The organism is Bacillus sp. OTU530 (assembly GCF_038440375.1).
Genome location: NZ_JASATP010000003.1, coordinates 115,343 through 230,685, shown reverse-complemented (window position 1 = coordinate 230,685; position 115,343 = coordinate 115,343). Strand labels below are relative to the sequence as shown.

The 115,343-nt window shown below is 42.8% G+C and carries 103 protein-coding genes and 3 pseudogenes (2 of these 106 running past the window's edge); 11 read left to right on the top strand and 95 right to left on the bottom strand.

Annotated features, from left to right (window positions below):
* From AAHB12_RS03650 to AAHB12_RS03390, 53 genes and pseudogenes are all read right to left on the bottom strand, one after another.
* Positions 1–386 carry the 5' portion of a M16 family metallopeptidase gene (locus tag AAHB12_RS03650; protein ID WP_129726757.1) on the bottom strand. Its footprint begins 862 nt before the window's first position, so 386 of the gene's 1,248 nt are visible here — the first part of the coding sequence; it begins with the start codon at positions 384–386; its stop codon lies beyond the left edge, outside the window.
* 96 nt (positions 387–482) lie between these two features.
* Complete coding sequence (locus AAHB12_RS03645; protein ID WP_246040187.1) at positions 483–1,340, bottom strand: polysaccharide deacetylase family protein; 858 nt, start codon at positions 1,338–1,340, stop codon at positions 483–485.
* 616 nt (positions 1,341–1,956) lie between these two features.
* Positions 1,957–4,086: a polyribonucleotide nucleotidyltransferase gene (gene pnp, locus AAHB12_RS03640; RefSeq protein ID WP_342044319.1), complete on the bottom strand. Its 2,130-nt coding sequence runs from the start codon at positions 4,084–4,086 to the stop codon at positions 1,957–1,959.
* A 162-nt stretch (positions 4,087–4,248) separates the two neighbouring features.
* Positions 4,249–4,518 (bottom strand): 30S ribosomal protein S15, encoded by a 270-nt coding sequence (rpsO, locus tag AAHB12_RS03635; protein ID WP_129726760.1) that lies wholly within the window; start codon positions 4,516–4,518, stop codon positions 4,249–4,251.
* A 97-nt stretch (positions 4,519–4,615) separates the two neighbouring features.
* Positions 4,616–5,582 (bottom strand): annotated as a pseudogene (gene ribF, locus AAHB12_RS03630) (bifunctional riboflavin kinase/FAD synthetase).
* Positions 5,583–5,625: 43 nt separating this feature from the next.
* Positions 5,626–6,549, bottom strand: coding sequence for a tRNA pseudouridine(55) synthase TruB (gene truB, locus AAHB12_RS03625; protein ID WP_342044317.1), 924 nt, complete (start codon positions 6,547–6,549; stop codon positions 5,626–5,628).
* Between the two features lie 66 nt (positions 6,550–6,615).
* The gene (gene rbfA / locus AAHB12_RS03620; protein ID WP_129726763.1) at positions 6,616–6,963 is read right to left on the bottom strand and encodes a 30S ribosome-binding factor RbfA; all 348 of its coding nucleotides are present in this window, start codon (positions 6,961–6,963) and stop codon (positions 6,616–6,618) included.
* A gap of 13 nt (positions 6,964–6,976) precedes the next feature.
* The gene (locus AAHB12_RS03615) at positions 6,977–7,255 is read right to left on the bottom strand and encodes a DUF503 domain-containing protein (protein ID WP_129726764.1); all 279 of its coding nucleotides are present in this window, start codon (positions 7,253–7,255) and stop codon (positions 6,977–6,979) included.
* Positions 7,252–9,366, bottom strand: a complete 2,115-nt coding sequence (gene infB, locus AAHB12_RS03610; protein WP_342044316.1) for a translation initiation factor IF-2 — start codon at positions 9,364–9,366, stop codon at positions 7,252–7,254. The genes AAHB12_RS03615 and infB overlap by 4 nt, the downstream gene beginning before the upstream one ends.
* A gap of 4 nt (positions 9,367–9,370) precedes the next feature.
* On the bottom strand, positions 9,371–9,682 hold the full coding sequence (locus tag AAHB12_RS03605) for a YlxQ family RNA-binding protein (protein WP_129726766.1): 312 nt from the start codon (positions 9,680–9,682) through the stop codon (positions 9,371–9,373).
* Positions 9,683–9,955: an RNase P modulator RnpM gene (gene rnpM / locus AAHB12_RS03600; RefSeq protein WP_129726767.1), complete on the bottom strand. Its 273-nt coding sequence runs from the start codon at positions 9,953–9,955 to the stop codon at positions 9,683–9,685. It lies immediately after the preceding gene.
* Between the two features lie 11 nt (positions 9,956–9,966).
* Positions 9,967–11,067, bottom strand: coding sequence for a transcription termination factor NusA (gene nusA, locus AAHB12_RS03595; RefSeq protein ID WP_129726768.1), 1,101 nt, complete (start codon positions 11,065–11,067; stop codon positions 9,967–9,969).
* Positions 11,068–11,084: 17 nt separating this feature from the next.
* Positions 11,085–11,555: a ribosome maturation factor RimP gene (gene rimP, locus AAHB12_RS03590; protein ID WP_129726769.1), complete on the bottom strand. Its 471-nt coding sequence runs from the start codon at positions 11,553–11,555 to the stop codon at positions 11,085–11,087.
* Positions 11,556–12,072: 517 nt separating this feature from the next.
* Positions 12,073–16,386, bottom strand: a complete 4,314-nt coding sequence (locus tag AAHB12_RS03585) for a PolC-type DNA polymerase III (RefSeq protein WP_446715510.1) — start codon at positions 16,384–16,386, stop codon at positions 12,073–12,075.
* Positions 16,387–16,442: 56 nt separating this feature from the next.
* Positions 16,443–18,143, bottom strand: a complete 1,701-nt coding sequence (locus AAHB12_RS03580) for a proline--tRNA ligase (RefSeq protein ID WP_342044315.1) — start codon at positions 18,141–18,143, stop codon at positions 16,443–16,445.
* 69 nt (positions 18,144–18,212) lie between these two features.
* Positions 18,213–19,469 (bottom strand): RIP metalloprotease RseP, encoded by a 1,257-nt coding sequence (gene rseP / locus AAHB12_RS03575; RefSeq protein WP_129726772.1) that lies wholly within the window; start codon positions 19,467–19,469, stop codon positions 18,213–18,215.
* A 17-nt stretch (positions 19,470–19,486) separates the two neighbouring features.
* Complete coding sequence (gene dxr, locus AAHB12_RS03570; protein WP_129726773.1) at positions 19,487–20,629, bottom strand: 1-deoxy-D-xylulose-5-phosphate reductoisomerase; 1,143 nt, start codon at positions 20,627–20,629, stop codon at positions 19,487–19,489.
* 80 nt (positions 20,630–20,709) lie between these two features.
* A complete protein-coding gene (locus tag AAHB12_RS03565; RefSeq protein WP_342044314.1) occupies positions 20,710–21,507 on the bottom strand; it encodes a phosphatidate cytidylyltransferase in 798 nt (265 codons plus the stop codon).
* 18 nt (positions 21,508–21,525) lie between these two features.
* Positions 21,526–22,299 (bottom strand): isoprenyl transferase, encoded by a 774-nt coding sequence (locus AAHB12_RS03560; RefSeq protein ID WP_129726775.1) that lies wholly within the window; start codon positions 22,297–22,299, stop codon positions 21,526–21,528.
* An 87-nt stretch (positions 22,300–22,386) separates the two neighbouring features.
* Entirely contained in the window at positions 22,387–22,944 is a 558-nt protein-coding gene (gene frr, locus AAHB12_RS03555; protein ID WP_342044313.1) for a ribosome recycling factor, read from the bottom strand.
* A 3-nt stretch (positions 22,945–22,947) separates the two neighbouring features.
* The gene (pyrH, locus tag AAHB12_RS03550; protein WP_129726777.1) at positions 22,948–23,670 is read right to left on the bottom strand and encodes a UMP kinase; all 723 of its coding nucleotides are present in this window, start codon (positions 23,668–23,670) and stop codon (positions 22,948–22,950) included.
* 112 nt (positions 23,671–23,782) lie between these two features.
* Positions 23,783–24,670, bottom strand: coding sequence for a translation elongation factor Ts (tsf, locus tag AAHB12_RS03545; RefSeq protein ID WP_342044312.1), 888 nt, complete (start codon positions 24,668–24,670; stop codon positions 23,783–23,785).
* 123 nt (positions 24,671–24,793) lie between these two features.
* Positions 24,794–25,495: a 30S ribosomal protein S2 gene (gene rpsB, locus AAHB12_RS03540; RefSeq protein WP_342044311.1), complete on the bottom strand. Its 702-nt coding sequence runs from the start codon at positions 25,493–25,495 to the stop codon at positions 24,794–24,796.
* A gap of 307 nt (positions 25,496–25,802) precedes the next feature.
* Complete coding sequence (codY, locus tag AAHB12_RS03535) at positions 25,803–26,582, bottom strand: GTP-sensing pleiotropic transcriptional regulator CodY (protein WP_342044331.1); 780 nt, start codon at positions 26,580–26,582, stop codon at positions 25,803–25,805.
* A 76-nt stretch (positions 26,583–26,658) separates the two neighbouring features.
* A complete protein-coding gene (hslU, locus tag AAHB12_RS03530; protein ID WP_129726780.1) occupies positions 26,659–28,053 on the bottom strand; it encodes an HslU--HslV peptidase ATPase subunit in 1,395 nt (464 codons plus the stop codon).
* Between the two features lie 14 nt (positions 28,054–28,067).
* Positions 28,068–28,610, bottom strand: coding sequence for an ATP-dependent protease subunit HslV (hslV, locus tag AAHB12_RS03525; RefSeq protein WP_129726781.1), 543 nt, complete (start codon positions 28,608–28,610; stop codon positions 28,068–28,070).
* Positions 28,611–28,684: 74 nt separating this feature from the next.
* Entirely contained in the window at positions 28,685–29,584 is a 900-nt protein-coding gene (xerC, locus tag AAHB12_RS03520) for a tyrosine recombinase XerC (protein ID WP_342044310.1), read from the bottom strand.
* Between the two features lie 73 nt (positions 29,585–29,657).
* Complete coding sequence (trmFO, locus tag AAHB12_RS03515; RefSeq protein ID WP_342044309.1) at positions 29,658–30,959, bottom strand: FADH(2)-oxidizing methylenetetrahydrofolate--tRNA-(uracil(54)-C(5))-methyltransferase TrmFO; 1,302 nt, start codon at positions 30,957–30,959, stop codon at positions 29,658–29,660.
* 51 nt (positions 30,960–31,010) lie between these two features.
* The gene (topA, locus tag AAHB12_RS03510) at positions 31,011–33,089 is read right to left on the bottom strand and encodes a type I DNA topoisomerase (RefSeq protein WP_342044308.1); all 2,079 of its coding nucleotides are present in this window, start codon (positions 33,087–33,089) and stop codon (positions 31,011–31,013) included.
* A gap of 163 nt (positions 33,090–33,252) precedes the next feature.
* Positions 33,253–34,122, bottom strand: a complete 870-nt coding sequence (gene dprA / locus AAHB12_RS03505) for a DNA-processing protein DprA (protein WP_129726785.1) — start codon at positions 34,120–34,122, stop codon at positions 33,253–33,255.
* Positions 34,123–34,265: 143 nt separating this feature from the next.
* A complete protein-coding gene (gene sucD / locus AAHB12_RS03500) occupies positions 34,266–35,168 on the bottom strand; it encodes a succinate--CoA ligase subunit alpha (protein ID WP_129726786.1) in 903 nt (300 codons plus the stop codon).
* Between the two features lie 19 nt (positions 35,169–35,187).
* Complete coding sequence (sucC, locus tag AAHB12_RS03495; RefSeq protein WP_342044307.1) at positions 35,188–36,348, bottom strand: ADP-forming succinate--CoA ligase subunit beta; 1,161 nt, start codon at positions 36,346–36,348, stop codon at positions 35,188–35,190.
* 252 nt (positions 36,349–36,600) lie between these two features.
* On the bottom strand, positions 36,601–37,368 hold the full coding sequence (locus AAHB12_RS03490) for a ribonuclease HII (protein ID WP_129726788.1): 768 nt from the start codon (positions 37,366–37,368) through the stop codon (positions 36,601–36,603).
* Between the two features lie 176 nt (positions 37,369–37,544).
* Positions 37,545–38,411, bottom strand: coding sequence for a ribosome biogenesis GTPase YlqF (ylqF, locus tag AAHB12_RS03485; RefSeq protein WP_129726789.1), 867 nt, complete (start codon positions 38,409–38,411; stop codon positions 37,545–37,547).
* Between the two features lie 61 nt (positions 38,412–38,472).
* Positions 38,473–39,027 (bottom strand): signal peptidase I, encoded by a 555-nt coding sequence (gene lepB / locus AAHB12_RS03480; protein ID WP_342044306.1) that lies wholly within the window; start codon positions 39,025–39,027, stop codon positions 38,473–38,475.
* Positions 39,028–39,106: 79 nt separating this feature from the next.
* Positions 39,107–39,451: a 50S ribosomal protein L19 gene (rplS, locus tag AAHB12_RS03475; protein WP_129726791.1), complete on the bottom strand. Its 345-nt coding sequence runs from the start codon at positions 39,449–39,451 to the stop codon at positions 39,107–39,109.
* Between the two features lie 146 nt (positions 39,452–39,597).
* A complete protein-coding gene (gene trmD / locus AAHB12_RS03470) occupies positions 39,598–40,332 on the bottom strand; it encodes a tRNA (guanosine(37)-N1)-methyltransferase TrmD (protein WP_129726792.1) in 735 nt (244 codons plus the stop codon).
* Complete coding sequence (gene rimM, locus AAHB12_RS03465) at positions 40,329–40,847, bottom strand: ribosome maturation factor RimM (protein WP_129726793.1); 519 nt, start codon at positions 40,845–40,847, stop codon at positions 40,329–40,331. The genes trmD and rimM overlap by 4 nt, the downstream gene beginning before the upstream one ends.
* Positions 40,848–41,202: 355 nt before the next feature.
* Positions 41,203–41,430, bottom strand: coding sequence for a KH domain-containing protein (locus tag AAHB12_RS03460; protein WP_342044305.1), 228 nt, complete (start codon positions 41,428–41,430; stop codon positions 41,203–41,205).
* Between the two features lie 7 nt (positions 41,431–41,437).
* A complete protein-coding gene (gene rpsP / locus AAHB12_RS03455) occupies positions 41,438–41,710 on the bottom strand; it encodes a 30S ribosomal protein S16 (protein ID WP_129726795.1) in 273 nt (90 codons plus the stop codon).
* 113 nt (positions 41,711–41,823) lie between these two features.
* Positions 41,824–43,167: a signal recognition particle protein gene (ffh, locus tag AAHB12_RS03450; protein WP_342044304.1), complete on the bottom strand. Its 1,344-nt coding sequence runs from the start codon at positions 43,165–43,167 to the stop codon at positions 41,824–41,826.
* A 12-nt stretch (positions 43,168–43,179) separates the two neighbouring features.
* Positions 43,180–43,512: a putative DNA-binding protein gene (locus AAHB12_RS03445; protein ID WP_129726797.1), complete on the bottom strand. Its 333-nt coding sequence runs from the start codon at positions 43,510–43,512 to the stop codon at positions 43,180–43,182.
* An 88-nt stretch (positions 43,513–43,600) separates the two neighbouring features.
* Complete coding sequence (gene ftsY / locus AAHB12_RS03440; protein WP_342044303.1) at positions 43,601–44,590, bottom strand: signal recognition particle-docking protein FtsY; 990 nt, start codon at positions 44,588–44,590, stop codon at positions 43,601–43,603.
* Positions 44,591–44,605: 15 nt separating this feature from the next.
* Positions 44,606–48,175 (bottom strand): chromosome segregation protein SMC, encoded by a 3,570-nt coding sequence (gene smc / locus AAHB12_RS03435; RefSeq protein WP_342044302.1) that lies wholly within the window; start codon positions 48,173–48,175, stop codon positions 44,606–44,608.
* 53 nt (positions 48,176–48,228) lie between these two features.
* Positions 48,229–48,969 carry a ribonuclease III gene (gene rnc / locus AAHB12_RS03430; RefSeq protein WP_129726800.1) on the bottom strand — a complete coding sequence of 247 codons (741 nt, stop codon included), beginning with the start codon at positions 48,967–48,969 and terminating at the stop codon, positions 48,229–48,231.
* Between the two features lie 74 nt (positions 48,970–49,043).
* On the bottom strand, positions 49,044–49,277 hold the full coding sequence (locus AAHB12_RS03425; RefSeq protein ID WP_129726801.1) for an acyl carrier protein: 234 nt from the start codon (positions 49,275–49,277) through the stop codon (positions 49,044–49,046).
* An 85-nt stretch (positions 49,278–49,362) separates the two neighbouring features.
* The gene (gene fabG / locus AAHB12_RS03420) at positions 49,363–50,103 is read right to left on the bottom strand and encodes a 3-oxoacyl-[acyl-carrier-protein] reductase (protein ID WP_129726802.1); all 741 of its coding nucleotides are present in this window, start codon (positions 50,101–50,103) and stop codon (positions 49,363–49,365) included.
* Entirely contained in the window at positions 50,103–51,047 is a 945-nt protein-coding gene (fabD, locus tag AAHB12_RS03415) for an ACP S-malonyltransferase (protein WP_342044301.1), read from the bottom strand. Before fabD ends, fabG begins: the two co-directional genes overlap by 1 nt.
* A complete protein-coding gene (gene plsX, locus AAHB12_RS03410; protein ID WP_342044300.1) occupies positions 51,048–52,046 on the bottom strand; it encodes a phosphate acyltransferase PlsX in 999 nt (332 codons plus the stop codon).
* The gene (fapR, locus tag AAHB12_RS03405; RefSeq protein ID WP_129726805.1) at positions 52,043–52,630 is read right to left on the bottom strand and encodes a transcription factor FapR; all 588 of its coding nucleotides are present in this window, start codon (positions 52,628–52,630) and stop codon (positions 52,043–52,045) included. The genes plsX and fapR overlap by 4 nt, the downstream gene beginning before the upstream one ends.
* Positions 52,631–52,726: 96 nt before the next feature.
* Positions 52,727–54,775, bottom strand: coding sequence for an ATP-dependent DNA helicase RecG (recG, locus tag AAHB12_RS03400; RefSeq protein ID WP_129726806.1), 2,049 nt, complete (start codon positions 54,773–54,775; stop codon positions 52,727–52,729).
* A gap of 105 nt (positions 54,776–54,880) precedes the next feature.
* Complete coding sequence (locus tag AAHB12_RS03395; RefSeq protein WP_342044299.1) at positions 54,881–56,560, bottom strand: DAK2 domain-containing protein; 1,680 nt, start codon at positions 56,558–56,560, stop codon at positions 54,881–54,883.
* Positions 56,561–56,582: 22 nt separating this feature from the next.
* Entirely contained in the window at positions 56,583–56,945 is a 363-nt protein-coding gene (locus AAHB12_RS03390) for an Asp23/Gls24 family envelope stress response protein (protein ID WP_129726808.1), read from the bottom strand.
* A 366-nt stretch (positions 56,946–57,311) separates the two neighbouring features.
* Between AAHB12_RS03390 and rpmB the strand changes: the two genes are divergently transcribed.
* Positions 57,312–57,500: a 50S ribosomal protein L28 gene (gene rpmB / locus AAHB12_RS03385; protein ID WP_129726809.1), complete on the top strand. Its 189-nt coding sequence runs from the start codon at positions 57,312–57,314 to the stop codon at positions 57,498–57,500.
* A 224-nt stretch (positions 57,501–57,724) separates the two neighbouring features.
* On the opposite strand, the gene spoVM is transcribed toward rpmB, so the two are convergent.
* The 17 genes from spoVM to AAHB12_RS03295 all read right to left on the bottom strand — a co-directional run bounded on the left by spoVM (position 57,725) and on the right by AAHB12_RS03295 (position 76,041).
* Positions 57,725–57,805, bottom strand: coding sequence for a stage V sporulation protein SpoVM (gene spoVM / locus AAHB12_RS03380; RefSeq protein WP_034670092.1), 81 nt, complete (start codon positions 57,803–57,805; stop codon positions 57,725–57,727).
* A gap of 69 nt (positions 57,806–57,874) precedes the next feature.
* Positions 57,875–58,516, bottom strand: a complete 642-nt coding sequence (locus AAHB12_RS03375; RefSeq protein ID WP_129726810.1) for a thiamine diphosphokinase — start codon at positions 58,514–58,516, stop codon at positions 57,875–57,877.
* A 236-nt stretch (positions 58,517–58,752) separates the two neighbouring features.
* Positions 58,753–59,400 (bottom strand): ribulose-phosphate 3-epimerase, encoded by a 648-nt coding sequence (gene rpe, locus AAHB12_RS03370; RefSeq protein WP_342044330.1) that lies wholly within the window; start codon positions 59,398–59,400, stop codon positions 58,753–58,755.
* A 2-nt stretch (positions 59,401–59,402) separates the two neighbouring features.
* Positions 59,403–60,284, bottom strand: a complete 882-nt coding sequence (gene rsgA, locus AAHB12_RS03365) for a ribosome small subunit-dependent GTPase A (protein WP_342044298.1) — start codon at positions 60,282–60,284, stop codon at positions 59,403–59,405.
* A gap of 19 nt (positions 60,285–60,303) precedes the next feature.
* Positions 60,304–62,409 carry a Stk1 family PASTA domain-containing Ser/Thr kinase gene (gene pknB, locus AAHB12_RS03355; RefSeq protein ID WP_446715509.1) on the bottom strand — a complete coding sequence of 702 codons (2,106 nt, stop codon included), beginning with the start codon at positions 62,407–62,409 and terminating at the stop codon, positions 60,304–60,306.
* A gap of 8 nt (positions 62,410–62,417) precedes the next feature.
* Complete coding sequence (locus AAHB12_RS03350) at positions 62,418–63,170, bottom strand: Stp1/IreP family PP2C-type Ser/Thr phosphatase (protein WP_342044297.1); 753 nt, start codon at positions 63,168–63,170, stop codon at positions 62,418–62,420.
* A 4-nt stretch (positions 63,171–63,174) separates the two neighbouring features.
* Positions 63,175–64,260: a 23S rRNA (adenine(2503)-C(2))-methyltransferase RlmN gene (rlmN, locus tag AAHB12_RS03345; RefSeq protein ID WP_342044296.1), complete on the bottom strand. Its 1,086-nt coding sequence runs from the start codon at positions 64,258–64,260 to the stop codon at positions 63,175–63,177.
* A 4-nt stretch (positions 64,261–64,264) separates the two neighbouring features.
* The gene (rsmB, locus tag AAHB12_RS03340; RefSeq protein ID WP_342044295.1) at positions 64,265–65,599 is read right to left on the bottom strand and encodes a 16S rRNA (cytosine(967)-C(5))-methyltransferase RsmB; all 1,335 of its coding nucleotides are present in this window, start codon (positions 65,597–65,599) and stop codon (positions 64,265–64,267) included.
* On the bottom strand, positions 65,596–66,537 hold the full coding sequence (fmt, locus tag AAHB12_RS03335; RefSeq protein WP_342044294.1) for a methionyl-tRNA formyltransferase: 942 nt from the start codon (positions 66,535–66,537) through the stop codon (positions 65,596–65,598). The genes rsmB and fmt overlap by 4 nt, the downstream gene beginning before the upstream one ends.
* 15 nt (positions 66,538–66,552) lie before the next feature.
* Positions 66,553–67,029: a peptide deformylase gene (gene def, locus AAHB12_RS03330; protein ID WP_129726817.1), complete on the bottom strand. Its 477-nt coding sequence runs from the start codon at positions 67,027–67,029 to the stop codon at positions 66,553–66,555.
* Positions 67,030–67,041: 12 nt separating this feature from the next.
* Entirely contained in the window at positions 67,042–69,441 is a 2,400-nt protein-coding gene (gene priA / locus AAHB12_RS03325; protein ID WP_129726818.1) for a primosomal protein N', read from the bottom strand.
* Positions 69,438–70,637 (bottom strand): bifunctional phosphopantothenoylcysteine decarboxylase/phosphopantothenate--cysteine ligase CoaBC, encoded by a 1,200-nt coding sequence (coaBC, locus tag AAHB12_RS03320; RefSeq protein WP_129726819.1) that lies wholly within the window; start codon positions 70,635–70,637, stop codon positions 69,438–69,440. The genes priA and coaBC overlap by 4 nt, the downstream gene beginning before the upstream one ends.
* 104 nt (positions 70,638–70,741) lie before the next feature.
* A complete protein-coding gene (rpoZ, locus tag AAHB12_RS03315; protein ID WP_129726820.1) occupies positions 70,742–70,957 on the bottom strand; it encodes a DNA-directed RNA polymerase subunit omega in 216 nt (71 codons plus the stop codon).
* Between the two features lies 1 nt (position 70,958).
* The gene (gene gmk, locus AAHB12_RS03310; protein WP_129726821.1) at positions 70,959–71,576 is read right to left on the bottom strand and encodes a guanylate kinase; all 618 of its coding nucleotides are present in this window, start codon (positions 71,574–71,576) and stop codon (positions 70,959–70,961) included.
* Positions 71,577–71,780 carry an extracellular matrix/biofilm biosynthesis regulator RemA family protein gene (locus AAHB12_RS03305; protein ID WP_446715508.1) on the bottom strand — a complete coding sequence of 68 codons (204 nt, stop codon included), beginning with the start codon at positions 71,778–71,780 and terminating at the stop codon, positions 71,577–71,579.
* Between the two features lie 108 nt (positions 71,781–71,888).
* A complete protein-coding gene (locus AAHB12_RS03300) occupies positions 71,889–72,761 on the bottom strand; it encodes a YicC/YloC family endoribonuclease (RefSeq protein ID WP_129726823.1) in 873 nt (290 codons plus the stop codon).
* Positions 72,762–73,317: 556 nt separating this feature from the next.
* A complete protein-coding gene (locus tag AAHB12_RS03295) occupies positions 73,318–76,041 on the bottom strand; it encodes a calcium-translocating P-type ATPase, SERCA-type (protein ID WP_342044293.1) in 2,724 nt (907 codons plus the stop codon).
* A 113-nt stretch (positions 76,042–76,154) separates the two neighbouring features.
* Here AAHB12_RS03295 and AAHB12_RS03290 point away from each other — a divergent pair, with 113 nt between their 5' ends.
* Positions 76,155–77,861 (top strand): Rqc2 family fibronectin-binding protein, encoded by a 1,707-nt coding sequence (locus AAHB12_RS03290; protein ID WP_342044292.1) that lies wholly within the window; start codon positions 76,155–76,157, stop codon positions 77,859–77,861.
* A 40-nt stretch (positions 77,862–77,901) separates the two neighbouring features.
* Here AAHB12_RS03290 and AAHB12_RS03285 read toward each other — a convergent pair whose 3' ends face one another.
* Positions 77,902–78,150: a hypothetical protein gene (locus AAHB12_RS03285; protein ID WP_342044291.1), complete on the bottom strand. Its 249-nt coding sequence runs from the start codon at positions 78,148–78,150 to the stop codon at positions 77,902–77,904.
* Between the two features lie 187 nt (positions 78,151–78,337).
* Between AAHB12_RS03285 and AAHB12_RS03280 the strand changes: the two genes are divergently transcribed.
* On the top strand, positions 78,338–79,588 hold the full coding sequence (locus tag AAHB12_RS03280) for a trehalase family glycosidase (protein ID WP_342044290.1): 1,251 nt from the start codon (positions 78,338–78,340) through the stop codon (positions 79,586–79,588).
* 248 nt (positions 79,589–79,836) lie between these two features.
* On the opposite strand, the gene AAHB12_RS03275 is transcribed toward AAHB12_RS03280, so the two are convergent.
* Positions 79,837–80,820, bottom strand: coding sequence for an LCP family protein (locus AAHB12_RS03275; protein ID WP_342044289.1), 984 nt, complete (start codon positions 80,818–80,820; stop codon positions 79,837–79,839).
* A gap of 631 nt (positions 80,821–81,451) precedes the next feature.
* Here AAHB12_RS03275 and AAHB12_RS03270 point away from each other — a divergent pair.
* Both AAHB12_RS03270 and AAHB12_RS03265 read left to right on the top strand, forming a co-directional pair.
* On the top strand, positions 81,452–82,576 hold the full coding sequence (locus AAHB12_RS03270) for an ABC transporter ATP-binding protein (RefSeq protein WP_129726829.1): 1,125 nt from the start codon (positions 81,452–81,454) through the stop codon (positions 82,574–82,576).
* Complete coding sequence (locus AAHB12_RS03265; protein ID WP_342044288.1) at positions 82,576–84,141, top strand: ABC transporter permease/substrate-binding protein; 1,566 nt, start codon at positions 82,576–82,578, stop codon at positions 84,139–84,141. The genes AAHB12_RS03270 and AAHB12_RS03265 overlap by 1 nt, the downstream gene beginning before the upstream one ends.
* A gap of 59 nt (positions 84,142–84,200) precedes the next feature.
* On the opposite strand, the gene AAHB12_RS03260 is transcribed toward AAHB12_RS03265, so the two are convergent.
* From AAHB12_RS03260 to AAHB12_RS03215, 10 genes are all read right to left on the bottom strand, one after another.
* The gene (locus AAHB12_RS03260) at positions 84,201–84,821 is read right to left on the bottom strand and encodes a TrkA C-terminal domain-containing protein (protein WP_342044287.1); all 621 of its coding nucleotides are present in this window, start codon (positions 84,819–84,821) and stop codon (positions 84,201–84,203) included.
* A gap of 328 nt (positions 84,822–85,149) precedes the next feature.
* Positions 85,150–86,397 (bottom strand): MFS transporter, encoded by a 1,248-nt coding sequence (locus AAHB12_RS03255; protein WP_129726832.1) that lies wholly within the window; start codon positions 86,395–86,397, stop codon positions 85,150–85,152.
* Between the two features lie 486 nt (positions 86,398–86,883).
* Positions 86,884–88,143 carry an ABC transporter substrate-binding protein gene (locus AAHB12_RS03250; protein WP_342044286.1) on the bottom strand — a complete coding sequence of 420 codons (1,260 nt, stop codon included), beginning with the start codon at positions 88,141–88,143 and terminating at the stop codon, positions 86,884–86,886.
* Between the two features lie 88 nt (positions 88,144–88,231).
* Positions 88,232–89,410 (bottom strand): response regulator, encoded by a 1,179-nt coding sequence (locus AAHB12_RS03245; RefSeq protein ID WP_129726834.1) that lies wholly within the window; start codon positions 89,408–89,410, stop codon positions 88,232–88,234.
* Complete coding sequence (locus AAHB12_RS03240) at positions 89,400–91,160, bottom strand: cache domain-containing sensor histidine kinase (RefSeq protein ID WP_342044285.1); 1,761 nt, start codon at positions 91,158–91,160, stop codon at positions 89,400–89,402. Before AAHB12_RS03240 ends, AAHB12_RS03245 begins: the two co-directional genes overlap by 11 nt.
* A 155-nt stretch (positions 91,161–91,315) precedes the next feature.
* A complete protein-coding gene (gene tnpB, locus AAHB12_RS03235) occupies positions 91,316–92,437 on the bottom strand; it encodes an IS200/IS605 family element RNA-guided endonuclease TnpB (protein ID WP_342044284.1) in 1,122 nt (373 codons plus the stop codon).
* Positions 92,438–92,724: 287 nt separating this feature from the next.
* On the bottom strand, positions 92,725–94,188 hold the full coding sequence (locus tag AAHB12_RS03230; protein ID WP_342044283.1) for a glycoside hydrolase family 32 protein: 1,464 nt from the start codon (positions 94,186–94,188) through the stop codon (positions 92,725–92,727).
* Between the two features lie 8 nt (positions 94,189–94,196).
* Positions 94,197–95,030, bottom strand: coding sequence for a carbohydrate ABC transporter permease (locus AAHB12_RS03225; protein WP_129726838.1), 834 nt, complete (start codon positions 95,028–95,030; stop codon positions 94,197–94,199).
* A complete protein-coding gene (locus AAHB12_RS03220) occupies positions 95,027–95,968 on the bottom strand; it encodes a carbohydrate ABC transporter permease (protein WP_246040179.1) in 942 nt (313 codons plus the stop codon). The genes AAHB12_RS03225 and AAHB12_RS03220 overlap by 4 nt, the downstream gene beginning before the upstream one ends.
* A 58-nt stretch (positions 95,969–96,026) precedes the next feature.
* Positions 96,027–97,415, bottom strand: a complete 1,389-nt coding sequence (locus AAHB12_RS03215; protein WP_129726839.1) for an ABC transporter substrate-binding protein — start codon at positions 97,413–97,415, stop codon at positions 96,027–96,029.
* Positions 97,416–97,777: 362 nt separating this feature from the next.
* Between AAHB12_RS03215 and AAHB12_RS03210 the strand changes: the two genes are divergently transcribed.
* On the top strand, positions 97,778–99,175 hold the full coding sequence (locus AAHB12_RS03210; protein WP_342044282.1) for a hypothetical protein: 1,398 nt from the start codon (positions 97,778–97,780) through the stop codon (positions 99,173–99,175).
* Between the two features lie 273 nt (positions 99,176–99,448).
* Here AAHB12_RS03210 and AAHB12_RS03205 read toward each other — a convergent pair whose 3' ends face one another.
* The 5 genes from AAHB12_RS03205 to AAHB12_RS03185 form a co-directional block, all read right to left on the bottom strand.
* Positions 99,449–100,660: a CAP domain-containing protein gene (locus AAHB12_RS03205; RefSeq protein WP_446715507.1), complete on the bottom strand. Its 1,212-nt coding sequence runs from the start codon at positions 100,658–100,660 to the stop codon at positions 99,449–99,451.
* Between the two features lie 160 nt (positions 100,661–100,820).
* Entirely contained in the window at positions 100,821–101,822 is a 1,002-nt protein-coding gene (locus AAHB12_RS03200) for a patatin-like phospholipase family protein (RefSeq protein ID WP_342044281.1), read from the bottom strand.
* Positions 101,823–102,103: 281 nt separating this feature from the next.
* Positions 102,104–102,910 (bottom strand): DUF817 domain-containing protein, encoded by an 807-nt coding sequence (locus tag AAHB12_RS03195; RefSeq protein WP_342044280.1) that lies wholly within the window; start codon positions 102,908–102,910, stop codon positions 102,104–102,106.
* Positions 102,911–103,341: 431 nt separating this feature from the next.
* Positions 103,342–103,977 (bottom strand): isochorismate family cysteine hydrolase YcaC, encoded by a 636-nt coding sequence (gene ycaC / locus AAHB12_RS03190; RefSeq protein WP_129726843.1) that lies wholly within the window; start codon positions 103,975–103,977, stop codon positions 103,342–103,344.
* Between the two features lie 203 nt (positions 103,978–104,180).
* Entirely contained in the window at positions 104,181–104,741 is a 561-nt protein-coding gene (locus tag AAHB12_RS03185) for an NADPH-dependent FMN reductase (protein ID WP_342044279.1), read from the bottom strand.
* A 73-nt stretch (positions 104,742–104,814) separates the two neighbouring features.
* Here AAHB12_RS03185 and AAHB12_RS03180 point away from each other — a divergent pair, with 73 nt between their 5' ends.
* Positions 104,815–105,906 (top strand): low temperature requirement protein A, encoded by a 1,092-nt coding sequence (locus AAHB12_RS03180; RefSeq protein WP_342044278.1) that lies wholly within the window; start codon positions 104,815–104,817, stop codon positions 105,904–105,906.
* Positions 105,907–106,083: 177 nt separating this feature from the next.
* Here AAHB12_RS03180 and AAHB12_RS03175 read toward each other — a convergent pair.
* Positions 106,084–106,323: pseudogene (locus AAHB12_RS03175) on the bottom strand (alcohol dehydrogenase); the annotation flags it as partial.
* Between the two features lie 242 nt (positions 106,324–106,565).
* Here AAHB12_RS03175 and AAHB12_RS03170 point away from each other — a divergent pair.
* Both AAHB12_RS03170 and AAHB12_RS03165 read left to right on the top strand, forming a co-directional pair.
* Positions 106,566–106,691 (top strand): annotated as a pseudogene (locus AAHB12_RS03170) (helix-turn-helix domain-containing protein); the annotation flags it as partial.
* Between the two features lie 27 nt (positions 106,692–106,718).
* On the top strand, positions 106,719–108,152 hold the full coding sequence (locus tag AAHB12_RS03165; RefSeq protein ID WP_342044277.1) for a DHA2 family efflux MFS transporter permease subunit: 1,434 nt from the start codon (positions 106,719–106,721) through the stop codon (positions 108,150–108,152).
* 4 nt (positions 108,153–108,156) lie between these two features.
* On the opposite strand, the gene AAHB12_RS03160 is transcribed toward AAHB12_RS03165, so the two are convergent.
* Complete coding sequence (locus AAHB12_RS03160; RefSeq protein WP_246040180.1) at positions 108,157–108,387, bottom strand: helix-turn-helix domain-containing protein; 231 nt, start codon at positions 108,385–108,387, stop codon at positions 108,157–108,159.
* Between the two features lie 147 nt (positions 108,388–108,534).
* On the opposite strand from AAHB12_RS03160, the gene AAHB12_RS03155 reads away from it, so the two are divergent.
* Positions 108,535–109,722, top strand: a complete 1,188-nt coding sequence (locus AAHB12_RS03155) for a YbfB/YjiJ family MFS transporter (protein WP_342044276.1) — start codon at positions 108,535–108,537, stop codon at positions 109,720–109,722.
* 344 nt (positions 109,723–110,066) lie between these two features.
* Here the strand turns inward: AAHB12_RS03155 and AAHB12_RS03150 are convergent, their stop codons facing one another.
* Complete coding sequence (locus AAHB12_RS03150) at positions 110,067–110,945, bottom strand: AraC family transcriptional regulator (RefSeq protein WP_129727058.1); 879 nt, start codon at positions 110,943–110,945, stop codon at positions 110,067–110,069.
* A 113-nt stretch (positions 110,946–111,058) separates the two neighbouring features.
* Here AAHB12_RS03150 and AAHB12_RS03145 point away from each other — a divergent pair, with 113 nt between their 5' ends.
* On the top strand, positions 111,059–112,036 hold the full coding sequence (locus tag AAHB12_RS03145; RefSeq protein ID WP_342044275.1) for an EamA family transporter: 978 nt from the start codon (positions 111,059–111,061) through the stop codon (positions 112,034–112,036).
* A 274-nt stretch (positions 112,037–112,310) separates the two neighbouring features.
* Here the strand turns inward: AAHB12_RS03145 and AAHB12_RS03140 are convergent, their stop codons facing one another.
* From AAHB12_RS03140 to AAHB12_RS03120, 5 genes are all read right to left on the bottom strand, one after another.
* Positions 112,311–112,877, bottom strand: coding sequence for a cupin domain-containing protein (locus tag AAHB12_RS03140; protein WP_342044274.1), 567 nt, complete (start codon positions 112,875–112,877; stop codon positions 112,311–112,313).
* Positions 112,878–113,050: 173 nt separating this feature from the next.
* Entirely contained in the window at positions 113,051–113,683 is a 633-nt protein-coding gene (gene pyrE / locus AAHB12_RS03135) for an orotate phosphoribosyltransferase (protein ID WP_129726851.1), read from the bottom strand.
* A complete protein-coding gene (gene pyrF, locus AAHB12_RS03130) occupies positions 113,680–114,393 on the bottom strand; it encodes an orotidine-5'-phosphate decarboxylase (protein ID WP_129726852.1) in 714 nt (237 codons plus the stop codon). Before pyrF ends, pyrE begins: the two co-directional genes overlap by 4 nt.
* On the bottom strand, positions 114,368–115,303 hold the full coding sequence (locus tag AAHB12_RS03125) for a dihydroorotate dehydrogenase (protein ID WP_129726853.1): 936 nt from the start codon (positions 115,301–115,303) through the stop codon (positions 114,368–114,370). Before AAHB12_RS03125 ends, pyrF begins: the two co-directional genes overlap by 26 nt.
* Positions 115,300–115,343: the final stretch of a dihydroorotate dehydrogenase electron transfer subunit gene (locus AAHB12_RS03120; protein WP_129726854.1), read on the bottom strand. 736 nt of this gene lie beyond the right edge of the window; the window shows 44 of its 780 coding nt (coding positions 737–780); the start codon falls outside the window, past its right edge; its stop codon occupies positions 115,300–115,302. The genes AAHB12_RS03125 and AAHB12_RS03120 overlap by 4 nt, the downstream gene beginning before the upstream one ends.

Sequence of the window (115,343 nt, the reverse complement as noted above, 5' to 3'; positions counted from 1 at the left end):
ATTTTGATTTCTTCATATACAACATTTCTTTCCTTTTCGAGTTCTTCCTCCACAAATGTTGAATTGAAAAACATATCTGCTAAAATCTCAAGCGCATACTTAGCATGCTCATCCAATACCTTTGCGTAATAGCACGTATATTCCTTTGAAGTAAACGCATTGACTTGTCCGCCGATGCTATCAAAGGATTCGGCAATATCCCGCGCTGTGCGTGTTGTTGTCCCTTTAAAAAACATATGCTCTAAAAAGTGAGAGATGCCGTTGTTTTTCTCATTTTCATTGCGCGAACCCGTATGAATCCACACACCGATGGCAACGGAACGAACGGTAGGGATATGTTCAAATACAATTCTTACACCGTTTTTACAAGTATATTTATTAATCAAGTGCCATCCTCCTATAGTTCAATTTTGCTCTTGCTAGAAATATGGTGCTATCATTTAATCATATCAATTTTATAAAGCTCTGTCATGTAAATCTGTTTAATCTATTCGTTTTTCATCAAGCAGCATGGATACGCTTCCGATTTTATATCCTTTTTTCTTTAATTGTACAATGAGTGTATCAAGAGAACGCGCAGTAGGCGAGGTAGGATGCATCAAAACAATAGCACCTGGATGCACTTTTGTAAGTACACGATTCAATAATACGCTTGGCTCAGGCCGCTGCCAGTCAATTGTATCTACCGTCCACATAATCGTTCCCATTCCATGCTTGGCAGCAAGTGTTACAACCTCATCACGAAAACTGCCGCTTGGGGGTGCAAACCAACGCACCTGTTGATTTGTTGTTACTTCGATCATAGCATTTGTTTTCGTTAACTGCTCCTCAATCGCTCTCGCCGATAGTGTTTTCATATTCGGATGCGTATATGAATGATTCCCTACCTCTTGGTCTGCTTCTGCAATCATTTTTGCAAGACTTGGATTCTCCTTCACCCAGCGTCCCTCTAAAAAAAAGGTGGCTTTTACATTATGCTTTTTTAATGTTTCTAACATATTCGGGAGATATTCATTTCCCCATGCGACATTAATCGTAAGAGCTACCATTTTTTTCTCAGGATGCCCCCGGTAAACCGGTGCGGGTGATAAATCCTGTAAATGTACCTTTGGAGGCACCTCTTCAAAAACAAGTTTATTTTTATCAAATACACCTTGCTTTTCCATATTCCTATATGAGGCCTGTACATCAACAATACGGCCGTTATAGCCCGGCACTGCCTTCCATATCTTATCGATCTTTGCGTCGTCAGCAGGAATATTGTATTCCTTTGCTTTTTGCGCAATCTCTTCATACAAAGGTGCTTGCAATTTAGCAGCCTGTACAGCCTCCATTTTCATATCCTGTAAATAATGAGCTGTATATGGATTTTGAACTGATATGTAGACAAGCGCAACTAGACAGAAAAAAGCGGCAATGCGATATAGCTGTTTCCTCATCCGTTATACCTCCTCCTCACACACTATGTATACTTCTTTCACAGTAGAACAAAAACGCGGACATGTCTCGTGTTGCCCGTAAACAGGATCCTCTTACCTAGTAAGAGTTTTTTCAGCGAGGTTTGTCCCTACAGCGAGCAGGTCAAGAATCCTTCATCGCTCTCTAGCATGGCCCCTTTCTTATTGTATAAAAAAAGGCCACAGGTTATCCCGTGGCTGCTGAAAAAGTACTTGTTTTGCGTAAGAAGCAAGTTCGTTAGTTATACACAGATAGAGAAAACTCGCCGATTGACAAGCCTTGCCCTTAGGTGAAGACAGAGACGTAGTTGCCCTTATACTTTATTCCTAAAATTTCTAACTACGTCGAACTGTCTTCCTGCTAGAAATTTATACTTTCTTAAAATGTAAAGTGAAAGTGAAAAGAAGCTAACCTCCTGCATATTTGTAGGCGGTTAGCTTCTTTTTCTTTTGAAAGGAATATTTCAGATGCTCTTGTTACCTGAGGATCTGCTTATCCTTATTCCTGCGTTTGCTGTTCTCTTTCTCTTTGTTCTCTCTGCTCTTTTAGGAGCACTTTACGGGATAAATTCACACGGCCTTGCTTATCAATTTCAATAACCTTGACAAGAACCTCATCACCGATTGCGACAACGTCCTCTACTTTAGGAACGCGCTCCTCTGCCAATTCGGAAATATGAACAAGACCATCTTTTCCACTGAACAGTTCCACAAATGCACCGAACTTTTCAATGCGTTTGACTTTGCCTAAGTAGATTTGACCAACCTCTACTTCACGCACAATATCTTCGATGATTTTCTTCGCTTTTTGATTCATCTCTTCATTTGTTGAAGCAATGAACACTGTACCATCTTGTTCAATATCAATTTTCACGCCAGTTTCTTCGATGATCTTATTGATTTGCTTTCCGCTTGGTCCAATGACATCGCGAATTTTATCTGGATTAATCGTCATCGTTAAAATTTTTGGTGCATATTGTGACAGCTGTATGCGTGGCTCATTAATAACAGAAAGCATATGCTCTAGGATTTGCATGCGGCCAACCTTCGCTTGCTGCAGCGCTTCCTCTAAAATTTCACGAGATAAGCCTTCAATTTTAATGTCCATTTGCAATGCAGTTACACCTTTTGCAGTTCCTGCTACCTTAAAGTCCATATCACCAAGGTGGTCTTCCATACCTTGAATGTCTGTTAACACTGTGTAATGCTCTCCGGACTGCACAAGCCCCATTGCAATCCCTGCCACTGGCGCCTTAATCGGAACACCTGCATCCATCATCGCAAGTGTGCTTGCACAAATACTTGCTTGTGATGTAGAGCCATTTGATTCCAATACCTCAGACACAAGGCGAACTGTATATGGGAAATCCTTTTCAGACGGCAGCACTGCTTCTAACGCCCGCTCTCCTAGAGCACCATGACCAATTTCACGACGGCCCGGCCCACGTAATGGACCCGTTTCCCCAACGCTGAAGGATGGGAAGTTATAGTGGTGCATGAAGCGCTTAGACTCTTCAATCCCTAAGCCATCCAAAATCTGCACATCACCTAAAGCACCTAATGTACAAATGCTAAGTGCCTGTGTTTGCCCGCGCGTAAATAATCCAGAGCCATGTGTACGCGGAAGAATTCCTACTTGAGAAGCTAACGGACGGATTTCATCCACCTTACGGCCGTCTGGGCGAACTTTTTCTACCGTGATCAGACGACGTACCTCACCCTTGACAATTTTATATAGAGTTTCACTAACTTGTCCCAATGTTTCAGGTGTTGCTTCATTTTCTTCATAATGCGCAAGAATGCGTTTTTTCACTTCATTGATTGCTTCTTCGCGCGCATGCTTTTCATGCACTTGAATAGCTGCAACCATGTCAGCCTCTGCCATTTGTCGAACCTCTTCTTCTAAAGAAGCATCTACTTCATACAAAGTAACTGCGAGCTTCTCCTTACCAACCGCTTGAACAACTTCCTCCTGGAAGGCAATGAGACGCTTGATTTCGTTATGTCCAAACATAATGGCTTCTAGCATCACTTCTTCAGGCACCTCGTCTGCACCTGCTTCTACCATGTTAATGGCATCCTTCGTTCCCGCTACCACAAGGTGAATGTCACTTTGCTCTGCCTGCTCAACGCTTGGATTGATAATAAATTCACCATTGATGCGGCCAACGATCACACCGGCAATTGGTCCCTCAAACGGAATATCTGAAATAGAAAGCGCTAAAGAAGATCCAACCATTGCAGCGATTTCGGAAGAACAATCTTGGTCCACGCTGACAACTATGCTGATAACCTGCACTTCGTTACGGAAACCGTCTGCGAACAATGGACGAATTGGACGGTCGATCAGACGACTAGCCAAAATGGCTTTCTCACTCGGACGGCCTTCCCGTTTAATAAAGCCTCCGGGAATTTTCCCTACTGCGTATAAGCGTTCTTCATAGTTCACGGTTAATGGAAAGAAACTCACATTTTTTGGTTCTTTTGAAGCTGTTGCTGTAGATAATACAACGGTATCACCGTATCTTACAAGAACAGCGCCATTTGCTTGCTTCGCAAGCTGTCCCGTCTCAATTACGAGCGGACGCCCTGCTAAATCTATGGAAAAGACTTGCTTTTCTTGAGCCATTAAAGTACCCCTCTCAAATTAAAATATAAGTAACTGCCTCTATGTAAAGAAATTATATATTAGCATATATCCTTCCCTAGTATTGCCAGAAAGCGGGAAGGGTATGAAGAGAATAAACTTTTTTCCCTAACAAAAAAGCGGGAATATTCCCGCTTTTGTTGACTATCGACGTAATCCAAGCTTTTTAATCAATTCACGGTAGCGAGTTACGTCTTTGTTACGAAGGTAGTTAAGTAAGTTACGACGCTTACCAACCATCTTCAAAAGACCGCGACGTGAGTGATGATCTTTCTTGTGAGTGCGTAAATGTTCATTTAAAGTGTTGATTTGCTCAGTTAGGACAGCGATCTGAACCTCTGGAGAACCAGTGTCAGCTTCGTGAGTTTTAAATTGAGCGATGATTTCGTTTTTACGTTCTTGTGCTAAAGCCATCCTATTCACCTCCTCATCATAATCCCCAATTCCCTAGCATACGTTGGTGAAGCGTTATGCCAAGCAATGGTTCCAATAAAGTACATAAATTAGAATACTATCTTTTACTAGAAAAAGCAAGCCGATTTCTCAAGCTGCTGAAAATATTGTTGGGCCTTTTCTTTATCCCGCTGAATTTGCGCGACTAGTTCTGCAATACCATTAAATTTCTGTTCGGCACGAATACGAATATGCCATTCTACCTCTACACACTCATCATAAATGTCTTCCTGAAATTCAAAGACATGCACTTCGATCGAAAGAATCTTCTCATCCTGCTCAAATGTCGGTTTATAGCCAATATTGCATACCGCTGGATACCAATGCTCTTTTACCTTCAAACGAACGGCGTACACACCGACAGGAGGCAAAATATAATCATCATTTAAGGTAACATTTGCAGTAGGGAATCCGATTTGTCTGCCACGCTTGTCACCGTGCACAACTGTTCCTTCTACTCGATAGTATCTTCCCAAAATAGATGGGACTTCTTCCATCTTTCCTTCCCTGATAAGACCTCGAAGCAAAGTAGAGCTAATTTTCTCTTCTTGAAATTCCACTTTTTCAATCACAGTCTGTGTAAACTCCCCTCTTGCATGAAACGGCAGCGTCTCCATCGTTCCTTTTCCAAGACGACCGTAAGTAAAGTCAAAGCCGGCTACAACATGCTTCACCTGAAGACGTATAATATAATCATCTACAAACTGCTGCGGCAGCAACTTTGCAAAAGCTTCATCAAATTTCACGATATAAAGAATATCAATACCTAAGTTTGCAATGATATCCTCCTTCATCTTCAAAGGAGTAATCGATTCGACGTGCGCCTCCGCCCGTCCCAGCACAACTGACGGATGCGGATAAAATGTCATTACAGCACTTTTAAAGCCCCGTTCCTCCGCAATTCTCTTCGCGGTCAGAATGACTTCCTGGTGCCCAAGATGAATGCCATCAAAATATCCAAGTGCCATGACACTTGGCTCTTCTTCCTTCCACTGATGAGGGTGAGTCAAATGAATTAATTTCACGCTCGAATTCACCTTTTTCTGTTATAATGCTTCCATTTCCTCATTATAGCTTTAATTCTTGATTATTCACAAGCACTTTTGTCGGCTTTAATAAACCGACTTGCTTAGGATGCGGCTCATAAATCGCCAGGCACTGCCCGCTTTTGTCAAAAACCGTGAAAAAACTGGCAGCCGCGTTCTGCTCATTCCGTAAAAACGCTCCATTTTTCACCTTTTCCGCCTGCTCGTCCCCGACAATGAGCTTCGGAAATTCAGTAAGCGCTTCTTCAATGGACAAAAGGCTTTCTTGCATCGTTCCGCTTTCTATTTGCTGCTGAATCTCTTCAAACGTAAGGCAGCGATCTAACGTGAAGTGTCCGGAAGCTGTTCGGACCAAATGTGACATATGCGCTGGAAATCCAAGCTTCTCTCCAATCATTACCGCTAATGTGCGAACATACGTCCCTTTGCTGCACGTCACACGAAAGCGGAGAGATACTGTAGGACCGCTCCATTCTTCCTCTTCGCTAAGCAATGTGAATTCATGAATGGTAATCGTTCGAATAGGACGCTCCACCTCTATGCCTTGCCGTGCATATTCATACAGCTTCCGCCCATTCACCTTGACGGCAGAAAACATGGGCGGCATTTGCTCAATCGTCCCCGTTAGAGCCCGGAGCACTTCCTCAACCTCAGCGCGTGTAATCACGCGGCTTACATCCTTGCGCTCCACTAGTTCACCGGAAGCATCCTCTGTTGTAGTGGAGAAGCCAAGCGTCACTTCTCCCTCATAGGTTTTTGTTTCACTCGTTAAAAATTGGGCAATTTTCGTTGCCCTTCCAATACAAATCGGTAAAACACCGGTTACATCCGGATCGAGCGTACCTGTATGGCCAACCCGCTTTTCTCTTAAGAGCTTTCTCACCTTAAAAACACAATCATGAGAAGTCATGCCCGTTGGTTTATGTAATAGCAATACACCTTCCATGCGTTACACCCTCCATTATTTAGACAGAAAAAAGGGATAGACAATGACGTCTACCCGCTACTCTTCCTAGTTATCATCCTTGTTTATCTCATGCAAGAGCGTTTCAATTCGGTGACCGTAATCAATCGATTCATCAAATTCGAAGGAGATTTCCGGTGTTTTACGCAAACGAATACGCTGGCCAATTTCAGAACGAATGAATCCCTTCGCTTTCGCTAGCCCTTTGAGTGTATTTTGTCGTTGCTCATCATCTCCCAATACGGAGATATATACCTTCGCTAGCTGCAAATCACCGCTTACTTGTACATCTGTAACTGTGACAAATCCAATGCGCGGGTCTTTAATTTTACGACCAATAATGTCGCCTAGCTCTTTTTTCATCTGTTCCCCCACGCGGTTCGCACGTAGTTTCATGTTATCACCTCATTCAATACCATTCCATCCTCGTTATCGTGCGTTCAATCTCCGGAAAGGAATCCATCATTTCCAGTGCTTTTTGAAGTTCTCTTTCACACGCCACCCGACTGGATGAAACAGAGACAATTGCAATTTCTGCACGTTGCCACAAATCCTGATACCCGATTTCAGCAACGGACACATTGTACCGCTGCCGAAGCCGGGTGAGAATACGCTGCAAAACTGCACGTTTATCCTTCAGCGACTGTGCTTCATAGAAAATGCATTCGCAAAAGAGGGAAGCAATCACTTCCGCTCTATCTCTTGCATTACGTACGCCTCGATAATGTCGCCTTCCTTCACATCATTAAAGCGTTCGACTGTAATACCGCACTCATAGTTTTGTGCAACTTCCTTTACATCATCCTTGAAACGTTTTAATGTATCAAGCTTGCCTTCAAAAATGACAACACCGTCACGAATCACACGAACGCTGCTATCACGCGTAATTTTCCCATCCGTTACATAACAACCAGCAATTGTACCAACTTTTGATACTTTAAAGGTTTGACGAACCTCTGCTTGTCCGATTACCTTTTCCTCAAATTCTGGATCAAGCATTCCCTTCATCGCTGATTCAATTTCTTCGATTACATTGTAAATAATGCGGTGTAAGCGAATATCAACATTTTCTGTTTCAGCTGTACGCTTCGCATTCACGTCCGGACGAACGTTAAAGCCGATTACAATGGCATTTGATGCAGACGCAAGGATAATATCAGATTCAGTAATTGCACCTGCGCCTGTGTGAATAATTTTCACTTTCGCGCCTTCTACTTCAATCTTTTGAAGCGATGCCGCCAATGCCTCTACAGAGCCCTGTACGTCCGCTTTGACGATTAAGTTAATTTCCTTTACATCGCCTTGCTGGATTTGCTGGAACAAGTCCTCTAAGCTTAGCTTCGCTTTATCGCTGCGCTGCTCAACTACAGCGCGCTGGGATCTAGATTCCCCAACTTGACGAGCTGTCTTTTCGTCACTAAATACTAAGAAGCGGTCCCCTGCATGCGGCACATCATTTAAGCCTGTAATTTCAACCGGAGTCGATGGACCAGCTTCCTTCACGCGGCGGCCAATATCATTAACCATGGCGCGTACACGTCCGTACGCAGCACCAACAACAATCGGATCGCCCACTCGAAGTGTACCATTTTGCACAAGAAGTGTCGCAACTGGTCCTTTTCCTTTATCAAGCTGCGCTTCAATAACTGTTCCGTGCGCAAGGCGTTTTGGATTTGCTTTGTATTCCTCTACCTCACTCACAAGAAGAATCATTTCCAATAGGTTGTCGATTCCTTCGCCTTTTAATGCAGACATCGGTACAAAAATCGTTTCGCCGCCCCAAGCTTCTGCTACTAAGCCATATTCCGTTAATTCCTGCATCACGCGGTCTGGATTAGCAGCCTCTTTATCCATTTTGTTAACCGCTACAATAATTGGCACACCTGCAGCTTTTGCATGGTTGATTGCTTCAACTGTCTGTGGCATGACACCGTCATCTGCCGCAACAACAAGAACCGTAATATCTGTTACCTGTGCTCCGCGAGCACGCATTGTTGTAAACGCAGCATGGCCTGGTGTATCTAAAAATGTAATCTGCTTATCGTTGATTTCAACCTGGTACGCACCGATATGCTGGGTAATACCGCCAGCTTCTCCTGCTGTTACCTTGGAGTTGCGAATTGAATCAAGAAGTGTTGTTTTTCCGTGGTCAACGTGACCCATAATTGTAACAACAGGCGGACGCTCTTCAAGCTCTTCCTCTTCATGTACTTCATCTAGATGTGTTTCAAAATTTGTTTCATCAAAAACAACTTCTTCTTCTACTGAAATACCGTATTCCCCAGCAATTAACTCAATTGAATCTTTATCTAACTCTTGATTGATTGTCGCCATAATGCCAAGCATAAATAGCTTTTTAATGATTTCAGAAGGCTCTTTTCCTAATTTCTTTGCCAATTCACCAACTGTTAAAGAACCAACAAATGTAATTTGGTTCGGCGTTTCGCTCGACTGATTTTGTCGCCCTTGATGCGCACCTCTGCCTACTGCAGCAAACCGCGCATTATCTCCAGTTCCTTGCTTTTTCTTCTTCTTTTTGTTGCTGTTTTTCTTGCTTGTGTTTACTACCTCTGCCTCTTTATCAGCTTCCTCGTCGAATTCTTCCACAATTGAACGTTTTGGAGCTTTTGTTTCTGCAGTGCTTCCCTGATACTCTTGGTCTAATTTTCCAACTACATCGTCATCTAACATTGTCATATGATTTGAAACCTCTATATTCATTTCTTTTAGTTTTGATATTACGTCTTTGCTTGATACATTGTACTTCTTTGCGTATTCATGAACACGAATTTTACTCATACATTCACCCCCGATAAGTTGTATCGAGCATGCTAAGCAGCTTTTTCGCAAAGCCTTCATCTAGCACGGCTACGACTACCCGCTCATCTCTCCCTATTGCATGCCCTAGTAACTGACGATTTTCCACATGCCTTAGCGGCACCTGATAGTACGTCGTTTTATCCGTCATTCGTTTTGCTGTGTTTTTTGATGCATCCTGCGCAAGCAATACAAGCTTGGCCTTGCCGCTGCGAATTTCCTTTAAAACGAGCTCCTCGCCGGAAATGATCCTTCTTGCCCGATTGGCTAAACCTAAAAATGATGCCCAATCTCCCACTTACACTGACTCCTTTTCAGCAAGTTCTAACAACTGCTCATAAAGGGATGGATCGATCTTCGCCTTTAAATGATGCTCTAGCACATGCTTTTTTTGCGCGTTTAAAATACATTCCTTATCTTTAGAGAGATAGGCTCCACGACCTGATTTCTTTCCCGTTAAATCAATGGAAACTTCCCCTTCTTTCGAGCGGACAATACGAATGAGTTCGCGCTTCGGCTTCATTTCCTGCGTCGCAACACACTTGCGTAACGGAATTTTTCGATTGCTCACGCTATCACCTCTTATTCGATTTCATATTCCCCATTGTCGAATGTGTCAGCGCTGGCTGCTTGACTAAGAATACCCGCTTTTTCCGCTTCAGATTCGCTTTTAATATCAATCTTCCAACCTGTGAGTTTAGCAGCCAAACGTGCGTTTTGTCCACGCTTGCCAATCGCAAGGGATAACTGATGATCCGGCACGATAACCGTCGTTGCTTTTTCCTCCTCGTTCACACGAACTTCCACGACCTGTGAAGGACTTAATGCATTTGCTACGTACTCTACTGGGTCATTGGACCAACGAACGATATCGATTTTTTCACCTTTTAATTCGTTGACGATTTGCTGCACACGTTGTCCTTTTGGACCAACGCAGGAACCAACTGGATCTACATCCGCGTTGTCGGAGTGCACCGAAATCTTCGAACGGTCTCCCGCCTCCCTCGCAACAGAGCGAATCTCAACTGTTCCGTCATAAATTTCTGGAACTTCCAGCTCAAACAAGCGCTTCAGCAGTCCTGGATGTGTGCGGGATACAAAGATTTGTGGACCCTTCGTTGTTTTCTCTACCTTTGTAATATACACGCGGATACGATCATGCGGCTTATAATGCTCATTTGGCATTTGCTCGCCTACTGGCAGCAGCGCCTCTACCTTACCCAAGCTCACATAAATGAAACGCGCATCCTGACGCTGCACAATTCCAACCATAATATCTTCTTCGCGATCAATAAATTCAGAATAAATCACACCGCGCTCTGCTTCACGAACACGCTGCGTTACTACCTGTTTCGCTGTTTGTGCAGCAATGCGTCCAAAATCCTTTGGCGTTACTTCAAGTTCTACAATATCGCCTACTTGGAAGTTTGGATTATATTCCCGCGCCTTTTCTACTGAAATCTCAAGACGAGGGTCAAACACACTGTCCACTACATCTTTTCGAGCCAGCACTTTAATCGTTCCCGTTGTAGGATTAAAGCTGACGCGTACGTTTTGTGCTTGATTGAAGTTGCGTTTGTAAGCTGAAATTAATGCAGCTTCAATCGCTTCAATAATAACTTCTTTGCTGATGCCCTTTTCTTTTTCTAAGACGAGCAAAGCATCAATTAATTCAGTGCTCATGATGGTCCCCCTTCTTACTAAAACATCACTGCAAGGCGCGCACTTGCAACATTCTCCATTGAAATTTGAATTTCCTTTTTGCGCGTTTTAATCGTGATTAAAACAGTCAATATCGTACCGTCGTATGCCAGCAACTTTCCTTCAAACACAGATTCACCATTAATTGGTTCATTCGTTTGAATCGCTACTTGCTTCCCGACTGCTTTTACAAAATCTTGTTCCTTCTTTAATGGTCGTTCCGCACCAGGAGACGACACATCTAAGAAATATAAATGAGGGATTGGGTCCTTTTTATCCAACACTTCGCTTAAACGCTCGCTTACCGTACCGCAATCCTCAATATCCACTCCTGTTTCAGAGTCGATAAAGACGCGCAAAAACCAATCTTTGCCCTCTTTTACATACTCGACGTCAACAAGTTCTAAATCCATGTCCTCGACAATCGGTCTTGCTAGCTGCTCTACAACTTCTGTTACTTCATTGCTCACAAAACAGCCTCCTTTCAAAGTGCTTATACAACACAAAACGGTCCTAGTACACTACGTATACGACCAAACTAATCCGTTTCTTAGCATGAGTTAGCCCTGCTCCTAAAAATAAATGAGCGTAGGATAACAAAAGCCCCTGCTAAAAGCAGGGAATATCTGTCTTAGTATTGCCAAATTCAAGCAGTAAAACGTGTAGAAAAATATGTATATAAATCAGCAGCTTTAGGGCCTGAAAGAAGTAGATAGTAATACGAAAGAGTGGGTTGCCCCACTCTTCTACATACAATATACACGACATGAATAATTCATTTTTTACTGTAACATATATTGCTATATTTTGCAAAGACTTTCTCTCTAAGAAAGCTGTACGGTTCAGACGAAGCCGATTCGTAAAAGCTTTCCGCATATCCTTTGGCATAGAAGATATTTTTTCCTTTTTTGCCGAAAACTATTCCAAATGCTGAAGCAGGTTATCAAAGCTAGACATCATCCTCTAAAAGTTATACCTTCCTAGCTTTTAAAATAATGACAGCTGGTTTTGATCCGGCAACGCCTCTAAGCAGCCTAGACTGTCTAAATACTCAAGGATTGTTTTCGAAATTTTACTGCGCTGCTGTAAATCCTCCTTTGATAAGAATTCTCCCTCCTGCCTCGCCTTTACAATATTCAGCGCCGCATTCGTACCAAGACCGGCAACTGCATTGAACGGCAGGATAAGAGAATTCCCGTCAATAATGAAATCAGTTGCGCTAGAGCGGTATAAATCCACCTTTTGGAAAGAATACTCACGCTCACACATTTCAAGTGCCATCTCGAGCACAGTGAGTAAGCTCTTCTCCTTCGGGGATGCATCCAATCCCTTTTGGACAATCTCTTCAATTTTCGCACGAATCGCAGCTGAGCCTCTTACCATTGACTCCACATCAAAATCATCCGCTCGCACTGTAAAATATGCTGCATAGTACATAAGCGGGAAATGCACCTTGAAATAGGCAATGCGTACCGCCATTAATACATAAGCAGCGGCATGGGCTTTAGGAAACATGTATTTTATCTTTTTGCATGAATCAATATACCACGCTGGTACATTATTTTTGCGCATTTCCTCTTCCCATTCCGTCGGAACCCCTTTCCCCTTACGTACGGATTCCATAATTTTAAATGCAAGCGATGGCTCTAATCCTTGATAAATCAAATACACCATAATATCATCACGACAACCGATTACCTCGCTTAGCGTACACGTTCCGCTATAAATGAGCTCATTGGCGTTGCCGAGCCATACATCTGTCCCGTGCGACAGTCCCGAGATTTGGACAAGCTCGGAGAAGGTTGTCGGTTTCGTTTCCTCTAGCATTTGACGAACGAATTTTGTTCCGAATTCCGGAATTCCAAGTGTGCCTGTTTTACAGTTGATTTGTTCCTCGGTAACGCCAATTGACTCCGTCCCTGAAAAAATCTTCATGACCTCTGGGTCGTCCGTTGGAATTGTTTTTGGATCAATGCCGCTTAAATCCTGTAGCATACGGATAACAGTCGGATCATCGTGTCCGAGTATATCGAGCTTTAACAGATTATCGTGGATGGAATGGAAATCAAAATGTGTCGTTCGCCACTCAGCTGACGTATCGTCTGCCGGAAATTGAATCGGCGTAAAGTCAAATACATCCATGTAATCCGGCACAACGATAATGCCGCCTGGATGCTGACCTGTTGTCCGCTTTACACCCGTGCATCCTGTCGCAAGACGCTCTACCTCAGCGCCACGAATGGTTAGGTTACGATCAGATGCATAGCCTTTTACATAACCAAAAGCCGTTTTGTCAGCAACAGTACCAATCGTTCCAGCACGGTACACATTATCCTCACCAAAGAGTATCTTCGTATAGTTATGGGCGCGCGGCTGATACTCGCCGCTGAAGTTGAGATCGATATCCGGTACCTTATCTCCTTTAAAACCAAGAAATGTTTCAAATGGAATATCATGCCCATCCTTTTTATATCTTGTACCACACTGCGGACAATCGGCATCTGGCAAATCAAAACCGGAACCGACCGAACCATCATTAAAGAAATGCGAGTGCTTGCAATTTGGACAAACATAATGCGGCGGCAACGGATTAACCTCTGTAATCTCCATCATGGTCGCAACAAGCGAGGAACCAACCGAGCCACGCGAACCTACAAGATAACCATCATCAAGCGATTTTTTCACGAGCTTATGGGAAATTAAGTAAATCACCGCAAAACCGTGACCGATAATACTCTTTAGTTCCTTTTCAAGGCGTGCTTCTACGATTTCCGGAAGCGTTTCACCATAGATGCTTCTTGCCATCACATAGCTCATTTCACGTGTTTCTTCATCGGCTCCTTCAATGCGCGGGGTATATAGGTCATCCTTAACCGGCTTTACGTCCCCAATCATCGAAGCGACTTTTTGGGTGTTTGTTACAACAATTTCCTTCGCTTTCTCTTCGCCTAAAAAAGAAAAGGCGTCTAGCATTTCATTTGTTGTGCGGAAATATACCGGCGGCAGTTGATGGCGATTCAGCGGATTTGCGCCTCCCTGTGAGCCGATGAGAATCTTGCGGTATATGCTGTCCTCTGGATTTAAGTAGTGAACATTCCCGGTTGCCACAACCGGCTTCTCAAGCGTTTCTCCGAGCTTCACAAGATTTGAAATAATGGTGCGCAGTTGGCCTTCATCCCGCACTAATTCTAGTTCAATTAAATGCGTCAGCACCTGAGGAGGCATTACTTCGATATAATCGTAAAATTGCGCGACCTCTTCCGCTTCTTCAAAAGACTTTTGCATCATCGCTTCAAATACTTCTCCCTTGTCACAAGCTGTACCAATGAGAAGACCTTCGCGATGCTTTTTCAAGAGTGATCGCGGCAAACGCGGTACGCGGTAGTAATATCGCAGATGCGCATATGACACAAGCTTATACAGGTTTTTCAATCCTTCATCTGACACGGCTAAAATGGTTGCGTGACTCGGGCGGCCTCTTTTATAGGAATCACCTTGTCCCATACTGTCGTTGAGCTGGTCATGGTATTCTATCCCGCGTCCGACCGCTTCTTTGAGCATTTTTGTCAGCAAATAGCCTGTTGCCTCCGCATCATAAATCGCACGGTGATGCTGCGTTAGTTCAATGTCAAACTTCTTACATAGTGTGTTGAGACGATGGTTTTTCATTTCTGGATGCAAAAAGCGTGCTAGCTCAAGCGTATCAATGACAGGGTTAGTTGGCTTTGCCAATCCGTATTTTTTAAAGCCAACGTTAATAAAGCCCATATCAAATGACGCGTTATGCGCAACGAGTGTATCATTCGCAATCCAGCCTGCAAAGTTTCGGAGAACAACATCAATATCCGGCGCATCTTTTACCATATCATCCGTAATGCCTGTGAGTTCAATCGTAGTAGCAGATAAAGGGTGATGCGGATTGGCGAATGCCTCAAATCGATCTACAATTTCACCGTCTCGGATTTTAACTGCCGCCAGTTCAATAATCGTATCATATACAGCGGACAGACCCGTTGTTTCTACGTCAAAGACGACATATGTTTCATCAGCAAGAGAGCGATGCACCTCGTTATACGCAATCGGTACGCCATCATTTACAAGATTGACCTCTACACCATATATCACCTTAATGCCCGCTTTCTTTCCAGCCGCATATGCCTCTGGGAACGACTGCGCGACTGCGTGATCCGTCACGGCAACAGCCGGGTGCCCCCATTTTGCAGCCTGCGCAATTAGCTTAGACACCGGTGTGACTGCGTCCATTTGGCTCATCGGTGTATGCAGGTGAAGTTCAACCCGTTTCTCTTCTTCAGGCGCTGTATCCTTCCTGGATGGACCTTTTACTTCATTAATATCGTTTGCAATCATAACAAGATCGCGAACAAATGTGTCGTTTTGTACAGAACCGCGTACCTTTAGCCACATTCCTTTTTTAATTGCTTGTACGAGCGGAACATCTTCTTTATCGCGTGAAAACATTTTTACTATTAGCGAATCTGTATAATCGGTAATTTTCAACGTTAATAATGTCCGGCCGCTGCGAAGCTCCTTTGTCTCTACATCAAAGACATAGCCTTGAATGGTCTTTCGTTTCTCTTCATCCTGAATCTCACGAATGGAGACAATCTCTTCATCCCCGCGAATGAGATAGCCGATTACAAGAGGTTCATCAGATGGTGGCGCACCAGCACCCGCTTCATCCTCACGCTTCGCCATATCTTCGATTGCCTTTTGCACCTTTTCGCGGTCTTCTTGTTCTTTTTGCTCCATAAAGCGCTGCATTTCTTCCTGGTTCTGCTGCACAGTTGTATCCAGCTGAAAACGCGGAAATCCAAATGACTCGTAACGATCTCCAATCGGTTTTGCCCAGTTTTTCTTAACAGTCGCTTCCTCAAGCTCATTTTTCACTGTGACAGTGAGTCTTACGCCGCTTATATGCGGAAGCTGATCCTTTAAATATAGGAACATCGGTGACAGTGACAGCTTATTCATACAAAGCGGCCAATACGATTGCACGTCATGCTCCGTATATTGTCCATCATCCGTCTGCAGCGTAAACGACACATTGGCAATGTGTGAAAATGCTTGCACGAGCTGATTTTCTAACAGCTCATATATATTTGCGGGCAACAGACGCGGCAATGCAAATTGAAAGCACCAAGCTTTGTTTGGTTTATCCACGACAAGTTTTGTAATACCGCCGCCAGCAAAATACTCCGTTTGCATTGCTTCAGGAAACCCCAGCTGCCCAAGTAAAATTTGAAAGCGCTCCTGCTGCTCCGTTGTTAACACTGCCATCATCTTCCTCCTCCCTTATCATAAGCAAGGAAAGGTACCTCAATGAGGTACCTCTTCTCTTATTGTAAAATATTTGTGATATATTCGTATAGTCCTTCAATATGCACTTCTTCAGATTCACCTGTCGCGCGCACCTTCACTTCAACAATGCCCTCTTCTGCCTTTTTGCCTACTGTAACGCGTACAGGAATTCCAAACAGGTCAGAATCAGCAAATTTCACACCAGCACGCTCTGGACGGTCATCAAGCAAAGTATCTATACCTTGTTTCTTTAACGATTGATAGATATACTCCGCTTTCTCTCTTTGAATATCTGTTTTTACATTTACCGGAATCACATGCACATGGAACGGTGCGACTGCAGATGGCCATAGCAAGCCGCTTTCATCGTTAAACTGCTCCGCAATGGCCGCCACCACGCGGGAAACGCCAATGCCGTAGCAACCCATGATAAGCGGCTGTGTTTTTCCGTTTTCATCTAGATACGTAGCGTCCATCGCTTCACTATAACGTGTACCAAGCTTGAAAATATGCCCTGCTTCAATACCAAGAGCAAACTTGATCGTGCCTTGTCCATCTGGAGAAGGATCTCCTTCCTCGATGAAGCGTAAATCCGCGTACTGACTTACTGTAAAATCACGACCCGGGTTGACATTCACATAATGATAGCCCTCTTCATTGGCCCCGCAGCTTCCGTTTACAATTGCAGCTACCGCATGATCTGCAATAATCTCAAGCTCATCGGATACACCGATTGGACCAAGAGAACCAAATGTACAATTCATGAGGCGCTGTACATCTTCAGGAGATGCCAGTTCAACAACAGAAGCACCATATAAATTTTTCACCTTTACGTCGTTTACTTCATGGTTGCCGCGTACAAGAACGAGTACAAACTTGTCGTCCACCTGAAAGACCATCGACTTAATACAAGATGTCTCCTCCATTTGCAAGAATGCAGCCACCTCATCGATTGACTTTTGATTTGGTGTTGCTACCTTCTCTAGCTCTTTCATTGCTTCACTGCTTTTTTCATAAGTTGCGACAACTTCTGCCATTTCAACATTTGCCGCATAATCCGATGTATCGGAATACGCAATTGTGTCTTCACCAATATCAGACAAAATCATGAACTCATGTGTACCCTTTCCGCCTATCGCACCAGCGTCTGCGATAACAGCGCGGAAGTTTAAGCCGCAGCGGCGAAACACATTTGAATATGCTTCATACATTTTATTATACACTTCATCCAAGCTTTCCCGCGAGCTATGGAAGGAATAGGCATCCTTCATTAAAAACTCTCTGCCGCGCAATAAGCCAAAGCGCGGACGTTTTTCGTCACGGAATTTTGTTTGGATTTGGTACAGCGTCAGCGGAAGCTTTTTATACGATTTTACCTCGTCGCGCACAAGGGCTGTAATTACCTCCTCATGCGTAGCTCCGAGCGCGAACTCGCGCGAATGACGATCGTTCATACGCATAAGCTCTGGACCATACGAATACCAGCGCCCTGATTCCTGCCATAGCTCTGCTGGCTGAAGTGCTGGCATCAACAGCTCCATTGCCCCCGCATTTTCCATCTCCTCACGAATAATACCCTCAACCTTTTGCAATACTTTTAGTCCAAGCGGTAAAAAGCTGTATATACCGGATGCATTTTGGCGCATGAAGCCGGCGCGAAGAAGCAGCTGATGACTTCTTACTTCTGCATCAGATGGCACTTCTCGCAAAGTTGGACTAAACATCATACTTTGTCTCATTGATGTACACCTCTCCATTATAATGCCGACGCTGCTAAACAAGCAGCGTCAGACGTAATTTCTCCATTTTTATAAGAAAAGTTTTTTTATATCATTCCATGTTACAACAAGCATAAGCAGCATCAGTAACGCAAAGCCAATAAAATGGACAAGACCTTCCTTTTGACGATCAATTGGCTTTCCACGCAATGCCTCTACTAAGAAAAACATTAAACGTCCGCCATCGAGTGCCGGAACCGGCAGCAAATTAAATAAGCCAAGATTGATGCTCAAAGCAGCCGTTAATCCAAGTAAATTCACAAAGCCTGACTCCGCAACCTTTCCTGTTAGATTATAAATACCAACTGGACCGGACAAAGCATCAATACTAAATTGTCCAGTTACAAGCTGCACGAGTGAAACAAAGACCAGTTTTGTCCATTTATACGTTTGTTCCGCTCCAAGCTTCAAGGAGCCAAGCAGCGATTTCTCAACCGGGCCGTACACCCCTAGGCGGCCAACCTCCTGCTTTCCTTCCTTCTCAGCAGTTGGGGTCACTTTTAGGACAATTCTTTCCTTGTTCCGTTCCAGCTCCATCGTCATTTCATTCCCAGGATTTTTCCTAATAATGGTTGTCACGTTTGTCCACGTGTCTACTTCAGTGCCATTAATCGATTTGATAACGTCTCCTTGGTGCAGCCCTGCCTTTTCACCAGCACTATTTGGCACAAGTTCTCCGATAATCGGCTTATCAACAGGGATTCCTTGCATAAGGCCGATAATGACAAACAGTAAAAACGCAAGCACAAAGTTCATCGCAGGACCGGCAAAAATAGCAAGAGCTCGCTGTCCCAACGATTTGGAGCCAAACTGCCGGTTATACGGGGCAATTTGAATTTCTTCTCCACCAGATACATAATAGGCCTTCTCGTGAACACGGAACGTTTGCAGCTCTTCCTCGTACTCCTCGTACCCAGAAATCGTAAGGGCATGCTCTAAATCCGCGCGTTCTACCTCGATTACTCTAGCATTCGGGTACTTATCGCGATTGTCTAATACGAGCTTGATGACTTCTTCCTTCTCATTCAATAACAATCCGACCTTTGCACCAGGCTTTAGTTCAATCGTTTCCGGATCCTCCCCAGCCATGCGCACGTAGCCGCCAAGCGGAAGCAAGCGAATCGTATAGACTGTTTCATTTTTGGTAAATGAAAAAATTTTAGGACCGAAACCAATCGCAAACTCTCGGCAAAGAATACCAGCGCGCTTTGCAAAATACAGATGTCCTAACTCGTGGAAAAAGACGAGTGCTCCAAAAACTAAAATAAAGGCAATCGCTGTGTTCAACTCAATACCCACCTTTGCTAAATTTGTTCCATCACATATCGTCTTGTCGCCCAGTCAATCTCCCGAATCTCATCTAAGTTCGGATGAGAGATGACACTGTGATGGTGCATCGCTTTCTCTATTAGCTCTTCAATGGTCAAAAAGCCGATCTTCCCTTGCAAAAAGGCAGCAACAGCTGCTTCATTTGCTGCGTTCATAACAGCCGGCAAGCTGCCTCCCGTTCTTCCTGCTTCGTAAGCAAACTGCAAGCAGCGGAATCTGCCAAAGTCCATTTGCTGAAAATGGAGCGCTCCAATTTCCCATAGCTGCAGCTGCTTTGTCGCTTGAAGCGGCAAACGCGTTGGATACGTAAGCGCATATTGAATCGGGACACGCATATCTGGTGTTCCTAGCTGCGCAATAACGCTTCGATCCCCAAACTCTACAAGTGAATGTACGATGCTTTCCTTATGTAGTAGCACATCAATTTGATCATAAGGGATGTTAAATAGCCAATGCGCTTCGATAACCTCTAATCCCTTATTCATCATTGTAGCAGAATCGATTGTAATTTTCGAACCCATCGACCAATTTGGATGCTTCAAAGCATCCTCCACTGTAACATGTGTAAGCTCCTCCCGTGTTTTGTCTCGGAAACTTCCACCAGAGGCTGTTAAAATAAGACGAGAAATCTGCTCTCGCTTCTCACCATTTAAGCATTGAAAAATCGCAGAATGCTCACTATCTACAGGGAGCAAATCAACACCATACTTGCAGGCAGCCTCCATTACGAGATGACCTGCTGTTACAAGTGTTTCTTTATTGGCAATGGCAATTGTCTTTCTTGCTTCAATTGCACTAAGCGTTGGCATTAAACCTACACTCCCGACTACTGCATTCACGACAACGTCAGCAGCTGTGTGCAAAGCAACCTCAAGCAGCCCCTCTTCTCCCCAAACGACTTTCACGTTGCCAAGCATCACTCGCAGTCGCTTTGCGTCCTCTTCCTTTTGCACCGATATGAGCTGCGGAAGAAATTCTCGAGCCGCTTGCACCGCAAACTCAATATTGCTTCCTACCGAGAAAGCAACCAATTGAAAATGTTCCGGATGCAGCCGAATCACGTCAAGTGTCTGTACCCCAACAGATCCACTCGCTCCGAGCACACTAATTTTTTTCATTGTTCCATCTCCTTGTTTGACGAAACGAGTTTACATATCATGCAGATAATAGAGACTGCCGCCATGCTTTGGTCAAGGCTCTATGAAATAAAATGCAAAAAGTGCAACAGCGGCAATACGAACAGCACGCTATCTAGACGATCCAAAATCCCGCCGTGTCCCGGCAAGATGTTACCAGAATCCTTAACTCCGTAATGGCGTTTAAATGCCGATTCTACAAGATCGCCAATTTGCCCAAATACAGAAACAGCTGCTGTTACGGCAACTAACATTCCTATATTGTCCGCGACAGGTGAAAAATGGTTGTACACAAGAGCCACTATAACAGCGCAAATAACACCGCCGACCGCTCCCTCTACCGTTTTATTCGGACTAATTTCCGGCCACAGCTTCCGTTTGCCAATGGCCCGGCCAATAAAATATGCCCCCGTATCCGTTGCCCAAATCACGAACAGTGTATATAGAATATACTTCAAGCCGTCCATTCTCGTTTCGTTTAAATAGTAAAATCCCATACCTACATAAAGAGTTGCCATCAGCAAAAAAGATGCATCATCAAAAGTAAATGTATTCTTGGAAAGAACCGTATATGATAAAAGAAGCAGGACAACCAAAAACGTTATTTCTGCTTTTGTCAGATGCAGCACTTCTACAACCTCATGGCTGGCTACCGTGCTTGGCAGTAAAACCACCACAAGCAAAAAGGCTGCTAGGAAGGTTGGAACAGAAAAAAGCGGCAACTGCTTCATACGTACTAGCTCATACAGCCCGACAAAGGCAAGTCCATACACAAGCCATAAAAATGGCTTTCCTCCGTACCATACGAATGGAACAAATAAGGCCAATGCCACAAACCCTGTAATCAATCGTTGTTTCAAAAACAAGACCTCACTTTCTTATACGCCACCGAACCTGCGACCTCTCCTTTGAAAGTTTATGACGGCTTCAAGCAAGTGGGACTCCGTAAAGTCTGGCCAATAACGATCTGTAAACCACAACTCCGTATAAGCAATTTGCCAAAGCATAAAATTACTGATACGAATTTCGCCACTCGTACGAATTAACAAATCCGGATCCGGCAACTTACTCGTCATTAAATAGGAGGAAATCACTTCCTCGGTGATGTCATCTGCGTTAAGTTTTCCACTGTTACTATCTCTAACCAAATCCCTCACCGCATAAACCATTTCATCACGGCTTCCATAGTTTAACGCAAAATTTAAGATTAAACCTGTGTTATTTGCAGTATCTTGCATAGCTTTCTCTATTGCCGCAAGCGTATGAGCCGGAAGTCCCTCTTTTTGTCCCATTAAGCGAACCTGTACGTTTTCTTCTACAAGCTCCGGCAAGAAGGTACCTAAAAACTCCTGAGGAAGCTTCATTAAATAATCCACTTCCAACTTTGGGCGCTTCCAGTTCTCTGTTGAAAATGCATAAAGTGTTAATACCTTCACGCCAAGTCGACTAGCGCATTTTGTAATTTTCCGCACTACTTTCATCCCCTCATGGTGACCGGCAATACGCGGCAAACCTCTTTTCCTTGCCCATCTGCCATTCCCATCCATAATGATGGCAATATGCTGCGGAATTTCCCCTTGCTGTACTTCCTCCATTAGCTCCTCAAACGATGAAACCGTCTTATCTTTCCAAATGGAAAATCTCTTTAACATGTTTGAAACCTCCACGAGCACACGTATTCCATAAAAGTGTAAAAAGACCCCCTTAAGCAGAGGGTCGTGCATAGACAAAAATGAGGATTACACTTCCATAATCTCTTTTTCTTTGTCCTTTGTAATATCATCAATTTTTGCAATGTGCTTGTCTGTTTCTTTTTGAACTGTTTCTGTATGACCGCGCAGCTCATCTTCAGTAATTTCACCATTTTTCTCAAGCTTCTTCAGCTCATCGTTTCCATCACGGCGAACATTACGAACAGCTATCTTTGCCTCTTCCGCATACTTTTTCACAGTTTTCACTAAGTCGCGACGGCGCTCTTCTGTTAACGCTGGAAACACAATGCGGATAATGGAACCGTCGTTAGATGGATTTAATCCCAAATCAGATGTTTGAATCGCCTTTTCAATGTCTTTTAAGGAAGACTTATCATACGGCTGAATCACAAGCATCCGCGGTTCTGGTACAGTAATATTTGCCAGCTGGATAACAGGCGTTGGGGCACCGTAATAATCCACCGTAATTTTCTCAAGTACACCTGCGCTCGCGCGTCCTGCACGGATCGAAGCTAATTCACGTGTATATGCGGAAATTGCTTTTTCCATTTTTTCTTTTGTATTTTTTAATACTTGCTGCGCCATGGTTTATTTCCCCCTTACAATTGTTCCGATGTTTTCGCCAAGAACGGCACGTTTAATATTTCCTTCTTCCATGATCGAGAACACAATCAACGCGATGTCATTATCCATACATAGGGAAGAAGCTGTGGAATCCATTACGCCTAATCCTTCTTTTAAGACATCTAAGTATGTTAACGTATCATATTTCGTCGCTGTTTCATCAATTGTCGGATCTGCACTATATACGCCATCCACATTATTTTTAGCCATAAGGATCACATCAGCTTCAATTTCAGCTGCACGTAAGGCTGCTGTCGTATCTGTTGAGAAGTACGGATTTCCTGTCCCAGCAGCAAAAATAACAACGCGTTTCTTTTCTAAATGGCGGATTGCTTTTCTGCGAATATAAGGCTCCGCAACCTGTCTCATTTCAATTGACGTTTGCACGCGTGTTTGAATACCTAAATTCTCTAAACTGTCTTGCAGTGCAAGGGAATTCATTACAGTGGCTAGCATCCCCATGTAATCGGCTGTAGCCCGATCCATTCCCATCTCGCTTCCCGTTTTGCCGCGCCAAATGTTCCCGCCGCCAACAACAACTGCTACTTCTACGTCAAGTTCAGCAATTTCCTTCACCTGTTGCGCAATTGATTTAATAACGGTCGGATTAATTCCAAATCCATGACTACCTGCTAAAGCTTCTCCGCTTAGTTTTAGTACAACTCGTTTATATTTAGCTTGACTCATAATGAACCTCCGTTGCTCCGATCTCTTTATCTGCACCCTCGCTGCCCATTGCCTGGCGGCAGTGCACTTGTTTATTTTAAAAAAGGGAACACTACGTGTCCCCTTATCTTTATTAGTTGTTGCCTCTTACTTGGTTCATTACTTCTTCTGCGAAGTTATCTTGACGCTTTTCAATACCTTCTCCTACCGCATAGCGAACGAAGGATTTTACAGCAGCGCCTTTAGATTGTACATATTTTCCAACCTTTGTATCTGGGTCTTTTACAAACGCTTGGTCTACTAAGCAGATCTCTTCAAAGAATTTGCCTAGGCGGCCTTCTACCATTTTTGCAACGATATTTTCAGGCTTGCCTTCGTTTAACGCTTGTTGCGTTAATACTTGACGCTCGCGCTCGATTTCTTCTTCTGTTACCGCACTGCGATCTACATATTTCGGATTTACTGCAGCAATATGCATAGATACGTCTTTTGCAAGAGCCTCATCATTTGTTCCTGTAAGAACAGACAATACGCCAATACGGCCGCCCATATGAAGATATGCACCAAATGCATCAGCATCTGTTTTTGTTACGATTTCAAAGCGGCGAAGAGTTAGTTTCTCACCGATTTTTGCAACCGCTGTGTTGATATGATGCTCTACTGTTACACCGCTGTCCATTGTTTGAGCCAATGCTTCTTCAACAGATGCAGGCTTTTTCGCTAATAAATGAGCTGCCAATTCTTTTGTTAACATTTGGAATCCTTCATTTTTTGCTACGAAGTCTGTTTCAGAGTTTACTTCAAGAATTACTGCTTCGTTTCCTTTTGTTTCGATCGCTGTTAAACCTTCAGCAGCAATGCGGTCTGCTTTTTTCGCAGCTTTTGCGATTCCTTTTTCACGAAGAAAATCGATCGCTTTTTCCATATCGCCGTTTGTTTCTGTTAACGCGTTTTTGCAATCAAGCATGCCTGCGCCTGTTTTTTCACGAAGCTCTTTTACCATTTGTGCAGTAACTGCCATGTTCTTCATCCTCCTGTTATGTATATAACTCAGAAAGAGCAAATATACTCTTCCTAGACATATGATTTTCTTACTTTAAAAAAGGTGATAAAAGGCTTACCCCCTTATCACCTTTCCCATCTGTTACGCAGTAACTGTTTCTTCTCCTTGCTTTGCTTCAAGGATAGCGTCAGCCATTTTAGATGTAAGAAGTTTTACAGCGCGAATTGCGTCATCGTTCGCAGGAATTACATGGTCAATTTCATCTGGATCACAGTTTGTATCAACAATACCGATTAACGGGATGTTTAACTTACGTGCTTCCGCAACAGCGATGCGCTCTTTACGTGGATCTACGATGAAAATTGCATCTGGAAGATCCTTCATATCTTTAATTCCGCCTAAGAATTTCTCAAGACGCTCTAATTCTTTTTTAAGCTGAACAACTTCTTTTTTAGGAAGTACATCGAATGTACCATCTTCTTGCATTCTTTCGATGTCTTTCAAACGCTTTACGCGCTTTTGAATTGTTTGGAAGTTTGTTAATGTACCACCCAACCAGCGTTGGTTTACGAAGTACATGCCTGCGCGTAGTGCTTCTTCTTTAATCGCATCTTGCGCTTGCTTTTTTGTACCAACGAAAAGAACTGTACCGCCGTTTGCTGCGATTCCTTTCATTACGTTGTAAGCTTCTTCAACCTTTTTAACTGTTTTTTGAAGGTCAATGATATAAATGCCGTTACGCTCAGTGAAAATGTAACGTTTCATTTTAGGGTTCCAACGACGTGTTTGGTGTCCGAAATGTACACCTGCTTCAAGCAATTGTTTCATAGAAATTACTGACATGCTTAGTTCCTCCTGAATGGTTTTATTCTCCTCCGTTTACTTCACCTTTAAGCGTAACTGCACAAGAAGCAGCACCAACACTTAAATCTGTAAACGTGTGTATTCACACCATTGACTACTATATCATAACAAGATATGACATTCAAGTCGAAAATTAGTGTTTTTGCGAAACTTCTTGAATTTCTTTTCAAGAGAGTTAGCAATCTTTTTAAACCTTGTACATAAAATCGCAATTCTCACTTCTACAGTATTACCACTTTTCCATCATTTCAAAACAAAAGCCCTCCAAATCCGGAGAGCTTTTGCTTTAATTTGCTTTTAATTTTGATAGTTCCTGCAAAAACTTATCATTGAGCACCTTAATATACGTTCCCTTCATTCCAAGAGAGCGTGATTCAATTACACCCGCACTTTCAAGCTTGCGAAGTGCGTTGACAATAACAGAACGGGTAATTCCGACACGATCCGCGATTTTACTAGCAACTAGCAAGCCTTCCGTTCCATTTAGCTCTTCGAAAATATGTTCAATCGCTTCTAATTCACTATAAGATAAGGAACTGATGGCCATTTGAACAACCGCTTTGCTGCGAGCTTCTTCTTCAATTTCCTCTGCTTTTTCGCGTAAAATCTCCATGGCTACTACTGTTGCTCCATACTCTGCAAGAATTAAATCCTCATCCAAGAACTCTTTTGCTAAGCGAGCTAGCTCCAGTGTACCTAAACGTTCGCCGCCTCCGACAATTGGCACAATCGTTGTTAATCCGTCTTGAAACAAGTCCTTATTTTCAACCGGAAAAGCAGTGTATTCGCTGTGAACATCCAAGTTTGGAGATGTTTCTGTAATATTGAAGAGGCTTTTTGTATACTCCTCCGGAAATTGTCGCTCTGCCAGCATTTGCTTCATCCGATCACTTTCAATGTGTTGATGAATTGCATGACCAAGCAATTTCCCCCGGCGACTTACGATAAACACGTTTGCTTCAATTACACCGCATAGCGTGTCAGCCATTTCTCTGAAGTTTACAGGCTTTCCTGCAGCCTGCTGCAGAAGAGCATTAATTTTTCTTGTTTTGTCTAATAGTGCCATTGTTCTTTTTTCCTCCCACACCGCGCATCCTCCCTCCCTATTTCACGGGAGGGAGGCATCACACGGGATACTTTCCTTATAAAATAAATTGACTTACATCCTTGTTTTTTGCTATGCTAACTAACTTTTCCTCAACATATTGAGGAGTGATGGTTATTTTTTCCAAAGTGATTTCAGAGGCCTCAAACGACAAATCTTCCAACAGCTTTTCCATAATCGTATGCAGTCTTCTTGCCCCGATGTTATCCGTATCCTGGTTTACCTCGTAAGCAATCTCAGCAATTTTACGAATAGCTTCGTCAGAAAATTCAATCTCTATACCTTCTGTCGATAACAATGCACGATATTGTTTAATCAAAGCATTATCTGGCTCTATAAGTATTTTAATAAAATCCTCACTAGAAAGCTTTGTCAGCTCTACACGAATCGGAAAACGACCTTGCAGCTCCGGAATGAGGTCAGATGGCTTTGACATATGAAAAGCGCCGGCTGCGACGAATAAAATATGGTCGGTTTTCACAGGACCGTACTTCGTAACAACCGTCGAACCTTCGACAATCGGTAAAATATCACGCTGTACACCTTCTCGAGAAACATCGGCGCTATTTGCGTTTTTCCCAGCAATCTTATCGATTTCATCAATGAAGATGATGCCAAGCTGCTCCGCCCGATAAATCGCCTCCTGCGTCACTTCTTCCATATCGATGAGACGCTGTGCTTCTTCATTCGCAAGCACCTTTCTCGCTTCTTTTACAGTCAGCTTGCGGCGCTTTGTTTTCTTTGGCATAAGGTTTCCTAACGCATCTTGAAAGTTCATGCCCATCTGCTCCATGCCTGTGCCTTGAAGCATATCAAACATAGATGGCTGCTGCTCTTCCACCTCAATCGAAATGACCTCATCTTCAAGAAGACCGGCAGCTAGTTTTTGCTCTATTTCTTTTTGTTTTAACCGTGTGTCCGCTTCCTCTTGGTGAGCTTCCGTTTTCGTATCATTGTTTTGCTGTCCGCCAAACAGCATTTCGAGCGGATTCTTGAATGTATGCTGCTTCGGTTTTCCCGGTACGATCGCTTCGATAATGCGTTGATTTGCCAGTTCTTCCGCTTTATCCTTGACGCGAACCACTTTCTCTTCTTTTACAATACGAATTGATGTTTCCATTAAGTCCCGAACCATCGATTCAACATCTCGCCCTACATATCCGACCTCAGTAAATTTCGTTGCCTCTACCTTGAGGAATGGCGCGCCAACAAGTTTTGCTAAACGTCTGGCAATCTCTGTTTTACCAACCCCCGTCGGCCCAATCATTAAAATGTTTTTTGGGGCGATTTCATCGCGAATGGCTTCATCCAGCAAGCTTCGGCGATAGCGGTTACGCAACGCAACTGCCACCGCTTTTTTTGCATTTTTTTGGCCGATAATATATTGGTCAAGCTTCTCGACAATTTGACGTGGTGTAAAATGTAAATGCATTAGTACATCCCCCTTTACAGTTCCTCAACGATGATATTTCCGTTCGTATACACACAAATATCGCTTGCAACCTCAAGGCTCGCCTTTGCGATCTCTTTCGCTGTCAACCCTTCCCCTGCAAACTGCTTTAAAGCGCGACCTGCAGCAAGGGCATAGTTGCCTCCTGATCCAATCGCTAAAATGCCATCATCTGGTTCGATCACTTCGCCCGTACCAGAGATGAGGAGTAAATTTCTTTCATCCATCACGATGAGAAGCGCCTCTAATTGACGAAGCATCTTATCGCCCCGCCATTTCTTAGCCATTTCCACAGCAGCCCGCGGCAAATTGCCATTGTACTCCTCTAGCTTCCCTTCAAACATTTCAAATAAAGTAAACGCATCAGCAACTGAACCAGCAAAGCCAGCAAGCACTTTTCCCTGAAACAGTTTACGAACCTTGCGCGCTGTATGCTTCATAACAACCGCATTTCCAAATGTCACCTGACCGTCTCCTGCCATTGCACATTTTCCTTTATGATGAATGGCAAATATCGTTGTCGCATGAAAGTTTCCCATAGAAAAACTCCTTTTACCTTGTCGTTTTGTCACACCAATACCATTATATGGAGCATTCTGTCATTCTAGCATCATTATGCTCTCGGATGATGTTTTGTATAAACAAATCGCAATCTCTCCTTGGAAACATGCGTATAAATTTGAGTTGTGGATAAATGAGCATGTCCAAGCAGCTCTTGTACAGTACGTAAATCTGCGCCTTCATCCAGCATATGAGTTGCAAACGTATGCCGCAGCACATGCGGACTTAAACGCATTGTTAAGGAAGCCTTTTCAATGATTTCATTCAAAACGTACCGTACACCCCTTTCCGTTAAAGGGGCTCCTTTTGCATTTAAAAACAAAGCTGCGCTCTCCTGTCGGCTCTTCTTACACAATTCCTGCCTTCCGCCTTTGATATATGTATGTAGCGAATCATAGGCGTAGCTCCCAAATGGAACATAGCGCTGTTTTTTTCCCTTTCCAGTGACTAGAATCGTTCCAACCGTGAAATCAACATCTGCCAGACATAGCTGACAGCATTCACCTACTCGAATACCAGTTGCGTATAGAAGCTCCAGCAACGCTTGGTTGCGCTGCCCAAGCGCTGTACCCTGATCACAAACGGCAAATAGCTTCTCCAGCTCCTCAGCATATAGAAACTCGGGAATTGCCTCTTCCTTTTTTGGAAGGGATGCAAAAGAAAACGGATTATCCTCGCAATACCCCTCTCTCATGAAAAATCTATACAGGCTGCGCAGACTCGATATTTTCCTGGCCACTGTTTTTCGTGCCAGCTTTTTGCCGTGAAGCACAGTTAAATATAAACGAACATCGGAATATACAACATCCTCAAACGAAGCAATTCCTTGCTGCATCATAAATGTCATAAAATGTTCAAAGTCATCTTCATAACTTGCAAGTGTATATTTCGAATAATTTCGTTCAATTTGTAAATACTCGACAAACAGATTTAACTTTTCCTTTATATCCATAGATTTCTCACCTTTTAAGCAAGAAAGGCTACTAAATCGTATCACAACGTAGTAGCCTTTGCAAGTAAATTGACTAAATATTTACAAAATTTTGAATTATTCCTAAAGCCCGCTGTGCGTACGCTTCGTAACGCTCCAGCTTCTTCTTAATTTTTGTTTCCAGCGGCGGGAACAGTCCGAAGTTTGCATTCATCGGCTGAAATGTTTTCGCGTTTGTTGACGTAATATAATGCGCCATACTGCCCATCGCCGTTTCTGGAGGCAGCGAGATCAACTCCTGCCCCTTTACCATTCTAGCGGCATTAACTCCTGCAAGCAAGCCAGACGCCGCAGATTCTACATAGCCTTCTACACCTGTCATTTGCCCCGCAAAGAATAAATCCTCGCGCTGCTTATATTGGTAGGTAGGAAGAAGCAGGTTTGGTGAGTTAATAAACGTATTACGGTGCATAACACCATAACGGATGATTTCCGCATTTTCAAGCCCCGGAATGAGACTGAGTACTTCTTTTTGAGCGCCCCACTTTAAATGCGTTTGGAAGCCTACAAGATTGTACAACGTTCCTGCCGCATCATCCTGACGAAGCTGCACGACCGCAAACGGGCGTTTTCCTGTACGAGGATCCTCTAACCCAACCGGTTTCATTGGACCGAATAATAAGGTTTGCTTTCCGCGCTGCGCCATAACTTCCACAGGCATGCAACCTTCAAAGTAAATTTCTTTCTCAAATTCTTTAAGCGGCACAACCTCAGCAGAGATAAGCGCTTCGTAAAAACGGTTAAATTCCTCCTCTGTCATCGGACAGTTGAGATATGCCGCCTCTCCCTTATCATAACGCGATTTTAAATACGCAACCTCCATATTGACGCTCTCTTTCTCAATAATAGGTGCGGCTGCATCGTAGAAGTAAAAATAGTCTTCTCCTGTTAGCTCCTTCAGCCTGTCAGATAATGCTTTAGAAGTAAGCGGACCTGTCGCAATTATGGTCGGTCCAGCCGGTATTTCAGTTATTTCCTCCGTTACAACGGTTATATTCGGATGATTTTTCACATAGTCTGTTACCTTCGCCGCAAATTCATGACGATCGACCGCAAGCGCTCCACCTGCTGGCACAGAGCACTCATCCGCTGCCTGAATGATGACGGAATCTAACCGCCGCATCTCTTCCTTCAGCACACCAACCGCATTCGTTAAACTATTCCCTCTAAGAGAGTTACTACATACAAGCTCAGCAAATTTATCTGTATGATGAGCAGGCGTCTGCTTCACCGGTCTCATCTCATACAGCATAACCTTTACACCGCGCTTGGCGATTTGATACGCTGCCTCACTGCCAGCTAAGCCAGCTCCGATTACATGAACTGTTTGTTCCATTTCTATCACCTTTTCTCTTTCTTTTCCGAAAAAAATGTGAGCATTTTCGGCTCACATTTGTTGTTCCTCTTCATAATCACAAGATACACATTGCACCTGAAGACCTTTTTTGAGCTTCTTCTCTACAAGCATTCCTTCACATTTTGGACATTTTCTGCCCACTGGCTTATCCCAGGATAGAAAATCACAGTCCGGATACGTGCTGCAGCCATAGAAAGTACGTTTTTTCTTATTACTGCGCCGTTCGATGATTTCGCCTTCGCCGCATTTCGGACAATCGATATCAATCCCCTTCATGATCGGCTTTGTATTACGACAATCTGGGAAGTTCGAGCACGCCATAAATTTTCCATAGCGGCCCATTTTAAATACCATCGCATTTCCGCATTGCTCGCAATCTTCACCAGCTGGCTCATCCTTAATCTCAACTTCCCGCATTTCTTTCTCTGCTTTTTCAAGATGCTGTTCAAAGCCTCGATAAAATGCATCGATAACTTTGACCCAATTTGCCTCTCCATCTTCAATTTTATCTAAGCTATCCTCCATATTGACTGTAAACTCAATATTGATAATGTCTGGGAAGAATTCAAGGATGAGTTCAATAACAATCTCCCCAAGCTCAGTAGGCACAAAGCGTTTATTTTCAAGTGCCACGTAGCCGCGTTTTTGGATGGTTTCGAGCGTCGGCACATACGTAGACGGGCGGCCAATCCCAACCTCCTCCAGCGTTTTTACAAGCCGAGCCTCTGTATAGCGCGGCGGTGGCTGCGTAAAATGCTGCTTCGGCTCGATATCCTTCGAAAATACCGTTTCACCAATTTCAAATGGCGGAAGTAAACGATCTTTTTCTTCCACGCCATCATCGTTTGACTCAACATACACTTTCATAAACCCAGGAAACTTCACAACCGAGCCATGAGCGCGGAACTGCACTCCGTTATTGACCAAGGCAACCGTTACGGTATCCATGACAGCGGGTGCCATCAGGCTCGCGACAAAACGCTCCCAAATCAGCTTATACAGGCGGTATTGGTCCTTGCTTAATACAGTCTTTAGTTCCTCTGGCTTCCGAAGCGTTGAAGTTGGACGAATCGCTTCATGCGCATCTTGCGCATTCGTATTCTTCCCTTCCTTTCGCTTCTCCGTAGCTACATAGTCAGACCCGAATTTTTCCTCAATATAGTTCCTTGCTTCTGCCTGCGCTGTTTCAGATATACGAGTAGAATCCGTTCTCATATATGTAATTAACCCAATGGTCCCCTCTTTACCAATGTCAATTCCTTCGTATAGCTGCTGCGCAAGCATCATGGTCTTTTTCGCTCTCATATTAAGTTTACGGGCCGCCTCCTGCTGTAAGGAGGACGTCGTAAACGGAACAGCCGGATTACGCTTTCGTTCGCGCTTCGTAACGCTTTCAACAGCAAAGGTGTTTGTATCTAATTTTGCTAAAATTTCTTTTACCTCTTGCTCATGCTTCGGCTCCTTCTTTTCTCCGTCTACACCGTAAAAGCTAGCCTCAAATACATCCTTACCTTTTACAAACTCGCCTTTAATTGTCCAAAACTCTTCCGGGATAAATGATTTAATTTCCTTTTCGCGTTCCGAAATTAACCGAACTGCTACAGATTGAACACGTCCTGCACTTAAGCCCTTTTTCACTTTCTTCCATAATAGTGGGCTAATATTATATCCGACAAGACGATCCAGAATACGGCGTGCCTGCTGCGCATCGACTAAATGCATATTAATTGCACGCGGCTTTTTAAAAGACTCTTTCACAGCATCCTTTGTAATCTCATTAAAAACAACGCGGCATTCCGATGATATATCCACATTTAATGTATGGGCCAAATGCCACGCAATCGCTTCTCCCTCACGATCCGGGTCGGCTGCGAGATAAATTTTCTTTGCTTTTTTTGCGGCTGCCTTCAAGTCCTTTACAACAGGCCCTTTGCCTCGTATCGTGATGTATTTCGGTTCATAGTTATTTTCGACCTCAATGCCCATCTGACTTTTTGGCAAATCGCGTACATGTCCCATGGACGCTACTACTTTATATTTCTTCCCTAAATATTTTTCAATCGTCTTCGCCTTTGACGGTGATTCAACAATTACGAGATACTCTGACATCTTGGTTTCCTCCCTCAAGAGGTGAATTCAAGTCTTCATTTATAGTATTGATTCGCCTTCTTTTTGTCAATTCAGAATGAATATAAAATAACACATATGATGGAGGAGTTGTCAATATTTCTTTCGCAAAAACATGAAAATTGTCCATAAAATAGTAATTTTTTCAAAATTCTTCGGTAATATCAGCTGCATGCAGCACAAGCTTCGCCCCTTGTTGAATAAGCCAATTTGTGCCTGCCGATGTTTCCATATGGATGGGTCCCGGAATAGCAAACACTTCCCTGTTCTGTTCTAGGGCACAGTCAACTGTAATAAGGGAGCCGCTCCTCTCCTTTGCTTCCACTACAACAACGCCCTTTGACAACCCGCTTATAATACGATTTCGCCTTGGGAAGTACCACTTTTGCGGCCGAAAGTGCGGCGGATATTCTGTTACATATAAAACATACTGAGAATGCTTTTGTAATACAGTATAGTTGTCTTTTGGATATATATACCGAAAACCTCCTCCAAGCACAGCAATTGTATACCTATTTTGGTGTGCAGCGCTAATATGCGCTGCCATATCAATGCCATATGCCATACCGCTGACGATCACCCAATCCTCTTTCAAAAGCTCTGACAAAATAGATTGTACGCTCAAGATACCGTAATGAGAGGGGCGTCTTGTACCAACAACAGCCAGTTTTTTCTCATGCTGCATAAGAAAAAGATCACCCTTCCCATATAATACAAACGGCGGATCAGCAATCTCTTTTAGAAGGCTCGGGTATGTATCATCAAAGATAGTAGTATAACATATATCATGACGCTGTAACTCATCTAAAATAGAGGAAATCGTAATGGAATGAAGGGTAGAATAAAGCTGAGCAGCTCGTTTGGAGGAAATAGCGAGCAACGAGGAAAAATCATGAGGAGAGAGGTTATACAACTGCTTTAAGTCTGGGTCCCAGCGCAGCAAACGTTCCATTGCCCGCCAGTTATCAGCAAGACTGTGATGCAAATGAAGCAAACGTTCCCGTTTCGCTTTCATAATACGCCCCCTTTACCGTAACCTAATGGTATGCAAAATAGAAGGGCACTCTCCTAAAAGAGAGCATCCTTCTATTTTCATCTTTCAGCGTCTTTCCATGAGAAAGCAGCCGCCTCAAGCCCAAGATGAAGCAAACTATTACATTAGTGTGTTTTGCAAGATTCTAATAATCCCTTTTCTTCTAGCACAGAGATTAATGTCTCGCCCATCACGGATGGAGTTGGTGCTACTTTAATGCCGCACTCCTCCATTGTTTTAATCTTCTCAGCAGCTGTGCCTTTGCCGCCAGAAATGATAGCACCCGCATGGCCCATACGTTTGCCGGCAGGCGCAGTTTGACCGCCGATAAAGCCTACAACCGGCTTTTTCATATTTGCGCGTACCCACTCAGCCGCTTCCTCTTCCGCTGTACCGCCAATCTCACCAATCATGATGACAGCGTATGTATCCTGATCCTCATTAAACGCTTGCAATACATCGATGAAGTTTGTGCCATTTACAGGATCCCCGCCGATTCCAACGGCTGTAGACTGACCAATTCCAGCCACAGTTAATTGATGTACCGCTTCGTATGTTAAAGTACCGGAGCGAGACACAATGCCAACGTGACCTTTTTTGTGAATATAGCCAGGCATAATACCGATTTTGCACTCTTCAGGCGTGATTACACCAGGGCAGTTTGGTCCCACTAAACGTGTTTTCTTGCCTTCCATGTACTTTTTCACCTTAACCATATCAAGGACAGGGATACCCTCTGTAATACATACTACTAAATCAAGTTCCGCATCTACCGCTTCCATGATAGAATCAGCGGCGAACGCAGGTGGAACGTAAACAACAGAGGCAGTTGCACCCGTCGCTTGCACTGCTTGCTCAACTGTATCAAAAACAGGTACGCCAATAACCTCCGTACCGCCTTTGCCAGGAGATGTGCCGCCAACGATTTGCGTTCCGTACTCGATCATTTGTGTTGCATGAAATAAACCTTGTTTACCTGTAATACCTTGTACGATTACCTTTGTATCCTTATTAATAAATACGCTCATCTTTCTCCCCCGCTTTCTGTTAGCCCACAAGCGAAACGATTTTTTGTGCACCGTCTGCCATCGATTCAGCAGCTGTAATATTCAAGCCGGACTCACTTAAAATTTTCTTGCCAAGCTCTACATTTGTGCCTTCTAGGCGCACAACAAGAGGCAGCTCTAGACCAACCTGCTTCGTCGCTTCCACAACACCGTTTGCAATCACATCACACTTCATAATACCGCCAAAGATGTTAACGAAAATTCCTTTTACATTTTGGTCAGAAAGGATGATTTTAAACGCTTCCGTTACCTTTTCTGTTGTTGCGCCGCCGCCTACATCCAAGAAGTTTGCAGGATCCCCGCCGTAATACTTAATGATATCCATTGTCGCCATCGCAAGACCTGCACCATTTACCATACAGCCAATATTGCCATCTAAAGAAATGTAGTTTAGGTCATATTTAGAGGCTTCAATCTCTTTTGGATCTTCTTCATCTAGATCGCGAAGCGCAAGAATATCCTTATGGCGATATAATGCATTAGAGTCAAAGTTCAGCTTCGCATCAAGCGCCATAACTTTGCCGTCTCCTGTTACAACAAGCGGATTGATTTCCGCAATGGAACAGTCCTTCTCCACAAATGCTGTGTACAAGCTCATCATGAACTTCGCAGCCTGCCCGACAAGCTCCTTTGGAATATTGATATTGAACGCAATACGGCGTGCTTGAAAGGCTTGTAAGCCTACAGCCGGGTTGATATATTCTTTAAAGATTTTTTCTGGGGTTTTCTCTGCTACTTCCTCAATTTCAGTTCCGCCTTCTTCAGAGGCCATCAATACAACTTGTGAAGTAGCACGATCTAATACTAAACCAACATAATATTCTTTTTTAATGTCACAGCCCTCTTCAATAAGTAAGCGCTTTACTTCTTTGCCCTCTGGACCTGTTTGATGGGTTACAAGCGTGCTACCTAAAATTTGCTCCGCATATGTACGAACTTCCTCTAGGCTTTTTGCTACTTTCACGCCTCCAGCTTTGCCGCGTCCGCCGGCATGGATTTGTGCTTTAACTACGCATACAGCTGTTCCTAATTCTTTTGCAGCTTCTACAGCTTCTTCTACTGTGAAAGCCACTTTCCCATTAGGAACGCTTACACCATAGTTTCTAAGGACCTCTTTGCCTTGATACTCATGGATATTCATGGTTCCCATCCTCCCCATTGTTAGTGAACGAATAAAACACTTCGGTATTATTGTATAAAATCTCACAAAGACTGTCTATAAGAAAGTATCAAGAATAAAAATATTCTAAAAATATAGAATTTATATTTTTATTGAAGCAATGGAAAACCGGCCCCCTCTGCAGGAGGACCGATAAAGATAGCTACTGTTAAGTTTGTCCCATTCTAGAACAGAACTTTCACTTGCCAGCTTCTTATATACCAAACCGCATATTTATACCATATGTTTAATAGGAGCAAATGATTTTCGATGTTCCGGCAATATCCCATGATGCTCGATCGCAGCTAAATGCTCCTTTGTCCCATAGCCTGCGTGCTTTTCAAAGCCATACTGCGGATAGCGCAGACCAAGCTCCTTCATCATCCGGTCACGCGTCACCTTTGCGACGACAGAGGCAGCTGAAATGGATATACTTTTGGCATCACCTTTGATAATGGACGTTTGCGCAATCGGAAGCGGCAGCTTCATTGCATCGATGAGCAAATGCTGCGGTGTGATAGATAAACTTCCAATCGCCTCTATCATCGCCTTTTTTGTTGCTTCGTATACGTTGATTTCATCAATTTCTTCAGCGCTGATAATGCCAATCCCAATGGCAAGCGCCTGTTCTTGAATAATAGAGAAAAAAGCTTCTCGCTTCGCTTCACTGAGCTTTTTCGAATCGTTCAGTCCCGCTAAATAAAAATTTCCAGGCAAAATAACCGCCGCCGCTACAACCGGTCCAGCCAGCGGACCTCTGCCAACCTCATCAACGCCCGCTATAAGCGTAATGCCTTGAGAGCGAAGCGCTTTTTCATACGTTGACATGTAAGAAAACAATTGCTGATCCTGCTGCTGCAGCTGTTTTTGTTTTCGCCAACTAGCTATGAGCTTTTGCACTCCTTTTCGTTCATCCTGCAGCAATTCGACAAAGCGCTGATCCTGTTCCGTTTCTATTTCCTCTAGCAACAGCTTTATTAATTTAATCGTCCGCACTGCCATATAGTCCCCCCTAATAAAGAAAACTCGCCGACTGGCGAGCCCTGTCCTTGGGCGAAGCCAGAGGCGTAGCCCTACTTATATTTTATTCCTAAAATTTCTCACTACGTCGAGCTGTCTTCCAGCTAGAAATTTATCCTTGCTTAAAGTGATATAAAAGGCACGCATATGCGCACCTTTTATGCTTCTATTTCTGCATATTCATTCGGCTCTTCGAAAGTAATTCGCCCTAGCTTACCAGCTCGCAACTCTCTCAGCACAATTTCTGCCGTTTTATCGTAATCAATGATGCCGCCGCTTAATAAGCAGCCTCTTCGCTTTCCGATGTCATCAAATAACTCCACAATATCCTCAGAAAGATGGGTGAGATTATAGCGTTCCTTTAACTTTTCTGGATAATGTGCAGAAAGGAAGCGGAGCGCATAGACAGCCACATCTTGTAAATTTAAAATGGCGTCCTTAATTGCACCGGATGTGGCTAGGCGAAGCCCAACTAGCTCATCTTCGAATTTTGGCCAAAGAATCCCCGGCGTATCAAGCAATTCAAGTTCCTTACCAACCTTAATCCATTGCTGTGCAGTCGTTACCCCTGGCCGGTCACCTGTTTTGGCAATATTCTTTTTCGCAATTTTATTGATCAACGTTGATTTTCCTACGTTCGGAATCCCAACAATTAATGCACGGACCGCCCTTGGATTGACACCTTTAGCAATCATTCTATCGAATTTTTCCTTCACCAATTCCTTACAGGCAGCGGTAATTTCTTTCATCCCCTGCCCCGCTTGCGCATTAATAGAAATGGCTTTAAAGCCCTTTTGCTCAAAATACGCAATCCATTTGCGTGTTAGCCTCTCGTCCGCCATATCAGCTTTATTTAATACAACGAGACGGGGCTTATGAGCAATAATTTCATCAATCATCGGATTTCGGGACGAAGCAGGAAGACGGGCGTCAACGAGCTCAATCACTACATCGATTAGCTTTAACTGCTCCGTTACTTGGCGCCTTGCTTTTGCCATATGTCCGGGAAACCATTGAATTGTCATATTATCACCTGCTTACGATTAATACTAGCCTGCCGACCGGCAAGCTGGTTTGTGTTTCTATCTATTTTTCGATAATGCGGGCATCTTTAATCGGCCAGTACACAATATTTGCCTTGCCGATGACTTGATCCATAGAAATGGTTCCGATTGTTCGGCTATCCTTGCTAAAACGGCGGTTGTCACCCATAACAAACAGCTGCCCCTTAGGTACAGTACGAGCTCCTGTAACTTCTTCAAGTGTGAAGTCATATGTAAGAGATCCTTCTGTTACTTGCTTTTTATATGTCTCTAAATACGGCTCTTCATACGCTTTCCCATTTACATATAATACATCATTCTTATACTCGATACGATCGCCCGGCAGTCCGATAACCCGCTTAATATAGTCTTTATCCTCTGTTGCCCGAAACACAATAATATCAAACCGTTTCGGTTCTCCGAGATTATATCCGAGTTTATTCACAATCATACGATCCCTGTTATGTAATGTCGGCATCATGGAAACACCATCAACTAAAATCGGCGCAAAGAGGAAGTGACGAATGACAGCTGCAAGCACAACGGCTACAACAATCGCTTTAATCCATTCCCACGTTTGGCTTTTTTCCTTCGCCATATATATTCTCCTCCATAGGTGGTGTGTATAGGCCATATCGGAAAAAGGGAGCTTGTACATACAAGCTCCCATACAGTCATTATCGAATTTCTTTGATACGTGCTTTTTTACCGCGAAGGTTACGCAAGTAGTACAATTTCGCACGGCGAACTTTACCGCGACGCATTACTTGGATTTCCGCAATACGTGGTGTGTGTAATGGGAATGTACGCTCAACGCCTACACCGTAAGATACTTTACGAACTGTAAATGTTTCGCTGATTCCGCCGCCACGACGTTTGATTACAACGCCTTCGAACACCTGGATACGCTCGCGAGTACCCTCTACTACTTTTACATGCACACGCACTGTGTCCCCTGGACGGAATGCAGGTAAATCAGTCTTTAATTGGGATTTTGTGATTTCTTCAATCAATTGTTGCATTTCTGATTCTCTCCTTTTAAACCGATGCTCTTACACTCTATCTCCTGCAGCGGAACATCGTTGTTAATGCGACGTAAGTCACAAGGGATATCTTAACACATATGAACCTAGCTTGCAATAGCTATCTAGGAAAGTGTTAAGCCTTTTTACTTGTCTTCTTCAAATTCACGCAGCCACTGCTGCTCCTGCTTTGACCAGTCACGCCCCTCAAGCAAATCGACACGGCGCATATACGTGCGGCGTAACGATTCCTTCCGGCGCCATTCCTCTATCTTGGCATGATTGCCCGATAGCAAAACATCCGGAACCTTCATCCCCCGGAAGTCAGCGGGACGTGTATAGTGGGGATGCTCTAACAGACCTGTGCTGAACGAATCCTGAACGTGCGACTCCTCCTTGCCAAGCACCCCTGGCAGCAAACGAACAACACTGTCTGTGACAACCATGGCGGCCAGTTCGCCGCCTGTTAAGACATAGTCCCCAATAGAAATCTCATCCGTTACGAGATGCTCCCGGATCCGTTCATCGTAGCCCTCATAATGACCGCAAATTAAAACGAGATGCTCTTCCTCTGCCAACGCTTCCGCTTTTCGCTGCGTCAGACGCTCTCCTTGCGGGCACATGAGAAGAACACGCGGCTTTGTTTCAGCAGTGCCTGTAAGCTGCTCCACCGCATCAAAAATCGGCTGCGGAGCAAGAACCATGCCTGCCCCTCCTCCGTACGGATAGTCATCCACGCTGCCATGCTTGCTTGCTGAGTACTCCCGGAAATTTACAACACGGATGGATACAGCTTCTTTTTCCTGCGCTTTTTTTAAAATCGAAGAACCGAACACACCTGTGAACATTTCAGGAAACAATGTTACGATATCGATTTTCATTCTAACAACCCTTCCATCACATAAATTACGACAAGTTTATTTGCCACATCAACCTTTAATACAACATCTGCAATATATGGGATATAGGCTTCTTTTCCGTTCGGACGCTTCACGACCCAAACATCATTTGCACCTGGAGATAGAATCTCTGTAACCACGCCAAGCTCTTCTCCATCCTCGGAAACAACCTTACAATCAATAATTTCATGGTAATAATACTCATTTTCCTCAAGCTTGCCAAGCTGGTCCTCTGACACCTTTAAAAAGGAGCCCTTAAACTGTTCGACGTCGTTGATATTGTCATAGCCCACAAATGTAAGAAGATCAAAGGTTTTATGCGTACGGTGCGATGCAACCTTCACTTCAATCGGCTCTTTGCTTTTCTCCTTCCAGATGTATAGCGTACTGCCTTTTTTGTAACGCTCCTCAGGAAAGTCTGTGCTAGAAATCACACGGACTTCTCCTCGTAAGCCTTGCGTATTCACAATCTTCCCAACGTTAAACCATTTTGCCATAGGATGATCCACTCCGTTTTCTCATTTATGTATGTATATTAGTTTCTCCATAACTTTCTTCGCTTAATAAAGAAAAGCGGACAAGGCCCGCCTTTTATGGCAGCGTAGGGGTGAGCCGGAGTAAAAGGCGCTTTTTACCTTTTGCGGAGGTTCAGCCCGGAGTCTGCCATTTTGGGCCTTGGGAGCTAGACATCGCCCCTAAAAGTTATATTTTCTTATCTTGTACAGAAAACTCGCCGATTGGCAAGCCCTGCTCTTGGGCGAAGACAGAGGCGTAGTTGTACTTACACATCGCCTTACATTTTCCTAAATTGCAAAAAAGGGAGAGGAACAATCGTCCTCGCCCTTTTTCCCGCTATTGAATTTCAAGCGTCAGCTTTTCGTTTTTTTGATAACCAGCCGCATAAACGACGGTCCGAATCGCTTTTGCAATACGGCCTTGCTTGCCGATTACTTTTCCAACATCCTCAGGATGTACAGTTAATCGATATATGGTAGCTCCATTAGTCGTGTCTTGTGTAACCTTTACATCCTCAGGATAATCCACAAGGGCCTTGACAATCGCTTCGATTAACCCCGTCATACGCCGATTACTTGCCTTGGCGTGCTACGTGGAACTTCTCTAAAATACCTTGTTTAGAGAACAAGTTGCGAACTGTGTCAGATGGTTTCGCACCGTCTGCCAACCATTTTAATGCTGCTTCTTCGTTGATTTTGATTTCAGCTGGTTGCGCAACTGGATTGTAGTAGCCGATTTCCTCGATGAAACGTCCATCACGAGGAGAACGAGAATCTGCAACAACTACACGATAGAAAGGAGATTTTTTAGCTCCCATACGTTTTAAACGAATTTTAACTGCCATTTATAAAGCACCTCCGAATTTGTTTCACACAGATACTAATATTAGCAAATGTGTTTAGGGTTGTAAAGTATAAATTCTTAACAGCTTATTTTTTCCTTCAGCTATCTTGCTATTTACATGAAGGGAAACTTAAAGCCGCCTTTTTTCTTGCCTTTTTGCATACTTGTCATTGTTTTCATCATCTTCTTCATATCATCAAACTGCTTGAGAAGACGGTTTATCTCTTGAACAGTCGTCCCGCTTCCCTTTGCGATCCGCTTTTTGCGGCTGGCATTGATGATTTCCGGCTGCTCTCGTTCTAGTTTTGTCATTGAACGAATAATAGCCTCAACATGACCAATTTGCTTTTCGTCCACCTGAACGTTTTTCAAGCCCTTCATTTTGTTGGCACCAGGAATCATACCAAGCAATTCATCAAGTGGTCCTAGTTGACGCACTTGTCCCAATTGCTCCAAAAAGTCATCTAACGTAAATGACTGTGTACGCATTTTTTCTTCAAGCTCTTTTGCTTTTTCCATATCAACATTGGCTTGTGCTTTCTCAATAAGCGTCAGCACATCCCCCATACCTAAAATACGGGAAGCCATACGCTCCGGATGAAACGGCTCAAGCGCATCAAGCTTTTCGCCCATACCTGCAAACTTGATTGGCGTGTTTGTGACAGCTTTAATAGACAGAGCGGCGCCACCGCGCGTATCACCGTCTAGCTTTGTAAGCACAACACCCGTCAAGCCAAGCTGTTCATGAAAACTTTGTGCCACATTAACCGCATCTTGCCCTGTCATCGCATCAACAACAAGGAAAATTTCATCAGGTTTTGTAACCTCTTTTACTTGCTTGAGTTCATCCATAAGCGTTTCATCAATATGAAGACGACCTGCTGTATCGATAAGTACATAGTCACGATGCTCTTCTTTCGCCTTTTCGATCGCTTGTTTTGCAATTTCCACTGGGCTTACTTGATCACCAAGGGAAAAAACAGGCATATCAATCTGCTTTCCAAGTGTTTCAAGCTGTTTGATAGCGGCAGGACGGTAAATGTCGGCTGCTACAAGCATTGGCTGGCGATTATACTTTTTGCGAAGCAAATTTGCAAGCTTTCCTGTTGTTGTCGTTTTACCAGCGCCCTGCAGACCTACCATCATAATGACAGTCGGCGGACGACTTGCGACAGCAATTTTGCTTTGCTCACCGCCCATAAGCTGCGTGAGCTCATCCTGTACAACCTTGATAACCTGCTGCCCAGGCGTTAAGCTTTTCATCACATCTTGCCCAACAGCACGCTCAGACACGCGTTTCACAAAGTCTTTTACTACTTTAAAGTTAACATCTGCTTCCAGCAAAGCAAGACGCACTTCGCGCATCATTTCTTTTACATCGGCTTCGGTAACTTTCCCTTTGCCGCGGATTTTCTGCAATGTCTGTTGAAGTCGGTCGGCTAATCCTTCAAATGCCATAATGCCGTCCTCCTACTCTAAATTTTCAATAGCTTCAACAATGTGCTTCACTTCTTCGTTCACATGCTCGTGTTTATTAAGTACATCCTGCATCTCTGCAAGAAGCTGCTGCCGTTTTTGAAACTTTTCAAACAATAACAGCTTTGCTTCATACTCCTCAAGCATTGCTTCTGTACGCTTAATATTGTCGTATACTGCTTGGCGGCTTACTTCAAACTCCTGAGCAATCTCACCGAGCGAGTAGTCGTCTAAATAATAAAGAGACATATAGCTTCGCTGCTTCGCAGTTAACAACGATTGATAAAAATCGTATAAATAATTCATTCTCGTTGTCTTTTCGAGCACGTTGATCACCCTTTGTTAAGTGAATTCCCTTTACAACATTAGTGTACAGAGAAATAAAACACGTGTCAAGCCTTTCCTCTTGCAAGCTCTATTCTGCTTCCTTATCGATCAAGTCTCCAAACAAGCCGTATACATACTGTTCAGGGTTAAATTCTTGAAGATCGTCCATTTTCTCACCAAGACCAACAAACTTTACAGGCACCTTCATTTCATTTCGGATTGCAAGCACAATCCCGCCTTTTGCTGTACCGTCAAGCTTCGTTAATACAATCCCGCTTACGTCTGTCACTTCACGGAAGGTTTTTGCCTGACTTAAGCCGTTTTGTCCTGTTGTCGCATCAATCACAAGCAGCACTTCATGAGGTGCACCGGGAACCTCGCGCTCAATAACGCGCTTTACCTTCTCAAGCTCCTTCATCAGATTGACTTTATTCTGAAGGCGGCCTGCCGTATCGCAAAGCAGTACATCTACCTTGCGCGCTTTCGCTGCCTGAACCGCATCGTACATCACAGCTGCCGGGTCAGATCCTGACCCTTGCTTAATGACATCCACGCCTACACGCTCTCCCCATACTTCGAGCTGCTCAATAGCACCGGCGCGGAAAGTATCCCCAGCCGCCAGCAAAACTGTTTTTCCTTGGCTCTTCAATCTGTGTGCAAGCTTACCGATTGTTGTTGTTTTTCCTACACCGTTGACGCCAACAAACAAAATGACAGTAAGCTCATTTTCTTGCAGATGCAATTCGCCGTTAAAATCATCATCGCTTTTATAAATTTCTACGAGCTTCTCAGAAATAACCGCCTGCACGTCCTTTGTATCCTGAATATTACGGCGCTTTACCTCATCCTTTAGCTCTTCAATCAGCTCCATTACCGTTGTCACACCAACATCGGCGCCAATTAGAATTTCTTCTAGCTCTTCAAAAAAATCCTCATCTACTTTTCGATACCGGTATACAAGATCATTCACCTTTTCAGAAAAGGAAGTACGTGTTTTTTCAAGACCTTGTCGAAACTTTTCTGTTACTGATTCTGTTTGACGGGAAATTGTTTCCTTTAACTTTTTAAAAAAACTCATTACGCCACATCCTTTCTAATCATTCGCAATTGCTTTAGCATCATCATCAAGCCGAACAGAAACAAGCCTAGAAACGCCAGACTCCTGCATGGTAACACCATAGAGCACATCGCATTCCTCCATTGTTCCCTTTCGGTGCGTAATGACGATAAATTGTGTTTCTTGACTGAACTTCCGTAAATACTGCGCAAAGCGCGATACGTTCGCTTCATCGAGCGCCGCCTCTACCTCATCAAGTACACAAAACGGAACAGGCCGCACCCGTAAAATAGCAAACAAAAGTGCAATTGCGGTGAACGAACGCTCCCCGCCAGACAGCAGTCCAAGATTTTGCAGCTTTTTCCCAGGCGGCTGTGCTACGATATCAATGCCTGTGTTCAATAAATCCTTTTCGTCTGTCATAATCAAGTCTGCTCGTCCACCGCCAAACAGCTCGCGAAACACCGCTTGAAATTCAGTGCGAATTGCCCCAAATGTATAAGCAAACCGCTTCTTCATCTCTTCATCCATCTCGCTGATAACCCCATGCAGCGTATTCTTTGCCTCCTGTAAATCACCGCGTTGTTCGAGAAGGAAATGATAACGTTCGGACACTCTCTCATATTCTTCAATCGCACCTAAGTTCACTGTGCCAAGCTCCTCAATAGACAGCTTGATCAGCTTTACCCGTTTACGCGCCTCTTCTACAGGCATCATAAGCGAATATTTCAGTTTTGCCGCTTCATACGAAATTGTATACGTTTCACGCAGCTGCTGCAGTCGATTCTCCAATTCTACATCGAGACGCCCTAGCTGCACTTCCTGATCTTTGACGACATCCAGTACATATTTATGCTGCCGCTTTGTTTCCTTCGTTTCTCTTTCCGCATCCTCTAATGCAGTTTGAAGACCGAGACGCTGCTCCCGGCGCGCACTAATCAATTCAACTGTCTGATTCCGGTCATGCGCCTTTTTCTCAATTTGCTCCGACAAATGAGCCTCTCCGCTTGAGCTGGAAGCTGTCTCGCGCTTCAGCAGATCTAAATCCCCCTCTGCCCTAGACAGTATTTCATTTGCATCACCCTGTTCCCGCAGCAACCGAGTCACCGTTTCCTTCTGATTCTGCAAACGCTGCTGCTCCTGCGCAACCTGTACTTTGATATCTGTAATTTCGGTCTGCAGCTTTTCCTTGGAGGAGCGCTGCTCACTTTTTTGCTTCGTTAAACTCTTCATCTGTTCGTCTAACGTTGCAATCGTTCCACTGATTTGCTCAAGCTCTTGCTGCAGCACTTTTTCTCTCTCCGCTGTCTTTGTGTGCTCCTCATGAAAATCATTCATCTCTAAATCGTAAAGAGCAAGACGGTCATTGATACGATGCTCTTCCACTTCTAACTGGGTAATCTCTTCTTTTTGCACACGCTCATTTGCCCGGATATTCTCAATAAGCGTCCGAAGCTCAGACGCCTTCTTTTCTAGCCCGCCGATTTCACTTTTTAAAGATTGAATATATTTCTCTAGGGCACTCGTTTTATGCTCCATATCCGCCAGCTTCTCCGTCCATGCCTCAAGCTCTCGCTGCCGTCCAAGCAACGATGTTTTCGCCTGCTTTACAGCGCCCCCTGTCATGGATCCGCCTGGGTTCACCACATCCCCCTCAAGCGTAACAATGCGGTATCGATATTGCAGCAATCGCGCCAGCTCATTCGCACCTTTTAAATCACTCGTCACAATAACTGTCCCGAGCAAATTTGTAATTACACTCCGGTACGGTGGCTGATACGCAATAAGCTCAGACGCCACACCTATAAAAGCTGCATGCTGCTGCGCAGCCTGCAAAATGTCAGATGATATATATCTGCCCTTGATTGCTGTCATTGGCAAAAACGTAGCACGCCCATACTGATGCTTCTTCAAAAAAGCAATTGCTCCTCTGGCATGCTGTTCCTCTTGGACAACAATGTGCTGGGCCGCGGCGCCTAATGCTGTTTCAATAGCGGTTTCATATTTCTCGGGTACAGTAATAAGCTCAGCAACAGCTCCTTCGACTCCATCCAGCCGTCCGCCGCGCTCTTTCAGCACTTCCCTGACGCCTTGATAAAAACCGGTATATTCCTCTTGCATTTCCTCAAGCATTTCTTTACGGGAACGCGCCTTTTGTAAATATTGGTACGCTTGATACAGCTTCGCTTCATCCTCTGTTTGCTGCGTTCTCATACGTGCAACCTTTTGCTCAGTCTCCTGCAGCAGCGAGATGTGCTGGGCCATAGCTGACTGAAGTGCTTCATACTCGACATTTAAACGTGCCTTCTTCTCTTCAATAGAAGTTCGCAACTCTAAAAATTTACTATTTTCTTCGTTTAGACGTCTCGTTTTAAATTCCTTCTGCTTCGTTTGCTCGCCTATTAAAACCGACTCATTCCGAAGACCAGCCTGCTTGTTCAACAACTCGATATAGTCGCCTTGCAGCTTCTCAATTTCTTCCTCGACGTTTTGTTCATATGTCATCATGACCTGCTGATGCTGATGGAGACGCTGCTCTAGTTCCTTTACTGAATGAGCGAATGCTTGCAGCTGGCTCTTTTCTTGCTTCACATCCACTTCATATTGCTGAAGTTTTCTCGTTAAATCCTGGATGGTTTTCTCGAGCTGTGTGCGGTTGACAGCCGCATTCTTTTTCCGCTCCTTTAGTACTTCCCTTTGCCCCTCAAGCTTCTCAAGCTCCTTGCTTGATAGGAGAAGCACCTCCTGCAAAGAAGCGATTGACTCATCAATAGCATGCATATGCTCGCGATGCTCCTCCGTCTTCGCCTCACCTGCTTGCAGCTTTGCGGACAGCTTGACTTCGTGATCTTTATTGTTTGCAAGCTCTTCCTGCAGGCGTTCCCATTTCGTATGCAGCTCCTCAATTTCATATACGATCAGGGCTGTTTCTACCTTTTCCAGCTCTTCCTTCTTTTCCAGATAATCCTTCGCAACAGAGGATTGGATGCGAAGCGGCTCAATCTGGCTGCTCAGTTCGTGGATAATATCCTCAACACGATTTAAATTTTCCTGTGTTTCCTCGAGCTTCGCCTCTGCCTTTTTCTTGCGTGTTTTATATTTCAACACTCCGGCTGTTTCCTCAAAAATCCCCCGGCGATCCTCAGATTTACTGCTTAAAATCTCCTCGACCTTCCCTTGGCTAATAATCGAAAACGCTTCCCGGCCCATGCCCGAATCCATAAATAAATCAACGATATCCTTAAGGCGGCATGATTGCTTATTAATCAAAAAGTCACTATCCCCAGAGCGGTATACGCGCCGCGTTACACTTACCTCATTATATTCAATGGGCAGCTGCTGATCCTCATTATCAAGCGTTAATGTTACCTCCGCTATGTTGAGCGATTTACGCGAATCACTGCCAGCAAAAATAATATCCTCCATTTTTGCACCGCGCAGTGATTTAACAGATTGCTCGCCAAGAACCCAGCGAATCGCATCTGTAATATTGCTTTTACCACTTCCATTCGGACCGACTACCGCCGTGACACCTGGAACAAAGTCAATGGCCACGCGCTCTGCGAACGATTTAAATCCAACGATATCTAGTCTTTTGAGGAACATTTATCACTTTCCCCCTTTTTACGCAGAATGAATCCCCCTTTGATCAGGGGGATTCATTCTTGATGTTCTTTTAGCTTTTTTAACGCTTCCTCTGCGGCATGCTGCTCCGCTTCCTTTTTTGATTTTCCGCTTCCCAGGCCCAAGGCCACTCCATTTAAAGTAACACGGGAAATAAACTCACGATTATGCGCAGGACCCTTCTCCTGCAAAATTTGATACTCAATGCTCCCGCTGCCGTCACGCTGAATCAATTCCTGCAGCTGACTTTTAAAATCCATCACATGAGAAAAAGCACCCTCGTTAATTTTCGGATACACGATATGTTTTAAAAATTCCCAAACGCGCTCTAACCCTTGATCTAAGTACAGCGCCCCAATAAATGCCTCAAACACATCCGCCAATAGCGCCGGGCGTTCACGTCCACCTGTCATCTCCTCGCCTTTCCCTAGTAAAACAAGCTCACCAAATGACAATTCATTGGCAAATTGCACAAGAGATGGTTCACAAACGATAGCAGCGCGAAGCTTTGTAAGCTCCCCCTCGCTCATAGTCGGATATTTTTGAAACAAATATTGGGAGATGGTTAGTTCCAATACCGCATCTCCTAAAAATTCCAAACGCTCGTTATCTTCATGAGGTTTTTTGCGATGCTCATTCACATAAGATGAATGCGTGAAAGCTTGAATTAGCAGCTTTTCATTCTGAAATGCAATGCCCGTCCTGTCTTGAAACTGTTTGAAAGCCTCGCGATATTTCGCTTCAAATCTTTTGTCTCTATGTCTTCTGTACGGCATAGGTTCCTCCTAAACATCCGCAGGTATGCATATATGCTGAGAAAGCCCCGTAGAAACGGGACTTGCTCAAAATCTTATACGTGGCTCTCTATGTAGCTAACAGCATCGCCAACAGTTGCGATTTTCTCTGCATCCTCATCGGAAATTTCCATTTCGAACTCATCTTCTAACTGCATAACAAGTTCTACTACATCTAAAGAATCCGCACCTAGATCCTCTTTAAAATTAGCAGAAGGGACTACTTCTGTTTCGTCTACTCCAAGACGATCTACGATGATTTTTGTTACACGCTCTAAAACGTCTGACATTATGGTTCACCTCCCCTCAAGTATTATATTAGATATTGTACAGAAAAACTAGACAAAATCAATTCTTTGTTATATAAAGGGACCCCTACATGCTCATGCCGCCGTTGACATGCAGCGTATGGCCTGTAATATAGCCGCTGCGATCGGATGCAAGGAACGTTACCGCATGCGCAATATCATCCGCCTCACCGAACTTTGCAAGCGGAATCAGTTTTAGCATTTCCTGCTTTACCTCTTCTGTCAGTTTGTCCGTCATATCTGTTACGATAAAGCCAGGCGCAACCGTGTTTACCGTGATATTGCGAGGCGCAAGCTCCTTTGCCGCAGTTTTCGTTAAACCAATCACACCAGCCTTCGCTGCCACATAGTTTGCTTGTCCAGGGTTTCCTGTTACCCCAACAACAGAGGCGATGTTGATAATGCGACCAGCGCGCTGCTTCATCATATGGCGGGATACTGCTTTTGTTGTCAAAAATACGCCTTTTAGGTTCGTATTAATGACTGCATCCCATTCTTCTTCCTTCATACGCATTAACAGATTATCTTTTGTAATGCCGGCATTATTGACAAGAATGTCAATTTTTCCAAATGTATCTACAGCTTGCTTGATCATCGCGTTTACTTCCTCACCGTTTCCGATGTCAGCCTTTACTGCAATCGCTTCGCTGCCAAGCTTTTGAATTTCATCGACTACTTCCTTTGCCTTTAGTTCGTTGCCTGCATAGTTAACAACTACCTTTGCGCCGTTCTTTGCCAATTCAAGCGCTACAGCGCGGCCGATTCCGCGGGACGCTCCTGTTACAACTGCAACCTTATCTTGTAGCATCAGCCTTCTCCTCTCAATTTTGAAATTGTGCTCTGAAGCGTTTCTTCATCGTAAATTGCATATGTCTGCACAGATGGAGCGATTGATTTCATCAATCCTGCCAACACTTTACCTGGACCAATTTCTACAACTGTATCTACACCTAGTTCTGCCATACGTTCAATTGCTGGATACCAAAGCACTGGAGAATAGAGCTGCTCGACTAGCTTTTCCTTGATTTCTTCTTTGTTTGTTATCACGTCTGCTGTTACGTTTGCCACTACCGGGATGCTCGCGTCATGCATTGCGATCCCATCAAGGACCGCACGGAATTTTTCTGCAGCCGGCTTCATAAGAGAGGAGTGAAACGGACCGCTCACGCGAAGAGGAATCGCCCGCTTGGCACCGTTTTCCTTCGCTTTTTGTGATGCAAGCTCCACACCTGTTTTCGTTCCGGAAATTACGATTTGCGCGCGGCTGTTCATATTCGCAATTTGCACTGGGTGTCCTTGCTTTGTTACTTCCTCTGTTGCATCCCGAAGTAAAGCAGGATCCATGCCTAAAATAGCTGCCATTGCGCCTTCGCCGTTTGGCACTGCTTCCTCCATATATTCACCGCGCTTGCGCACTGCATAAACGCCATCTTCAAATGAAAACGCGCCCGCAGCTACCAGCGCACTATATTCACCGAGGCTATGCCCTGCTACATAATCAGGCGTAATGCCAGATTGCTTTAAAGCCGTTAGAATAGCAACGCTTGTTGTTAGAAGAGCTGGCTGTGCATTTGTTGTTAATGTCAGTTCCTCCTGAGGTCCCTCGAATATGAGCTTTGAAAGCGATACACCTAGGATCTCATCAGCTTTCTTGAACACTTGCGCAACCTCTTCATACTGATCTGCTAATTGTTTCCCCATGCCAACAGCTTGCGACCCTTGACCAGGGAACAAAAATGCGATTTTTCCCATTTATTTTACCTCCTCTGTTTGCCTCTCAACCGCCTCTGTAATCGTTGCAACCATATTATTTGCTACCATTTCTCTTGTTTGACGAATCGCGCTGAATACCGCGTGCTCATCAGAGGATCCATGCGCCTTAATCACAGGTGCCTTCAAACCGAACAAGGCTGCTCCTCCATACTCAGAATAATCCATTTGCTTCTTTAATCCAAGCAGCTTGGGCTTTAACATTGCTGCCGCCAGCTTGCTGATAAACGAGCTTGTCAGCTGCTTTTTCAGCAGGGAAAATATAGAAAGAGCCGCACCCTCAAGCGCCTTTAATGCGATATTTCCTGTAAAGCCATCGCTCACAACCACATCGGCAGCCCCTTCTAATAAATCCCGCGCCTCCACGTTTCCAACAAAGTTTAAGGAAGAGTTCTTCAGCAAATCAAATGTCTGTTTTGTTAATTCATTTCCTTTACCGTCTTCCGTTCCTACATTCAGCAGCCCGACGCGCGGCGCTGAAATCCCTCTTACCTTTTCAGCATAAATGCTGCCCATCACTGCATACTGATACAAATGCATCGGCTTCGCATCTACATTTGCGCCAACATCCAGCATAATAAATCCTTTTCCGTCAGTTGTCGGCATTGTCGGAGATAGCGCTGGACGTTCAATGCCCTCAATGCGCCCAATTACAAACAATCCAGCTGCCATAAGCGCACCTGTATTACCTGCTGAGATACACGCATCTGCGTCCCCTTCCTTTACCTGTTGAGCGGTCAATACCATGGAGGCATTCTTCTTACGACGCACCGCTCGTACTGGCTCATCTGTTGCTTCAATCACTTCATCTGTATGTAAAATGGAAATGCGTTCTTCCTTCGTTAAGTACTTGCGAATTTCCTCTTCTTTTCCAACTAGCGTAATATGTATGTCTGAAAACGTTTCGACAGCCTTGATCGCGCCAAGCACAACGGCTTTAGGCGCGTGATCGCCGCCCATCGCATCGATTGCAATTTTCATTTGCTGCTCCCATCCTCACTGTTTTTACTCGACCGATACATTTCAAACTTCCCGGTAAACACAATTTCATTTCCGACAAAACTTCTGACCTCTACCACCGTTCTGCCTTTGTCATTTTCAATATTAGACACGCGCGCTTTTGCCACAACACGCTCCGCTAGCTTTACAGGGCGCACATATTGAATTGTTGCTTTTGCAGTTAGGGCCAATTCTTCATCAATTAAAGCAACCGCCAATGAATTTGCCTGCGCAAACAAATGGTGTCCCCGCGCGATATTATTTCGCTTAAATACATGCTCTATTCCGATATCTAAAATCGAAATCCCCTGTACGTCAAGCTCCATATCGATAATTTCTCCAACAACTTCATCAAGCGGCAACGATTTGACATTTTCCTCTAATTGCTGAACCGCTACATGCTTAATGCGCTCACGAAGCTCAGGAATCGATAATTCCAAGCGGTCAAGACGAATCGTTTGAATACTCACTTGAAATTTTTCTGCCAGTTCCTCATCCGTAATGAACGGATTATCCCGTATCGTTTTCTTTAGCAGCTGTTGCCGTTCCTTCTTCTGTCTTCTCATTAATTTCGCGCCTTCCGATCTTATGACTAGGTACTAATAGTAGTATATAAGCAAAAAAAGCAGAATGCAACAAAAAAGTTTGTTGCCTCTGCTCCCTTAATCTAGCTTCTCTCCTTGAAATACACCGCTCTCCTCTAAATATAGCCGAAGCCCTGCGTATTGCGAAGTATGCCAAAACGCATGTGACTCGACAAGAATTGCGGCATCGCTTCTTGCCGTTTCAAGAGCGCGGTAATCATGGACCATATCTGCCACCTTAAAATCGGGTAAGCCGCTTTGCTTTCTTCCAAAAAAGTCACCCGGCCCGCGCAGCTCTAAGTCTTTTTCCGATAAAACGAAACCATCATTTGTTTCTGTCATAATACGCATGCGCTCTTTTCCAACTTCTGATTTCGGATCGGCGATGAGCATGCAATACGACTGCTCACTCCCCCGCCCAACGCGGCCGCGCAGCTGATGAAGCTGAGATAACCCAAATCGCTCTGCATCGTAAATGACCATCACTGTCGCATTTGGCACATTTACCCCTACCTCTACAACCGTTGTAGATACAAGAAGCTGTACTTCATTTTGGCTGAAGGCCCGCATTACCTCATCCTTTTCCTGTGAGGATAAACGTCCATGCATCAGCCCAACGTTACATTTGTTAGCGAAATAATGAGAAAGCATACTGTGTAAGTCAATTGCATTTTGCACATCCAGCTTGTCTGATTCTTCAATAAGCGGACAAATCACATATGCTTGTCGTCCTTTTTGCAGTTCTTTCTCGACAAATGCCAGCACACGATCCAGCATATCATGCTTCGCCCAATAGGTTTCAATGGTCTTGCGCCCAGCCGGCATTTCATCAATTACCGATACATCCATTTCGCCAAAGGCAGTAATGGCCAGTGTACGCGGAATGGGTGTTGCCGTCATAAATAAAACATCAGGATTTTCTCCCTTTTCCCGTAACACACGGCGCTGCGCCACACCAAAGCGATGCTGCTCATCCGTGATGACAACTCCAAGCCGGTGAAAGTTCACCTCATCCTGAATTAACGCATGGGTTCCGACAAGGATATCAACCTCTCCAGCATGCAAACGCTCCAGCATTTCACGGCGGCGCCCCCCTTTTACAGAACTTGTTAATAGCTCCACCCTCACATCAAATGCTTCAAATATATTAAAGAGAGATTGATAGTGCTGCTCCGCCAAAATTTCCGTCGGCACCATCAGCGCTCCCTGATAACCCGCAAGCTTTGCCGCATACAACGCAATCGCCGCAACAACCGTTTTTCCCGATCCAACATCACCTTGCAACAATCGATTCATTCGATATGCCGATGATAGATCACGTAAAATTTCAGAAACGACCCTCTCTTGCGCCCCTGTAAGCGGGAATGGAAGAGAGGAGATAAACACGCGCAGCTCCGCCTCATCATATTCCTTCTTTGTCCCCGCTGAATTCTCACGCTGCAATTTGCGCAGCGCCTGCATTTTCAACTGAAACAAAAAAAACTCTTCATATACAAAACGTCTGCGTGCTTGTTTCACATCCTGTTGTCCGCCCGGAAAATGAAGAGCCTGCAGCGCAGCGCGCCGCGGCAGCAGCTTATACCGCTGCAGCAAACCATCCGGCAGCGGATCGTTCACGTATTGCCCATATTGCTGCAGCGCTTGTGAAATAAAGCGTCTCATTTGCTTTACTGTCAGCTTGCCTTTAATCGAATATACCGGCTCTACGTCCTGTTGCCGGACAAGTGCACCGAAATGTACCTCCGTAACAGAAATCGTTTGCCGATGCTGATCCCACTTTCCTGTAATGGTAACTGTTTCATCCATCTTCACTTTATCTTTATAATAAGGTCGATTGAAGCATACTGCGTTAATCAAATAACGCTCAACAAGCACGCGAAATGTTAACCTCGATTTTTTCTTGCCGTAATATTGCAAAACCGGAAAGCTATGCACCTTGCCTTCTACGGTAACGCGCTCTTCATGCTTTACTTCTGCAAGATCCCTCATCGCATAATCTTCATACCGATATGGAAAATGCTCAAGTAAATCTTCTACCGTAAATAATCCCATTTCATGCAAGATCACCGCGGTTTCTTCACCAATACCTTTCAAATCTGTAACCGGTGTTTCCAATGTCACGCACATCACCTCCTGCTCCTTATATTGTAACATACATTGCTAGCGCAACGTTTTTGCGTCTATCAACAAGAAACGAGCAAAAAGCCCTGTCTTGTGAGACAGAGCTTTCCCTTATTCGGCAGAAATAATAAATGAATATAGTGGTTGATTCCCTTTATAAACCTCTACCTCTACATCCTCAAATGTAGCCTCAATAAAAGATTGCAGCTCCTCCACTTGTTCATCGGATGCATCTTCCCCCTGCAAAATTGTCACAATTTCATCGTCTTCAGTAACCATATGCGCCAGAAGCTTCTTCGCTGCTTCCACTTTATCACCAGCCGCGGCAACAATTGTTCCTTCTGCAATCCCCATATAGTCATCCTTCTTAATGTCAACGCCGTCTATCTGTGTATCGCGCACAGCATACGTCACCTGACCCGTTTTCACAGAAGAAAGGGCTGCTTTCATATTGCTTGCATTCTCTTCAAGCGTAAGCGCAGGATTAAACGCAAGCACAGCTGCCATTCCTTGAGGAACCGTTTTTGATGGCACAACAACAGCATGCTCCCCGACGACTGACGCAGCCTGCTGTGCAGCCATAACGATATTCCCATTATTCGGCAAGAGTATTACCTGCTCTGCATTTGCCTCTTCAATCGCTTTTACAATATCCTCTGTGCTCGGATTCATTGTTTGGCCGCCCTCAATTACTTGAACCGCACCCATGCTTTCAAACAGCTCTTTAATCCCTGAGCCCATCGCAACTGTGACAATGCCGTACGGCTGCTTTTGCGCTTCGTTCTTTGCCGGTACTACCGCATGCGCCGCACTCTCACCATGCAATAAATGCGTATGCTGCTCGCGCATATTTTCAATTTTAATTTTGATTAAACTGCCGTAGCGCTGCCCATAGTTCATGGCATCTCCCGGATGCTCTGCATGAATATGAACCTTAACGAGTTCATCATCTGCCACGACGAGCAATGAATCACCGTACGCACTCATATCCTCACGAAACTTTTGCTCAGAAAATGGATGTTCTTTTATCTTTTTTGGATCAAGCTTCACCATAAATTCCGTGCAATAGCCGTATTCAATATCTGCTGTGCTGAGTTGGCTTTGGACAGTACGATGATGCTCTGCCTGCACCATATCCTCTATAGATGCTATCGGCTCTTTTACTGCAATGACTTCTCCCTTTAATTCGGCTAAAAAGCCCTCATATACAATGCAAAGCCCTTTCCCACCGCTGTCGACAACCCCGACTTGTTTTAATACTGGCAAAAGATCCGGGGTACGGTTTAAAGATGCGTTTGCTTCCTGGACAATTTCCTCCATAAACGACATGAAATCCGTTTGCCTTTTCGCTGCTGTCACCGCTCTTTTCGCAGTATCTTTTGCCACTGTTAAAATTGTACCTTCAATCGGCTTCATCACCGCTTTGTAGGCTGTTTCCACACCAGCCTCAAGCCCTTGGGCAAAATCTGCTGTTGTCAACATTTCCTTTTGTTCGATTGCCTTTGCAAACCCGCGGAACAATTGGGATAAAATAACACCAGAGTTCCCGCGCGCCCCCATTAGCAGCCCCTTTGCGAGACTCGCTCCAACCTTCCCGGCGTGATCGGAAACATTCCCTTGCACTTCCTTTGCTCCCGATGTCATAGACAAGTTCATGTTTGTACCCGTATCACCGTCTGGAACAGGAAAAACGTTTAGCGAATCTACAAGTTTCACATTGTTTGTTAAGTTTGTCGCGCCTTGTAAAATCATTTGTGCTAAACGCTTTCCATCAATTTGTTTTATGGACACAGACCTTCCTCCTTATTGCACCTTACAAGTTCGTTACTTTAACTCCTTGCACGTAAATATTTACCGAATCCACAGCCAATCCGACAGTTTGATTTAGCGTGTATTTCACTTTTGTTTGCACATTATGGGCTACCTCTGAGATTTTCGTACCGTAGCTCACGATAATATACATGTCAATATGTACTTCACCGTTCTCATCACGAACAACCACACCGCGCGTAAAGTTCTCTCTTCGCAAAATATCCGTTAACCCATCTTTGAGCTGATTCTTGGAAGCCATTCCTACAATCCCGTAACAATCTACTGCAGCACCTCCGGCGATTGTTGCGATTACATCCGTACTAATATCGATTTGTCCATATTCCGTCTTCATTTCAATTGACATATGGTTTCCCCCTTTGGAAATATTCAAAGCGAGTTGAACTGCTTATTTCTATCATATACGCTTTTCAGGGAAAATGCTATTTCCCGTTTACGTTGCTACCTTTTCTTACAGCGTAGGAAAGTATGAATTTCCGGCTGAAAGCAAATTCAGCGTAGTCCGAAATTTTAAGAATACACAAAATTGCCCATCGTTATTATACAACATTTGGCAAGATGTTATGTCAAGGAATTTTTCTTGATTTCTTTTTTGAACACTGTTGCATTCTAATTATACTTGTGTTAAATTATAGTAGTGTTTTTGGGGCTAAAACCGCCCTTAAGCCCTTGAAAAATAAGGTACGTTATGGTAGTTAGGAGGGAAATATAGATGGCTCGTGTTTGTGCAATCACAGGTAGAAAAGCTCGTTCTGGTAACTCACGTTCTCACGCTATGAACGCAACTAAGCGCAAATGGGGTGCTAACCTTCAAAAAGTTCGCATCGTCGTTAACGGTAAAGTAAAGCGTGTGTACGTTTCTGCTAGAGCATTAAAATCCGGCAAAATCGAACGCGTTTAATCATAAAAGAGTCCAAATTGGGCTCTTTTTGCATTTTAGTCATAAAAGCGGACAAGGCCCGCTTTTATGGCAGCGTAGGGGTGAGCCGGAGTAAAAGGCGCTTTTTGCCTTTTGCGGAGGTTCAGCCCTACGCTGCCATTTTGGGCCTTGGGAGTTAGACATCACCCCGAAAAGTTATACTTTCTTTATATGTAAAAGGCAAAAAGCACCGATTTCGGTGCTCCTTAACCCTTCTTAAAGGTATTTAACATCGCTCTTACAAGACCACCTAGGAATTTTGGCAACTTAATTGTATAAAATCTCATGGTTTCCCTCCTAATCCCCATTACTCCAAATCTCTTTGTAATATATTCATAAGTGCAAAAAGCGTTTCTTTAATCCCTGCTTCTTACCACCATTAATATGCCCGACTGAAAAGAAAAAGTACCTTTTTCCTCGACGAGTTCATTGCTCACACAGAGTGTCGATCCCCAACGAATCGTTTCGTTTTCAAGCGGATATTTGAAGCCGCTCAGAGCAATGCCCGTGACTATTTCAGTCATCGGCAGGAAGGAGATATAAGGAAACAACTCGTTGCTCTCAATTATATATATGCCTGGTGTTTGTATAGATATTTCATTTTTATGATCAATAATTGTAATGGGAATTCCCTGATCCATCCCTCGTACCAGCATTTGTACATTTGCAAACGCATGGTCAAGACGCCCTCCTGTCGCTCCAAAAATCCGAATGCTGTTCGGCCGTTGCTCGAGCGCCCAACGAAGCGCCAGCTCCAAATCGGTTTCATCTTTTTCCTTCGGCATAATATGAAGATCATGCTTTTGCCACTGCATCCATTCCAGCTCTTCTTCTGTTACAGAGTCATAGTCGCCAAATGCTGCAGCCGGTACAATGCCGCGCTTTAATAAGTAATATACGCCGCGGTCTGTCGCGGCCCAAACAACCTGCTCATCCTCATATTGTGAAAAATCCGGATGATGATCTAGCGGTCCGCCTGCTAAAATATGAACAATCATTTTCTAAACCTCCTATATATATAGCATTTTCTAGATGTTTTTTAGCTATATCATCCTCATTGCAGTAAAGAAAATTCTCGGATTAGCGAAGATAGAGGCATGGTCGCACTTACGCTTCATTCTTAAAATTTCCTACTACGTCGAATTGGCATCCAGCTAGAAATTTATACTTTCTTAAAGTGTTACAAAAACAGCTGTCCCTATTACAGGACAGCTGTTTTTGCGTATAAGACTTATTATTCTCCGCGAATGACTCGAATTGCCTGCGCACGATCTTTTTCATTATAGATAGCAGACCCCGCAACAAGAACATTTGCACCCGCCTCAACACAAAGTCGCGCTGTTTCTGCGTTTACACCGCCATCGACCTCAATGTCCACCTGCAAGCCGCGCTCACGTACCATACGTGACACTTCTTGAATTTTTGGCAATACGGCATGAATAAATGATTGTCCGCCAAATCCAGGGTTCACTGTCATTAGCAGCACCATATCAATATCCTCTAGCACATGCTGGATTGCGGAAACAGGCGTGTGTGGATTTAACACGACACCCGCTTTAATGCCAAAGGATCGAATCAATTGAATTGTCCGATGCAAATGCGGACATGCCTCCACATGAACCGTAATAATGTCTGCTCCTGCTTTTGCAAACTCCGGAATATATCTATCCGGCTGTTCAATCATCAAATGCACATCAAGCGTCAGCGAAGTAATCGGACGAACCGCTTCCACGATTAACGGACCAATTGTAATGTTCGGCACGAAATGCCCGTCCATTACATCCACATGAATATAATCTGCTCCCCCTTTTTCAACATCCTTGATTTCCTCTCCCAGCCTTGCAAAATCTGCTGACAGAATAGATGGCGCAATTTTAATCATCATTAGTACCTCGGCTTTCTATCTCTAATTTCCTGAACAAATTCCACATAATGATCATAGCGGTAGCGGGCAATTGCGCCCTCGTCTACCGCTGTTTTCACTGCGCATTTTGGTTCAGCTATATGTGTACAACCTCTAAACTTACAATATTGACTTTGTTCTTTTAACTCAGGGAAGCAATTTGTTGCGTCCTCTACCTCAATATCAATAAAATCAAGGGAGCTAAAGCCGGGCGTATCAGCAACAAGACCATCACCGACCTCAATCAGCTCTACATGTCTTGTCGTATGCTTCCCACGACCTAAGTGAGCGGAAATACCGCTCGTTTTCAGTTCCAGTTCCGGACGAAGCAAATTCAAAAGTGTCGATTTTCCAACTCCAGATTGACCGGCAATAACCGATACTCGTCCATCTAAAAAGGGGCGCAGCCTGTCCACACTCTCCGCTGCGGTTTTCGAGGTAAACATCACCTCATACCCAATTTCCCTGTAATTGTGTGCGAATGCCTCCACTCGTTTTCTTGTGTCATCATCCGCTAAATCCATTTTGCTAATACAAATAATTGGCGTAATGGCATTATACTCAATCAGCATAAGAAAACGGTCTAACAGAAGTGAACTAAAGCTCGGCTCAACTGCGGAAAATACAAGAATAGCTTGATCAATGTTTGCAATTGGCGGTCTGACAAGCTCATTTTTTCGTTCTAACACTTCTAATATATAACCATCCGTATTGTTCTCTGCCTGAAACACAACTTCATCGCCAACAAGAGGGTTCACTTTATTCTTCCGGAACACTCCTCTTCCACGGCATTGCGTAATACCTTCTTCGTGTGCCACGTAATAAAATCCGCTTAAAGCCTTGATGATTTTTCCAGCTGGCATACACTCACTCCTTGTTCCACTAATCAGCCGGGTATGGAATTTCTTTTTCTACAATGGTTGTTCCATCACGCACAATTTTATAGCGAGCGCTTTTTTCATACTCGATCAAAAGATCGATAGAAATCGTAGTCGTCGCTGTAATTGTCCTCGTTTCAACCGGTCTTTCCATAGTATGCTCCGCATCCTCTTTATAAATTTCAACAGTTTGCGGCTTAGGCGACTCTTGAGCAGGCGTCTCAGTCCCAGACCCAGCTGGCCCAGACTCAGCAGACTCAGATTCAGCAGGCGCAGACTCGGCAGGCTTAGATTCGGCAGGCTTAGATTCGGCAGGCTTAGATTCAGCAGACTTAGATTCAGCAGGTTCATATGGGATGGTGATATTACTAATTGTTACCGTCTTGCGCGGTTTCTCTTTTGCGCCAGCGGAAATTACAATAGAAATTTTATCTCCCTCTTTTAAAAGTGTGCCTGCCTTTGGATCCTGTGAAATTACCATTCCTTTTTCTACCTTATCAGAGTAATCTTGCTTAAATTCGGTAACAAGATTTTTCTCGGAAGCATAGTTATTCACACTGCTTTCTGTCCAACCGGTAAAATCAGCTACTGCCATTCTTTTCGGACCTTCACTAATCCAAATGCGCACTTCCTGCTCCTTCTCAATGATAGAATCTCCGGCCTTCGGAAATTGATCGAGAATTTGCCCCTTAGCTTGCTCGCTTTCCGTATAGTATGTAACCACATTCGCATATTGTGCTGCCAATGATGCCTTTATACTATCATATTGAAGACCAATAAGCTGCTGCATCTCCTTCTTTTTCTTGCCACCCGACTTAAAAATTGTAATCTTTGTATTTTCTTTAACAATCTTTCCCGCTTCAGGACTTGTCTTAATCGTATCACCCTCCGCAACCTCGTCGCTGTAAATAATTTGCGGTGACGTGACATCAAACCCTTTTGCTACTAGGGTTGTTACTGCTTCTTCATACGGCTTGCCCGTAACGTCAGGAACCGCCACTTCCTTTGGAGCAAAGAGTTTAGGAACGACCGTGACCGCAAACGCCCCTCCTAAGCCTAGAAGTAAAACCAAGGTAAGGAGAACCTGCCACACCTTTTTCTTCTTTTTCACTTTCTTCGGCTGTTCTTCCGGCTCTGACTCTGGCTCTTTCTTTGCCTGCTCCCACTTCCCGCTCATAATGATCGTTTCATCACTAGCACTTTCCTGAAATGCTTCTTGACGGATAATCGGGATTGCTTTTGTTGCTTCCATATCGTCTGGGATAGAGAATCTCTCTTCATTCGCCCGCTCCGGATATAATGCCGTCATAATATCTTCTTTCATTTCATTCACAGAGTCATATCGATGAAAGGGATCTTTTGAAGTTGCTTTTAAAATGATATTTTCCACACTTTGTGGGATATCCGGATTCCAGCGCTTCGGTGACGGCGTTTCGTTTTGTAAATGTTTAAGCGCAATCGATACTGCCGACTCTCCGGAAAATGGCGGACGGCCGGTCAATAGTTCGAACATGACAATGCCGAGTGAGTAAATGTCAGACTTTTTATTCGCAATGCCTCCTCGTGCCTGCTCAGGCGATAGATAATGAACAGAGCCAAGCACAGAGTTCGTATGTGTAATTGTTGTAGCACTCGTCGCAGTGGCAATCCCAAAATCAGTGACCTTTACGAGACCATCGTCGCGAATTAAGATGTTTTGCGGCTTAATATCCCGATGAACAATTTCAAAATGGTGCGCATGCGCCATCGCTGACGTAAGCTGCTCCATAATATCAAGAGATTCTCTGACCGAGAGCATCCCCTGCTGTTGTATGTATTGCTTTAAGGTTTGACCGGGAACGTATTCCATAACAAGATAATAAATTCCATCCTCTTCTCCAACATCATAAATATTTACGACATTTGGATGAGACAATGAGGTGACAGATTGTGCTTCTCGGTGGAAACGCTTAATAAACTCCTCGTTATTCGAATAATCTAAACGAAGAACTTTTACTGCCACCTCTCGGTCCAAAATAACGTCATGAGCCAAATATACATTGGCCATGCCGCCTCCCCCAATTACTTTCAACAGCTTGTAACGGTCATTGAGACGTTTTCCAATCATCACGTTCCCCCTCACCTGCTTCCATCTGACGAATCGGTATAGTGAACGATTACAAGCGTAATATTATCCTCTCCACCACCGTCATTGGCGAGTTGGATGAGCTGCTCGCCCTTTTTCTCGATTTCTCCATCAGCATGCAAAATATGCTTGAGTTGCTCGTGGGAGACTTTGTTGGACAAACCGTCTGAACAAAGAAGCATTTGGTCTCCTTGCTCAAGCACCAATGTCTTCACATCTAAATCAACAGTCTGTTCCGTTCCAAGCGCACGCAGCAGCACATTTTTTTTCGGGTGGGACTCGGCATCCTCCTTCGTAATCTCTCCATGCCGAACGAGCTCATTTACGAGGGAATGATCTTCCGTTACTAAAGAGAGTTCATCCTCAGATAGAATATAGCAGCGACTATCTCCAATATGGCCAATTGTAACAAACTGGCTTGTACAAAGCGCTGCGACAATCGTCGTTCCCATACCTTGACACTCTTCATGGCTTTCAGCATATTTGTACAAACGCTCATTAATGATGTGAACATGATCTCTCAGCCAGCTCTCCATCTTTTTCGGCGTATCCATGTTGTACGTTTGCTTCCAATAATCATAAAACAGCTGGATGGTCATCGAGCTGGCTACATCGCCTGCCCGATGACCTCCCATCCCGTCTGCTACAATGGCTAAAATGTCACCGTCTAAATTTTGAAACACTCCGGCACAATCTTCGTTATGCGGGCGAACTTTTCCCCGGTCGGATAGAAAAACGGTCTTCATTTTGTCACCTCGTCTCCTCTTTACGCTCCTTTGCTCGCAATTGTCCGCAGGCCGCATCAATATCATGGCCCTGCTCACGGCGAATCGTTACGTTCACTCCATGGTTTTTCAAGATTTTTTCAAAGCGAAAGATTTGCTCACGCGGCGTTCTTACATAATTCCGCTCAGGCACGTAATTAACTGGAATCAGGTTAATATGACATCTTAAACCTTTTACAAGCTTAGCCAATTCTTCTGCATGCTCATCCTGATCATTCTCTCCCCCGAACAATCCATATTCAAAGGTAATGCGGCGGCCTGTTTTTTCTGTGTAGTGCTTGACTGCTTCAATCAGGTCCGGCAATTTATATGCCCGATTAATTGGCATGAGCTTAGAACGAAGCTCCGTATTTGGCGCATGCAATGAAATCGCAAAATTGATTTGTAAATCCTCTTCTGCAAATTTATAAATTTTCGGGATAATTCCGCTCGTTGATACCGTAATATGACGCGCCCCAATATGAAGGCCCTTATCATGATTCATAATACGCAAAAACGACATAAGATGATCGTAGTTGTCAAATGGCTCGCCGATTCCCATTACAACGATTGAGCTGACACGCTCCTCTGTCTCATCGAGTGCCCGCTGCACCTCAACAACCTGCGCTACGATTTCCCCTGCCTCTAGGTTCCGCTTCAGCCCGCCAAGCGTAGAAGCACAAAATGTACAGCCAATGCGGCAGCCGACCTGTGTTGTCACACAAATGGAGTTGCCATACTCGTGTCTCATGAGCACCGTTTCAATCGAATAACCGTCATGCAGCTCAAACAAAAACTTAATCGTTCCATCAGAGGACGTTTGCTTCACTAACGTTTTTAATGTGGTGATGCCAAAAGAATTCGACAATTTCTCACGCAATCCTTTTGAAATGTTCGACATTTCTTCAAAAGATATCGCACGTTTTTTATAAAGCCAATCGTAAATTTGTCCAGCGCGGAATTTCGGCTCTCCTTGCTCCTTGATCCATTGCTCTAACTCATGCAGCTGCAAGGAATAAATGGACGGCTTGTTTTCTTGTTTTGTTTCTTTCTTCGCTACTGTTGTTTCCATGTTGTTACACCTTCCTTCGCAAACAAGCAATATAAAATCCGTCTGTCGCAAAGTAATGCGGCAAAATTTGCACCTGCCCATCATGCGTATACGGTTCTAATGCCTTTGGAAGCCTTTCTTTCATTGAAATATCCCACTCAAACTCCGGATGGGATTGTAGAAATTGCTGCATTACATTCTCATTTTCTGTTTTCTCAATTGTACACGTACTATATACAAGACGTCCTCCCCGTTTTAAAAGAGGCGCCACCTCATGTAAAATTGCAAGCTGGATATGGGAGAGCCTTTCGCTATCCTCTGGCTGCTTGCCAAGCTTTATGTCCGGCTTTCTGCGAATTACGCCAAAGCCTGAGCACGGTGCATCAACTAAAATTTTATCAAAGCTCTCTGGACGGAAAGCTTCCCCAACCTTTCTTGCATCCATCGCTTTTGTGTCGACGTTGGCTAAGCCAAGACGAGATGCCTGCTGCCGGATGAGCTTCACCTTATGGGGATGCAAATCGAGGGAAAGCACACGCCCTGTTCCATGCAATCTTTCCGCAATATGTGTTGTTTTCCCGCCAGGCGCCGCGCAGCTATCTAGCACATCATCCCCTTGCTCAGGTCCAAGAGCGCGAGCCACAAGCATGGAACTTTCATCCTGGATAGATAAAAATCCGTCCTGAAAGGCGCGTGTATGGGCGACATTGCCCTTCTCAATCAAAATAGCATCCTCCGCCAATTCCCCGCGCCGTGCCTCAACACCTTCTTCCTTCAGCCTGACGAGTGCCTCCTCTACCGTTGTTTTACTCACATTCACCCGTGCGGTCGGTACAGGCGGCAGCATATTTACTTCACACATTTTTCTCGCTGCGTCTATGCCATACTCCTCGATCCATTCCTGCACGAGCCATTTTGGATGACTTGTCTCCACCGCAAGGCGCTCGGCCGGATCACTAATCGTTTCAAGCGAAGGAACACCTTGGCGCTGCACAGAACGGAGCACACCGTTTACTAAAGAAGCAATCCCTTGATGCCCTCGCTTCTTCGCAATCTCTACCGCTTCATGAATCACTGCATGAGGTGGTACTCTATCTAAAAACAGCATTTGATATAAGGATAAGCGAAGAAGGATTTTGACCCACTGCTCTGGCTTTTTTTTCAAAAACGGCTGCAAATAAAAATCTAGCGCTTCTCGTCTTTGGATCGTGCCGTAAACAATTTCTGTCAAGAGGCCTGTATCCTTTCCCTCCATCTTATTCTTTTCAATTAAGCTGTTAAGCAAGAGGTTGCTGTAGGCTCCGCTTTTTTCAACCTGCAGCAGCCCCTCTAACGCGAGCTCACGAACGTTTTTTTTCATTCTTCCGCTCCTAACTGGATACCTGTTTGCAGCTTCATGCCGCGCAAAAACTCAGTACCGCTCATCCGCTTCTTGCCGGCAGGCTGCAAATCTGTAATTTTAATTGCCGTTTCATTACCAGTCGCAACAACAAAGCCATCAGCTTCAATGGATAAGATCATTCCCGGTTCATTTCTTGAAGCATGAATCTTCTCTCCCCACCATACTTTAACCACTTGGCCTTGCAATGTTGTATACGCAACCGGCCACGGATGCATGCCGCGAATATGGTTATAAATCTCTTCTCCAGATTTGGACCAATCGATTTTCTCCTGCTCCCGTTTAATATTGTACGCAAATGTTGCGTGTTCTTCATCCTGCTTAGCTGGAGTAATCTTTCCATCCAATAATAAAGGTATCGTATTGGATAAAAGCTCCGCGCCAGCAACACTTAGTTTATCATGCAGCGTGCCAACCGTATCACGCTCTTCAATCGGTACCTCTACCTGAGTTAACATATCGCCGGCATCCAATTTTTCTACCATATACATAATCGTAACGCCTGTTTTTTCTTTTCCTTGTATAATCGAATAGTGGATCGGTGCGCCGCCGCGCAGCTCCGGCAGTAAGGAGGCATGCACATTAATACAACCGTGTGCAGGCGCCTCTAAAAGCTCTTTTGGCAAAATTTGTCCAAAAGCCGCTGTTACAACTAAATCCGGCTGTAATGCCATCACCTTTTCATATTCCTCTTTCTCTCGGATTCTCTGCGGCTGCAGTACCAAAATCCCGTGCTTTTCAGCCTCTACCTTCACTGGCGGCGGCGTAAGCACCTTTTTTCTGCCGACCGGCCGATCTGGCTGTGTGACAACTCCTATTACCTCATAGCCGTCTTTAATAATTTGACGCAAAACAGGAACAGAGAAATCAGGCGTTCCCATAAATACTACCTTTACCATTTGTTTATTCTCTCCTTATGCCTCTTCTAGCTCACCCGGCTCGTAATAACGCGTCACCTTAGACGTAAACAATACGCCATTTAGATGATCAATTTCATGCTGAATCGCACGTGCCAAAAATTCTCTTGCCTCTAACAGAAACACTTTTCCCTTACGATTTTGCGCCCGTACCTTCACATAATCGGCGCGCTTGACCTCCCCAAACACATCCGGAAAGCTTAAGCATCCCTCGGGGCCCACCTGTTCGCCGCGTGCCTCTAAAATGACTGGATTAATTAACTCAATACGGCCATGCTTGTCTCCAACATCGACGATTGCCACTTGCTTTAATACGCCGACCTGCGGCGCCGCAAGACCAACACCGTCAGCCTCAAGCATCGTCTCATACATATCGTTTAACAGCTTCACTAATTTTTTATCAAAATCCAAAACGCGGTTACATGCTGTTTCAAGAACCTCGTTCGGATGCGTTACAATTTGTAAAATGGTCATGCCTGTCCTCCGCTACATTAACATAGTTGGGTTGAAATCAATCGAAATTTGCAAATCCTTGCCTAGCTCCGCTTGATAATGCTCGTTCACTAGACGCAATACATGCTTTAAGTTCGGTTCCCGCTTGTATTTTATCATGCATTGATAGCGATATCTATCTTTTATCCTCGGGATCGATGACGCTGCAGGTCCTAAAATAATGGTCTCCGGAGCGCAATGCTGCCGTAAAAAGGAGACAATTTTTTCGGTTACCTGGACGGCTTTTAATAGTTCCGGATGAGAAACCGTCACAAGCGTCAAGTAGTAATACGGCGGATATTGGCCGTTTTTGCGCATATACATTTCCCGTTCAAAAAATACGTCATACTCCTGCTGCTTCGCAAGCTCCACACTATAATGCTCCGGCGTGTACGTTTGAATGACAACCTCGCCCGGCAAATGATGGCGTCCAGCGCGGCCGCTTACTTGCGTGAGCAGCTGGTACGTTTTTTCACTTGCCCGAAAATCCGGTAAGTGCAGCATCGTATCCGCCGTCAATACCCCTACAAGCGTTACGTGCGGAAAATCAAGCCCCTTGGCAATCATTTGCGTTCCAAGTAAAATATCTGCCTTTCCTTCTCCAAATGCGCCCAGCAGCTTTTCGTGCGCACCTTTTCGGCTCGTTGTATCTACATCCATCCGAATGACACGCGCCTCGGGAAAAAGCCGCGTCAGCTCCTCCTCGACCTTTTGCGTTCCCGTTCCGAAAAAACGGATATAGGTGCTGCTGCATGCTGGACATTCATTTGGCATCGGCTCTTCATAATTACAATAATGGCATTTCAGCCTTTGGTTCATCCGGTGGTAGGTTAAGGAAATATCACAATGCGGGCATTGCAGTACATATCCGCAATCGCGGCACATAACAAATGTAGAATGGCCGCGTCGGTTGAGAAATAGTACCGTCTGCTCCCCTCGCTCGAGACGCTGCAAAATTTTCTCATGAAGCAAACGGGAAAACATAGAACGGTTTCCCTCGCGCAATTCTTCGCGCATGTCAATAATATCAACAGCAGGCAACGCCCTCTCGTTCATTCGCTTTTTCATCGTGAGCAGCTGATACACGCCCTTTTTCGCACGCGCAAAGGATTCGAGCGTCGGCGTTGCACTGCCGAGCACAATCGGACAATTGTGGTATCGTCCGCGCCACACGGCAACCTCCCGCGCGTGATAACGCGGGTTATCCTCTTGCTTATAGCTTGATTCATGCTCCTCATCAATAATAATAATCCCAAGGTTTTCAAACGGTGCGAACACAGCGGAGCGCGCGCCCACAACAACACGCACTTCTTTTCGAAGAATCTTTCTCCATTCATCATACTTCTCCCCGACAGAGAGCGCACTGTGAAGCACAGCAACCTGAGAACCGAACCGTCCCTTAAAACGGTGTACCATTTGCGGTGTTAACGAGATTTCGGGTACGAGTACAATCGCTTCCTTTCCCTGCTTTAACACCTCTTCAATCGATTGTAAATACACCTCTGTTTTCCCGCTTCCCGTCACCCCATACATCAAAAAGACATCATGACGGTTTTGCTGCACGCTTGATAAAATAGGCGTAATCACCTGCTGCTGCTCCTCTGTAAGCGGTAGCGGCTTTGTCCGCGCAAAGCTTTCGTCGTCGTACGGGTTACGGTAGATTTCTACATATGTCTCATGCAGCAGTCCCTTTTTCACAAGCGCCTTCACAGGACCGTCTGTAATGCCTAGCTCATCCTTTAGTTCCTTCAACGGAACCGATCGATAGTTTTCAAGAAAATAATATAAAACATCCTGCTGCTTCCCATTTCGTAACGAAGCAGCTTCCTTTTCAAGCTCCTCCTCAGGAGGAATCGGGCGAATCACTTTTTGTTTTTTCTTTTGAACGCGGTCCTTGATTTTATATACAAGTTCAATGGTACCAGCGGCAATGCTTTCCCGCACATTTTTGTATAGATTCGGCTGTTTCTCTAGCTCCTCCCAATCTAACGTTTCCTTCCCTCGAAATAGCAGCTGCACCTCTTCTGGTACATTCCCTTTTAGGAGGAGCTGTTTCTTATAAGAGGCTTTAATCGCTGTAGGCAGCATCGCCTGAAAAGCGGAAATAGTAAAGCAAAGTGTTTCGTCCGTCAGCCAAAAACCTAGACTGAGCAGCTCTTCGTTTAGTACAGGTGTTACATCCAGCAGGTCTGCCAACTCTTTTATTTTTTGTACATCAACATCAACTGTATCCTTGACCGCGATCACAAATCCTTGCAGCTTGCGCGGACCAAAGGGAACCGCCACACGCATACCTGGGACAACAAGATCCTCCCAGCGCTCCGGAATCAAATAATCGAACGGGCGATCCGTCTGGCGCGCCGGTACGTCTACGATAACACTTGCGATCCTCATAGAGTACCCTCAAATAACAACTGCACTTCCTCTAAAATACGATGTGCCACTTCTGCTTTTGATAGAAGCGGCAGGGGAATTACATCACCGCTCTGTTTATACATCGTGACAATATTTGTATCCGTGCCAAAGCCTGCTCCTTCTGCTTTGACATCGTTCGCAACAATCATATCCAAATTTTTCGTCTCTAGCTTTTGCTGAGCGTAATACGCTACATCCACTGTTTCAGCGGCAAAACCGATGAGCAATTGCTGCTCCTTTTTCTCACCGAGCGTTTTTAAAATATCTGTGGTCCGCTCCAGCTCAAGAACAAGCTCGCCGGCTCGCTTCTTCATTTTCTCGCTATGTACAGTTTTTGGACGATAATCCGCAACGGCGGCTGTTTTAATTACAACGTCCATATCCGGATATCGCGAGAGTACAGCTTCAAGCATGTCCTGTGCTGATTCAACCCGCACGACCTTCGCGCCGGATGGGACCTGTAAATCCGTCGGTCCTGTTACAAGCGTCACATCCGCCCCCATCTTAATGGCCTCCTGGACAATTGCATAGCCCATTTTTCCAGAAGAAAAGTTACTTAAATAACGCACTGGGTCAATCCTTTCCCGCGTAGGTCCAGCTGTAACAAGGATTTTCTTTCCTGCGAGCAGCTGCTTTTCCTGCCAAAATTCCTTCAGCAATGCTATAATCGTTTCCGGCTCCTCCAAACGTCCCTTTGCTACATAACCGCAAGCTAAAAAGCCTTCGCCCGGCTCAATGAAATGATACCCAAAGCGTTGCAGCGTCAGCATATTTTGCTGCACTGCCGCGTGCTCATACATATGCACATTCATCGCAGGCGCGATCCACACAGGTGCTGTCGCTGCTAAAAGGGTTGTTGTGATCATATCATCCGCAATACCATTCGCCAGCTTACCAATTGTATTGGCAGTTGCCGGTGCTACTAAAATCACATCTGCCCAATCCGCTAAATCAATATGAGAAATCACAGAAGGGTCCTTTTCTGCAAACGTGTCTGTATACACCTCATGGCGGGATAACGCCTGAAACGTGAGCGGTGTTACAAATTTACATGCGGATGCACTCATGATGACCTTGACAATCGCACCCTCCTGCACTAGCTTGCTTGTTAAAGCCGCAGCTTTAAAGACGGCAATGCCTCCCGTTACGCATAGCAAAACATGTTTTCCCTTCATTGTGCCCTTGTCCTCTCTATGTAAAGTACGTTATCTTTATCGTAAAAAAAGAACAACCTACTTGTAAATAGGTTGTCGGCGTTTCATCATGGAGCTTGTCCGTATTATTTTTGGAAATTATCTTCCGTCGGTTTATAGTCAAGCATTCTGCCGTGAATTTCCTCAAGCGCTTTTCCAACATACTTATGAGATACCGGACGGCTCACGCGGCACTCTCCTTGCTGCTCTTGCATTTCTCTTGCACGCTTCGCAGCTACTGTCACAAGTGTGTATTTCGAATCAATTTTCGTAAGTAAAGAGTCAATGGATGGGTATAACATATTATTCAACCTCCGTCATTTGTTTATAATATTTCGCAACTCGTTCGCGGCGGCAATGCTCGCTCACTACAATCGCTTTAATGCGGTCACATGCAAGCTGCACCTCATCGTTCTCCACGACATAATCATAGGCGTCCATCATTTCAATTTCTTCCTTCGCTACCGTTAAACGATTATGAATCACATCTTCTGTTTCTGTTCCGCGACCTACAATGCGGCTTTTTAGTTCCGATAAGCTCGGAGGTGCCAAAAAGATAAATACGCCTTCTGGAAAAGCCTTTTTTACTTGGAGCGCACCTTGTACTTCAATTTCCAAAAAGACGTCTTTTCCTTGTTGCAGCGTTTGTTCTACATATGCGATCGGAGTGCCGTAATAGTTGCCGACAAACTCCGCCCACTCTAGCAATTCATTGTTTGCAATCATTCGTTCAAACTCTTCACGCATTTTAAAGAAATAATCAACACCGTTCACTTCTCCTTCGCGCGGGTTACGCGTTGTTGCTGAAACGGAATATTGAAACTGAATGTCTTCTTGGTTGAATAATGCTTTTCGCACCGTGCCTTTTCCGACGCCTGATGGTCCGGAAAGCACAATAAGCAGTCCTCGTTCACTTCTCATCTATATGTAAACCTGCCCTTCATCACTTAAGTCTTCCTTATGGCTCAACCGCTGCGCAATCGTCTCCGGCTGGACCAAACTGAGCACGCTATGCCCTTCATCCATCATCATGATCACGTTCATGTTCCGATCGTATATTGCGTACAGTAATAGATTTTGCTCACTTGCTTTCTGCACGAAACGCTTAATAGGAGCAGATTCCAAGCTTTCAATGCACAGATACAGGATTCTCGTACTCGATATTCAAATCTTGGGTCTTAATCAGTCTAACCGAATTTTCTATGCAATATAACAGCGTGCAAGCTATGATAGCTATTCAATATTTTGTACTTGTTCGCGAATTTTTTCAACATGATTTTTCATATCAACAACATATTTTGAAATAGTCAAGTCGTTTGCCTTCGATCCAATTGTGTTCATTTCCCGATGCATCTCTTGCACAATAAACTCAAGCTTTCGGCCAATAGGCTCCTGATCCATGAGCGTTTCATGAAATTGCTCAAGATGACTTTTCAAGCGAACAAGCTCTTCGTGTATATCACATCGGTCTGCATACAGCACAATCTCCGTGAGCAAACGCTGTTCATCTAAATCATGATTATACACTTCTTTCAGCTTTGCTTCTAGACGTTCGCGGTACTTTTGAACTACAGTCGGGGCATGCGGAATAATCGCATTCACGCATCCTTCAATATCACTGAGCCGCTGCTGCACGTCGTTATGTAACCGTTCCCCTTCAGTATCTCTCATCCTCCCAAGCATAGTGACAGCAGCTTCAACTGCTTCCTGCAAGCTTTCTTCAAACTCATCATTTAAACTCTCCGTTTCTTCGATAGACGCGACCTCAGGCATCATGAAAAGCTGCTGCACCGTGATAGCCTCGGGCATCTGAAACCTATGCTTTGTTTCCTCCATCGCCTTCTTATATTGCTCAAGCAAATCCCAATCAACATGAAGCCTTCTTGCGGACAGCTCTTCCCCTTCAAACGTCACAGACACTTCAAGACGTCCGCGGCGAATACGCTCTCCGATCTTTTTGCGAATCATATCCTCAAATCTCATCATTCCTTTTGGAAGACGAATGCTCATCTCTAAAAAACGGTGGTTGACAGACTTCATCTCTACTGTAACATGAGTAGCATGTCCTGCCTTCGCACGCCCAAATCCAGTCATACTTGAAACCATCTTATCACATCCAAGTCATGATAGTCTGACTTCTACCTCGCGGCAAGCTCACGCGGGTTCAATTGAGTATCTCATATGGTTGCTAATCGTACACGCAGGAGGCGTGGTTTGACACAAAACACTCGAACGCTTTGGAGTTAGGAACTCGCCACAGAGGAGATACTCGACGTACAAGCGGTCCTCTGACCACATTTACATACGTCTTTTCTCTTTGCAGAGAAGGAAGCAAAGTCACACTCCCTTAGTTTTGTTAAAACAATTTAAAATCTATGATTAAACTTACCTGTTTTCTCGTTAATTGTTGCTTCTTTCGCTTTCTTCTGAAGAGCTTTGATGTCCATTTGTTCAATGATGAATTCATCACCTGGCGAACGCAAACGATTTACCTCTTCATTATGAGCATATTTACGGCTTTCCGATGCAATTCCTGAAGTCGGTCTTGCACTTTTACATATCGTTTGGAAATCTTCTATAACAGAATAGAAAAAGGTGAAAAGGGTAATAGAGAATTTTCTCTATTACCCTTCGAGATTATATCATATTTTTTTCCCTTTGCCTATTTTAAATTCACTTGTCCTTCATACATTACTCGCTTTTTCTTCTTTTTCTTATTCCCTGTTAATAGGGAACCCACAAGCATAAAGGTTGGAATAGATGATAATCCGATGATAAGCAGCCAATCGCGCGACTTAATCGGCAGTGTATCAAAAATCGGCTGGAGCGGCGGATAGTAAATGACAACAAGCATCAGCAGCACGGAAATGATTACAGCTCCAACTAAATATACGTTGCCAAATGGATTGCGATGAAACACGGAATGCTCACTTCGGCAATCGAACACGTGAATAAGCTGTGCAAGTACGAGTGTTGCAAACGCAACCGTTTGTGCATACTTCAGCTCGTTCGGATTCTGATTATATGTGATAATAAACGCGAGCAACGTCACAAAGCCGATTAAAAACCCTCGGCTGATAATCTTCCAGCCAAGTCCTCTTGCAAATACCCCCTCTTTCGGATGACGAGGCTTTCGTCTCATCACGTCATCCTCAGGAGAATCGAGTCCAAGCGCCATTGCCGGCAATCCATCCGTAACTAGGTTAACCCAAAGAATTTGAATCGGTACAAGCGGCAACGGCAAGGCCAGAACCATCGCAAACAGCATCACAAGAATTTCGCCGACATTGGATGCGAGCAAGTACCGAATAAACTTCCGGATATTTTCGTAAATATTCCGTCCCTCTTGAATAGCGGATTTAATTGTCGCGAAATTGTCATCAAGCAAAATAAGCGACGAGGCTTCCTTTGCTACATCCGTACCGGTGATTCCCATAGCTACCCCAATATCTGAAGCCTTAATGGCCGGTGCATCATTCACTCCGTCTCCTGTCATTGCGACAATGTGACCTCTATTTTGAAGTGCTCTGACAATTTTTAATTTATGTTCCGGTGATACGCGAGCAAATACGTATGTGCTTTCCACAATATTCTCTAAATCTTCGACCGTCATATTCGCTAGCTCAGAACCCTCTACAGCCCTGCCCCCATCCGGCAAAATATCAAGCTGCTTCGCGATTGCCATCGCAGTTACTTTATGATCGCCTGTAATCATAATTGTTCTAATACCGGCCTCACGGCATTCTTGCACCGCCTGCTTTACCTCAGGACGCGGCGGATCTATCATCCCCTGCAAGCCAATAAGCATCAAATTGCTCTCAGCATCCTGCTCGCTTTGTACTGTCTCTCCATCTTTGAGCTGTCTATATGCAATGGCAATCGTCCGCAGCGCTTGACTTCCTAACGCATGAATGGCTTGCTGCGTTTCATTTTTATATAGCGCCACCATCGGCTGCTGCTTATTGCTCCAAAGAATGGTGTGACTCACCTGCAATAAGACATCAGGTGCCCCCTTTGTCACAACAAACTGTTTTCCGTTCCTATCCCTTACAACTACACTCATCATTTTACGGGCGGAATCAAATGGAAACTCCTTCACAATTTGAAACTGTTCTTGCAGCCCTTCCCTTGTAATTCCCGCCTTCATAGCTGCAGCAACAAGCGCTCCTTCTGTCGGATCACCGTCTAAAACATAATCTTTTTTCCTCTTCATAATAGACGCATTGTTACATAATGTTCCAAAGGTTAAGAGCTGGTATAAAGAACGCGTATCCGTTACATTCACCGGCTCATTATTTCTTGTAAACGTACCAGACGGGTGATAGCCTTGCCCGCTGACGTTCCACATTTGACCTCCTGACCAAAGATGCGTAACCATCATTTTATTTTGCGTCATTGTACCTGTTTTGTCTGAACAAATCACCGAGGCGCAGCCAAGTGTTTCTACAGCAGGCAGCTTACGTACAATAGAACGCTTTTTAATCATCCGCTGCACACCAAGAGAAAGCGCGACTGTCACAATAGCAGGCAATCCCTCAGGAATCGCGGCAACCGCCAGCGAAACACCGGCTAAAAACATATGATAGACGTTATTCCCTTGATATACACCGACCAACACAACTAGCGCTGTCAGAGCCAGGGCAATCACAATTAAAATTTTCCCAAGCTGCTCCAGCCTTCTTTGTAACGGGGTCTCGGCTTCCTCAGCGTTTTGCAGCATATTCGCGATTTGTCCCATCGCCGTCTTCATACCAGTGCCAATTACAACCCCCACGCCTGAACCGCGCGTAACCATCGTTCCCATAAAGGCCATATTAGATTGATCGCCAATGCCGACATTCACACCTTGAATCGCTTCAATTCTCTTTTGTACTGGAACGGATTCTCCTGTCAGGGCCGATTCCTCTATGTACAAACTGCTGGTTTCTACAAGACGAACGTCCGCCCCAATTCGGTCGCCGCTTGCAAATTTAATCACATCACCAATAACGAGACCCTTGGAAGGAATCTTCATCCACTTTCCGTTACGCAATACCGTCACTTGCGGGGCAGCCAGCTCCTTTAATGCCTCAAGTGACTTCTCTGCTTTTCGTTCCTGAAAAAAGCCGAGTACGCCATTAATAATGACAATCGCAACAATCGCAACGGCGTCGACCATTTCCCCAAGCAAAGCAGAAACAACCGTCGCTCCTATTAAAACGAGTACCATAAAGTCTTTAAATTGCGCCAAAAAAACGGCAAGCGCGGACGGACGTTTTGCTTCTTGCAGTTCATTGGGACCGAATTGTTTTAAGCGAGAGTTTACCTCCGGCTCCGTTAATCCGGCTTTCACATTCGTACTTGCTTTTTTTTCTACATCATGGGCACGCAGCTCATACCAATTCATTCTCTCACCTCAACTCTCTGATTGCGAGACATGCTCTACTGAAATGGTATTCAGCCTCGTCCTAAAAAATGCTATAATTGAACGACGATTGCATCAAGAAAGGAGTGTTACCGATGTCCTTTGATGGATTATTTACACGCGCAATCACAAAAGAAGTGCAGGAAAGCCTATCATCCGGTCGGATTTCAAAAATATATCAGCCTTCGAAATATGAAATTTTGTTACATATTCGTGCAAGAGGGAAAAATCATAAATTGCTTCTATCTGCGCACCCAACGTATGCACGCATGCATATAACGGCGCAAAGCTATGATTCCCCCGCTCTCCCGCCGATGTTTTGCATGCTGCTGCGCAAGCATCTCGAAGGAGGTATTATCGAAAGTATTGAGCAGCAAGAACTTGAGCGTATCGTTCATATTACTGTGAGAAGCCGCAACGAAATTGGGGATGAATCGCAAAAAACATTAATCGTAGAAATTATGGGCCGGCACAGCAATATCATTTTGATCGATACAGCAACAAATCTCATTTTGGACAGCGTCAAACATCTGTCCCCTGCTGTGAACCGGCATCGCACCGTTTTTCCAGGCTATGAATATGTTGCGCCGCCCGCTCAGCATAAAGTTAACCCATTCACGATAGAGACGAAAGAACAGTTTTTGCTGCAGCTTGACTTTATGAGCGGCAAAATGGATAAACAGCTTGTGGACCGCTTCGCAGGTCTGTCGCCGTTATTTGCCAAAGAAATTATCACCCGTGCAGGTCTTGTGAATGAGCAAACGCTGCCGCCTGTCTTTTTTGATTTGCTGCACACACTGAAAGAGCATCGCTACGAGCCTGAGATGATTACAGGGGACAATAAAGAATATTTTTATATGCTGCCCCTATCCCATGTAACAGGCGAAAGCAAACGCTTCGCTACCTTAAGCGAGCTGCTTGACCGCTTCTTTTTTGGTAAAGCAGAGCGCGATCGCGTGAAACAGCAGGGACATGATTTAGAGAAGTTCATCAGCAATGAGCTGGAAAAAAACAAGAAAAAGCTGGGCAAGCTACAGCAGACGCTGCAGGATGCTGAAAAAGCAGGGGAATACCAGCTGCATGGCGAATTGCTAACAGCCAATATGTACGCGCTCCAAAAAGGAATGACGGAAATCGAAGTGATGAACTATTATGACGAAAATGGAACGATGGTTACCATTGCTCTCGATCCTCTTAAAACGCCGTCAGAAAACGCACAAAGCTACTTCTCCAAATATCAAAAGGCCCGAAATTCTGTTTCAATCATTGAAGAGCAAATCATGAAGACAGAAGAAGAGATCGTCTATTTCGATGCACTGCTGCAGCAGATGGAATCGGCTTCGCAGCGAGATATTGAGGAAATTCGCGAGGAGCTTGCGGAAGAGGGATACATCCGCAGCCGCACAAAGCAAAAAAAGCAAAAGCAGTCTAAGCCTGTTCTTGATACATATGTATCAAGCGACGGGATCGAAATTTTTGTCGGCAAAAATAATAAGCAAAATGATTATTTAACGAATAAGCTGGCGCGCCGCGATGAAATCTGGCTGCATACCAAGGACATTCCGGGCTCCCACGTATTAATCCGCGACGTCGAGCCAAGCGAGCAAACCTTACACGAGGCTGCGATATTGGCCGCATACTTCAGCAAGGCGAAAAGCTCCAGCTCCGTTCCGGTTGATTTCACAAAAATCCGGCATGTCAAAAAACCAAGCGGTGCAAAGCTTGGCTTTGTAACATATGACAACCAACAAACGCTCTATGTAACACCAGATGAAGATATCGTGCTAAAACTTAAGAAATAGTAAAAAGGCGAACGAGCACCGTTCGCCTGTTTATCATTTCTTATATCCATAAAACCATTGCTCCGGCTGTAAACAATAGGGCACACACATAAGCTAATGCTTGAAACCTCTTAGCCTCTTTATATTTCTTCTGTCCAAACAATCTTGTCATTCGCATCGTACAGCCCATCCAAAGAACAAACTGACTGAGTACAACGGCATACATAAATTTCTCCATTGCTAATAAGACAATTACTGCAATCGAAAAAACCAAACCTACAATTTTCCACGGTTTTACATTTCTAGTCATTCTATCTTCACTCCCTTGTTATGTACATTCCCTCTCTCCCCAATAATAATTATACTACAAACACGCCTATTCCTATTGTAATTGTTGCATATACACGGCAACAATTGTATGACTATTGTTTCATTCTATTCATTAGTTTCTCTGTATAAGTTAGATGTATCAGTCGTTTTTTACAGGAGGGAACGGATTGAATATTCATTTACCAGAGATCAAAATTCAATGCACGGATAAAAATATTGAACTTGTGATGAACTATATTCATCAATTTTGGAAACATCTCATTAAACAAAGTCCGCCTTATACAAAAGATGAACTGTTGTATTTGCCCTATCCTTACGCTGTCCCTGGAGGTATATTTCAGCAATTGTTTTATTGGGACAGCTATTTTATGATATTAGGATTAAAAATCTCCAAATTAGATCAATTAGCAAGATGGATTGTTGAGAATTTTTTATATGAACTGAGAAGCTTTGGCCTTATACCCAATAGTTCTGAACTGGCTCATTTAAGTCGCTCACAGCCGCCCTTTCTCACTTCTATGATTCACGAGGTTTGGAATGGGGATACACAATGGCTTAGGCAAGCCTATGATTGGGCAAAAATAGAATACCATGAAGTTTGGATGAATTCTAAAACCCGTTATAACGAGCAAATCGGACTTAATAAATACTACGATCATTTAGAATCCATGCTGAAAATAAAGGGAGAAGCTTACCTCCACTTTAATGAAGTTTATCTTCCTCCTCACTTCTGGCAAGAGCGAGTGGAAGCTGAATCTGGATGGGATTACACAGGCCGGTTTCATAGAGAATGCGGAAACTTCATCCCCGTAGACCTAAACTCTTTACTATATAAATATGAAATAGATTTATCACAGTTTGCCCAGATATTGAAGCTCGATGATGAAACGAGCAATTGGAGAGATAGAGCCCACAGACGAAAGAAATTAATGGATAAATATTTATGGAATAACGATTTAGGGTTGTATCTGGATTACAATTTTACAACGAACCAACAATATCCATACTATTCTCTTGCAACTTTTTATCCATTGTGGGCTGGTGTCGCTTCTTCTCAACAAGCGGCGAGAATCAAACAACACATTCCCATATTTCTTTATCCTGGGGGAATGGTTACTTCGACAGTCAAATCTGGTTTTCAATGGGATTATCCAAATGGATGGGCACCTTTACAATGGATTGTGATTCAGGGATTGAAAAATTACGGGTTTGAAAGAGAAGCCATGGGGGTTGCTAAACGTTGGATTTATTTATGCACACAAGTATTTTTAACACACGGCAAACTGTACGAAAAATACAATGTTGTTCAGCTTAACATTGATACGGTAGGGAGATATCCATCTCAAGAAGGCTTTGGTTGGACGAATGCAATTTATGAAAAAATCGCAGTTGATATTTTAGGATGTACAATCCAATGAATCAGCTTTTGTATGGCATCAAGGTATACTAAGGAAAACTCGCTGATTGGCGAAGATAGAGACGTAGTTACACTTATACTTTACCCCTAGAATTTCTAGCTACGCCGAATTCGCTTCTAGCTGGAATTTTATACTTCCTAAGGTGTAAAAAGGAGCTCACCCCTAAAAAGGGTCAGCTCCTTAAATAATTCTTATATCGTCCAAACAATTGATGAAGTCCTCTATTATAAGAGAAAATCAACCGTTTCCTAATTGCTGAAATACTTCTTAACCAGCGCCTTAATCTCCTTCGAATCTACAACAAACTCATCATTGTTAGCTTGGAGCAGATCATCGTACCTCGTTGTGTACTCACCAGGCAATTGATGATATTCTAGTTGCCCAGGCTTGAAGCTCTTTAACGCAAGTCCAAGGCTTAGCACATCTGTTTGCGTCATATTTGTAGAAGTGATAACATCAGGTAATGCTTTAACAAATTTCGGCAATTTCACAATATTTTGCGGCTCCAACATGGCATCAGCCACACTTAGAAGAACCTTTTCCTGAAGCTGCTGCCGGCCAAATTCCCCCTCCGCAATCGCGTGGCGCTCCCTGGCAACCTCAACAGCCATCGTTCCATCTAAATGCTGTTTTCCAGCCGCAACGACTTTACCATGGTTCTGGGGAATCCATGAATGCGTAATTTCCACATCATAAGGAAGGTTTATGTCAATCCCGCCCAATGAGTCAATAATGTCCCTTAATCCCCAGTAAGTTGTTTCCGCATAGTAATGTATAGGTACTCCTGTCAAGTCACTAACAGCTTGAGCAGCTGCCTTCACCCCATCATCTAGGGAATTGTTTTCAGCTTGGACAATGTATTGAACACTTGTCAGCTTCGTGTAGCCATCATAGTCCTTTACATACACACGCGTATCACGCGGAATACTGATTGCATTATATTGCTTTTTATCTAAATTCATGTGAAGAAGTATCATAGAATCAGAATGTCCGGCTGGATCCTCCGGTCGTTGGTCTGTTCCCATAATGAGCACATTAAATACACCGCTCTTTGGCTTTGTCTCACTTGCTTCGGCAGGCTGCGTTGCCACTGAAACGTTTTTAAAATAGTTCTCTGGCGAAAACTTTTGGTACGCATATATCCCTCCCCCACCGCCTATGAGGAGCAGCGTAAGTAAAACATATAACAAGGTCTTTCGCTTTTTTCTTTTGTTTTGCCTATTATCTTCCATGCATCTCTTCATTCCTATCCCTATTTATCGATTTGAAAAACATTGTGTAACAATGTTTCCATTTATTGTGAAACCAAATGCGGAGAAAGTCATACTATTCTCCAAGCAACCCCTGCAAATGGTATAAATATGGAGACCCTTGTTCTTCTTTGTCTACTAGTCTCCTGAAACCTACCCCTTTTGTTACATATTTTTATTCTATCATTTTGATTTGAAAGAGGGAATGAAAAAAATGAAAAAATCTATATCTCTTTATATTCCGAAAGTATTTTTCTGGATATTTCATATATGGAAGAAACATCAGGCTTGGATGCTTATGCATGGGCCATTTCACCTAAAGTCAAATATTCCGCATGCATAAGCTCACTTGCTTCACTTGGTGTTCCTATAACATAGAGCCATCTTGTGTTTATTGTACTCCCTCTCGAGAAACCGATAGCTTTTCTCTTATATCAAACTGACTGCCTTCTGTAAAGACTGATAATCCTCTTGCTTTTATTAAATCTCCCTTCTCCAAACACTGCTGATGAACAGGAGACAATCATTGTATGAATTAGACAAGTAACAACTCCTATGTTAACATTAAGTTGTTGATTGCGGAATATAAACTATATCACTAAGGAGGTATATGATGATAAAATTCCAAAATATAGAAAAGAAATATCATAGCAAAACAGTGATTCGTAACTTTTCGTTAGAGATTGAAGAAGGGCAACTTGTTGTTTTTATTGGTCCGAGCGGCTGCGGCAAAACAACATTGCTAAAAATGATTAATAAGCTGAGTGAACCGACATCAGGAAAGATTTTTGTAAATGGAACAGACATTTCAGCTCTCAATACAATTGAACTTAGACGAAACATTGGTTATGTCATCCAAAACACAGGGCTTTTCCCGCATATGTCCATTAAAGAGAATTTAGAACTTATCCCTAAACTAAAGGGAGAGGCGCCAGAGGCAATTGAAAAAAAGACAGCGGAGTTGCTTCAAATGGTCGGACTGAATCCTCAGGAATATATGTACCGTTTTCCAAAAGAGCTAAGCGGAGGACAACAGCAGCGAATTGGGGTAGCACGGGCATTTTCTACGGACTCAGACATCATTTTAATGGATGAGCCATTCAGTGCTTTAGACCCAGTAACGAGAAGTTCCCTGCAAGAGGAACTCTTTCAAATGCAAAAAGAATTAAATAAGACTATTATTTTTGTCACACATGATATGGATGAAGCTATTAAAATAGCAGATAAAATTTGCTTATTGAAAGACGGAGACATCCTCCAGTTTGACACACCAGAGAATATTTTGAAGAATCCGTCTAATGAATTTGTCGAAAACTTTATTGGAAAACGGAGAGTATGGAATAACCCAGAACTGTTAAAGGCTGAGGATATTATGATTTCCAATCCAGTAAAGATTACACCGAACCGAAATGTGCTGCAGGCAATTGAAATTATGAAGGCTAACAAAGTAGATAGTTTGCTAGTAACAGACCGAACGAATTTGCTTTTAGGACTGGTAACGCTAAAAGGCATTCAACTGCAAAATCGAAATGCTCTAGTAGGAGAAATTATGGAGCGCAATGTACTGACAGTTTCCATGGATGCAAATTTGATTTCTGTATTAAAAACAATGAATGATCACAAAATTGGCTATGTTCCCGTTGTCAATCAAGCGAATCAATTGTCTGGCCTCATTACAAGAAGCAGCATTCTCTCCGAGCTAAGCAGCCAATTAATTGATTTGGAGGTGGCTTTTTAATGAATGGATTATGGAGCTTTTTTACTAATAAGCATGATCAGATTCTCAGTTTGCTTGGACAGCACCTCTATCTAAGCATTGTTTCGGTATTAGTTGCCATTGCAATTGGGGTTCCGCTTGGAATTTTAATTTCAAAACATAAAAATCTTTCAAAGCCGATTATTGGGGCTGCAAACATTATTCAAGCTGTCCCCAGCTTAGCATTGCTCGGCCTATTAATCCCTTTTATCGGAATTGGAAGTACACCAGCCATTGTCATGGTTGTTCTCTATTCTCTTTTGCCAATTGTGAAAAACACTTACACAGGACTCACAAATATTGATGCAGATATCCTTGAAGCAGCGAGGGGGATTGGCCTCACAAAGAGCCAAACAATGAAAAAAGTACAATTACCTCTAGCATTTCCAATGATTATGGCCGGTATTCGCATTTCCGCCGTAACAGCGGTTGGCCTGATGACAATTGCGGCGTTTATTGGAGCTGGCGGACTTGGCTACCTTGTCTTCTCGGGTGTACAAACCGTGGATAACAACATGATTTTAGCAGGTGCTCTTCCTGCCTGTATTCTTGCTTTGCTGATTGATTATATCGTAGGGAAACTCGAATCTTCCCTCTCCTATAAAAGCAAACAGCAAGCTGCGGCTTCCAAATCTTCGAAATCACCATTGAAGAAGGGGATTTTGCTCTCTGCGACAGCTATTTTAGTCGTTGGCGTCGGCGCAACTGCTATTTATTCAAAAGCAGATGCAAAAGACACCATCACCATTGGCTCAAAAAATTTCAGTGAGCAGATTATTTTAGGAAACATGGTCGCAGATTTAATTGAAGATAAAACGGATATTCATGTGGAAAGAAAAATGAACCTCGGTGGAACACAGGTTGCGTTTAATGCCTTAAATACCGGTGATATTGATTTATATGTGGAGTATACAGGAACAGGCTTGGTAAATATTTTGAAGAAACCGGCTATTAATAATCCTGATGAAGTATACAAAACCGTTCAGCAGGAATTTCAAAAAACATACGGTATTGAGCTTTTGAAACCAATCGGCTTCAACAACACGTATGCTTTAGCAGTACGTCAGGATACAGCACAGAAATATAAGCTAAACACAATCTCTGACCTTGCGACAGTGAGTAATAAGTTAGTTCTTGGTCCCACAATTGAGTTTCCTAACAGAAATGATGGGCTGATCGGGCTTGCTAAAACGTATAACATGCAATTTAAAGATGTGAAGGCTATAGACGGCGGACTTCGTTATACTGCACTGCAAAATCAGGAAAGTGATGTGATTGATGCTTTCTCAACAGACGGTTTGCTAGAAGCTTTTCACCTCAAAGTATTAAAAGACGACAAAGGCTTCTTCCCTCCTTATTATGCTGTACCAATTGTGAAGCAGGATACCTTAAAGAAATATCCTGAACTGAAATGTACGATTAATATGCTGGCAGGCAAACTGACAGATGAAAAAATGCGAGAACTCAACTACAGAGTAGATAGCCTGAAAGAAGACCCAGCGAAGGTTGCAAAGGACTTCCTTCAAAAAGAGAAATTAATTGATTAACATCTCCCCCGCTTGAGGCATACTCCAAGCGGGGGTTTATTAACTATATTAACTTCTTTCTATTCCGCCAAAAAGTGTCTTACCCTCTCATACGTCTGCTCATTACCGATAATAAGCAATATATCTCCCTCTAGCATGAGCACATATGGGCCTGGAGAAATGATTAATTCATGATTGCGCTTAATTCCGATTACCGTTCCACCTGTATTTTGCCAAAACTTCACTTCAGATATAGTCTTCCCAATATGGCTGCATGTTGGCACAATTTCTACTTCAAATGGGGCAATTGGGTTTGTATGCCGCAGCTTTCCCGCGTAGTCCAAAATTTTGTGGACAGTTTCAAATAACTGTTCATCCAGCTTCTCACGTTCTTTTATTAGTGCTTTCGTTTGTTTTTCTAAATCTTTAATGCTTTCTAGCTGAGAAAAGCGGCTAATGTACTTAAAAGCATTCTCTCTAGACGCTATAATAACGCCGCTGCCCTTAGCAGATTGAACAATTTCGACATCCTCTAATATCTTAATGGCTCTCCTTACAGTTTCCGGCGATACATTGTACTCACTTGCGAGCGTGGATCTTCCGTGTATTCTCTCCCCTACTTTAAATTTCCCATCGTATATCCGATTGGCAATGTCAATTGCGATTTTCTCATACGTCGGCATTTGTACGCGTTGCTGCATTCGATTCTCCACCACAATTCCAAAAAATTATCCATACTAACTATGGTCATTACTACTATAAACCTTTTCACTGCTTATATGCGAGAAGAAAAATGTTGAACTCTCATTATAGTTCAAAAATACTATCTTTAGCTCAGCATTCGCTAAAGAAAACAGAGGCGCAGCCCTACCTATACTGTATTCCTAAAATTTCCTACAGCGTTAAAAAGCCAAGGCTTCTGTAAAAGCACTTGGCAGGTTCTAATCTTTATAAACTTGTTACACGTGGAGCATAATCTGTACATAACAAGTTCTTAAAAGGAATTTCCTTATATATCCGATCATTTCCCTATATAGCCTGAGCCTGTTGTAACTTTTCTGAAGCCTCTTGTAAGCCTTTTTTGTTTTTATTCCCCAATAAGGTAAAGATTGAAATGATGGTAAAGCATAAAACCAATCCCCCCATTAGCATGTAAGAATAACGGAATCCCAGGCTATCATACATAACACCTGCAATTGGTGAGAGAATCGATTCCCCAACCTGTTTCGCAAATTGGAAACCTACCAGATATAATACGGAAGATAAGCGTGTATCAAAATTTGCTGCCAAGTACTTAAAAATAGCAATGAGCATAAGCGGCAATTCTAACGCGTGGATTAATTTCATCGCTGAAATTCCGATCGGTTCCACAGCAAGTCCGGACCCAATAATCCGAAAAGCCATCAAAAATCCTGCTAAAAGTAAACTATTCTTTGCGCCAAGCTTATTTACAATGGTTGGTGCCAGGAACATAACACCAGCCTCTAGAAACACTTGAAATGAGTTTAAATATCCAAATACTTGATTACCCAAGGCTTCGGTTGGAAATAAGGATGAGTAATACAGTGGGAACTGCTGGTCATATACACCATAGACACATGCCACTCCAATTACATACATCATTAAGAACCAAAAATCTTTTAGTAAGAACAATTCTCCAACATCTTTAAATGTAACAGAATCAGCTTTCTCAAGTTCTTGATTTGTTAGTTCCACCTTCACAGACATAATAATTGCAACTAAGATAATGGCCGAAACAGATGCAATCCAAAAGTTAATATTAGGGTTGATATTGAACAGCTGACCTGCGAAAAATGTCGCTGCTGCCCATCCTAGCGAACCCCACATTCTTGATTTCCCATATTCAAAATTATATTTGCGACCAACCTTTTCAACATACGATTCAATCGCTCCAATACCAGCTAAGAAAGCAACCCCTAAATATAGCCCCCCAACAATTGCACCGAGAAAGACATTGTGTTGTAATAATGGACCATACACATAGATATAAAAAGGACCTACAAATACTAGTAAAATACTAATAAAAAATAAGATGTTTTTCTTTAAACCTATTTTGTCAGAAATATAACCATATAAAGGCTGCATACATAAAGCAAATATAGCGTTTGCAGAAAAGATGATACCTGTAGCAGATCCGCTTAAATGTATTTCTTGTCCTAACCAAATCGAAAATAAAGAATAACTAGATGACCAAGTAAAAAAGAAAAAGAAGAAATAAGCACTTAACTTCCAATATAAACTTTTTGAACTTTTCATTTTAATCGCTCCTTTAACGAAAGATGTAACATGCTTTACTGCAATTGTGTTGGTAACATACTTGCAAAAGACTACTCTTTCCAACTGGATCTCTACTTAGTAGAAATGCCCTGCGGATCTTTTTAAAATCCCCATCAAAGCGCTTACTTTTCTGGAAATTAAAAGCGTAATCCCCGTACCTGTAACCTTGCTACACCCTTATTGTAGCTAATATGAAACGTTTTCAAAATGAGGTGTTCTTTTTATTTATGTTTAAATTCTTTTGATAGCTCACTAAGAAAAGCGGACAGGGCCCGCCTTTTCTGGCAGCGTAGGGGTGGGCCGGAGTAAAAGGTGCTTTTTGCCTTTTGTGGAGGTTCAGCCCTACACTGCCATTTTGGGCCTTGGGAGATGGACATCACTCCGAAAAGTTATCCTTTCTTAAAGTGAAATAAAAGCGACCAAAAAGGAGCTAGGAAATTCCCCTCTTTGGTCGCTCTATATGTTTTATCTGCCCTGCCTGTAGCTTGCAAACATCCTCTCTAGATTCTCAAGATACGCACTTATATTACGATCGATAAAAAACTGTTGTGAATACTTTCTAAACTCATCCTCAGCAGCAGTGCCACCCAACCAATAGTGATTCGGCCAATTGACGACCCTCTCTTGCTTTACAAGCTTGTCGAGCAATTTCACTTCTTGTTTTTTCATTTGAACACCTTTCACCGCACTAATGCTGCCTTCATAATCCGAAAATTTTTGGGCGTTCTCTGTTTGAACCAAAAACGCCAAAAACCGTTTCGCTTCTTCAGGATATGGAGTGTCAGCTGAGATAGCAAAGCCTGCATCTACCCCTCCTAGCACATGATTCTTTTCAGGATCATTGGTAGCGGGGAACGGAAAAATACCGTAGTTTAAATTTGGATTGAATGCTTCAATATCAGGAAGAGCCCATGTTCCCATCACATACATGGCACCCTCTCCGTTTGCAAATGCCTTTTTGATTTGATCAGAATCTGCACGAAAGGAATCGGGCTGAACGTAAGGAAGAACTTGCAGCATTTTTTCCGAAACTTCAATCCATCTTTTATCGTTACTAATGTCTACGTTCCCTTTATTTACCTTGTCCCAATATTGACTGTCAAACTCGTTCGCAACAAGATTCAAATTAAAAACGCTAATCTGTATAGGATCTTTATTGGCCATTAAAAGCGGCTGCTTTCCTGCTTTCCGAATCGTTTCCATTATTTGAATGAATTCATCCCATGTTCTAGGAATTTTCAGCTTCAGTTCTGTAAAGATATCTTTATTATATAGAACGCCAACAGCATTTTGCGATAAAGCTACTCCGTACATTCTGCCATTTACTAAGTAACGGTTTTGAATCTCGGGTTGGATATTTTTAACGAATTTTTCATTGGTGAGATCTAATAAATATCCTTTGTTTACACGTAATATATAATCATATTCGATCGGATACGTCACAAAAATATCTGGAATATCGCCGCGGGCTATCCGTGTTTTTAGAACGGTTGAGCCATACGGGACATACACATTCTCAATATCAATATCCGGATTTTCCTTCTCAAACTCTTGGATTAATTCTTCAAAGATTTTCGCTGATTCTATTTTCCCATGAAAAAATTCAAGTTTCTTCTTTTCTTTTTTCTCTACAGCGGTATCATCTTTTCTTGCTAAGGCGCACGAGCTCAAGAACAGACTCATCACCAGGCAGAAACTTGCAAGGAGAACAGCATTTTTTTTCACTTTCACTCCTCCTTGGTTCAAATGTATTTCCCTATTTATGCTTTTAAAGTGTAAAGAAAACAATTCTCCCACTCCTTCGTGAGAGAACCTATTCTGCCTTTTTTCGATATTGACTTGGAGTAAGGTTTACATACTTCTTAAACACTTGACTAAAATAGCGCTGATCCGTATAACCAACCAGATTGGCAATCTCATATGTCTTTAGATCTGTCGTTTCTAGCAGCAGACATGCATGATCCATCCTTAATTTCGTTAGGTAGTCTAAAAATGTCACTCGTGTTTTTTGTTTAAACAATACACTGAAGTGGCTGACGCTGAGTCCTACCTGTTCTGCGACAGTCTCAATGCCGATATTCTCAGTAAAGTGGTTTTGCAAAAATTGTTCAGCTTTTTTGACTAAAGCATCGGGGGTATTTTTTGATTTGTACTCAGCCTTAATATCTTCCTCAGTCACAATACTCATTTTTAAAAACGCACTTTTTTCTATATATTGCTTGGCTTGTTGATAAGACGCTGGCAGTTCGCTTATCCTGCTTACGAATTTCCCGATTGCAATTGTGCAATTCTCCAGAAACATTTGGGCTGCCTGATGAGCAGATTCCATCACGTAACTAGATAGCTTTTCACAGTCACCTGCTGTATTCACACAAATAATAAGAAATCGGTTATTTTCTAACTTAAATAAAAAGTTTTGGAAAAACGCTCCTTCTTTTTCTCTGCCGCTCATCCATTGCTTCAAAATTGCTTCATTCTGCTCGGCTGAGTCCCGAAATTGTACGATCATGGTAGCATATGCTCCTTGCTCATCCATCAAGGTTTCAGCATCATTCTCAAGAATGAGCAGTTCATACATTTTGTGCTTCTTTAGCTCGTAATCGCTTTTTTCTTTTCCCTTCAATTGATTAATCATTCGCCGAATACATGCTGTAAGCTCCTCATGATCAATCGGCTTTAGTATATAATCAAACGCATTATATTGTAATCCTTCTCTGGCATACTCAAATTCATTATATCCGCTTACCAATAACACCTCTGGTCTAACAGAAAAGGCCTGCAATGCTTTTAATAATTCAATTCCGCCGAGCTCCGGCATACAAATATCTGTTATTACAATATGAGGACAATGTATCCTTATCAGCTCAAGAGCTTCGTTTCCATCCTCGGCTGTTCCTACTACTTCACACTGAAGAGCTCCCCAATCAACAGCCTTTAGTAAGCTCTTAACAATAAGTGACTCATCATCAGCAATCAGCACTCTATATTTCATCTTCTTCACCCTTACGCAACGGAAATGTTAATTTGATGGTCGTTCCCTCATTCACTGTTGAACAAATCATTAAACCGAATTGCTCACTATAATAAAGCTTTAAACGATTTTGCACATTCATCACACCATGGCTCGTTTGTTTACTCGTTTGCACTCCTTGATTTCGTTCGTTCAATAGCTGAAGAACCCCAGGACTTATTCCTTTTCCATTGTCCTCAATATAAAAATATCCTTTTCCCTTCTCAATTCCTCCTGTAATTCGAATCATCGCATCTCGTTGCTTACGATCAAACGCGTGAATCAAAATATTTTCGACCAGGGGCTGTAAAACAAGCTTTAATACTCGATAATGGAATAAAGCTTCATCAACTTTTACAGCAAATGTAAATCCATCATTATAACGGACCCTTTGAATCTCCATATAGCTCATCACATGCCGTATTTCATTTTGAACAGATACCTCATCAGAAGCATTAATACTAATGCGCAGCAGCTTTCCAAGATGAATCGTCATTTTGCTGATATCCTGCTGGTCATTTAAAACTGCCAGCGAATTAATCGATTCCAGCGTGTTATATAAGAAATGGGGGTTAATTTGATTTTGCAAAACTTGGAATTCAGCTTTTCTCTTTAATTCTTGCTCGCTTTTGATTCGCTGCAGTAGAACAACAGTTTTTTCTACCATTGCATTAAAGCTTTTCGCTAAATGATTTAACTCTGAAAAGGGGAACGATGACATCCTTGCGGTCAAATCGCCCTTTTCAACTCGTTTCATTTTGTTTAGGAACTCTGTAATGAAACTGACAATCCGGTTTAAAAAGAAGAGATTGAACAAAACAGCAAACACTAACACAATCAAAACAAGTCCAAATGTCGTTTGCCGAATATATTGCGTTTCACTTGAAATCGTATGCCATGGCTTAATAGAAACGAGAAAATACTTGGTCGCGTCACGATCCTTCAAGGTACCGGAAATATAGGTAACCAAGCTTTTTTCTCCGTCTAAATAATCGATACCGGTTCCATCTTTACCTGAAAGTATGTTTGAACGATTTTTAAGACTCATCGATTTGCCAATCAAATCCCGATTACGATGATAGATAATTCTTCCCGCTTCGTCGACAATCATTTCCTCGGAGTCATCCTTGTAAAGATTCGCGAAAATCTCGTCAAAACGATCAATTTTAATTTTCATAACCACATACCCGATATCCTCAAGTGTATTAGGATCTCTAATAGCACGACCGTGAATATAAAATGGCGTGTCTCCTGAAGTAAAGATTTCATTATGAACTGGAGATAACCAAACTGCCCGTCCTTTTTCACTGACGATTTTCTGATAAAACCCTGTTTGTTGAAACTCTTTTAATGAAGGAATGGCATTATTTCGAAAATGGTAAACCTGCCCCTTTGTACTATAAAGAATAAGATCATCTAATCTTGATTGGGTATACAGCAATCCCGCCAGTGATTGTCCGCTGCTGTAAAAATTAACAATTGACTGCTCTTGATTATATCTAAGAAAATTTTCAACTTCTTGAGAAGCTATTACATAATTCGAAAAAGAGTTTACCTCTGACATGACCATCTGTAAATTTGTATTGGTTGCCTTTAAAGTTTGTAATGTTTCTTTCCCTACCTTCTCCTTTAATGCAGAGGACGAAACTTGATACGAAACAACACCAAGAATGATGATAGGCACCAAGATTAACACTAGAAATGCAATCAATACCTTTTGCTGGAATCTCATTATATACACCTTACATCATTATTTTTCACACAGTAGTTTACCTTGAACTACCCGCCACCTACTCGCTAATGCTCCTTTCCCACAAGGGGATTTCCGCTGGTCGAAGGTGGGAGATTCTGATTCCTAAGAACTCCATTCTATTGAACAGATATGGATTAGGCGATCCCTGCCGTTCCAGCAGTTAAGAGACGAATGGCTTCGTTTCTCAGATTTTTTCCTGCGTTCACATCTCTTTGATGGAATGTTTGGCAAGATGGACATTCCCACTCACGCAAAGCGAGATGTTTTACGTCTTTATGTTTGTAACCACAACAAGAGCAAAGCTGACTACTTGCAAAGTTCTTGGCAACGACAACTATTTGCTTGCCGTACCACTTTGCTTTGTATTCGAGCATCTTTCTAAATTGCGACCAAGATACTTCGCTGATGGCCTTTGCAAGATTTCCGTTTTTCAGCATATTAGATACAGACAAATCTTCGATTCCGATAATGTCGTGGTTTTTGACAATTTCGGTTGAAATTTTGTCTAAGTAATCCTTCCTTGCATTGGCAATTCGTTCATGGATTCGTGCTACCTTGATTCGTTGTTTATTCCAGTTCGAACCGCCTTTTGTACGTCTGGACAGGATACGCTGTGCTTTCGCCAACTTTTCCTCCAAAACACAAAAAAATCTAGGATTAGCGTAGACGGTTCCATCTGAAAGGGTAGCAAAATCCTTGATGCCTACATCTACTCCGCAAGTTGAACTTGTCTTAGGAAGTTCTTGTACCTCTGTTTCAGCTACGATGGATAAAAAATATTTCCCACTCGGATTTCGTCTGACTGTTGCACTGATTATACGCCCTTGTACTTCCCGACTTTTCGCAAAGCGGACAAGTCCTAATTTGGGAAGTTGTACTTGATTTCCTTTCACAGTGATATTCCCATTTGTGTATTTTGTTTTGTAAGATTGTACACGATTCCGTTTGCTTTTGAAGCGTGGAACTGCATTTTGCTTCTTGAAAAAGCGATCAAACGCATCTGCCAAGTTTTCAAGAGAAGACTGCAAAGCAATACTATCTGGTTCTTTGAGCCAAATGTATTCTTTCTTTAGTTGTGGGAGTTGTTTTGAACACTTGTTATAGGAGAGTCCCTTTCCTGTTTCTTGATAGGAGTTGTTCCAAAGAGACAAAAAGTGGTTGAACACGAAGCGAGAACAGCCAATTGTTTTATTAATAAGGGTTGCTTGTTCTTCGGTTGGATAGAGACGAAACTTGTATGCTTTATGAATTAACATTGTATTCCACCCCCTTTTAACATACCTATTATACCAAACATTAGTTCGAAAAGGAAATAGAAGAAGGAAAAAACATACCATTTTTCATCCCTTCCCTACTCACTTTTGCCCTTCACTTTCCTTGAAGAAATGGTGTTCTCGCCTATTTTTTGATAAAAACCTGGAATTATTACTAGCTTATTATCCCAAAACAAAGAACAAGTGAAGAGGCACTTGTTCTTTTTAATTGCACTTCCATATCCCTTTTGAATTTCCAGAGGCAGATAACGTCTATTGCTAAACCTATCTCACTCTTCTGGCCTGAATGTTGCATACACAATTTCTTTAAGCGTAGTTTGACTTAGCCCGCGGATAGAAATATCTGTTCCTTTCCCCTGATCGTACGCCGTAAAGCTGAGCGCCTTTTCGCCGGAATTAATGAATACTTCAATGGCATGAAGATCAATAAATACTTCAAGTGCTACCTCTTCCTGTAAAGCATTACAGCATTCTGAAATGTCGATTTGACTAGACTCGCCGTAGTCAGATGCAAATGAAACAACAGCATTCTCTACATCTACATGTATTCGAGTCGCTTTGTCTTCACTTTTATTAAGCTCCAACTGAAACTTTTGCTTCTCTAAGATTGAAGCATTCACACGCAAGTAAGCTGCCTTTCCACCATGAAAATCAATTGTTTCATTCATTTTTAAGGTAGCATTTTTATGAATTGCTCTATGTCCAAAATAGCTGTCTATCTCCCGGATTGGTCGTTGGATGAGCTTATTATCCTTCAAGGTTAGCACCCTTGGTAATGACATCATACCATTAAACCCATAATCCCTTGGCGGTGCGGCTTGATTCCATCTTTGCATCCAGCCAATTATGATTCTTTCGCCATTTTTCCCCTCAGTGGATTGCGGAGCATAGAAATTGTGACCGTAATCAAGAAGACCCTGATGTTCCAGTTCGAAACTTCCCTTCTCATAATCCATCTCGCCAATTACATAAGCTGTCTTATGAATCACTTCTCCTTGGAATTTCGGGTCACATGGCATGATTGAAAAAATCAATACATCCTTTCCATCTATACGAAACAGGTCTGGGCATTCTAGCATCATATTCTCGTCAAACTTAGATTGATAAATGGAAGAGTGGAACGTCCAGTCAAACAAGTTGAGTGACTGGAACATAATAATTTCTCCGCGTCTTTCAGCATTTCTCACTGCTAAGACGCAAAAATAAACGCCGTCCACTTCCAAAACCTTTGGATCTCGAAAGTCACACATCATATAGCCTTCAGGTAATTCTTTTTCACCAATGATAGGGTTTTTTTGATATTTTTCAAACTGAATCCCATCTTCGGAAAACGCAAGACATTGATGTTCGATAATTTGAGATTCATCTTTATCAAAGCCCATATTAGGATCAAGATGACCTGTATACATTAAAAATAGTTTTCCATCCTTTTCAATGGCACTCCCTGAAAAGCAGCCATTGGCATCATACAGCTTATCGTTCGCCAGCGCTACCGGCTTATGGTGCCAATTCACGAAATCATTTGTCGTCGCGTGTCCCCAATGCATATCATTCCAGACAATATCATAAGGGTTATACTGATAAAACAGATGATATTCTCCTTGGTAAAAGGAAAAGCCATTCGGGTCATTCATCCATCCAATTTCAGGGGTAAAGTGAAACATCGGCCTATTTCTTACTGTTTCTTTATGTTTTTGTATATAAGTGTTCGCTGCCGTTAACTTATTCATCATAACCCTCCTTATTTGATACCGCTTCGCATTGAACCTTCCACAATATATCTTTGGAAAACAATATACAAAATCACAATTGGAATCGTAACAATTGTCAATGCAGCCATAATATGACTTGTGAATATATTGTACTTATCGCTGAACACTGCGTTCAGTGCAACTTGGATTGGCATTAAATCCGCATTGGAAAGTGCCATTACCGGCCATAAGAAATCGTTCCAAGACGCTAAGAATGTTAATATCCCTACTGTTACATACATATTTAAGCTCGAAGGCACAACAATTCGGAAAAAGCAGCCGATCTCACCTAGTCCATCAATTTTGGCAGATTCAATCAATTCACCTGGAAAAGAGAGAAAATGTTGTCTAAATAAGAAGATATTCATGACATTTACCAAAAACGGAATCAGGTATCCTGGCACTGTATTAATGAGTCCCATCTCGTTCACGACTAAGAATAACGGAAGAATCGTAGCTTCAATCGGAACAATCATTAACGCAATGATAATAATTAAAATCGTATCCTTAAAGGGAAATTCAAATCTTGCTAAAGCATATCCCGCTAACGAATTAATCGTTAAGCCGAAAACAACAGTGATGGCTGCGTAAATTAAACTGTTCAGCAAATTTCCAAAAATATTGTAAAAGCCAAGCAACTCCGTATAAGACTTCAGTGATAAATCCGAAAAGTTAGGAATGATTGCAAAAATCGTACTAGCATCCCTGTATATAACCTCATCAATTTTGAAGGAAGAAAGAATCATCCAAATGAGAGGAATAAGGAATTGCAGCGCTACAACTACAGCTAACAAGTAAAATAGGGTTTTCTTTAATATTTTCACGCCGCTTCCTCCTTAAATAGCTTTTTAATTCCTATTGATACAACAACTAAGAAAACTGTAAACACAAGCGTAATCGCACTTGCATAACCAATATTTCTATGACGGAAACCATACTCATAGATGTATTGTAAGAGAGTAATTGTCGAATAATCCGGTCCTCCGCCAGTCATAACCATTGGTTGTACAATCAGTTTAAACGCTTGAATAGTCGTTGTGATAACTAGAAACATTGTGATTGGCTTTAAAGAAGGTAGGGTAATATACAAAAACTTATGCCATGTATTTGCCCCATCAATATCTGCTGCTTCATATAAGCTAGGGTCAATATTCTTTAATCCCGCTAAGAAAATCATCATCTGATAGCCGCAGCCAGACCAAGCTGAGATAAAAACAATAGACAGCATCGCTTGGCTAGAACTTGTGAGAAAAGGCTGTTTTGGCAGGCCGATATTCGCAAGCATTTGATTCATTAAGCCTGACGTCGGATTTAGCATAACTGTCCAAAGAATTGAAATGACAACTAAAGATAATACCGCTGGTGAAAAATAGGCTGCTCTAAAGAAACTATTGCCTTTGATTTTCTTATTCGCAATTAGGGCGAGACCGAGGGCCATGGAAAGCTGAAGAGGCACTACAAGCACTACGAATTTCAATGTATTGAAGAAACTTGTCCGTAAAACCTCATCCGTTAGCATTCTAGTAAAGTTGTTCATACCAATAAATTGTTTGGCGTTAGGCTTCAATAAATAATAATCTGTGAACGCATACGTAAATGCTAAGATAATTGGCAGCACAATAAAGAGCGATGCTAACACCACTGCAGGAGTTAAAAATCCAAATGCTGTCGTGACTTCACTTCGTTTGTAACGCTGTGCATGGAGATTTCTCACCTTGACAAACCGTTTCAGACCTAGATTTCCCATCTTTAGATTACTCACTATTCCACATCCTTTGTATACAGAGGCGGGGTGTGACCCCGCCTCTTAATTTCATATCCTATTTTCTATATTTCTCAAACTCCGCATCGACTTTCTTAACAGCTTCGTCTAAATATTTTTTAATTGTTTCTGAATCTGTCGTTTTATTTTGAGCAATTTTCAAGATGACATCTTTTGAAAATGTTTCAGATAGGTATGGATAGCCTGGTGATACAGGGCGAGCCTTGTTTGTCTTTTCCGCTTGGTACTTCAACACCTTCCAAGCTTCATTAGCGTACGGATTATCAGTTGCTGTATTAATCGCATCAATGGAATTTACTCTCGTTGGAATAGAGCCGTTTTTCTCATAATATTCTTTAGCGGCTTCATCATTTGTGAGCCATTCCATCACTTCTACAACCTGCTTAACCCGTTTTTTATCTTCAATTTGACCGTTTCTAACAAATGCCCAGCTGCCTGATGGTGTGTATAAATCATTATGTCCTTCATCCATCTTCGGATATCTAACAGTTCTAAATTTAAGGTTTGGATAATTATTCTTAATTTCGTTTACATACCAGAAGCCAGCTACAGCTAATGCTGATTTCCCGCTATGGAAGGTTTTTTCAGATTCTGCCGCATTTGCTAATGGATGATCTTTAAATAGTTGCGCAAATTTTGTTAAAGATTCAACACTCTTTTTGCTGTTCAAAACGCCATCTACAGTCACACCATCTTTATCTACAATATTGGTGTCATTTCCCCATAATAATGGTGTAAAGTAATAGGTTCCCAATTCATAAGCTCCAGCGGTAATATCCGTTAACAGCAAGCTAGTTGCAACTTCATAATTCTTATAAGCGGGATCGTTTGTTGTCTTCGCAAAATCATCAATCTTTCTAGAAAGATTTACGAACTCATCCCATGTCCAATCTTCATCAGGACCTGGTACCATTGCTTTCACATCTGCCGGTAAGGCATTAATCATATCTTCGTTGTACATAATAGCAACACCGGAATCTGAGTAACCCATCGCATAAAACTTACCGTCTACCGTTCCTTGATCAATAATGCCCTTGGTAAAACCCTCTTTAAATCCTTTTGTCATATGGCCATCTAACTCACCAATTACACCTGATTCCACGTATGCTGCTACATCTGGACCATCAAGTGTAAAAATATCAGGCATGTCATTAGCAGTAATAGCCGCATTCAACTTATCAATATATCCTGAACCAGCGCCAGCTCTTGTAATATTTTTAATCTCAACTTTTGGCTTGTCCGGATGTTCCGCATTATAGCTCTTAATACGATCTGCAAACATTTTTCCCTCTGGATGATCTGCCGCCGCTTGTGTCCAAACGACAATTTTGTCATCAGCTCCACCCGCAGACTGCTTGGAAGAACTGCAGCCCACTAACGAAGCTGCTAACACTACCCCTGAAACTAACGAGACTAACTTTTTCATAGTTTCATAGAACCCCCTTTGTTATCGCTTTCTTTTTTGTGTGAAGTTTAGATTGACAATACGCTGACGAATCTATTGTCTTTTCGTATTGCTGATCTCTTAGACTTCCTGGATTGATTGTATAATTTATAAAACGCTTTCAAAATGAGGCATTCTTTTTATTTATGTTTAAATTTCTATGATTTGTGCAGTCCTGGCAGTTTGATTATCATTTCGTTTCATAGCAAAAAAGCCGACATAGGATTGTCGACTCATTTTGAACATATGTAATGTATTAGCCTATTGAATTATCGAAAAATTGTATCACCATCTCCGCTCATCCCCATATCCTATATCACATTACCCAACAGGATGTGATTTTTATGGGCGTAGAGCTAGTCGCGATTCATTGGATGTACGTTGTCTTTTTACTTCTCATTATCGGCTGCTTTTTGCTTCGCAAGGACACAACTCTTATTTCCATCGTCATGATTTTCCTTCTCGGCCTTATTGCAACCGGCTCCATCAGCAAGGCGGTTAGCACTATTTTTAACAGTTTTGTTTTCTCCATCACTGAACTATTGCCAACCATTCTTATCATTTCGATTATCGTTTCAATGAGTAACCTGTTAATCCGAACTGGCATTAATGATGTTATGATTTCGCCATTCGCAAGCCTTATCCGTACGCCAACGCTTGCCTATTGGATTATCGGGATTGTGATGATGGTCATTTCCTTGTTCTTTTGGCCATCTCCTGCGGTTGCTTTAATGGGTGCGGTCCTATTGCCTGTTGCACTGCGCGTCGGCTTGCCGGCAATTGGCGTCGCAATCGCAATGAACCTATTTGGCCACGGCATCGCTTTATCTGGGGACTTTGTGATTCAGGGTGCACCGAAGCTAACTGCAGATGCGGCCGGTATTCCTGTTTCTGATGTTGTATCGGCAAGCTTGCCGCTCGTGATCATTATGGGCGTTGTCACAACGGTTACAGCCTTCATCTTCCTCCGCCGTGATATGAAAAAGGGGGGCGATTTCAATGCAACTACTGAGGCAATTGCCGAAGATAATCTAGAGGAAACAGAAGCTATTTTTTTATCGAAAACAACAAAACGCTTCTGGGCGGTCCTTATTCCTGTTTTGTATGCGATTGATATTTATTTGATGGTTCGCTTTGATTTGCAGGGGGGCGATGCAACAGCATTGATTGGCGGTACGACAATCGTGATTATGCTGTTTATTCTTTCACTGGCATATAAAGGAACAGCTTTGGAACAAACAACGAGCTATTTAATTGAAGGGTTACAATTCGGCTTTAAAATCTTCGGTCCCGTCATTCCGATTGCTGCATTGTTCTATCTGGGTGATAGCGGCTTTACGAAAATTGTTGGAGACTTCCTGCCGAAGGGCTCCCATGGCATTATTAACGACCTTGGCGTCGCTTTATCCCATTCCATTCCTGTCAACGCCAATATTGCAGCTGTCGCGCTCACTGTGATCGGTGCCATTACAGGTCTTGATGGCTCTGGTTTCTCGGGTATTTCCCTAGCCGGGTCTATCGCCAATTTATTTGGTACAGCACTTGGTCATGGCACTGCTACGTTAACAGCGCTTGGGCAAGTTGCAGCAATCTGGATTGGCGGCGGTACGCTTATTCCTTGGGCGCTGATCCCAGCTGCAGCAATTTGTAAAGTAGATCCTTTCGAGCTGGCGCGTCGCAATTTCCTCCCTGTTGTCATCGGGCTTATTGTCACAACAATCGCAGCGATGTTTTTTATATAGGTTCTGCTACATTGAGTTTTACCTAAAGAAAACTCGTCGATTAGCAAGCTCTACTTATAATTTAAATTTCTCACTACGTCGAACTGTCTTCTAGCTAAAAATTTATCCTTTCTTAAAGTGTAAACGCATGAATCCCCTGCTCAACAGGGGATTCAGATCACGTATTAAATGTATGCCCTTTTCTGCCACCTTATTAATCTTTAGTGATCGATCTACTTTTTCTGTACTCCTCATGTACTACTATCTCCGTCAGCTATTTTTATGCAAATTCTATCAAGAAGCGGAATCACTATAAAAATTTTCAGTATAATAAGGCTCCGACTCGTTATTAAAGGCCACTCCGATCCCTAAATATTTATAATTTTCCTGGAGGATGTTTTCTCTGTGCCCTAAAGAATTCATCAGTCCTTCGTGGGCAAAGATGCTGCTGAACTGACCATATGCCAGATTTTCACCAGCTGTAATAAAACGAATATTGTCTTGCTCCATACGATCAAACGGAGATTGGCCTTGTAAATTTGTATGGCTAAAATAGTGATTTTCCGCCATGTCCAAGCTATGTTCCCGAGCCGTTTCTCTTACATGATCATCCCATGTTAAAATAGACAGTCCGTGATTTTTTCTTGAAGCGTTTGTTAAATCAAACAACTGATATTCAAAGCCTTCTTGTAGCTGCTGGCTTGATTTGGTATAAAGAGCATTTTTATTTTGTTCCAATTCTGCATCGATAATCTGAATGGCTGTAACCGTATTGTTTTCATGCTTATCATAAAAAATTGTGACATAGCTATTGTCGAGTTGGAATACATCGTATTCTCCATTACCATTAATCTCATAGTTGATCAAACCTTTTCTCATAATTGATTCAGGAGTACCGAGATGCTCCTGAACCGATTGCTTAGGGCTTCCCAGTTTTATTCCCGTTGAAGAGGCAATCAAATCTTGATTGGTATAAAGGCCGCGAACGATATTTTTTTCATCATAAGCAACCATGATAAAATTTTGATAGTTTTCATGATAGGCTGCCCAGATGACACCATATTCATTTTCTGAAATTCGCTTCGGCTTACCAGTTTCCTGCTCAACATCAGCTCTTGATTCACCTAATTCAATATTATAAATTGAAAATATTTGATCTGTAGGGGCTGTTAACTCTGGTGTTTCAACGTTCGTATTTTTTGATTCTGACTGCGAATTATCAGACGGCGTAAATAGAGAATCCAACCGCTGATTTAGGGCATCCAGCGCAAAATTGATATCTGGATTTTCTTTTACCAAATCGACTGTAGAACGAATAGAATCCACTACAGAGGAAGGAATAAATTGTTGAACTGATTCTTCCCATAACGGCTTTGAAACATAGCCGATAAAAACAATCATTACTAATAAAATAAACCGTTTCACAACTACACTCTCCAATTCCACAAAACTGAAGACAAAAAGATTGCAAAGCAATTCTTCAAAAATGCTTTGCAATCTTTCCATGTCTCTAAATCTTATATTGTTACAATCGATCAGAATCCTTCTTGTCCTGTAGCTCTTGCAGATTTGAAAAAAACAGCCTGTTTTTCTGGTCAAGCGATTGTCTTTTTAATTAAATTTCTCCACAATTTTTGCCTTTATTAGCTGCTTTAGTTTAAGTATACTATTTCACAATTAGACTATCATTAATAAACTGTTTCGCTTGAGACACACCATCCTCGTAAAATTCACGGGTTTCCACAAAATATTCAAATAATCCACGATGAATTGTAGGTTGAATTGTTTGCACTTTAATCGGTTTGTACTCCTTATACGGTTTATTTTCTGATTCTGGACGAACCAGCTTATTTCCGTATTCAATAAGTTTATTGATTCGAGAAATATCATTAAGCTCTGCATAGAGGGCATTTTTAAATAACATCTTCAATTTAAGGTCTTCGCTATCAAAGAAGTTATCGATTGGGTCCAGAGATTTTCCCAGTGGTGCTACTGTCACCAAAATAATCTCGTCGGCTACTACCAACGGAGACAAAACTGGATTATATTGATAAGCTCCATCATACTCCCCTTTAAAGTCTCCATATTGAAGCAGCTGCAAGCACGCTCTCACACCATCCGGAGTTATTGGTTTGACCTCAAAATTTTCCCTATTAGTTAATTCCATTGTATTCAGAGCACGTTCGTTCACATACAAAACTGCCTGATCGTTATTAACATTATAGGCATTCATAATAATACCCACTTCCTCATTGGTCGAAAAACAATGGGCAATATCATCAAAAAATTGTTGAGGAAATTCAGATTTATAAATTTTGTTAGGGAAGCAGAAGTTAATCCATTCCTCCAATTTCAAAAAAGGCCAGTTATCAGACAATCTTTCAAAAGTGTTGAGGTAATTAGGAGAAAATTTTTGCGGAACGCCCAAATATGCGTATTGCATGAATTTGAAAAACGTTGGGATTCCATTTTCTTCAGATTTAAAATACTCATCGTAATGCTTTTCAATAGCATTAGGGTCTTCTTGCAAAAAATAATACGCTGACAATATAGCACCGCTCGTAGCTGAAATCAAGTCTGGCTTAATCCCCTCTTTTCGAAGCGTTTGGAGTGCCCCGGCCGCAAATGAGTTCATTCCCCCAATGCCTTGTAAAGCTAAAGCTAACATAGTAAACCACTCCCAATTGAAAAAATTTTGATCTTACCTAATCCAATTCTTTACAAGGGGAGCGGATACCTTCTAGATATATAACGGTTCCAAGCAAAAAACACCAATTTTCTACGCTAGGAGAACCTCAACCTAAAAAAGAGTTCTTAGCGTTTATAAGAAAAGTGGACAAGACCCGCCTTTTGGGTGGGCCGGAGTAAAAGGCGCTTTTTTCCTTTTGCGGAGGTTCAGCCCGGAGTCTGCCATTTTGGGTCTTGGGAGCTAGACATCACTCCGAAAAGTTATACTTTCTTAAAGTGTAAAGACTCACTAGTATCTATCCTAGTGGAATTTTTTCCTTTAACCTGCTTTAACGTCGCTACTATAAGAAAACTAACAATCACTAATAGGAGCCATGAACTCACCTTTCCGAGATGAACGAGACTCCATGCATCGGTTTGGTTTGGATATTCCCAAGCTCCAAAGAACGTGGCAATATTTTCGGCTACCCATATAAAAAATCCGATGAGCACAAAGGAAAGTGCGATCGGCATCCGGTAACGAGTTCCATTAACCTCATATGTAACCCATGATTGCCAAAAAACGATAACTACAAGTCCAGATAACCACCAACGAACGTCAATCCAATAATGGTGGATGAAAAAATTCAAATAAATCGCAGTCGCAAGAGGTACAACTACCAAAAATGGCGGCCACTTAACCAGTTCCACCTTAAACCTCCTCCACGCCTGGCAAAGATAACTCGCTACACTTGCGTACATGAATCCGCTATACAAAGGCACTCCAAAAATTTTGAAATATCCTTCCTCTGGATAAGACCAGGATCCCATATGTACCTTAAAGAGCTCAAGAGCAAGTCCAATAAGGTGGAACAACGTGATAACCTTTAGTTCATCCCGTGTTTCAAGTCCAAAACGCACCATCCACCACTGCATCAGCAGGCAGATGATGAGCAGCCAGTCATAACGTGGCAGGAAGGGAGGTGGCATGATCTGTGTAAAAGCCAAAGAGGCAAAAATAACGACAGGAAACAAACATGATAGGGCCTGCTCCCAACCAAAACGAACGAGCTGTTTTAGTGCTCTCATGATTTGTGCCTCCAAAGGTTTTTTCTGAGTATATAAGTCCTGCTTCGTATCGTAGCTAAATAGAGAACCTTGTTTACTTTCCATCCAAAGCACCTCAACTTATTTATTGTCAATTTGACTTTAACACGTAATTTATCGTTTTACAATAAAAAAATATTGATTTTTATTATATTGTTATTGTTATAGAATTATCCTTTTCATTGCAGACAAGATAAAAAGCACTCCCCCATTACAGGAAAGTGCTCTATAACTTTAAACTATTCAATTTATAATTTATAATCTGTTCAACTAATCTGCTAATTAGTATTGCATCTTATACTATAAATTTGGCTCTATAAACAATCTAAAAACGCGAATTTCGTATAAAATCCGCGTTTTGTTGATGAGGATAGTTAACTATGTATTAAGTAACTATTATGAATTGAGTTATGTTACTTGCTAAAATCTCTTTGAGCTCCCATATAGCTTCCAATTAAATTTTGATAACCAGGAAGTTGTCTAGAGAGTAAAGCGCCAAAACCTTCAACATCGTTGCGCCAATCGCGTTGTAATTCGCACGCTACGCTAAACCAGTTCATAAGCTGAACTCCACCATGGGCCATGCGCATTAATGCCGCGTCTGCTACTTGTTTGCTAAACGTTCCAGAAGCATCGGTTACAACGAACACCTCATACCCCGCGTTTATAGCAGAAAGTGCTGGGAAAGCAACGCAAACATCAGTAACTACGCCCGCGATAATTAGTTGTTTTTTACCCGTTGCTTCAATGGCTCTAACAAATTCTTCATTGTCCCATGCATTAATTTGTCCAGGACGAGCTATTTTTGGTGCATCAGGAAAAAGCTCAACCAATTCTTGCATGAGTGGGCCATTAGGTCCGTTTTCAAAGCTTGTTGTTAAAATAACCGGTAAATCAAAAAACTTAGCGGTATTAGCAAGGGCCAAAACATTGTTCTTGAACTCATCAACACCATAGTCACGCACTAGGCCGGAAATAAGGCCGTTTTGATGATCCACTAGCAGAACGGCGGCATCATTTTTAGAAAGACGAGAATAGAGATCAGACATTTTATAGTCCCCCTTTAATTAATGTAATCGAAGAAAGTTCATATATTGGCAAATTTACCTTAAACTCCTTCGGTTGTTACAATCCGTTTATGGGTATTGATTGTTTTCATTGGCTTATCTATAAACTTATAAAGTGTTAACAGTATTAAAGAAAATGAAAAATCAGCACAAAAAATTACTTGATGATGTTCGAGATTCTTTGGTTAATCTAGAACAGGAGTGTGATCAATCCAGTGAATAAATTGTTGTAAATAACGCTCAAGATATCGTTTTGTTTTTTCGTCAGTAAGTATTTTCTGATCGGAGTCAATCTTTTCATGCACTTGTGAAATCAGCACTTTTTGAAATGGAAGAATATGAGTTTGCATGGCTTCTAGTATTTGTCTAATTTGCATTTGAGCAAAGGCAGTCCCTAATCCCCCGGGAGTTGCGCCGATTAAGCCAACCGGTTTTCTACTAAGAACGGAGGACCTTGAAGGTCTTGATGCCCAGTCCAATGCATTTTTTAGCGCGCCTGGAATTCCAGAATTGTACTCTGGACTTACAATAATGATACCGTCAACGTCCTGAATAGCGGATTTAAATGCTGCTACTGTTTCTGGATCACCGCCAATTTCTAAGTCTTCGTTAAACAAAGGAAGCTCGTTGATTTCGATCCAGCGAAATTGAGCGGCATCACTCATATCTGTCAATGATTGAGCAATAATTCGGTTATACGAATTTTTTCGTAAACTTCCACAAATCAGGCCAATAGTTTTAGGCATACAGATTCCCTCCTTGTTTGAAATCACCTTTCATGATACTATACTCTAGAGATTATGGAAAGGATTTCTAAAAATGGAAGATAAAAAAGTGACATGGTTAGAGCTGTTTTATGACTTGCTATTTGTGGCAGCAGTTGCTACTGCTACTCATGTCTTACTTCATGTTGAAAAAGGATATATTCATCCAGCGTATTTATTAAAGTTTGCCCTAATATTTATTCCAATATGGTGGGCTTGGACTGGCCAAACCATGTTTATTAATCGGTTTGGCCAAGATTTTTTGCATCAACGTATTTTTATGATTCTGCAAATGTTATTTGTACTTATTATGATATCAAGCCTATCGGTAGATTTTGATCAATATTATTTCTCTTTTCTGATTGGCTATATTGGACTAAGAGCATTAACAGCAATCCAATATCTTGTTGTGCAAAATCTTGAAAACGGGGATAGAAAAAAGGTTGCTAGGTTTTTAGGAGCACGTTTTGGGATTGGGGCCTTTCTCTCATTTCTCTCTATCTTTTTTGATTCATGGGTTCGATATGCCGTGTTATATGCAGGAATTATTGTTGATATAGTTTTACCTATTTTAGGACATAAGTATTTGGTAAGAGTCACGACTAATACCGCTCATTTGTTAGAACGTTTTGCTTTACTGACATTAATCCTGTTTGGAGAATCGGTCGTCAGCATCCTTGCTGTGCTGCAACCACAAAAAGGGGATTGGCATTCAATCTTATTTTCAATTATTTCATTTGTTCTTATTATTTCAATGTGGTGGCAGTATTTTGATAATGTAGAAAAGAAGGTAAACAAGTCCATTGAAGGAACAGGGCAAACGATTATTTACGGACATTTATTTATTCTAATGTCTTTGAGCATGATTGCAGCATCTATCAAACTCATGTTTTTACATGAGATTCATTATACATTTATCTTATATTTTGTCTTCGGTTCTGTATTGCTCTATTTCATTGCGACTTCCATTGTTTTTCATCAATACAGGTATGAACAGCACCGTTTGAAAATTTATCATTTAGGGCTGTTTTTAGGGACTTTAGCAGCATTTTTTATTATTAATTTGATCATGACAGTTCCATACATTGTCATAATGGGAGAATTAACACTATTTTTTATCATCTATGCTAAATTTACAACCACTTAATAGAATACAGTTCGTTCAAGATTTAATAGATTCGTTTCTCGTATTTTCCTATCCACTCCTCTATTTCAGGTAAAGAAAACTCGCTGATTGGCAAGCCCTACTTATACTGTATTCCTAAAATTTCCTACAGTGAAATAAAAATGGGTTAACCAATTGAATTGATTAACTCATCTTTCAGCTGATGCCTGCACACAATAGCAGGCTTGCCACATCCAGATTCAGACCATCCGGAACACGAATAACAGAATCCTCCATTAAAACCATTTTTCGACTATACTCACCGTATGTTGGCGTACCATCGTGGTCTAATCAATTATAAGTTGAGATAACACCTTTCGTACAATATTGCTCCTCACCACTGAGGGAGTATTCACATTCTCCGCAGGAATCAACAAAGCAGCCAACGCCAACACAATCCTTTCCTGTTAACATTGAATAATTCGGATGCATATGAACCGATTTCTCCATGTTCAGTTGCTTATACATAGCAACATTGATGCATTAACGAACATCTATCTAAGGATTCCCCTTCTTCAAGCCTGTGAAGGGTGAAGCCCAAGGAGAAGGAGGGGACAAATTTCGGTTAGTCGCAGTCTAAAGTATTGCATTACAGAAACATACGTTCTATAATAGTTAGATATGGAAGGGTGGTGACGACAGTGTTGTTGAATCAAAAATATGAGATATTCTCAACAGAAGAACAAAAGGAAATGTTAGACCGTTGGCTGCAATACTGCCGTCAAACGTATAATTCTGCCCTCTTAGACAAAGAACGTAAATATAAATAAAAGTAGAAGGTGGAATTGAAGAAAATGAAGCAATACAATACGCGTGCCATTATGGCTTCTCTGCTTATCTGCGGTTTCGTTGGTATGTTCAGTGAGACGGCTCTCAACATTGCAATTAGTAATTTAATGGATGTGTTCCAAATTTCAGCTGCAACCGCACAATGGTTAACGACAGGTTTCCTGCTTACTCTCGGCATTCTGATGCCGATGACCGGGTTGCTGCTACAATGGTTTACAACAAGGCAATTATTTATCGGTTCTCTTGTAAGCTCGATTGTCGGCACTTTAATTGCGGCACTCGCGTTCAATTTTGAAATTCTGATAGTCGCTCGCATTCTACAAGCGATCGGCATGGGTCTGCTGATTCCGCTCATGTTCAATACAATCCTAGTTGTGTATCCACCTGAGAAGCGTGGAGCGGCGATGGGCTTCGTTGGACTTGTCATCATGTTCGCACCGGCGACTGGTCCGACCGTAGCTGGTATCTTAATTGAATATTTAACATGGCATTATATCTTTTGGCTATCACTGCCGTTTTTGATCATTGGGCTGTTGGTAGGGCTGAAGTATTTGGAGAACGTCACCGAGGTCACGAAGCCCCGCATCGATCTACTGTCCGTCGTATTATCAACGATTGGCTTTGGCGGTGTCGTCTTCGGTTTCAGCAAGGCTGGCGAAGGTACGGATGGCTGGAACAACCCGGTCGTAGTCACTTCAATCGTCGTCGGGCTAATCGCGCTCGTAGTGTTCACGCTACGGCAGAAGGCTATGCGTGAACCAATGATGGACCTGCGTGTCTTTAAATACCCAATGTACAACGTGGGGCTGCTTTTGGTACTATCGTGTATGATGATCATCTTGTCTAGCATGATTATTTTGCCAATGTTTCTTCAGAACGGAATGAAGCTGTCCGCATTCACTACCGGACTTATGCTGCTGCCGGGCAGTGCACTGAACGGCATCCTGTCACCGCGCATGGGGCGTTTGTTCGACAGGTATGGGCCGAAGTGGCTGGTGATTCCGGGCCTCGTCATTGTTGCTATAACGTTATGGTTCTTCTCCAGCATATCGACAGCGTCTTCGATTGCTTTTATCGTTTCCTTGCATATCGGGCTCATGATCGGCATCTCAATGGTTTGGATGCCAGCGCAGACGAATGGCCTGAACCAACTGCCACCGGAGCTATACCCGCACGGTACGGCAGTCATAAATACGCTTCAGCAAGTCGCAGGTGCAATTGGCACAGCGGTTGCGATTATCATCCTTACGAGCGGTATGGAGAAGTATTTGCACAACTCCCCCGCGCCGACTGAAAACACTGAGGTGGCTAACGCCATGATGTTCGGTTCACAACATGTGTTCTTGTTTACGTTAGTTGTGACGCTAATCGGTCTGGCCATGGCGTTCTTCATCCGCCGTGTTGTAGTTAACCGTGCGACGATGAATTCGATGCATTGATATTTCAAAGGGAGCCTGTGGGCTCCCTTTTCTCTTCGGTATCGTAAAATAACATGCTTCCTTTGGCTGTTAAGGTAATGCCGCGATTATGTCTACAAAACAAGATTGCTTGAAAATCGGCCTCCAGCTGCTGCATTTTCATAATGATATTAGACTGTGCATATTGAAGCTCTCTTGCTGCCTGTGAAATACTGCCCAACTTTGCAACAGTCTGGAAAATTTTTAGCGTATGCAAATCTCTCCAAATCTCTCCTCCTCGGTATATCTATATTCCTTTTGTCATCTAATTTACTGATAGCTGATATCAATTTTATGTATTATACCAGATAACCAAAAAAAGCTATGCTTAAATATAGAATACATTTTAATGGGAGGTGAAGCTTTGAAGAAGCAATCCTTTCTTTTTTTAATGGGGGGAATATTCTCTTTAATTATTGCTATGGGGATTGGCAGATTTGCTTATACTCCCCTTCTTCCGCTTATGCAAAAAGATCTCTCTTTTTCAAATGCTGTTGCTGGTTACCTAGCCTCAAGCAATTACGCAGGATATTTGCTTGGAGCAATTTTAGCAGGGGCCATTCCTTTGAAGCAGCATAGAACGATTTCCCTGAGAATAAGTCTAATCGTCAGTATTTTCACGACTGCCCTCATGGGTCTAGCATACTCTCATTTACTTTGGTATGTACTTCGTTTTCTATCAGGGCTTGCCAGTGCTTTTGTGTTTGTCTTAGCCTCTGGTATCGTGTTAGATAAACTCGCTGCTAGAAACAAGACAAATTGGTCGGGCTTGTTCTATGGAGGGGTAGGATGTGGAATCTTTTTATCCAGTCTGCTGATTCCTGGTTTGAGCCATTCATTTCAGTGGGAAGGAACATGGATAGGACTCGCTGCCCTAAGCGGCATCCTTGCATGTTTCGTTTGGTTTTGGCTCACCGATACCTCCAATATCGTTGAGATGAAACATAAACAAGAGATTTTTGCACAAGTTCCGCCCACTAGGTGGCTCCTGTGGCTAACTATTGCGTATGGATTAGAAGGATTGGGTTACATTGTTACAGGCACGTTTATTGTATCGATCGCTGAAAAGACCTCAGCCTTTCATAGCGATGCTACCTTAGTTTGGATGATGGTGGGAGTGGCTGCGATTCCATCTTGTTTCATTTGGTCCTTACTTGCTAAAAAATGGGGATACGTTACATCCTTAGTGCTTGCAATGACCTTGCAATCCCTTGGTATTGTAATGCCAGTCTTCTGGATGTCGCAAATGAGTTTAGTAATAAGTGCCTTATTATTCGGAGCTACATTTATGGGGATAACCACACTTGCTACAACATTGGCACGACAAATGAATCCATCTAATAGCAGTCGGATCATTGGCAATCTTACCGCTATTTATGCTGTTGGACAAATGATAGGGCCAACCATTGCTGGAGTCTTATCATCATTCACTCAAGACTTTAATGGAGCATTGATAGAAGCAGCTAGTGTTGTATTAGTTGGGGCCGGTTTACTTTTAAATGGCATTCCATTTGAGAGGAAAGCTAATGTAAAAAATTCATCCATACACTAAAAATGAACAGTGGTAATGGATGAGTTAATACTGATAATTGGGACATTACAGGAGAAACAATAACAGCTCGCAGAAGCAATAGTCCGTAAAAAATAATAACAAGGCCTCCTTTGAACTGCAAAATTAGGAAACAAAAAAGCAGGAGAATTCATTCACGAATTTTCCTGCTTTAATTATCCACGCTATTTATTAAGCTGTCCAGTTATAAAGAATCATCTATATCACATCCGAAAATATTGCAATAATGCAACGGAAGCGAACATAAATAGCTCTGACTAACTTAACATTAGCAGCCGTTAGTCGAACAAAAAAGCGATTCATTTACAAACATCATTTAGTTATTCCTAAGCCATTTTAGATTTTTTGTATGCTAGTGGTGTCATGTGCATCGACCTTCGGAACTTATCAATGAAATAGCTTGTACTATTGAATCCCACTTGGTAGGCAACTTCTGTAACATTGGATTCAGCTTGCTGCAGTAAGATTAAGCTTTTTTGAATTCGATAATCTGTAACATAACTTAACGGTGTTTTCTTTAACATTCGTTGGAAATAGCGGCAACATTCCGAGCGGCTCAATTGACCCGCTTTTGCAATATCGTCTAACCTAATTTTCTCAGCATAATGCAGATGTATCCAATTTAACATTTGCTTCATTCGCTGATTTTTCAACATTTCCGTCTGATCATATTCTAATTGAAAGCCATTAATAATTAAATTTTTCCAAATTAACGTTAGCTGTAAGGTGATGTCGATTTCATAATATGGTGTTTTTTGTTGAAGCCATTGATTGATTTTTATAACGGCATCTAAAATCGTTTTCCCCCATTGCTCATTTGCATCTAAATATAAGTAAGGTAAATTAGTCGCTTGGATATAGGGATATACATAGCTTGTATAGAGCTCTTGGGATAAAAGAAAATGCGGAGAAACATTTAAACAAATATAAACACAGCCCGATTGCTTCTTTTCTTTCGCCATGTGCAGGCAGCCGCTATTGATAAATAATCCATCTCCTTCTTGAACAGTTAGCGTTTCTTCATTTATTTGAAAGATTGCTTCTCCTTTTAAGATGAAAATAAATTGAATCTCATCGTGCCAATGAAGTGGTATATGGCCATGAATATTTTGGTTAATCGTTGTTTCGTAACATGCAATCGGTAACACAACTGTACGATGCTCGGTTAACTCTTGTAGGCTTTGATCAACCTTAAAATTTTTTATTTGCAAAGGACCACCTCAATATACTTATATTTTTTTGTTCAATTCAAGTATTATTCAAGGAATTTTCCACTTATTATAACACTATTATTATATTTTAGGTGGAGGAATGGAGTATGAATACATCTACCCGAAGAATGGGATTATTTCTTGTTATCACAGGAGCAATCTTTTGGGGTGTTGGCGGCACTGTTGCCCAAAAACTTTTTCAAGAATACGCAATCGATGTAAATTGGCTCGTCACAACTCGATTGCTTATAGCAGGTTTTTTACTCTTAATCATTCAATTTTTTAGAAAAGGACATTCTCAAGTACTAGGAGTTTGGAAAAATAGAAGAGCAGCTTTTCAACTGACTATCTTCGGATTACTCGGCATGCTTGCGGTTCAATACACCTATATGGCATCCATTAAACATGGAAATGCTGCCGTTGCAACGCTATTACAGTATTTAGCACCTGTCATGATTATCATGTACTCCATTTTTCGCAAACAATCTGTTCTATCGCGACAAGATTTGTTAACGGTTTCCCTTGCTTTAGTAGGTTGCTTCTTCTTATTAACAAACGGTTCCATCTCTCAGCTATCTGTACCGGCATTGGCAATAGTTTGGGGTGTTTTATCTGGAATATCATTAGCATTTTATACTTTATATGCTGTTCCTTTACTGAAGCAATACGATTCTCTTGTCATTGTTGGCTGGGCTATGATCATCGGTGGCGCTGCATTAAGCTTTATCCATCCACCTTGGCAAATGGACTTTAAAAGCCTTACGCTAGAAGGCTATTTATACTTAATCTTCGTTATCATATTTGGTACAATGATTGCATTTTGCTTTTATATCGAAAGTTTACAAAGTCTGTCACCTAAAGAATCAAGCCTTCTAGGCAGTATAGAACCACTGGCTGCTGTTTTAACAACGGTCCTTTGGCTACATGAACCTTTTGGATCTTTTCAGTGGGTTGGTACAATCTGCATCATAGCAATGCTTTTCTCATTAGTGCTGAATAAAAAATCTTCTGCGACGACTAACCAACCTGCTAAAGAAAACTCACCGACTGGCGAGCCCTGCTCTTGGGCGAAGACAGAGGTGTAGTTGCCCTTATACTTTATTCCTAAAATTTCTCGCTACGTCGAATTGGCTTCCTGCTAGAAATTTATACTTTCTTAAAGTGTAAAGAAAACTCACCGACTGGCGAGCCCTGCTCTTGAGCGAAAACAGAGGCGTAGTTGCACTGTATTCTTAAAATTTCCGACTACGTCGAATTCGCTTCTCGCTGGAAATGTATACTTTCCTACAGTGAAAGAAAACTCGCCGATGTGGCGAGCTTTCTTTAAATCTCTCGTTCAACTAAACCTAACCCGTTACCTTAATGTTCCGCAGCCAATGCATCTGCTTTCGTTACATGAACCGTACCAAATGGATGTTGCGGAGGAGCATAGATTGAGTAGAGTTTTAACGGGGTATTGCCTGTATTGGTTACATTATGCCATGTTCCAGCCGGGATCATAATAGCAGAATCATCATACACATTTCGTACAAAGTTTAAATTCTCTTTTCTCTTACCCATGCGAACAATCCCTTGACCTTGTTCAACACGTAAAAATTGATCAAGGTTAGGGTGAATTTCCAAACCGATATCTTCACCAACCTTAATGCTCATCAAGGTAACTTGCAGGTGATTTCCTGTCCATAAAGCGGTTCGAAAGGTATTGTTTTGCTTGGCAGCCTCATTGATATTCACTACAAATGGTTCTGGTCCATAATCTTTTAGCTCAATTGCACGTCCTCCCTCTGATGATGGTAAAAAATCGAATCGATTGGCGTCATTAAACATAGCCCAATCATCAGGGTGTCTTACATAATGATACATTGGCACATTAATGTAAAAAGGGTTTACATAGTGGTATGGATACATATAAGGAGCATAGTACATATCTTAACCCCTCCATAAATTTATCAAATTATCTTATGCACTATATGAAGGGAGCGTACTTATATTGAGGGGACTCATTAAGGAAATCATGGTTAGCCTAAAACATTTGCTCCATGATCCTTCTAAAGGAAAAAGAGCAAAGGGCCGCCCCTTTGCTCTTTTCTTCTTACTTATTAAGCTTTTTCCGTCAGCCACTCTGCCGGATTTTGACGCCATTCCTGCAACTTCGCTAAATCACCTTCAGCGATGATGCCTTTTTCTAATGCAACCTCGATTAGTGCAGAGTAGTTGCTTAAAGAATAAGACGCTACGTTCGCTGCATCTAGCTTATCTTGTCCTGTCTGCAGCTCGTATGTAAAGATCGATACGATGCCCAGCACTTCACAGCCTGCTTCACGCAATGCTTCTACGCATGTAATTGCGCTGCCGCCTGTTGAAATTAAATCCTCAACAACAACAACCTTTTGGCCTGCTGTTGCTTTTCCTTCGATTTGATTGCCTTTGCCGTGGCTTTTCGCTTTGCTGCGCACATAACACATTGGCAGGTTCATCAAATCGCTTACCCATGCAGCATGCGGAATGCCGGCAGTTGCTGTTCCTGCAATTACATCTACCCCTGGGAAATGCTCTTCAATTAGTTTTTGTAAGCCTGTTGCAATATCTTTTCTTACGTTTGGAAAGGAAAGAGTTAAACGATTGTCGCAATAAATAGGAGATTTAATACCTGATGACCATGTAAATGGATCATTTGGTCGTAAAAATACTGCTCCGATATCTAATAAATGAGCTGCGATTTGTTTTTTCATACAGTAGTTCCCTCCCATTGTTGTGTTACCTTCTTATATGCCTCAAGCGGCTGCTCCGCTTTTGTAATGCTTCGTCCGACTACGATATATGTGGAGCCTAATTCACGTGCGCGCGCTGGTGTAGCAATGCGAACTTGATCGTCCACATTGTCGTCTGCCATCCGAATTCCAGGCGTAACTGTTACAAAGTCTTCGCCGCACGCTTCACGGATTTTCGGCACTTCAAGGGTTGAACAAACAACACCATCCAACCCGCTGTCTTGTGCGAGTTTCGCATAATGCAATACCGTTTCTTCCAAGGATTTTTCAATCCACAGCTCCCTTTGCATCACTTCTTCAGATGTGCTCGTAAGCTGCGTTACGGCGATACAGATCGGCCGTTCTTTTCCTTCCGGCGTTCCTTCCTGCAACCCTTCGAGCGCCGCCTTCATCATGTTCGTTCCGCCAGCAGCGTGAACATTGACCATATCCACACCAAGGATAGCAAGATTTCGCATCGCGCTTTTTACGGTATTTGGAATGTCATGCAGCTTTAAATCCAAGAAAATACGGTGGCCTTGTTCCTTCAAATAATTGATGATGCTTGTCCCTTCCCGGTAAAATAGCTCCATGCCGACCTTTACGAATAAGGTTTCCTCACCGAAATGCGCAAGAAATTGCTCAACTTCCTTTTGACTCGGGAAATCAAGCGCGACTATAGGTGTTCGCATTCTTCCAGCTCCTTCCGTGACAGTCTGAAATGTGATCGTATCCAAGCTCTTCAAGAAGCTGTGGCAATTCTTCAATAATTTGCGGACATACGTATGGATCCACGAAATTTGCTGTTCCGACCGCTACAGCACTTGCGCCTGCATAGAAAAACTCAATAACATCCTCCGCTGTTTCTACGCCGCCCATGCCGATAATCGGAATATTTACCGCTTGGCTTACTTCATAAATCATGCGAAGCGCAACCGGTTTGATCGCAGGACCAGATAAACCGCCTGTCCGGTTCGAGAGAATTGGCTTTGCTGTTCTTAAATCAAGGCGCATGCCAAGAAGCGTGTTAATCATTGTTAACCCGTCAGCACCAGCTTGTTCAATTGCTTTTGCGATATCTACAATGTTTGCTACATTTGGAGATAGTTTTACATAAACAGGTACTTCTGATACCTCTTTTACCTTCTTTGTTAAGTCTGCCGCAACTTCAGGTATCGTTCCAAAAGCAATTCCGCCTGTTTTTACGTTCGGACAAGAAATATTGAGTTCCAGCGCATGTACGTTCGGCGCTTTGGAAATTTCTTTCGCTACTGTCACATAATCTTCAGTCTGTGATCCCGCCACATTGGCGATAATCGGTAGATCAAACTGCTCCAGCCATGGTAATTCTTCGTTTACTACCTTCTGCAGACCTGGGTTTTGGAGGCCGATCGCATTTAGCATACCAGCCGGTGTTTCTGCCACACGCGGCGTTGGATTTCCAAAGCGCGGGTGCTCAGTTGTTGCTTTAATCATAATCGAGCCAAGGACGCTTAAATCATACAGGTTGGCGTATTCACGTCCGAATCCGAAGCAGCCGGATGCCGGCATAATTGGGTTCTTTAGAGAAAGACCCGGTAATTCTACTTGTAATCGACTCATAATACAACCTCCCCTGCTTTAAATACTGGTCCATCGCTGC

Bases quoted from the DNA above. Each gene is read 5' to 3' on its own strand.
- AAHB12_RS03645 (WP_246040187.1), bottom strand. From the start codon at position 1,340: ATGAAAATGGAGGCTGTACAGGCTGCTAAATTGCAAGCACCTTTGTAT.
- pnp (WP_342044319.1), bottom strand. From the start codon at position 4,086: ATGGCTCAAGAAAAGCAAGTCTTTTCCATAGATTTAGCAGGGCGTCCG.
- rpsO (WP_129726760.1), bottom strand. From the start codon at position 4,518: ATGGCTTTAGCACAAGAACGTAAAAACGAAATCATCGCTCAATTTAAA.
- truB (WP_342044317.1), bottom strand. From the start codon at position 6,549: ATGGAAGGTGTATTGCTATTACATAAACCAACGGGCATGACTTCTCAT.
- rbfA (WP_129726763.1), bottom strand. From the start codon at position 6,963: ATGAAACTACGTGCGAACCGCGTGGGGGAACAGATGAAAAAAGAGCTA.
- infB (WP_342044316.1), bottom strand. From the start codon at position 9,366: ATGAGTAAAATTCGTGTTCATGAATACGCAAAGAAGTACAATGTATCA.
- nusA (WP_129726768.1), bottom strand. From the start codon at position 11,067: ATGAGCACTGAATTAATTGATGCTTTGCTCGTCTTAGAAAAAGAAAAG.
- AAHB12_RS03585 (WP_446715510.1), bottom strand. From the start codon at position 16,386: ATGATGGCAGTGTTAACAACGGAGCAGCAGGAGCGCTTTCAAATTTTA.
- AAHB12_RS03580 (WP_342044315.1), bottom strand. From the start codon at position 18,143: ATGAGACAAAGTATGATGTTTAGTCCAACTTTGCGAGAAGTGCCATCT.
- dxr (WP_129726773.1), bottom strand. From the start codon at position 20,629: ATGAAAAAAATTAGTGTGCTCGGAGCGAGTGGATCTGTTGGGGTACAG.
- AAHB12_RS03560 (WP_129726775.1), bottom strand. From the start codon at position 22,299: ATGTTAAAGAGATTTTCCATTTGGAAAGATAAGACGGTTTCATCGTTT.
- frr (WP_342044313.1), bottom strand. From the start codon at position 22,944: ATGGCGCAGCAAGTATTAAAAAATACAAAAGAAAAAATGGAAAAAGCA.
- pyrH (WP_129726777.1), bottom strand. From the start codon at position 23,670: ATGAGTCAAGCTAAATATAAACGAGTTGTACTAAAACTAAGCGGAGAA.
- tsf (WP_342044312.1), bottom strand. From the start codon at position 24,670: ATGGCAGTTACTGCACAAATGGTAAAAGAGCTTCGTGAAAAAACAGGC.
- rpsB (WP_342044311.1), bottom strand. From the start codon at position 25,495: ATGTCAGTAATTTCTATGAAACAATTGCTTGAAGCAGGTGTACATTTC.
- codY (WP_342044331.1), bottom strand. From the start codon at position 26,582: ATGGCACTATTAGACAAAACAAGAAAAATTAATGCTCTTCTGCAGCAG.
- hslU (WP_129726780.1), bottom strand. From the start codon at position 28,053: ATGCATTTACATTTTACACCACGTCAAATTGTCGAGAAGCTTGACCAA.
- hslV (WP_129726781.1), bottom strand. From the start codon at position 28,610: ATGGGAAACTTTCATGCGACAACGATATTTGCCATTCATCATAAAGGA.
- xerC (WP_342044310.1), bottom strand. From the start codon at position 29,584: ATGGATATAAAGGAAAAGTTAAATCTGTTTGTCGAGTATTTACAAATT.
- trmFO (WP_342044309.1), bottom strand. From the start codon at position 30,959: ATGGAACAAACAGTTCATGTAATCGGAGCTGGCTTAGCTGGCAGTGAG.
- topA (WP_342044308.1), bottom strand. From the start codon at position 33,089: ATGTCAGAGTATCTCGTAATTGTTGAATCACCGTCAAAGGCGAAGACG.
- dprA (WP_129726785.1), bottom strand. From the start codon at position 34,122: ATGAAAGCGAAACGGGAACGTTTGCTTCATTTGCATCACAGTCTTGCT.
- sucD (WP_129726786.1), bottom strand. From the start codon at position 35,168: ATGAGCGTATTTATTAATAAGGATACAAAGGTAATCGTACAAGGTATT.
- sucC (WP_342044307.1), bottom strand. From the start codon at position 36,348: ATGAATATCCATGAGTATCAAGGCAAAGAGGTCCTTAGAAACTATGGT.
- AAHB12_RS03490 (WP_129726788.1), bottom strand. From the start codon at position 37,368: ATGGCAGTGCGGACGATTAAATTAATAAAGCTGTTGCTAGAGGAAATA.
- ylqF (WP_129726789.1), bottom strand. From the start codon at position 38,411: ATGACAATTCAATGGTTTCCCGGACATATGGCAAAAGCAAGGCGCCAA.
- lepB (WP_342044306.1), bottom strand. From the start codon at position 39,027: ATGGCGAAGGAAAAAAGCCAAACGTGGGAATGGATTAAAGCGATTGTT.
- rplS (WP_129726791.1), bottom strand. From the start codon at position 39,451: ATGCAACAATTGATTGAAGAAATCACAAAATCCCAATTAAAGACTGAT.
- trmD (WP_129726792.1), bottom strand. From the start codon at position 40,332: ATGAAAATCGATATCGTAACATTGTTTCCTGAAATGTTCACAGGTGTG.
- rimM (WP_129726793.1), bottom strand. From the start codon at position 40,847: ATGGCAAAATGGTTTAACGTTGGGAAGATTGTGAATACGCAAGGCTTA.
- AAHB12_RS03460 (WP_342044305.1), bottom strand. From the start codon at position 41,430: ATGACGGGGTTAATCGAAGCGATTGTCAAGGCCCTTGTGGATTATCCT.
- rpsP (WP_129726795.1), bottom strand. From the start codon at position 41,710: ATGGCAGTTAAAATTCGTTTAAAACGTATGGGAGCTAAAAAATCTCCT.
- ffh (WP_342044304.1), bottom strand. From the start codon at position 43,167: ATGGCATTTGAAGGATTAGCCGACCGACTTCAACAGACATTGCAGAAA.
- ftsY (WP_342044303.1), bottom strand. From the start codon at position 44,590: ATGAGTTTTTTTAAAAAGTTAAAGGAAACAATTTCCCGTCAAACAGAA.
- smc (WP_342044302.1), bottom strand. From the start codon at position 48,175: ATGTTCCTCAAAAGACTAGATATCGTTGGATTTAAATCGTTCGCAGAG.
- rnc (WP_129726800.1), bottom strand. From the start codon at position 48,969: ATGCCGTACAGAAGACATAGAGACAAAAGATTTGAAGCGAAATATCGC.
- AAHB12_RS03425 (WP_129726801.1), bottom strand. From the start codon at position 49,277: ATGTCAGACGTTTTAGAGCGTGTAACAAAAATCATCGTAGATCGTCTT.
- fabG (WP_129726802.1), bottom strand. From the start codon at position 50,103: ATGCTACAAGATAAGGTTGCAGTTGTAACAGGAGCGTCCCGCGGAATC.
- fabD (WP_342044301.1), bottom strand. From the start codon at position 51,047: ATGGGAAAAATCGCATTTTTGTTCCCTGGTCAAGGGTCGCAAGCTGTT.
- plsX (WP_342044300.1), bottom strand. From the start codon at position 52,046: ATGAAAATTGCAATCGATGCGATGGGCGGCGATCACGCGCCTAAAGCC.
- fapR (WP_129726805.1), bottom strand. From the start codon at position 52,630: ATGAGAAGACAGAAGAAGGAACGGCAACAGCTGCTAAAGAAAACGATA.
- recG (WP_129726806.1), bottom strand. From the start codon at position 54,775: ATGTGCGTGACATTGGAAACACCGGTTACAGATTTGAAAGGTATTGGT.
- AAHB12_RS03390 (WP_129726808.1), bottom strand. From the start codon at position 56,945: ATGTCAATTGAAATGAAGACGGAATATGGACAAATCGATATTAGTACG.
- rpmB (WP_129726809.1), top strand. From the start codon at position 57,312: ATGGCTCGTGTTTGTGCAATCACAGGTAGAAAAGCTCGTTCTGGTAAC.
- spoVM (WP_034670092.1), bottom strand. From the start codon at position 57,805: ATGAGATTTTATACAATTAAGTTGCCAAAATTCCTAGGTGGTCTTGTA.
- AAHB12_RS03375 (WP_129726810.1), bottom strand. From the start codon at position 58,516: ATGATTGTTCATATTTTAGCAGGCGGACCGCTAGATCATCATCCGGAT.
- rpe (WP_342044330.1), bottom strand. From the start codon at position 59,400: ATGATTAAAATTGCGCCATCTATTCTGTCAGCAGATTTTGCAAGGCTG.
- rsgA (WP_342044298.1), bottom strand. From the start codon at position 60,284: ATGCCAGCTGGAAAAATCATCAAGGCTTTAAGCGGATTTTATTACGTG.
- AAHB12_RS03350 (WP_342044297.1), bottom strand. From the start codon at position 63,170: ATGAAGACCGTTTTTCTATCCGACCGGGGAAAAGTTCGCCCGCATAAC.
- rlmN (WP_342044296.1), bottom strand. From the start codon at position 64,260: ATGGAAACAACAGTAGCGAAGAAAGAAACAAAACAAGAAAACAAGCCG.
- rsmB (WP_342044295.1), bottom strand. From the start codon at position 65,599: ATGAAAAAAAACGTTCGTGAGCTCGCGTTAGAGGGGCTGCTGCAGGTT.
- fmt (WP_342044294.1), bottom strand. From the start codon at position 66,537: ATGGTAAAGGTAGTATTTATGGGAACGCCTGATTTCTCTGTTCCTGTT.
- def (WP_129726817.1), bottom strand. From the start codon at position 67,029: ATGACCATTTTACAAATTGTAACGCATCCGAACGAGGTTCTTGAAACA.
- priA (WP_129726818.1), bottom strand. From the start codon at position 69,441: ATGAGGATCGCAAGTGTTATCGTAGACGTACCGGCGCGCCAGACGGAT.
- coaBC (WP_129726819.1), bottom strand. From the start codon at position 70,637: ATGAAGGGAAAACATGTTTTGCTATGCGTAACGGGAGGCATTGCCGTC.
- rpoZ (WP_129726820.1), bottom strand. From the start codon at position 70,957: ATGTTATACCCATCCATTGACTCTTTACTTACGAAAATTGATTCGAAA.
- gmk (WP_129726821.1), bottom strand. From the start codon at position 71,576: ATGAGAAGTGAACGAGGACTGCTTATTGTGCTTTCCGGACCATCAGGC.
- AAHB12_RS03300 (WP_129726823.1), bottom strand. From the start codon at position 72,761: ATGGTTTCAAGTATGACTGGATTTGGGCGTGCGAAGGCAGGACATGCT.
- AAHB12_RS03295 (WP_342044293.1), bottom strand. From the start codon at position 76,041: ATGAATTGGTATGAGCTGCGTGCCCATGATGTAGAAAAAAAAGCAAGT.
- AAHB12_RS03290 (WP_342044292.1), top strand. From the start codon at position 76,155: ATGTCCTTTGATGGATTATTTACACGCGCAATCACAAAAGAAGTGCAG.
- AAHB12_RS03285 (WP_342044291.1), bottom strand. From the start codon at position 78,150: ATGACTAGAAATGTAAAACCGTGGAAAATTGTAGGTTTGGTTTTTTCG.
- AAHB12_RS03275 (WP_342044289.1), bottom strand. From the start codon at position 80,820: ATGGAAGATAATAGGCAAAACAAAAGAAAAAAGCGAAAGACCTTGTTA.
- AAHB12_RS03270 (WP_129726829.1), top strand. From the start codon at position 81,452: ATGATAAAATTCCAAAATATAGAAAAGAAATATCATAGCAAAACAGTG.
- AAHB12_RS03265 (WP_342044288.1), top strand. From the start codon at position 82,576: ATGAATGGATTATGGAGCTTTTTTACTAATAAGCATGATCAGATTCTC.
- AAHB12_RS03260 (WP_342044287.1), bottom strand. From the start codon at position 84,821: ATGCAGCAACGCGTACAAATGCCGACGTATGAGAAAATCGCAATTGAC.
- AAHB12_RS03255 (WP_129726832.1), bottom strand. From the start codon at position 86,397: ATGAAAAGTTCAAAAAGTTTATATTGGAAGTTAAGTGCTTATTTCTTC.
- AAHB12_RS03245 (WP_129726834.1), bottom strand. From the start codon at position 89,410: ATGAAATATAGAGTGCTGATTGCTGATGATGAGTCACTTATTGTTAAG.
- AAHB12_RS03240 (WP_342044285.1), bottom strand. From the start codon at position 91,160: ATGAGATTCCAGCAAAAGGTATTGATTGCATTTCTAGTGTTAATCTTG.
- tnpB (WP_342044284.1), bottom strand. From the start codon at position 92,437: ATGTTAATTCATAAAGCATACAAGTTTCGTCTCTATCCAACCGAAGAA.
- AAHB12_RS03230 (WP_342044283.1), bottom strand. From the start codon at position 94,188: ATGATGAATAAGTTAACGGCAGCGAACACTTATATACAAAAACATAAA.
- AAHB12_RS03215 (WP_129726839.1), bottom strand. From the start codon at position 97,415: ATGAAAAAGTTAGTCTCGTTAGTTTCAGGGGTAGTGTTAGCAGCTTCG.
- AAHB12_RS03210 (WP_342044282.1), top strand. From the start codon at position 97,778: ATGGGCGTAGAGCTAGTCGCGATTCATTGGATGTACGTTGTCTTTTTA.
- AAHB12_RS03205 (WP_446715507.1), bottom strand. From the start codon at position 100,660: ATGGAAAGATTGCAAAGCATTTTTGAAGAATTGCTTTGCAATCTTTTT.
- AAHB12_RS03200 (WP_342044281.1), bottom strand. From the start codon at position 101,822: ATGTTAGCTTTAGCTTTACAAGGCATTGGGGGAATGAACTCATTTGCG.
- AAHB12_RS03195 (WP_342044280.1), bottom strand. From the start codon at position 102,910: ATGAGAGCACTAAAACAGCTCGTTCGTTTTGGTTGGGAGCAGGCCCTA.
- ycaC (WP_129726843.1), bottom strand. From the start codon at position 103,977: ATGTCTGATCTCTATTCTCGTCTTTCTAAAAATGATGCCGCCGTTCTG.
- AAHB12_RS03185 (WP_342044279.1), bottom strand. From the start codon at position 104,741: ATGCCTAAAACTATTGGCCTGATTTGTGGAAGTTTACGAAAAAATTCG.
- AAHB12_RS03180 (WP_342044278.1), top strand. From the start codon at position 104,815: ATGGAAGATAAAAAAGTGACATGGTTAGAGCTGTTTTATGACTTGCTA.
- AAHB12_RS03165 (WP_342044277.1), top strand. From the start codon at position 106,719: ATGAAGCAATACAATACGCGTGCCATTATGGCTTCTCTGCTTATCTGC.
- AAHB12_RS03145 (WP_342044275.1), top strand. From the start codon at position 111,059: ATGAATACATCTACCCGAAGAATGGGATTATTTCTTGTTATCACAGGA.
- AAHB12_RS03140 (WP_342044274.1), bottom strand. From the start codon at position 112,877: ATGTACTATGCTCCTTATATGTATCCATACCACTATGTAAACCCTTTT.
- pyrE (WP_129726851.1), bottom strand. From the start codon at position 113,683: ATGAAAAAACAAATCGCAGCTCATTTATTAGATATCGGAGCAGTATTT.
- pyrF (WP_129726852.1), bottom strand. From the start codon at position 114,393: ATGCGAACACCTATAGTCGCGCTTGATTTCCCGAGTCAAAAGGAAGTT.
- AAHB12_RS03125 (WP_129726853.1), bottom strand. From the start codon at position 115,303: ATGAGTCGATTACAAGTAGAATTACCGGGTCTTTCTCTAAAGAACCCA.